This is a genomic window from Paenibacillus whitsoniae (assembly GCF_003955665.1).
GTDB lineage: Bacteria > Bacillota > Bacilli > Paenibacillales > NBRC-103111 > Paenibacillus_E > Paenibacillus_E whitsoniae.
In genome coordinates this window covers 1-109,575 of record NZ_RXHU01000078.1, presented here as the reverse complement: position 1 = coordinate 109,575, position 109,575 = coordinate 1, and the positions used below count along the sequence as shown (strand labels likewise).

At 52.2% G+C, this 109,575-nt stretch carries 114 protein-coding genes and 1 riboswitch; of the genes, 87 read left to right on the top strand and 27 right to left on the bottom strand.

Features of this window, described 5'->3' with window-relative positions; translation table 11 throughout:
• Positions 1 to 194 precede the first annotated feature (194 nt).
• From EJQ19_RS24230 to EJQ19_RS24215, 4 genes are all read left to right on the top strand, one after another.
• A complete protein-coding gene (locus tag EJQ19_RS24230) occupies positions 195 to 1,223 on the top strand; it encodes an amidase domain-containing protein (protein ID WP_126143821.1) in 1,029 nt (342 codons plus the stop codon).
• 41 nt (positions 1,224 to 1,264) lie between these two features.
• Positions 1,265 to 2,407 (top strand): D-alanine--D-alanine ligase, encoded by a 1,143-nt coding sequence (locus tag EJQ19_RS24225; RefSeq protein ID WP_126143820.1) that lies wholly within the window; start codon positions 1,265 to 1,267, stop codon positions 2,405 to 2,407.
• Positions 2,408 to 2,413: 6 nt separating this feature from the next.
• Positions 2,414 to 2,737: a hypothetical protein gene (locus tag EJQ19_RS24220; protein WP_126143819.1), complete on the top strand. Its 324-nt coding sequence runs from the start codon at positions 2,414 to 2,416 to the stop codon at positions 2,735 to 2,737.
• A gap of 145 nt (positions 2,738 to 2,882) precedes the next feature.
• Entirely contained in the window at positions 2,883 to 3,338 is a 456-nt protein-coding gene (locus tag EJQ19_RS24215; RefSeq protein ID WP_126143818.1) for a hypothetical protein, read from the top strand.
• A 75-nt stretch (positions 3,339 to 3,413) separates the two neighbouring features.
• Here EJQ19_RS24215 and yicI read toward each other — a convergent pair whose 3' ends face one another.
• Entirely contained in the window at positions 3,414 to 5,741 is a 2,328-nt protein-coding gene (yicI, locus tag EJQ19_RS24210) for an alpha-xylosidase (RefSeq protein ID WP_126143817.1), read from the bottom strand.
• A 131-nt stretch (positions 5,742 to 5,872) separates the two neighbouring features.
• Here yicI and EJQ19_RS24205 point away from each other — a divergent pair, with 131 nt between their 5' ends.
• The 20 genes from EJQ19_RS24205 to EJQ19_RS24110 all read left to right on the top strand — a co-directional run bounded on the left by EJQ19_RS24205 (position 5,873) and on the right by EJQ19_RS24110 (position 33,415).
• Positions 5,873 to 6,757 carry an AraC family transcriptional regulator gene (locus tag EJQ19_RS24205; protein WP_126143816.1) on the top strand — a complete coding sequence of 295 codons (885 nt, stop codon included), beginning with the start codon at positions 5,873 to 5,875 and terminating at the stop codon, positions 6,755 to 6,757.
• Positions 6,758 to 6,770: 13 nt separating this feature from the next.
• Positions 6,771 to 8,528 (top strand): sensor histidine kinase, encoded by a 1,758-nt coding sequence (locus tag EJQ19_RS24200; protein ID WP_126143815.1) that lies wholly within the window; start codon positions 6,771 to 6,773, stop codon positions 8,526 to 8,528.
• On the top strand, positions 8,525 to 9,640 hold the full coding sequence (locus EJQ19_RS24195; protein WP_126143814.1) for a response regulator: 1,116 nt from the start codon (positions 8,525 to 8,527) through the stop codon (positions 9,638 to 9,640). Before EJQ19_RS24200 ends, EJQ19_RS24195 begins: the two co-directional genes overlap by 4 nt.
• A gap of 147 nt (positions 9,641 to 9,787) precedes the next feature.
• A complete protein-coding gene (locus tag EJQ19_RS24190; protein WP_126143813.1) occupies positions 9,788 to 11,506 on the top strand; it encodes an extracellular solute-binding protein in 1,719 nt (572 codons plus the stop codon).
• A gap of 70 nt (positions 11,507 to 11,576) precedes the next feature.
• A complete protein-coding gene (locus EJQ19_RS24185; protein ID WP_126143812.1) occupies positions 11,577 to 12,467 on the top strand; it encodes an ABC transporter permease in 891 nt (296 codons plus the stop codon).
• Positions 12,468 to 12,484: 17 nt separating this feature from the next.
• Positions 12,485 to 13,369, top strand: coding sequence for a carbohydrate ABC transporter permease (locus EJQ19_RS24180; RefSeq protein ID WP_126143811.1), 885 nt, complete (start codon positions 12,485 to 12,487; stop codon positions 13,367 to 13,369).
• Between the two features lie 240 nt (positions 13,370 to 13,609).
• A complete protein-coding gene (locus EJQ19_RS24175) occupies positions 13,610 to 14,731 on the top strand; it encodes an alginate lyase family protein (RefSeq protein WP_241243067.1) in 1,122 nt (373 codons plus the stop codon).
• Between the two features lie 50 nt (positions 14,732 to 14,781).
• Entirely contained in the window at positions 14,782 to 17,100 is a 2,319-nt protein-coding gene (locus EJQ19_RS24170) for a helix-turn-helix domain-containing protein (RefSeq protein WP_126143810.1), read from the top strand.
• Between the two features lie 235 nt (positions 17,101 to 17,335).
• Positions 17,336 to 18,982, top strand: a complete 1,647-nt coding sequence (locus EJQ19_RS24165) for an extracellular solute-binding protein (RefSeq protein ID WP_126143809.1) — start codon at positions 17,336 to 17,338, stop codon at positions 18,980 to 18,982.
• A gap of 43 nt (positions 18,983 to 19,025) precedes the next feature.
• On the top strand, positions 19,026 to 19,973 hold the full coding sequence (locus EJQ19_RS24160) for an ABC transporter permease (RefSeq protein ID WP_241243069.1): 948 nt from the start codon (positions 19,026 to 19,028) through the stop codon (positions 19,971 to 19,973).
• Between the two features lie 15 nt (positions 19,974 to 19,988).
• The gene (locus tag EJQ19_RS24155; RefSeq protein ID WP_206438480.1) at positions 19,989 to 20,867 is read left to right on the top strand and encodes a carbohydrate ABC transporter permease; all 879 of its coding nucleotides are present in this window, start codon (positions 19,989 to 19,991) and stop codon (positions 20,865 to 20,867) included.
• Positions 20,868 to 21,137: 270 nt separating this feature from the next.
• Positions 21,138 to 23,435 carry a chondroitinase-B domain-containing protein gene (locus EJQ19_RS24150; RefSeq protein ID WP_126143807.1) on the top strand — a complete coding sequence of 766 codons (2,298 nt, stop codon included), beginning with the start codon at positions 21,138 to 21,140 and terminating at the stop codon, positions 23,433 to 23,435.
• A gap of 564 nt (positions 23,436 to 23,999) precedes the next feature.
• Positions 24,000 to 25,205 (top strand): acetyl-CoA C-acyltransferase, encoded by a 1,206-nt coding sequence (locus EJQ19_RS24145; protein ID WP_126143806.1) that lies wholly within the window; start codon positions 24,000 to 24,002, stop codon positions 25,203 to 25,205.
• Between the two features lie 29 nt (positions 25,206 to 25,234).
• Positions 25,235 to 27,019, top strand: a complete 1,785-nt coding sequence (locus EJQ19_RS24140) for an acyl-CoA dehydrogenase family protein (RefSeq protein WP_126143805.1) — start codon at positions 25,235 to 25,237, stop codon at positions 27,017 to 27,019.
• Positions 27,020 to 27,042: 23 nt separating this feature from the next.
• Complete coding sequence (locus tag EJQ19_RS24135; RefSeq protein ID WP_126143804.1) at positions 27,043 to 28,713, top strand: long-chain-fatty-acid--CoA ligase; 1,671 nt, start codon at positions 27,043 to 27,045, stop codon at positions 28,711 to 28,713.
• Positions 28,714 to 28,764: 51 nt separating this feature from the next.
• Positions 28,765 to 29,181 carry a PaaI family thioesterase gene (locus EJQ19_RS24130; protein ID WP_126143803.1) on the top strand — a complete coding sequence of 139 codons (417 nt, stop codon included), beginning with the start codon at positions 28,765 to 28,767 and terminating at the stop codon, positions 29,179 to 29,181.
• Between the two features lie 221 nt (positions 29,182 to 29,402).
• Entirely contained in the window at positions 29,403 to 30,998 is a 1,596-nt protein-coding gene (locus EJQ19_RS24125) for a PucR family transcriptional regulator (protein ID WP_126143802.1), read from the top strand.
• Between the two features lie 158 nt (positions 30,999 to 31,156).
• Complete coding sequence (locus EJQ19_RS24120) at positions 31,157 to 31,609, top strand: methyltransferase (RefSeq protein ID WP_126143801.1); 453 nt, start codon at positions 31,157 to 31,159, stop codon at positions 31,607 to 31,609.
• Between the two features lie 103 nt (positions 31,610 to 31,712).
• A complete protein-coding gene (ytxJ, locus tag EJQ19_RS24115) occupies positions 31,713 to 32,054 on the top strand; it encodes a bacillithiol system redox-active protein YtxJ (protein WP_126143800.1) in 342 nt (113 codons plus the stop codon).
• 479 nt (positions 32,055 to 32,533) lie between these two features.
• Complete coding sequence (locus EJQ19_RS24110; RefSeq protein ID WP_241243066.1) at positions 32,534 to 33,415, top strand: DMT family transporter; 882 nt, start codon at positions 32,534 to 32,536, stop codon at positions 33,413 to 33,415.
• Positions 33,416 to 33,488: 73 nt separating this feature from the next.
• Here EJQ19_RS24110 and EJQ19_RS24105 read toward each other — a convergent pair whose 3' ends face one another.
• Entirely contained in the window at positions 33,489 to 34,652 is a 1,164-nt protein-coding gene (locus EJQ19_RS24105) for a M20 family metallopeptidase (RefSeq protein WP_126143799.1), read from the bottom strand.
• A gap of 93 nt (positions 34,653 to 34,745) precedes the next feature.
• On the opposite strand from EJQ19_RS24105, the gene EJQ19_RS24100 reads away from it, so the two are divergent.
• Both EJQ19_RS24100 and EJQ19_RS24095 read left to right on the top strand, forming a co-directional pair.
• Complete coding sequence (locus tag EJQ19_RS24100) at positions 34,746 to 35,030, top strand: hypothetical protein (protein WP_126143798.1); 285 nt, start codon at positions 34,746 to 34,748, stop codon at positions 35,028 to 35,030.
• Between the two features lie 93 nt (positions 35,031 to 35,123).
• Complete coding sequence (locus EJQ19_RS24095; RefSeq protein ID WP_164716701.1) at positions 35,124 to 35,777, top strand: GDSL-type esterase/lipase family protein; 654 nt, start codon at positions 35,124 to 35,126, stop codon at positions 35,775 to 35,777.
• 7 nt (positions 35,778 to 35,784) lie between these two features.
• Here EJQ19_RS24095 and trhA read toward each other — a convergent pair whose 3' ends face one another.
• Complete coding sequence (gene trhA, locus EJQ19_RS24090; RefSeq protein ID WP_126143826.1) at positions 35,785 to 36,411, bottom strand: PAQR family membrane homeostasis protein TrhA; 627 nt, start codon at positions 36,409 to 36,411, stop codon at positions 35,785 to 35,787.
• Positions 36,412 to 36,482: 71 nt separating this feature from the next.
• On the opposite strand from trhA, the gene EJQ19_RS24085 reads away from it, so the two are divergent.
• The 3 genes from EJQ19_RS24085 to EJQ19_RS24075 all read left to right on the top strand — a co-directional run bounded on the left by EJQ19_RS24085 (position 36,483) and on the right by EJQ19_RS24075 (position 39,042).
• On the top strand, positions 36,483 to 37,253 hold the full coding sequence (locus EJQ19_RS24085; protein ID WP_126143796.1) for an SDR family NAD(P)-dependent oxidoreductase: 771 nt from the start codon (positions 36,483 to 36,485) through the stop codon (positions 37,251 to 37,253).
• 79 nt (positions 37,254 to 37,332) lie between these two features.
• Positions 37,333 to 38,181, top strand: a complete 849-nt coding sequence (locus EJQ19_RS24080) for a DegV family protein (RefSeq protein ID WP_126143795.1) — start codon at positions 37,333 to 37,335, stop codon at positions 38,179 to 38,181.
• A gap of 18 nt (positions 38,182 to 38,199) precedes the next feature.
• The gene (locus tag EJQ19_RS24075; RefSeq protein WP_126143794.1) at positions 38,200 to 39,042 is read left to right on the top strand and encodes a DegV family protein; all 843 of its coding nucleotides are present in this window, start codon (positions 38,200 to 38,202) and stop codon (positions 39,040 to 39,042) included.
• 82 nt (positions 39,043 to 39,124) lie between these two features.
• Here EJQ19_RS24075 and EJQ19_RS24070 read toward each other — a convergent pair whose 3' ends face one another.
• Positions 39,125 to 41,263, bottom strand: coding sequence for a HelD family protein (locus tag EJQ19_RS24070; protein ID WP_126143793.1), 2,139 nt, complete (start codon positions 41,261 to 41,263; stop codon positions 39,125 to 39,127).
• Positions 41,264 to 41,467: 204 nt separating this feature from the next.
• Between EJQ19_RS24070 and EJQ19_RS24065 the strand changes: the two genes are divergently transcribed.
• From EJQ19_RS24065 to EJQ19_RS24050, 5 genes are all read left to right on the top strand, one after another.
• The gene (locus EJQ19_RS24065; protein ID WP_126143792.1) at positions 41,468 to 41,947 is read left to right on the top strand and encodes a glutathione peroxidase; all 480 of its coding nucleotides are present in this window, start codon (positions 41,468 to 41,470) and stop codon (positions 41,945 to 41,947) included.
• 9 nt (positions 41,948 to 41,956) lie between these two features.
• A complete protein-coding gene (locus EJQ19_RS24060; protein WP_241243065.1) occupies positions 41,957 to 42,490 on the top strand; it encodes an MOSC domain-containing protein in 534 nt (177 codons plus the stop codon).
• Positions 42,491 to 42,627: 137 nt separating this feature from the next.
• Positions 42,628 to 42,792, top strand: coding sequence for a hypothetical protein (locus tag EJQ19_RS31980; protein WP_164716700.1), 165 nt, complete (start codon positions 42,628 to 42,630; stop codon positions 42,790 to 42,792).
• Between the two features lie 16 nt (positions 42,793 to 42,808).
• Positions 42,809 to 43,135 carry a DUF1904 family protein gene (locus tag EJQ19_RS24055; protein WP_126143790.1) on the top strand — a complete coding sequence of 109 codons (327 nt, stop codon included), beginning with the start codon at positions 42,809 to 42,811 and terminating at the stop codon, positions 43,133 to 43,135.
• A 188-nt stretch (positions 43,136 to 43,323) separates the two neighbouring features.
• On the top strand, positions 43,324 to 44,421 hold the full coding sequence (locus tag EJQ19_RS24050) for a glycosyltransferase family 2 protein (protein WP_206438479.1): 1,098 nt from the start codon (positions 43,324 to 43,326) through the stop codon (positions 44,419 to 44,421).
• A gap of 162 nt (positions 44,422 to 44,583) precedes the next feature.
• Here EJQ19_RS24050 and EJQ19_RS24045 read toward each other — a convergent pair whose 3' ends face one another.
• Positions 44,584 to 45,315: a hypothetical protein gene (locus EJQ19_RS24045; protein WP_126143789.1), complete on the bottom strand. Its 732-nt coding sequence runs from the start codon at positions 45,313 to 45,315 to the stop codon at positions 44,584 to 44,586.
• 87 nt (positions 45,316 to 45,402) lie between these two features.
• Here EJQ19_RS24045 and EJQ19_RS24040 point away from each other — a divergent pair, with 87 nt between their 5' ends.
• The 3 genes from EJQ19_RS24040 to EJQ19_RS24030 all read left to right on the top strand — a co-directional run bounded on the left by EJQ19_RS24040 (position 45,403) and on the right by EJQ19_RS24030 (position 49,242).
• Positions 45,403 to 46,197 (top strand): class I SAM-dependent methyltransferase, encoded by a 795-nt coding sequence (locus EJQ19_RS24040; protein WP_126143788.1) that lies wholly within the window; start codon positions 45,403 to 45,405, stop codon positions 46,195 to 46,197.
• A 90-nt stretch (positions 46,198 to 46,287) separates the two neighbouring features.
• Positions 46,288 to 48,549 carry a type IA DNA topoisomerase gene (locus EJQ19_RS24035; RefSeq protein ID WP_126143787.1) on the top strand — a complete coding sequence of 754 codons (2,262 nt, stop codon included), beginning with the start codon at positions 46,288 to 46,290 and terminating at the stop codon, positions 48,547 to 48,549.
• 21 nt (positions 48,550 to 48,570) lie between these two features.
• Positions 48,571 to 49,242: a uracil-DNA glycosylase gene (locus EJQ19_RS24030; RefSeq protein WP_126143786.1), complete on the top strand. Its 672-nt coding sequence runs from the start codon at positions 48,571 to 48,573 to the stop codon at positions 49,240 to 49,242.
• Between the two features lie 136 nt (positions 49,243 to 49,378).
• Here the strand turns inward: EJQ19_RS24030 and EJQ19_RS24025 are convergent, their stop codons facing one another.
• Positions 49,379 to 50,311 (bottom strand): zinc dependent phospholipase C family protein, encoded by a 933-nt coding sequence (locus EJQ19_RS24025; protein WP_126143785.1) that lies wholly within the window; start codon positions 50,309 to 50,311, stop codon positions 49,379 to 49,381.
• 105 nt (positions 50,312 to 50,416) lie between these two features.
• Here EJQ19_RS24025 and EJQ19_RS24020 point away from each other — a divergent pair, with 105 nt between their 5' ends.
• Entirely contained in the window at positions 50,417 to 51,871 is a 1,455-nt protein-coding gene (locus tag EJQ19_RS24020; RefSeq protein WP_164716699.1) for a PAS domain-containing sensor histidine kinase, read from the top strand.
• A 60-nt stretch (positions 51,872 to 51,931) separates the two neighbouring features.
• Here the strand turns inward: EJQ19_RS24020 and EJQ19_RS24015 are convergent, their stop codons facing one another.
• Complete coding sequence (locus EJQ19_RS24015) at positions 51,932 to 52,159, bottom strand: hypothetical protein (protein WP_126143783.1); 228 nt, start codon at positions 52,157 to 52,159, stop codon at positions 51,932 to 51,934.
• Positions 52,160 to 52,379: 220 nt separating this feature from the next.
• Between EJQ19_RS24015 and EJQ19_RS24010 the strand changes: the two genes are divergently transcribed.
• From EJQ19_RS24010 to EJQ19_RS24000, 3 genes are all read left to right on the top strand, one after another.
• Entirely contained in the window at positions 52,380 to 53,036 is a 657-nt protein-coding gene (locus EJQ19_RS24010; protein WP_126143782.1) for a deoxynucleoside kinase, read from the top strand.
• A gap of 422 nt (positions 53,037 to 53,458) precedes the next feature.
• Entirely contained in the window at positions 53,459 to 54,169 is a 711-nt protein-coding gene (locus EJQ19_RS24005) for a copper homeostasis protein CutC (protein ID WP_164716698.1), read from the top strand.
• A gap of 96 nt (positions 54,170 to 54,265) precedes the next feature.
• A complete protein-coding gene (locus EJQ19_RS24000; RefSeq protein ID WP_126143780.1) occupies positions 54,266 to 54,574 on the top strand; it encodes a magnetosome magnetite crystal formation protein family in 309 nt (102 codons plus the stop codon).
• Between the two features lie 122 nt (positions 54,575 to 54,696).
• Here EJQ19_RS24000 and EJQ19_RS23995 read toward each other — a convergent pair whose 3' ends face one another.
• Complete coding sequence (locus EJQ19_RS23995; RefSeq protein ID WP_126143779.1) at positions 54,697 to 55,452, bottom strand: MBL fold metallo-hydrolase; 756 nt, start codon at positions 55,450 to 55,452, stop codon at positions 54,697 to 54,699.
• A gap of 266 nt (positions 55,453 to 55,718) precedes the next feature.
• On the opposite strand from EJQ19_RS23995, the gene EJQ19_RS23990 reads away from it, so the two are divergent.
• From EJQ19_RS23990 to EJQ19_RS23965, 6 genes are all read left to right on the top strand, one after another.
• Positions 55,719 to 55,982: a hypothetical protein gene (locus EJQ19_RS23990; RefSeq protein WP_126143778.1), complete on the top strand. Its 264-nt coding sequence runs from the start codon at positions 55,719 to 55,721 to the stop codon at positions 55,980 to 55,982.
• Positions 55,983 to 56,212: 230 nt separating this feature from the next.
• Complete coding sequence (qoxA, locus tag EJQ19_RS23985; RefSeq protein ID WP_126143777.1) at positions 56,213 to 57,205, top strand: cytochrome aa3 quinol oxidase subunit II; 993 nt, start codon at positions 56,213 to 56,215, stop codon at positions 57,203 to 57,205.
• 34 nt (positions 57,206 to 57,239) lie between these two features.
• A complete protein-coding gene (locus EJQ19_RS23980; RefSeq protein WP_126143776.1) occupies positions 57,240 to 59,207 on the top strand; it encodes a cbb3-type cytochrome c oxidase subunit I in 1,968 nt (655 codons plus the stop codon).
• Positions 59,207 to 59,830, top strand: coding sequence for a cytochrome o ubiquinol oxidase subunit III (cyoC, locus tag EJQ19_RS23975; RefSeq protein ID WP_126143775.1), 624 nt, complete (start codon positions 59,207 to 59,209; stop codon positions 59,828 to 59,830). Before EJQ19_RS23980 ends, cyoC begins: the two co-directional genes overlap by 1 nt.
• Position 59,831: 1 nt before the next feature.
• Positions 59,832 to 60,161: a cytochrome o ubiquinol oxidase subunit IV gene (cyoD, locus tag EJQ19_RS23970; RefSeq protein WP_126143774.1), complete on the top strand. Its 330-nt coding sequence runs from the start codon at positions 59,832 to 59,834 to the stop codon at positions 60,159 to 60,161.
• A gap of 177 nt (positions 60,162 to 60,338) precedes the next feature.
• Positions 60,339 to 61,820: a L,D-transpeptidase family protein gene (locus EJQ19_RS23965; RefSeq protein ID WP_164716697.1), complete on the top strand. Its 1,482-nt coding sequence runs from the start codon at positions 60,339 to 60,341 to the stop codon at positions 61,818 to 61,820.
• 65 nt (positions 61,821 to 61,885) lie between these two features.
• Here the strand turns inward: EJQ19_RS23965 and EJQ19_RS23960 are convergent, their stop codons facing one another.
• The gene (locus EJQ19_RS23960) at positions 61,886 to 63,001 is read right to left on the bottom strand and encodes an aminopeptidase (protein ID WP_126143772.1); all 1,116 of its coding nucleotides are present in this window, start codon (positions 62,999 to 63,001) and stop codon (positions 61,886 to 61,888) included.
• A 185-nt stretch (positions 63,002 to 63,186) separates the two neighbouring features.
• Here EJQ19_RS23960 and EJQ19_RS23955 point away from each other — a divergent pair, with 185 nt between their 5' ends.
• Positions 63,187 to 63,729: a hypothetical protein gene (locus EJQ19_RS23955; RefSeq protein WP_126143771.1), complete on the top strand. Its 543-nt coding sequence runs from the start codon at positions 63,187 to 63,189 to the stop codon at positions 63,727 to 63,729.
• Positions 63,730 to 63,794: 65 nt separating this feature from the next.
• On the opposite strand, the gene udk is transcribed toward EJQ19_RS23955, so the two are convergent.
• Positions 63,795 to 64,430 carry a uridine kinase gene (udk, locus tag EJQ19_RS23950; protein ID WP_126143770.1) on the bottom strand — a complete coding sequence of 212 codons (636 nt, stop codon included), beginning with the start codon at positions 64,428 to 64,430 and terminating at the stop codon, positions 63,795 to 63,797.
• A 121-nt stretch (positions 64,431 to 64,551) separates the two neighbouring features.
• Positions 64,552 to 64,869, bottom strand: a complete 318-nt coding sequence (locus tag EJQ19_RS23945; RefSeq protein ID WP_126143769.1) for a hypothetical protein — start codon at positions 64,867 to 64,869, stop codon at positions 64,552 to 64,554.
• Between the two features lie 306 nt (positions 64,870 to 65,175).
• Between EJQ19_RS23945 and EJQ19_RS23940 the strand changes: the two genes are divergently transcribed.
• The 11 genes from EJQ19_RS23940 (at position 65,176) to EJQ19_RS23895 (ending at position 74,586) form a co-directional block, all read left to right on the top strand.
• Positions 65,176 to 65,556 carry a hypothetical protein gene (locus EJQ19_RS23940; RefSeq protein WP_126143768.1) on the top strand — a complete coding sequence of 127 codons (381 nt, stop codon included), beginning with the start codon at positions 65,176 to 65,178 and terminating at the stop codon, positions 65,554 to 65,556.
• A 14-nt stretch (positions 65,557 to 65,570) separates the two neighbouring features.
• Positions 65,571 to 67,106: a sensor histidine kinase gene (locus EJQ19_RS23935; RefSeq protein WP_126143767.1), complete on the top strand. Its 1,536-nt coding sequence runs from the start codon at positions 65,571 to 65,573 to the stop codon at positions 67,104 to 67,106.
• Entirely contained in the window at positions 67,103 to 68,659 is a 1,557-nt protein-coding gene (locus tag EJQ19_RS23930) for a DUF3369 domain-containing protein (RefSeq protein ID WP_126143766.1), read from the top strand. The genes EJQ19_RS23935 and EJQ19_RS23930 overlap by 4 nt, the downstream gene beginning before the upstream one ends.
• A 79-nt stretch (positions 68,660 to 68,738) precedes the next feature.
• Positions 68,739 to 68,870 (top strand): hypothetical protein, encoded by a 132-nt coding sequence (locus EJQ19_RS32920; protein ID WP_277600980.1) that lies wholly within the window; start codon positions 68,739 to 68,741, stop codon positions 68,868 to 68,870.
• Positions 68,871 to 69,143: 273 nt separating this feature from the next.
• A complete protein-coding gene (locus tag EJQ19_RS23925) occupies positions 69,144 to 69,995 on the top strand; it encodes a patatin-like phospholipase family protein (RefSeq protein ID WP_126143765.1) in 852 nt (283 codons plus the stop codon).
• Between the two features lie 49 nt (positions 69,996 to 70,044).
• A riboswitch (TPP riboswitch) is annotated at positions 70,045 to 70,154 on the top strand.
• 123 nt (positions 70,155 to 70,277) lie between these two features.
• Entirely contained in the window at positions 70,278 to 71,300 is a 1,023-nt protein-coding gene (locus tag EJQ19_RS23920) for an ABC transporter substrate-binding protein (protein ID WP_126143764.1), read from the top strand.
• 21 nt (positions 71,301 to 71,321) lie between these two features.
• A complete protein-coding gene (locus EJQ19_RS23915; protein WP_126143763.1) occupies positions 71,322 to 71,612 on the top strand; it encodes a thiamine-binding protein in 291 nt (96 codons plus the stop codon).
• Positions 71,612 to 72,379 carry an ABC transporter permease gene (locus EJQ19_RS23910; RefSeq protein ID WP_126143762.1) on the top strand — a complete coding sequence of 256 codons (768 nt, stop codon included), beginning with the start codon at positions 71,612 to 71,614 and terminating at the stop codon, positions 72,377 to 72,379. Before EJQ19_RS23915 ends, EJQ19_RS23910 begins: the two co-directional genes overlap by 1 nt.
• A 13-nt stretch (positions 72,380 to 72,392) precedes the next feature.
• Positions 72,393 to 73,160: an ABC transporter ATP-binding protein gene (locus tag EJQ19_RS23905; RefSeq protein WP_126143761.1), complete on the top strand. Its 768-nt coding sequence runs from the start codon at positions 72,393 to 72,395 to the stop codon at positions 73,158 to 73,160.
• Positions 73,153 to 73,959, top strand: a complete 807-nt coding sequence (locus EJQ19_RS23900; RefSeq protein WP_126143760.1) for a TatD family hydrolase — start codon at positions 73,153 to 73,155, stop codon at positions 73,957 to 73,959. Before EJQ19_RS23905 ends, EJQ19_RS23900 begins: the two co-directional genes overlap by 8 nt.
• 75 nt (positions 73,960 to 74,034) lie before the next feature.
• The gene (locus EJQ19_RS23895; protein ID WP_126143759.1) at positions 74,035 to 74,586 is read left to right on the top strand and encodes a DNA-3-methyladenine glycosylase I; all 552 of its coding nucleotides are present in this window, start codon (positions 74,035 to 74,037) and stop codon (positions 74,584 to 74,586) included.
• Positions 74,587 to 74,782: 196 nt separating this feature from the next.
• On the opposite strand, the gene EJQ19_RS23890 is transcribed toward EJQ19_RS23895, so the two are convergent.
• The 5 genes from EJQ19_RS23890 to EJQ19_RS31975 all read right to left on the bottom strand — a co-directional run bounded on the left by EJQ19_RS23890 (position 74,783) and on the right by EJQ19_RS31975 (position 77,544).
• Positions 74,783 to 75,133 (bottom strand): hypothetical protein, encoded by a 351-nt coding sequence (locus tag EJQ19_RS23890; protein WP_126143758.1) that lies wholly within the window; start codon positions 75,131 to 75,133, stop codon positions 74,783 to 74,785.
• Positions 75,134 to 75,226: 93 nt separating this feature from the next.
• Positions 75,227 to 75,772: a GNAT family N-acetyltransferase gene (locus tag EJQ19_RS23885; protein ID WP_126143757.1), complete on the bottom strand. Its 546-nt coding sequence runs from the start codon at positions 75,770 to 75,772 to the stop codon at positions 75,227 to 75,229.
• Between the two features lie 73 nt (positions 75,773 to 75,845).
• Positions 75,846 to 76,145 (bottom strand): hypothetical protein, encoded by a 300-nt coding sequence (locus tag EJQ19_RS23880; RefSeq protein WP_126143756.1) that lies wholly within the window; start codon positions 76,143 to 76,145, stop codon positions 75,846 to 75,848.
• A gap of 155 nt (positions 76,146 to 76,300) precedes the next feature.
• Entirely contained in the window at positions 76,301 to 77,284 is a 984-nt protein-coding gene (locus tag EJQ19_RS23875) for a YpdA family putative bacillithiol disulfide reductase (RefSeq protein WP_126143755.1), read from the bottom strand.
• A gap of 83 nt (positions 77,285 to 77,367) precedes the next feature.
• Positions 77,368 to 77,544 (bottom strand): hypothetical protein, encoded by a 177-nt coding sequence (locus tag EJQ19_RS31975; RefSeq protein WP_164716696.1) that lies wholly within the window; start codon positions 77,542 to 77,544, stop codon positions 77,368 to 77,370.
• A gap of 179 nt (positions 77,545 to 77,723) precedes the next feature.
• On the opposite strand from EJQ19_RS31975, the gene EJQ19_RS23870 reads away from it, so the two are divergent.
• Positions 77,724 to 77,978 (top strand): DUF2164 domain-containing protein, encoded by a 255-nt coding sequence (locus EJQ19_RS23870; RefSeq protein ID WP_126143754.1) that lies wholly within the window; start codon positions 77,724 to 77,726, stop codon positions 77,976 to 77,978.
• Positions 77,979 to 78,002: 24 nt separating this feature from the next.
• Positions 78,003 to 78,677 (top strand): NUDIX hydrolase, encoded by a 675-nt coding sequence (locus tag EJQ19_RS23865; protein WP_241243064.1) that lies wholly within the window; start codon positions 78,003 to 78,005, stop codon positions 78,675 to 78,677.
• 76 nt (positions 78,678 to 78,753) lie between these two features.
• Here the strand turns inward: EJQ19_RS23865 and EJQ19_RS31970 are convergent, their stop codons facing one another.
• Positions 78,754 to 78,918, bottom strand: a complete 165-nt coding sequence (locus EJQ19_RS31970; protein WP_164716695.1) for a hypothetical protein — start codon at positions 78,916 to 78,918, stop codon at positions 78,754 to 78,756.
• 15 nt (positions 78,919 to 78,933) lie between these two features.
• Complete coding sequence (locus EJQ19_RS23860) at positions 78,934 to 79,188, bottom strand: YpbS family protein (RefSeq protein WP_126143753.1); 255 nt, start codon at positions 79,186 to 79,188, stop codon at positions 78,934 to 78,936.
• A gap of 213 nt (positions 79,189 to 79,401) precedes the next feature.
• Between EJQ19_RS23860 and hrpB the strand changes: the two genes are divergently transcribed.
• The 3 genes from hrpB to EJQ19_RS23845 are packed head-to-tail and all read left to right on the top strand — an operon-like array spanning position 79,402 to position 82,894.
• The gene (gene hrpB / locus EJQ19_RS23855) at positions 79,402 to 81,888 is read left to right on the top strand and encodes an ATP-dependent helicase HrpB (RefSeq protein WP_126143752.1); all 2,487 of its coding nucleotides are present in this window, start codon (positions 79,402 to 79,404) and stop codon (positions 81,886 to 81,888) included.
• 27 nt (positions 81,889 to 81,915) lie between these two features.
• Entirely contained in the window at positions 81,916 to 82,662 is a 747-nt protein-coding gene (locus EJQ19_RS23850; protein ID WP_126143751.1) for a lipase family protein, read from the top strand.
• Positions 82,628 to 82,894 carry a hypothetical protein gene (locus EJQ19_RS23845; protein ID WP_126143750.1) on the top strand — a complete coding sequence of 89 codons (267 nt, stop codon included), beginning with the start codon at positions 82,628 to 82,630 and terminating at the stop codon, positions 82,892 to 82,894. Before EJQ19_RS23850 ends, EJQ19_RS23845 begins: the two co-directional genes overlap by 35 nt.
• Before the next feature lie 73 nt (positions 82,895 to 82,967).
• Here EJQ19_RS23845 and EJQ19_RS23840 read toward each other — a convergent pair whose 3' ends face one another.
• Positions 82,968 to 83,471, bottom strand: coding sequence for a hypothetical protein (locus tag EJQ19_RS23840; protein ID WP_126143749.1), 504 nt, complete (start codon positions 83,469 to 83,471; stop codon positions 82,968 to 82,970).
• Positions 83,472 to 83,629: 158 nt separating this feature from the next.
• Here EJQ19_RS23840 and EJQ19_RS23835 point away from each other — a divergent pair, with 158 nt between their 5' ends.
• The 6 genes from EJQ19_RS23835 to EJQ19_RS23815 all read left to right on the top strand — a co-directional run bounded on the left by EJQ19_RS23835 (position 83,630) and on the right by EJQ19_RS23815 (position 88,646).
• On the top strand, positions 83,630 to 84,730 hold the full coding sequence (locus tag EJQ19_RS23835; protein WP_126143748.1) for a GntR family transcriptional regulator: 1,101 nt from the start codon (positions 83,630 to 83,632) through the stop codon (positions 84,728 to 84,730).
• 92 nt (positions 84,731 to 84,822) lie between these two features.
• A complete protein-coding gene (araA, locus tag EJQ19_RS23830; protein WP_126143747.1) occupies positions 84,823 to 86,310 on the top strand; it encodes an L-arabinose isomerase in 1,488 nt (495 codons plus the stop codon).
• 132 nt (positions 86,311 to 86,442) lie between these two features.
• Positions 86,443 to 87,444: an aldose 1-epimerase gene (locus tag EJQ19_RS23825; protein ID WP_126143746.1), complete on the top strand. Its 1,002-nt coding sequence runs from the start codon at positions 86,443 to 86,445 to the stop codon at positions 87,442 to 87,444.
• A 97-nt stretch (positions 87,445 to 87,541) separates the two neighbouring features.
• Positions 87,542 to 87,715, top strand: a complete 174-nt coding sequence (locus EJQ19_RS31965; RefSeq protein ID WP_164716694.1) for a hypothetical protein — start codon at positions 87,542 to 87,544, stop codon at positions 87,713 to 87,715.
• 77 nt (positions 87,716 to 87,792) lie between these two features.
• A complete protein-coding gene (locus tag EJQ19_RS23820) occupies positions 87,793 to 88,131 on the top strand; it encodes an ASCH domain-containing protein (RefSeq protein ID WP_206438478.1) in 339 nt (112 codons plus the stop codon).
• A gap of 68 nt (positions 88,132 to 88,199) precedes the next feature.
• The gene (locus EJQ19_RS23815; RefSeq protein WP_126143744.1) at positions 88,200 to 88,646 is read left to right on the top strand and encodes a hypothetical protein; all 447 of its coding nucleotides are present in this window, start codon (positions 88,200 to 88,202) and stop codon (positions 88,644 to 88,646) included.
• Positions 88,647 to 88,918: 272 nt separating this feature from the next.
• On the opposite strand, the gene EJQ19_RS23810 is transcribed toward EJQ19_RS23815, so the two are convergent.
• From EJQ19_RS23810 to EJQ19_RS23790, 5 genes are all read right to left on the bottom strand, one after another.
• Positions 88,919 to 89,149 (bottom strand): cold-shock protein, encoded by a 231-nt coding sequence (locus EJQ19_RS23810; RefSeq protein ID WP_126143743.1) that lies wholly within the window; start codon positions 89,147 to 89,149, stop codon positions 88,919 to 88,921.
• Between the two features lie 62 nt (positions 89,150 to 89,211).
• Positions 89,212 to 89,412, bottom strand: coding sequence for a cold-shock protein (locus tag EJQ19_RS23805; RefSeq protein ID WP_126143742.1), 201 nt, complete (start codon positions 89,410 to 89,412; stop codon positions 89,212 to 89,214).
• 267 nt (positions 89,413 to 89,679) lie between these two features.
• A complete protein-coding gene (locus tag EJQ19_RS23800; protein WP_126143741.1) occupies positions 89,680 to 90,372 on the bottom strand; it encodes a class I SAM-dependent methyltransferase in 693 nt (230 codons plus the stop codon).
• A 154-nt stretch (positions 90,373 to 90,526) separates the two neighbouring features.
• A complete protein-coding gene (locus tag EJQ19_RS23795; RefSeq protein WP_126143823.1) occupies positions 90,527 to 90,955 on the bottom strand; it encodes a threonine/serine exporter family protein in 429 nt (142 codons plus the stop codon).
• Positions 90,955 to 91,731 (bottom strand): threonine/serine exporter family protein, encoded by a 777-nt coding sequence (locus tag EJQ19_RS23790; protein ID WP_126143740.1) that lies wholly within the window; start codon positions 91,729 to 91,731, stop codon positions 90,955 to 90,957. Before EJQ19_RS23790 ends, EJQ19_RS23795 begins: the two co-directional genes overlap by 1 nt.
• Before the next feature lie 146 nt (positions 91,732 to 91,877).
• Here EJQ19_RS23790 and EJQ19_RS23785 point away from each other — a divergent pair, with 146 nt between their 5' ends.
• The 12 genes from EJQ19_RS23785 (at position 91,878) to EJQ19_RS23735 (ending at position 104,506) form a co-directional block, all read left to right on the top strand.
• On the top strand, positions 91,878 to 92,354 hold the full coding sequence (locus tag EJQ19_RS23785) for a GNAT family N-acetyltransferase (RefSeq protein WP_126143739.1): 477 nt from the start codon (positions 91,878 to 91,880) through the stop codon (positions 92,352 to 92,354).
• A 35-nt stretch (positions 92,355 to 92,389) separates the two neighbouring features.
• The gene (locus EJQ19_RS23780; RefSeq protein ID WP_164716693.1) at positions 92,390 to 92,986 is read left to right on the top strand and encodes a DUF1697 domain-containing protein; all 597 of its coding nucleotides are present in this window, start codon (positions 92,390 to 92,392) and stop codon (positions 92,984 to 92,986) included.
• Between the two features lie 658 nt (positions 92,987 to 93,644).
• Positions 93,645 to 93,797 carry a hypothetical protein gene (locus EJQ19_RS31960; protein WP_164716692.1) on the top strand — a complete coding sequence of 51 codons (153 nt, stop codon included), beginning with the start codon at positions 93,645 to 93,647 and terminating at the stop codon, positions 93,795 to 93,797.
• A gap of 17 nt (positions 93,798 to 93,814) precedes the next feature.
• Positions 93,815 to 94,663, top strand: a complete 849-nt coding sequence (locus tag EJQ19_RS23775; protein ID WP_241243063.1) for a polysaccharide deacetylase family protein — start codon at positions 93,815 to 93,817, stop codon at positions 94,661 to 94,663.
• A gap of 99 nt (positions 94,664 to 94,762) precedes the next feature.
• Positions 94,763 to 95,695, top strand: a complete 933-nt coding sequence (locus EJQ19_RS23770) for a manganese-dependent inorganic pyrophosphatase (RefSeq protein WP_126143737.1) — start codon at positions 94,763 to 94,765, stop codon at positions 95,693 to 95,695.
• A 237-nt stretch (positions 95,696 to 95,932) separates the two neighbouring features.
• Positions 95,933 to 97,546, top strand: coding sequence for a type 2 periplasmic-binding domain-containing protein (locus EJQ19_RS23765; RefSeq protein WP_126143736.1), 1,614 nt, complete (start codon positions 95,933 to 95,935; stop codon positions 97,544 to 97,546).
• Positions 97,547 to 97,627: 81 nt separating this feature from the next.
• Positions 97,628 to 98,587: an ABC transporter permease gene (locus tag EJQ19_RS23760; protein ID WP_126143735.1), complete on the top strand. Its 960-nt coding sequence runs from the start codon at positions 97,628 to 97,630 to the stop codon at positions 98,585 to 98,587.
• 30 nt (positions 98,588 to 98,617) lie between these two features.
• The gene (locus EJQ19_RS23755) at positions 98,618 to 99,505 is read left to right on the top strand and encodes a carbohydrate ABC transporter permease (RefSeq protein WP_126143734.1); all 888 of its coding nucleotides are present in this window, start codon (positions 98,618 to 98,620) and stop codon (positions 99,503 to 99,505) included.
• Between the two features lie 124 nt (positions 99,506 to 99,629).
• The gene (locus EJQ19_RS23750) at positions 99,630 to 101,408 is read left to right on the top strand and encodes a sensor histidine kinase (RefSeq protein ID WP_126143733.1); all 1,779 of its coding nucleotides are present in this window, start codon (positions 99,630 to 99,632) and stop codon (positions 101,406 to 101,408) included.
• The gene (locus EJQ19_RS23745) at positions 101,383 to 102,993 is read left to right on the top strand and encodes a response regulator (protein WP_126143732.1); all 1,611 of its coding nucleotides are present in this window, start codon (positions 101,383 to 101,385) and stop codon (positions 102,991 to 102,993) included. The genes EJQ19_RS23750 and EJQ19_RS23745 overlap by 26 nt, the downstream gene beginning before the upstream one ends.
• Positions 102,994 to 103,190: 197 nt before the next feature.
• The gene (msrB, locus tag EJQ19_RS23740; protein WP_126143731.1) at positions 103,191 to 104,171 is read left to right on the top strand and encodes a peptide-methionine (R)-S-oxide reductase MsrB; all 981 of its coding nucleotides are present in this window, start codon (positions 103,191 to 103,193) and stop codon (positions 104,169 to 104,171) included.
• An 80-nt stretch (positions 104,172 to 104,251) separates the two neighbouring features.
• Positions 104,252 to 104,506 carry a DUF3892 domain-containing protein gene (locus tag EJQ19_RS23735; protein WP_126143730.1) on the top strand — a complete coding sequence of 85 codons (255 nt, stop codon included), beginning with the start codon at positions 104,252 to 104,254 and terminating at the stop codon, positions 104,504 to 104,506.
• Positions 104,507 to 104,559: 53 nt separating this feature from the next.
• Here the strand turns inward: EJQ19_RS23735 and EJQ19_RS23730 are convergent, their stop codons facing one another.
• Positions 104,560 to 105,453 carry a cation diffusion facilitator family transporter gene (locus EJQ19_RS23730; RefSeq protein ID WP_126143729.1) on the bottom strand — a complete coding sequence of 298 codons (894 nt, stop codon included), beginning with the start codon at positions 105,451 to 105,453 and terminating at the stop codon, positions 104,560 to 104,562.
• Between the two features lie 217 nt (positions 105,454 to 105,670).
• Here EJQ19_RS23730 and EJQ19_RS23725 point away from each other — a divergent pair, with 217 nt between their 5' ends.
• Positions 105,671 to 105,934 carry an HPr family phosphocarrier protein gene (locus tag EJQ19_RS23725; protein WP_126143728.1) on the top strand — a complete coding sequence of 88 codons (264 nt, stop codon included), beginning with the start codon at positions 105,671 to 105,673 and terminating at the stop codon, positions 105,932 to 105,934.
• Between the two features lie 104 nt (positions 105,935 to 106,038).
• Here EJQ19_RS23725 and EJQ19_RS23720 read toward each other — a convergent pair whose 3' ends face one another.
• Both EJQ19_RS23720 and EJQ19_RS23715 read right to left on the bottom strand, forming a co-directional pair.
• Positions 106,039 to 106,938: a YitT family protein gene (locus tag EJQ19_RS23720; protein ID WP_126143727.1), complete on the bottom strand. Its 900-nt coding sequence runs from the start codon at positions 106,936 to 106,938 to the stop codon at positions 106,039 to 106,041.
• A 22-nt stretch (positions 106,939 to 106,960) separates the two neighbouring features.
• Entirely contained in the window at positions 106,961 to 107,341 is a 381-nt protein-coding gene (locus EJQ19_RS23715; protein WP_126143726.1) for a hypothetical protein, read from the bottom strand.
• A gap of 159 nt (positions 107,342 to 107,500) precedes the next feature.
• Here EJQ19_RS23715 and EJQ19_RS23710 point away from each other — a divergent pair, with 159 nt between their 5' ends.
• From EJQ19_RS23710 to EJQ19_RS23695, 4 genes are all read left to right on the top strand, one after another.
• Positions 107,501 to 107,692, top strand: a complete 192-nt coding sequence (locus EJQ19_RS23710; RefSeq protein ID WP_126143725.1) for a hypothetical protein — start codon at positions 107,501 to 107,503, stop codon at positions 107,690 to 107,692.
• A gap of 136 nt (positions 107,693 to 107,828) precedes the next feature.
• Complete coding sequence (locus EJQ19_RS23705; protein ID WP_126143724.1) at positions 107,829 to 108,338, top strand: hypothetical protein; 510 nt, start codon at positions 107,829 to 107,831, stop codon at positions 108,336 to 108,338.
• A gap of 30 nt (positions 108,339 to 108,368) precedes the next feature.
• Positions 108,369 to 109,121, top strand: coding sequence for a phosphoribosylformimino-5-aminoimidazole carboxamide ribotide isomerase (gene hisA / locus EJQ19_RS23700; protein ID WP_126143723.1), 753 nt, complete (start codon positions 108,369 to 108,371; stop codon positions 109,119 to 109,121).
• 25 nt (positions 109,122 to 109,146) lie between these two features.
• On the top strand, positions 109,147 to 109,575 hold a 429-nt coding region (locus tag EJQ19_RS23695; protein WP_164716691.1), incomplete at its 3' end, for a hypothetical protein.

Below are 109,575 nucleotides of genomic sequence, written 5' to 3'. Positions count from 1 at the left end.
GTTCAAAAAGTCGGGTTTTCAGCACCGAGAAGGTTGCGAGAACCTGAAGAAGGAGGAGCGGAGTGTAGGCAAAACCTACATGAGCACCGCACTTCAAAGGTGAACGCAAGATTCGATGTCGAATTCGCTTCCTGCCTTACTTCGTGATCAAAAGCCGATTTTTTGAACTTCCTCTTAAAGGAGGGTGTCTGCGAATGTCCTGGAAAACGGCGCTCTACAATTACATCCACGCCAAAAATCAGGCGGAGCTCGAAGGCTCGGCTGCCCTGCTGGATGCGTATGTTTCCGATCATGATTTCGTACGAAAACAGGATCTCCGGATACGCAGGCTTCGCGACAGCTTCCTTGAACGGGATGCCCGGCTGCTGCGCGGCGAAACGAAGCTGCGTCTGCAAGGCGCGAAGGAATCCCCATGGGGGATTGTGGCGGACGTCCGGCTGCACCGCTTCCTCGATTACCGCATCGGCTCTGCCGAGGGGCGGGAGGAGCGGATCGAAACAGAGCGCGTTCGGATCGAACGGAGGGACGGCGGCTGGCTCGTCCACAATGCCGAAGCTTTGCAAGGCGAGAGAGGCAGGTCCGGGCGGGCAGACGGCATTCAGATCCCAGTATACGATCCCTTCGGCTCTCCGCAGCGGACCGCGCCTTCCGTCCCCTATATCCACCCTAGTATACGCAATAGCAGGGCTCAGGAATCCGCAACGCGGAAAACCATTTATAACCGCCCGAGAGCCGTCCAATATGCGGAAACGTGGTGGCAGACGCCCAATCCGAGATATGAATATTTTGAAGTGGACTGTACGAATTTTGTGTCGCAATGCCTCTTTGCAGGCGGGGCCCCAATGGACTATACTGGGAAAAGGGATTCCGGGTGGTGGTATGCCGGCAAGAACGGCGGCCAGGAGCAGTGGAGCTACAGCTGGGCGGTTGCGAACAGTTTGCATGCTTTTTTTGTTCATAGCGCCCATAAGACTCACGGCCTGCGCGGCACGGAAGTTGAAGATCCGAGAGAGCTTCAGCCTGGCGACACCATCAGCTACGACTGGGATGGGGACGGCCGTTTTCAGCACAACACGTTTGTCATAGGAAAAGACGCGAACGGCATGCCGCTCGTCAATGCGCATACGTTTAATAGCCGCAATCGTTACTGGGCGTATAAAGATTCACCGGCTTGGACGGAACGGACGAAATATGTTTTCATTCACGTTGCCGATGAGATGTGACGGAAAGTCAAGAAATTGTAAATACTAGACGGAGGTACGGAATGAGCCGCAAAATTCGAATTGGATTAATCTATGGAGGGAAATCGGGCGAGCACGATGTGTCCTTGCAGACTGCGCTAGCGGTGATGAAGGCAGTGGATTTCCAGAAGTATGAGATTACACCGTTTTACATATCGAAAAAAGGAGAATGGCAAAGCGGTCCTGCGCTTGGCGCACCGGCGGCTTCGGTCGAAGAGCTGACGTTCCAAGCGGGAAAAGCGCTGGAGGCGCCTTCGGGAAGCGCATTGGCGCCGCTTTTTAGCGCGGTGCAGCTGAAAGGCGACGTCTCGATCTCCGCGGCGGACGAGGCCGCAGAAGCGCCGGGCATCGACGTCGTCGTTCCGCTGCTGCACGGCACATTCGGCGAAGACGGCACGATTCAAGGCTTGCTCGAAATGGCGAACATTCCTTACGTCGGCGCGGGCGTTCTGGCTTCCGCCGTCGGCATGGATAAAGTCATGATGAAAAAGGTGTTCGCGCAGGAAGGTCTCCCGCAGTGCGTGTTCCGCCATTTTACGCGGCATGAGTGGGAGAAGAATCGCGCGTATCACTTGATGGAACTGGAGACGGCGGTCGGCTACCCTTGCTTCGTCAAGCCGGCGAACCTGGGATCCAGCGTCGGCATTTCCAAAGCGCGCAATCAGGAGGAGCTGATTGCGGCGGTGCAGTTTGCGTTCCAATACGACCGCAAAGTCATCGTCGAAGAGAACATCGACGCGCGTGAGATTGAAGTCGCGGTGCTCGGCAACGACGAGCCGCTCGCTTCGGTGGCGGGCGAGATCGTGTCTTCCAATGAATTTTACGATTATAAGGCAAAATATAAAGACGGCAAGTCCGTCATGGTCATTCCGGCGGAGATTCCTTCGGATGCGGCGGAGGAGATCCGGAATCTCGCGATTCGCGCGTTCCTGGCGCTGGACGGCAGCGGCTTATCCCGCGTCGATTTCTTCTACGGCAAGACCGACGGCAAAATCTACATCAACGAAATTAACACGATGCCTGGCTTTACGCCGTTTAGCATGTACCCGCTGTTGTGGCAGGAAACCGGCAAGCCTTACACAGAGCTGCTGGACGATCTAATCCGTTTAGCCATGGAACGCCATGCGGCTAAACAGCAAATCCAATATTCATTCGATGCGGAGTAGATAACGATGGGTTTTCAAACGGAGTTTAACTCAGTATGCAAGTTCAAATCGGAGCAAGAATTATATGAGCTGCTCGAATACGGCCGGGGCAAAATGGTCAAAAGCGGCTTCCGCGTCTTCCCGACGGGGCAGAAGGTGATTGCGTATACGCCCGGCAACGTGGCGATCGCGATTGTCCGTATCGTCGCTTCGATCGCGGAAATCAATTTCCAAGGCGAAGAAGTGACGCAGGTGGAGATGGAGCTTATCCGACGTTTGACGGAGGAAGAGTCCCGGATTCAGACGGCGCTGGCGGATGAGATGTTTTTTGGTGAGCAGGCGAATAAGTAGAGTATTGAAATGACCGTCCTTCCTTGTGGGGGGACGGTTTTTTTTGCGTAGAAATTGGCGATTGTAGCTATATCATTCGTCCCTTTCAAAGGTATTGCTAGCTTCATATAATGCAATATCCTACTAGAAAGGAAGTGGACACACAGTGAAAAAAACAGTTATTGCTACAGACGCCAGCTGGGTGAATGCATTGGAAATCGCACCAAATGGTGCATGGGTACAACCGGGACCAGGAGAGCACTACGTTTGGGGGGCAAATGATCCAACTGGACCTGCTGCCGTGGTTGCCAAACGGTTCGAGGTCAAATCGAAAAAAGTCGAAAAAGCGACATTGTTCTTATCCGTTGACAACTATGCGATCGTGCTCATTAACGGTTTGCCTGTAGTCATCGACGCGCCGCAAGACAATCGCGATTTCTACAACCCTGGCAGAATGTTCAACATCTCTCATTTCCTTCATCACGGAGAGAACGATATCGTGATTGCTGGCTTCAACTACCCACAAACTTCCGGCCGCAGCGATCGCAATCCTGCAGGTATTCTTGCACGCATCGAGATTAAACACGACGATCACAAACACGACGACCACAAACACTACTAATCGCATGTAAGGGAAAGCACTGCCTGATGAGGGCAGTGCTTATTTATTGCCGGAACCTTCGGACTGCTTAAAAATTTATAAGGATACAGCTATCCGCGTATGTCCAGTCGCGGGCGTAATCACAACGCCAAACGCAGTTCGCTCCCAAGTGGCGCCTTCGACTGTCTGTACGTCGTCGATGCCCCTGAGCACGATCGTGTAGGGCTTCGCGGCGCCCTGACTATCAAAGCGAATGCCGCTGCCGCTTCGTTCTGCGTGGACCTGCAGCTGCAGCTGGGCCTTTGCATCATACACAAGAGCGGACGCGCTTGCGCCGTCCTGCAGCTCGAACAAATGCAAGGCTGCGCCATCGGCATAGTCGTAGTCCGGTTTAAGCTCATTCGCGCCGATTGGCAGGAGCGAATTCGGTTTTACAAGCAGGGGCAGCGACATGTAGTCATACACAGCTTGCTGCCATGCGCGGCCTTCAATCACGCGGCCGGTGAAGAAGTCGGTCCAACGGCCTTCCGGCACATAATACTGGGCCTCGCCACGGTCATTAAAAATCGGCGCCACAAGCAGATTGTCACCGAGCATGTATTGCGTATCCAAGTAATGGCTGGTTGGATCCTGCGGGAAATCGAGCACCATGGCACGCATCATCGGAATCCCCATGTCGGAAGATTGTATGGCGCTGCCGAACAGATAAGGCATCAAAGCGCATTTGAGTTTGGTAAAATGCCGCAGGACATCAACCGCCTCTTCGTCGAACAGCCAAGGCACGCGATACGATTCGTTACCGTGCAAGCGGCTGTGCGAGGAGAGCAGGCCGAAGGCGACCCAGCGCTTGTAGATGTCCGGCGGTGCGGTACGTTCAAATCCGCTGATGTCATGGCTCCAGAAGCCGAAGCCGGATAAGCCGAGGGACAGGCCGCCCCGCAGCGACTCCGCCATGGAATCGTAGGTGGCCGAACAATCGCCGCCCCAGTGGACGGGGAACTGCTGTCCGCCCGTTGTAGCGGAACGAGCGAACAGCATGGCTTCATTTTTACCTAGCTTCTCTTCCAGCACCTCAAAGACAGCTTTGTTATACAGGAAGGTATAATAATTATGCATCTTGTACGGGTCCGAGCCGTCATAGTACCTGACATCCGTCGGGATACGCTCGCCGAAGTCTGTTTTGAAGCAATCCACACCCATATCGATCAGCCGGCTCAAATGGCCTTTATACCACGCGACCGCCGCCGGATTCGTAAAGTCGACGAGCCCCATGCCAGCCTGCCAAAGGTCCCACTGCCAGACATCGCCCTCCGGCGTTTTGACCAAATATCCCTTGTCCATCCCTTCCTGGAAGAGTGGGGATTTTTGTCCGATGTACGAATTGATCCACACACAGATTTTGAGTCCCTTGTCCTTCAAGCGCTTCAACATGCCGACAGGATCGGGGAAGAGATCGCTATCCCACTCGAAATTCGTCCACTGATACTCCTTCATCCAGAAGCAGTCAAAATGGAAAACATGCAGGGGAAGCTCCCGCTCAATCATGCCATCAATAAAGCTATTCACAGTCGCCTCATCGTAATCGGTCGTGAAGGAGGTCGTCAGCCAGAGGCCAAAAGACCAAGCCGGTGGCAGCGCTGGCTTACCCGTCAGTGTCGTGTAATTGTTCAGCACATCCTTCAATGTGCGACCGCCGATGATGAAATACTCCAAACTTTCACCAGGCACGCTAAACTGCACTTTGGACACGACTTCCGAGCCAACCTCAAAGGAAACATGCTCAGGATGGTTGACGAACACGCCGTAGCCGTTGCTGGACAAGTAAAAAGGCACGTTTTTATAAGCCTGCTCACTGCTCGTGCCGCCGTCTTCATTCCAAATGTCAACGGTTTGGCCGTTTTTCACAAAGGGCGTAAATCGCTCCCCAAGTCCGTAAATATGCTCGCCGACCCCAAGATCAAGTTGTTCTCTGACGTATACGTCTTTATTGGCCGTTGTGATGTGCCCTGGGCCTTTAAAGTTAGAGCCGGTGATCCGCTTCCCATCATAGAAGAATTGCGTTCCCCATGCACCGCTTTTCGGGAGGGAGACATGGAGACTGCCTGTGGTTAGCGTCAAGTCGCTGCTGTTCTCGACGATCTCAACATGATGTTGCCCTTGTTCGGGGGAGTAAAGCTCAAAATGCGGGCCCTTCGTCTGTTTGCCGGCATGATGCGTCCAGTGTACACGAATGACGTCTGCCATAGGCGAGCTAAGCTCGCAAGTGAGCAACGCACCGTTCAAGGTATCGCCTTTACGCGTAATCTTTCGAGCGGCAGCGAAAACCGTTACGCTGTCATCTTTTTGCTGTACCTCGCGAACATCGTACGGGTTGAGTACCGTATAGCCTTCTTTCGCCATCCAATAGCCATTGGAAAATTTCATTGCCAACATCCCTTCGATATATTTTAATATAAGTATATTGATTTCTTGATATCATTCCTTTCGTGATATTGCTTGAATGTATCAGAATTTTGACATCGAGGAGTAATGGGTATAAAAGGGGGAGAAAAGCGATGCAGCAAGCGAAGCTTAAGGAGGACCGCATCCATGGCGATCCGATGTATCCGATTCGCGTGTATGAAATTGATTGTCAACCCGGCGAAGAGCTGTTGGATCTTCATTGGCATGATGAGCTGGAGTTTTTGATGCTGACAAAAGGAAGCGCTGTCTTTCGTGTATCCATGGAGGAATATCTACTAGAGGCAGGGGAAGCCATCTTCGTAAATGCCGGGCAGCTGCACGCTGGCTCGATTGCCTCGGATGAACCGTGCAGCTTCAAGGCAGTGGTGTTTCATGCCAACCTATTAAGCGGAGAACGGTTTGATCTTGTCTGGGAGAAATACATCCATCCACTCCTTCAACAGAAATATGTGACACCCGTTCACATCCGCCCTGGCGGTGCGAAAGAGGAGAAGGAACTGCTGGAGCTGCTCGAGCTCGTTTTTCAAGATAATCTCAATGCATCACCGCTCTATGAATTAACGACGAAGGCCAATTTGCAAATGATGGTTGCCAAGCTCATCTCTTTGGGAGGACCGTCATTTCGCGAGGTGCCGCTGGCAAGTCAGCCCTCACAGATCGACCGGATTAAGCGAATCATTGAATATATTCAACAAAATTACAGTCTCCCTATACGGCTGGAGGACTTGGCGGCGCTTGTGTCGTTCAGTGAATCCTACTTTTGCAGGTATTTTAAAAGCATCACTGGCAAAAGTCCGCTCGTGTATTTGAATGGAGTCAGAGCCCAGCGGGCCGCTTATTTGCTCAAAGATACCGACAAGAAAATCATGGAAATATCGCTCGATGTCGGGTTCAACACGCTTAGCTATTTTATCGGCGTATTCAAAGCGCACTTTGGTTATACGCCTTCTGAATATCGTAAACGAGAACGGGTGTAGGGAGGGGATCGCGATGATTGGCAAGCTGAGGGAGTCTTTGAGGGTTTTTACCTATGATTATTTAACGTTAAAACGGCGAATTTTTATTATTTTTCTCGGCAGCACCCTCATTCCTTTTATTTGTATCGTACTCATTTCGTATTACACGATCTATTCCATCCTGACGAATAAAATCCAAAATGGGATCCTAAGCAATCTCAAGCAAGTAGAGCTTTCTATGGAGAATACGATATCCAACCTCAACCACGTGTCTCAGCAGTTGGCTTTTGCGGGGAGCGTCGGCAAGAAGCTGGATCAAATGCTGTCGCTTCCTTCAGAGCAATCGTTCGAGCGTTCCAAGATGCTCAGTGATTTGAAGGATGAGCTAAGTTTGGTTACCTTTACCAATCCCAATATTGGGCTCACCTTTTACTATTTTCAAAAGGATCGTACGTATGATCTCGAGAACATGGGGGTGAAAGACACGTTTGCACCGGAAAAACTGCCATTGCTCGCGGCGTACTCGGGCATTTCTTACTACGGTCCGCATATCAGCAACAATCGCTTCGATAATAATTTTGTGCTGTCAGCATTGCGGAAGGTGGATCTGCCGACACGCGACGATGTCTATGTATATATTGAAACGGGATTTCATCTGACCCAGAACATCTTAAATAATGGGCAGTTCGGCGGCGGGAATTATCATGTTTTTCTGGATAATAACGGTCGGGTCGCGTATAGCGAGCTTCCGCAGACTTTTGCCAAGGATACGATCTTCCCGAATTTTTCACAGAACCAGACGTACGGAACGCAAAATGAATTTTATTGGTTCAGGCAGGTGAGCAACCAGGGTTGGAGTATCGTATCCATTATTCCGAAAGCCGATTACAACAAGGAAATCAATCAATGGTTCGTTCAAATCGGTTTGTTTGCCCTACTATTCCTCGTGATTAGCATCGGAATGGCGTGGGTGCTGTGGAAAATGGTCTATGTGCCCTTGAACGGATTTAATCGTGAGATCAAGCTGATGGCTCAGAACCGGGTGCAAAATGTGACGGTCAAAACGAAAATACCGGAGTTCGATTTCTTGCTGCATCAATTCAGGCAAATGAAAGAGCAGATTTGGAGCTTGTTTGCTGAAGTGGAGCGCAAGGAGAAGAGCCGGGTCGATTTGGAAGTCGAGAAGCTTCTTTATCAGATTAACCCGCATTTTCTTATGAACACATTGGATACGGTCCATTGGCTGGCGCTTATGAACGGGCAGACGGAAATTGATAAGCTCGTTTCGTCGCTAAATAAGCTGCTGCATTACAATTTAGGTAAGCTAGGGGCAGCTTCAACTGTGGAGGAGGAAATTGAGGCTTTGAAGCAGTATTTAACCCTCCAGCAAATTCGGTACGATTTTCAGTTCGACGTTCAGATGCAAGTGGATGAAAAAGTATGGCGATTGCCGATTCCGCGATTTATTTTGCAGCCTTTAGTGGAAAATTCGCTTTATCACGGGCTCAGTGATGATGGTTATATCCAGGTTGAAGTGTGTCTGACGGACAAGCTGCAAATCGCTATTCGTGATAACGGTGCGGGCATGTCCGAGGAAACCATTCATCAATTGCTGCATCGGTCAGACAGCGAGAATAAGAAGGTTGGAATGGGAATTGGATTGAATTACGTCAAACGCATGTTGGAATCGCAATACGGCGATCAGGCGCAGATCCGTATTCAGAGCCGAATCGGCAGTGGCACGACAATTCAAGTTACTATTCCCGTAATGGAGGTTCAATCCCAGACATGATTAAAGTGATGATTGTTGATGACGATAAGTTGGTTCGTAAAGGCTTAATGTCGGCTATGCCATGGCGCGAATTTGATATGGAAGTCGTCGGTGAGGCGAGCAACGGGGAGAAAGCGTTAGAATTTTTGGCTGTCAACAGCGTAGATTTATTGCTGACAGATCTGGCGATGCCGGTGATGTCGGGGATTGAGCTCTTAAAAGTTGTGCGCAAGCAATATCCGAGCATGTATACCGTCGTGCTTACGTTTCATCAGGATTTCGAATACATTCAAGAGGCGCTGAGGCTGGGCGCAATCGATTATATTGCCAAAGTCCAGTTGGAAAAAGAGCGCTTTGATGAAGTGCTGGGCCGCATCCATAAGCGTATCCTGGAAGATGCCAAGCCTGTCCAGCCGGCCTCGGAGGATTTCTACGCGGCGGATCATCATCCGCGGGCGGATAGTGAGGATCAGCAGGCAACGGGGCGAGATGCCGATCACGTGAAGGATATGTGGGCTGGGCTTGAATGGATTCATCATGAGGAGCTGTTTGCCGCTCAGCTTCAGCAGCTGAAAGAGCTTCGGCTTCCGCCAACCAAGCTTTTCGGCCACCTCTATGCGCTTTCGGATAAATGGAATCAGTACTTCCTCACCCTTGGAGCGACAGCCGTTCAAATACCGGACGCTTTTGACAGCTGGCAGGAGGTGGAGGTGTGGCTTACCGAGATACGTGCTCTCATTCGGAAGGCGATGGAGAAGCCGGCCTACTCGCAGGAAGTAGTGGACAGCGTCATGAAGGCTGTCCGCATTATTAAGGAAGAGCTGCAGGAGCCAATTACGTCAGCGATGATCGCGAAGCGGGTGAATATGAGCAGAAGCTACTTCAGCCAATGTTTTAAAGATATTGTTGGCGCGAATTTCAGTGAGTATCTGCGGAATCATCGCATCGAGAAAGCGAAGGAATACTTGCTCTATTCGAATAAAACGATTCTCTGGATCGCCGAGCAGGTCGGTTATATGGATGAGAAATATTTTAGTCGTACGTTTCGCGAGTTAACGGGTTGTCTCCCCAGCGAATTTCGCTCTCAGAACGGAACAGGTAGAGAAATGTCCGATCTTAGGGGGGGCAATTGATGGAAGTGACTGGGAATCATGGGTGTATTGCCAACATTCTCGGTCAATCTCCCGACTAAACATGTAACCGTTTTCCATCCTAGCTGCGCGCATGCCTGTGTTACTTTTAGAGCGTAGATAAATTCTTGAAGGAAAGAAGGGGCTACGATGAGAAAATCACGAAAGCGGCTAATGCTACTCCTTGCGGGCATGATGGTGGTCATGTCAGCTTGCTCGGAAGGGAATAACGCGAAGGAGTCACCGAAAGCGTCCAATGCGCCGGCGCAGACGAGTACAGCACAAACCGCAGGGCAAACGGAAGCGGGGCCTTTTACAAAATCCGCGAATCCAATCACGATCCGAATCGGTAAGGATGTCGATGCAGCAGATAAGAGCTTGCCGGCTGGCGACTCCCCGGAGAGCAATCAGTACACGCGGTACATCAAAGAGAATCTCAACATTGATACCAAAATCGTCTGGCAGGCTGCGAGCGGAAAAGATTACGACCAGAAAGTTAATCTCTCCATCGCAAGTAACGATTTGCCGGATGCGCTTGTAGTGAAAGATACACAGTTCAGACAAATGGTGAAGAGCGGTCAGCTGGCGGATTTGACGGAAGTATATCAGAAATACGCTTCTCCGGCACTAAAGCATATTATCGACACGACGCAAGGATTGGCATTGAAATCCGTGACGGTTGACGGCAAAATGTATGCCCTGCCGAACGTTACAACAGAATCCGATATGGTGCATATGATGTGGATTCGGAAAGATTGGCTGGATAAATTGGGGCTGGAGCCGCCAAAAACGATGGACGATCTGGAGAAAGTAGCCAAAGCGTTCGTGGAGCAGGATCCGGACGGCAACGGCAAAGCGGATACGATCGGGATCACAGGACCGCAATTAGGCGGCTTGCTGAATGCGGACTTTATTAACCCGAACAATAATAACTATGGTTTTGATCCGATTTTTGCATCCTATCATTCGTATCCGGGCTTCTGGGTCAAAGGGGCTGACGGCAAAACAACGTACGGCTCCCTTCAACCGGAAACGAAGCAAGCGTTGTCCAAACTGCGCGATCTTTATGCCAAAGGGCTGATCGACAAGGAAATGACGATCCGCAAGGATGCGCAGGAGCTCATCAAAAACGGAACGTCCGGCATCTATTTCGGCTTATGGTGGGCAGGCGGCTACGGTCCGTTGGCCGATGCGATCAAGAACAATCCGAAGGCGAACTGGCAAGCCTACACAGCCCCGCTGGATGTGAACGGCGAATTTACGCCGCATATGGGGAATCCGACGAATCAATATCTCGTTGTCCGCAAAGGCTACGAGCATCCGGAAGCGGCGATTCAGATGGAAAATCTGCTGCTGCGTGATGAGTCCAAATTTGATGTAAAAGTCGCAATCGGCAACTATCCGCTGCGTATCGTTTTCGCACCAATGGATGAGATGGACGTTACGTACAAAATGATGAAAGAAGTGCTCGCCGGCACCAAAAAGCCGGAGGATCTCGACTTGCCAGGCTATAAACTTCTTAAGTCGGATGCAGAAAAAGTGAAAAAAGTGAAGCTGGAGCCGTACGATAAGTACGATATTCAATATTGGGATCCGAACGCGGACTTAGGCGCATGGAAACGGATGTACTCTACATTTGTCGGGATTTCGCCGTTGCAGAAGCCGTATAAGAAAACTTACAGCGTTACGTATTCGCAAACGAAAACGATGGAGAGCCGTTGGGCTTCCCTCGACAAATTAGAGAAGGAAACGTTCCTCAAAATTATTATGGGAGCAGCTCCGCTTGATACGTTCGATAAGTTTGTACAGGATTGGAAAAAGCAAGGCGGCGATCAGATTATCGCTGAAATTGAGGAAAGCTTGAAGTAAATGCAGGCATAGGCGTCGGAGCATTCTGGCGCCTCTCCTTCAACAACGAAGAATGGAAGTGATGGACGGGATGGTTACCAAAGGATTTGCCAAGCATTACTATCTCATGCTTCTTCCTGGCTTCATCTGGTTGACGCTGTTTAGTATCGTACCGATGTTCGGCATTGTCATTGCCTTTCAAAATTTTAATCCGGGTCAAGGGATTTTTCATTCGGAATGGATCGGTTTGGAAAATTTCAAGTACATGTTTTCATTGAACGACAGCAAAACGGTGTTCTTTAATACCCTCATTATCGCGGTTATGAAAATTATTGCGAATTTGATCGTGCCACTCATTTTCGCGTTACTGTTAAATGAATTGCGCCTGGCAATTCTGAAAAGATGGGTGCAAACACTCGTGTATTTGCCGCATTTCTTGTCATGGGTTATCCTGTCCGGGATCTTGCTCGACATCCTGTCCTATAAAGGACCGGTGAATAACTTCCTAGGCATCTTCGGCATAGAGCCGACGCTGTTTTTTGGGAAAGCGGAATTGTTTCCGTTCATTATTGTAGGAAGCGATGTGTGGAAGGAATTCGGTTTTAACACGATTATCTTCTTGGCAGCTTTAACGGGAATAAATCCTGCTTTATATGAAGCGGCTGCGATAGATGGCGCTACACGCTGGCAGCAATTGCTGCATGTTACGCTTCCTGGTTTAATGACAACCGTCATACTGCTTGCGGTGCTTTCGCTTGGAAACGTATTGAATGCCGGCTTCGATCAAATTTTCAACTTGTACAATCCACTGGTCTATTCGAGTGGGGATATTATCGATACCTGGGTATACAGAACAGGGTTGCTGAACTTGCAGTATGGGCTGGCAACCGCGATGGGCTTGTTGAAATCGGTGATCTCGTTTTTACTCATTACAACCTCGTATTTCCTGGCTGCCAAATTTGCAAACTATCGTATTTTTTAACATAAAGGAGTAGGGCTATGGTTAAAGAAACGACATTGAGCTCCAGAGCATTCGATCTTCTTCTGATCGTCGTGCTGGTCGGTATTGCGCTGCTGTGTGTAATGCCATTATGGTACACACTGGCCGTTTCGTTAAGCGACAATGCGGCGGCTTCCTCTGGCCGAGTCAGTTTCTGGCCGGTCGGATTTAACTTCAAATCGTACCAAGAAATTATGGGCGACGGTAAGTTTTTCAACTCATTCTGGATCTCGATCCAACGCGTCGTGCTGGGGTCAAGCCTTAACTTTGTTATCATTTTGCTGTTAGGCTACCCTTTATCGAAGAGCTCCAAAGATTTGCCGTACCGTAATGTGTTCATGTGGATTCTCGTGTTCACCATGCTGTTCAACGGGGGGTTAATCCCTTGGTATCAGACGGTAAAATCGCTGGGGCTCATCAACAACATCTGGGCGCTCGTTCTTGGGAACAGCGTTCCTGTGTTTAGCGTTATCCTGGTTATCAACTACTTCCGCAATTTGCCGAAAGAGCTGGAGGAAGCGGCACTGGTTGACGGAGCAGGCCCTTGGTACATGCTGGTGAAGCTGTTCATCCCGTTATCAGTACCGGTTCTGGCTACCGTTACATTGTTCAGTATCGTGTATCACTGGAACGAGTTTTTTAACGGACTTGTGCTCATGTCGAATGCAGATCATTATCCACTGCAAACGTATATTCAACAACTTGTCGTCATTGTGGATGCCAATACGATGACAGCCGAGCAGATCCAGAAGATGAGCGAGCTCTCGAATCAGACATTGAACGCGGCAAAAATCTTTATTGCAATGCTGCCGGTTCTCGTAATTTATCCGTTCCTGCAGCGGTTCTTTATCCATGGAATCACATTAGGATCTGTGAAGGAGTAGCGTGTTCTGCTAGGCGGCTGTTAATCGTTTACAAAGCGGCACATTCCAATCGGAATGTGCCGCTTTGTTGCGCAGAAAACCGCCCGAATACTCAATCTATCCGCTGATGACCAAGATGCGCCAACAGCTAAAAGTTGAGATTTCGACGATTACTTTAGATTTTGATGATGTTATGTTGCCGCTGATTTTCGTATGATGGAAGGACGGACAATCTACTATATGAAAAGGGTGGGGACTCATATGGACAATGCCCCTAGAGCCGCCTTTATGGCGTGGCAGCCATGGATTGATGTTGAGCGCATGATACGGGAGGCCGAGGCTTTCCTTACGATGCCAACCATTCAAATTACAGACGCAGCATCTCCCCACAGCCCCGGGGGTGCTCATGATTATTACTCCAATGGCGATTATTGGTGGCCCAACCCCGACACGAATGACGGGCTGCCCTACATCCGCCGCGACGGGCAAAGCAATCCAGCTAATTTCCATGCACACCGGCAGGCGCTGCGTGGCATGCGGACGCGGGTGGCTTGCCTCACAGCTGCTTATCGGGCGTCGGGGGAGTTTAGATTCGGCGAGAAAGCGGTAGAGCTGCTGGCGGCTTTTTTTGTTAACAAGGATACCCGCATGAATCCCCATCTATGCTATGCGCAAGCGATCCCGGGCGTCTGCGATGGCAGAGGAATCGGGATTATTGATACGCTGCATCTCATTGACGTGGCGGCTGCTGTCCGGATTTTACAGACTTGTCGAGAGCTCGATCCGTACATCCTTCATCAAGTCACCCAGTGGTTCGCCGACTACCTCGCCTGGATGAACGAGCATCCGCAAGGCATCGAGGAGCGCAATGAACCGAATAACCATGGGGTCTGCTGGTTCGTGCAAGCGGCGGCTTTTGCGCGATTGACCGCGAATACGTCCATGCTGGCATATTGCAGAGAGCAGTTTAAAGCTCGTCTCTTGCCGGAGCAAATGGACCTGAGCGGCGGCTTCCCTCGCGAGTTGGCGCGGACGAAACCTTACGCTTATTCGCTTTTTACCCTGGATAACTTCGTTACGCTCGCGCACCTGCTGTCCAGTCCGAGTGACAACCTGTGGCAATTTCAGCTGCCGGATGGACGGGGGCTGCGGCAAGGCATTGCTTTCCTGCTGCCGTATTTAGAGGACAAATCAACCTGGCCATTCGGCCCGGATATTGAATATGATGAGGCTTGGCCTGTAGGGATGTCGTTCCTGTTATTTGCAGGCATTGCCTATGAATCAGATCGGCTTCTTCGCCTGTGGCAGACGCTGGACCGGAACCCTATGCAAGATGAAGTTCGCCGAAATATGGCGATTCGTCAGCCGCTGCTCTGGTTATAAGCTATAATGAATCCTGTAAGCAGTTACATCCAGAGAGGTGAGCCACGGATATGAAGAAAAATCCTGTCCGATTAAATAAACGCAGCGTGTGGATGACATGGCTGATCTCGTATATTTCGGTGCTGTTAGTTCCCATCCTGATTAGCGGCATTTTGTACACGGCGTCCTGGCATGTCGTCGAATCGGAAGTAAACCGGGCGAACAACTACGCATTGGAGCAGATGGAACAGGCCATTGATAACAGTCTGGGCGGTATTGAACGGTTAAGCATGGAAATTTCGCTGAATACACGAGTGAATGCGTTTATCGCGACCAACCAGCCCCTTAAGGACAGCGATTACTATGACTTGGTCTCGATTGCCAGCGATTTGCGAGTCTATCAGACGGCGAACGATTTTATCGAGCAAATCTATATCTATTTCCGCAACAGCGACACCGTCATCTCCTCACGCAACCGTACGGATAGCCGTACGCTGTTTGGACAGATTGAGGGGGATGAGAGGAAGGGCGCCGAAAGTTGGCGGGAGTTTTTTGATAAACAGTACGTGCAGACCTATTTGCCGGTGACGATTCAAGACGATGCCGGGCCATATAAGGCGATTCTCTACGCCAAATCGGTGTCCTTGACGAATCGGGATCAGTCGGGAGCCGTCCTGCTCTTCGTGATCAAGGATACCAAGATGCTGGACAATATTCCGTCCTCGGAGGCGGCGGGCATTGCGGTGCTGGATGCGGACAATCGCGTGGTCGCTTCAAGCGGGCTCAAGGAGAGTCCGGCCTTTCTGCAATATGACAAGCTGTCAGGCAAAAGCGGTCTGTTCTATGGCGATGTCGCCGGGGAAGAGGCGGCGGTATCCTACACGACGTCAGCGCGAACCGGCTGGAAGTACATTTCCATGATCCCGGCCGAGCTGTTCGACGACAAGATGCGGGTCATGAAAACGTTGGTATACGCCAGCATCGGGCTGAGTCTTCTGCTTGGCGGAATCATGACCTTCGTGTTTCTCCGGAAAAACTATTATCCGATGCATCTCCTCATTCGGAGTTTCTCACTGAAGGCAGGCATTTCCTTTGCCGAGGGCACGAACGAGTATGGCTTCCTGCAGGATGCCCTGAACAACACGTTTGCGGAAAAAGAGCAGGTCGACCGCCGGCTGCACCAGCATCGCGACGCGATTCGCTCGCACTTCTTGCAGGGGCTGCTCAAAGGTCGGCTGGACAAGGATGTGCCTGTCCACGAATCTTTGTCCGCGCATGAGATACAGCTGATTTCACCGCATTTTGCCGTGTTGTTGTTCCATATCGACGACTTTGGCAAGCTGCAGCCGGATATCGCTGCGGATCCTCAGAAAATGAAGCTGCTGCAATTTATCGTCATGAACGTCGTAGAAGAGGTGATTGGCAGCGGAAATCAGGGCTTCACGACCGAGATCGACGACATGCAGGCGTGTATCCTGAATTTTGGCGAGGAGCGGGATCCCGAGGAGCTATTGCGTATTGCGGAACAAGTCCAATCGTTCCTGCTGGAGCATTTCCATGTTGATCTGACCGTCGCGATCAGCGGGATTCATGAGGATTTATTCGGGATTGCACATGCGTACCAGGAAGCACTGTCGGCGATGGCGTACCGGCTGGTGATGGGGAGCGGAAAAATCATTCCGTTTGCGGCGCTGCCGAGCACGGAATCCGCCCGTCAAGCAGGCAGCTACGACTATCCGCTGCATGTTGAGCAGCAGCTGATTAATTTTGTGAAAATTGGCGATTATGACAATGCGCAGCGCATTATTCATCTCATCATCGACAACAATGTCTCGGACTCTGCCCTGTCCGTGCCCCTCGGCAAGTGCCTGATGTTCGATCTGGCCGGCACGCTGCTTAAAACGATGGACGACATCGGCGCGCAAAGCGACAAAAAGACGTTGATCGTCCAGATGGACGCGGTCGAGCGGCTCACGAGCTGTGAAACGATACGGGAGATGAAACAGGAAATTCTCGCGATTCTGGAGCAGGTGTGCCGTGGCATTCAAATGGATCGCAAGCCGGAGCAGAATCCGCTCGGCGAGCAGGTCATGGCTTTCGTCAGACAAAATTACGACGATGAAAGCTTGAATATTTCCATGATTGGCGAGAAATTCGGGCTGACGCCATCCTATCTATCCAAGCAATTCAAAACGCAAACCGGCGACTCCCTGCTCGACTTCATCTCCAAAACGAGACTCCAAGAGGCGAAGCGGCTGCTTGCCGAGCAGACGATGCCCGTGGCTGAAGTGGCGAGAAGAGTTGGTTACACGGATATCAATACGTTCAACCGGGCTTTTAAAAAATTCGAAGGCATTACACCTGGCAAATATAAAGGCATCCAAGGCTAGACGCCTCCTGGCTGAAGCCGCTCAAGCTTGCTTGGGCGGCTTTTTGCATTTTTGAAGGTGTGACAGCGAAAAATGATGATGCCGTTTTTCATATTTTAATGATGCATTTTCGGCTTTTGAGGCTATCCGCTGGAGGCTGGAGCCTGCATAATTAGGCCATGGCGCCAAACCAAACCAAACTAAACAGAACAATACAGAATGAAAAGCGATCCGCATACCAGGAGGGGTTTACTAAATGAAGAAAAAACTACTTCAACGCAAGTCGATCGGCGTAGCACTAAGCGTAGCCGTAGCATCAAGCCTATTCGTTGCCTGCTCGAAAGACCAAACCTCAAGCCCGAGCGGCACTAACGCACCGAAAGCGACGAATCAACCAACCGCCGCAGCCGGCATCACCTATCCGCTTCAAACGCAAGACTCGCTGACCTCTTGGGAGCAGATCAACCCGAATCTTCCGGCCTTTTTCCCGAATTTGGCGGATTCGCCGTTTGGCAAGCAATTGGAAAAAGAAACCGGCGTGAAAGTGAAATATACGCATCCGGCTGACGGCCAGTCTAAAGATCAATTCAATCTGTTGATCGCTTCAAACAACTTGCCGGATGTCATCGAATATAGCTGGGGCGGCACAGGAACAGCGGCCGCTTATCCGGGAGGACCGGAGAAAGCGATTGCGGACAAAGTGATTTTGCCATTGAACGATTTGATTAACAAAAATGCACCGAACCTGAAGAAACTGCTCCAACAGGATAAAGAACTGGACAAAATGATTAAAACGGATAGCGGCACGTATTACGCGTTCCCGATGATCCGCCCTGACAACGGTCTCGTGTTCCGCGGCCCGATGCTCCGCAAAGATTGGCTGGATGAGTTGAACCTGCCTGTTCCGACAACGATTGACGAGTGGTACACCGTGTTGAAAGCGTTCAAGGAGAAGAAGGGCGCAACTGCACCTTTAACGGCGCAATACAGCGGCGAGCTGAACATCCAGGATGCCTTCATCGGCGCTTACAAAACAGCTAACCGTTTCTATGTGGACGATCAAGGCAAAGTCAAATACGGACCGATCGACCCGCAATTCAAAGATGCGCTGACTTTGCTGCGCAAATGGTATGCAGAGGGACTGATCGATAAAGATTTTGCTTTGAATACCGACTCGAAAACGCTGGATAACCGAATGGTAAGCGATACATCGGGCGCGACCGTCTATCTGCTCAGCGCTGTGGGCAAGTGGATGGACACAGGCAAGAAAAAGGACCCGAAATACCAACTGGTGGCTGCGCCTTATCCTACTGTCAATAAAGGGGAGCGCGCTTTCATCGGACAGCGGGATTTTAAATATAACCCTGCCGTCAGCAAAGCGGTATCCGCTTCGAGCAAGCATCCGGACCTGGCTGTTCAATGGATGGACTACGCCTATGGTCAAAAGGGAGCGATGCTCTTTAACTTCGGTATTGAAGGCGAGAGCTACACCTTGAATAACGGCGTGCCGACATTCACGGACAAAATGACGAAAGATCCGAAATACAACTTGCAGCAGCTGATCTCGCAATATACGAAACCGAACGGTCCGTTCCTGGGCGACAGCCGCAAAAGCTTCAATACGTACAAAGAGCAAGATGACGCTGTGAAAGTTTGGGAGCAAACCGATGCGGCGAAGCACGTCCTTCCAGGCTTCCTGACACCGACCGTTGACGAAAGCAAGGAATTGGCGAAATTGACAACCGCGATTTCCAGCTACAAAGAAGAAATGTTTGTGAAATTTGTGATGGGCAAAGAGCCGATCGAGAAGTTCGACGAGTATGTGAAACGCATTAAAGAAATGGGCATCGACAACGTTGTGAAAATCTATCAAGATTCCCTAGATCGCTATAACAAGCGTTAAAAGAGAAGTCTCAGGAAGGAGAGGGTGAGAACGGATGAACACCATGCTGCCCAAGTCAATCCAACCCTCAACACGCATAAAAAAAAGCAGAGCAGGTCTCCTGCGGGACATTCGGTCGAATAAGCTGCTCTACGTGATGCTCGTGCCGGTTCTGCTGTACTACGTCGTCTTTCACTATGTGCCGATGTACGGCGCGATCATCGCCTTTAAAGATTTCTCCCCCAGACTCGGTATCTGGGGGAGCGACTGGGTAGGGTTTGAACACTTCCAGGCGTTTTTCACAGGTCCTTATTTCTGGCGAACGATGAAAAATACGGTGCTGATTTCTTTCTATCAGCTCCTGTTCGGATTCCCCGCACCGATTGTGCTGGCACTATTGCTGAATGAAGTCAAGCACGCGCTGTTCAAACGCACCGTGCAGACCGTGACCTACATGCCGCATTTTATCTCGCTGATCGTCATTTGCGGCATTCTGAAAGATTTTACATCCAGCGAAGGGGTTATCAACGACATTGTCGCCTTCTTCGGCGGCACGCGGGAGACGTTCCTGCTGGATCCTAGCTTTTTCCGCACCATCTACGTGTCCTCGGGCATCTGGCAGAACATCGGCTGGGGCACGATTATCTTCTTGGCGGCCTTGACCGGCATTGACCAGGAGCAGTACGAGGCGGCAAGAATCGATGGAGCCGGCAGATGGAAGCAGATGCTGAACGTGACCCTGCCAGGACTCATGCCCATGATTATCATTTTGCTCATTCTGGATATTGGGCGCATGATGAATGTGGGTTTTGAAAAAATTATTTTGCTCTACAACCCCGGTACTTACGAGACAGCGGATGTCATCTCCTCTTATGTGTATCGTGTCGGCTTGCAGGATTTCAACTACAGCTTCAGTTCGGCGGTCGGCTTGTTCAATGCAGCGATTAACTTTGCCCTGCTCATTTCATCCAACTGGCTAAGCCGCAAATTCAATGAAACGAGCCTATGGTAAAGGAGGAAGAAGACGATGCTGAATCGGCCGAGCTTTGCAGAACGGTGCTTTGACCTTGTAAACATGTTGTTCCTGGTGCTGCTCATGCTAGTCACCGTATATCCGATTATTTACGTTGCGCTGGCGTCGATCTCCGATGCGAGTTCCTTGATGGCGCATAAGGGAATGCTATGGCATCCCCTTGGATTCACACTGGATGCGTACTCGTACGTCTTTCAGAACCCGATGCTGTTAAAAGGGTACGGCAATACGCTGTTCGTCGTCGTGGTCAGCCTGGTGCTGAATATCGTGCTGACCGCTTTCGGCGCGTACGCGCTGTCCCGCAAGAGCGTGCAGTACCGGAAACCGCTGATGTTGTTCATCGTATTCACCATGTTTTTCAGCGGAGGCTTGATTCCGCTCTACCTGACGGTCAAAGGCGTCGGCCTGCTGGATTCGCTGTGGGCGCTTATTATTCCGCAGGCGATCAACACGTTTAATCTCATTCTAATGAAAACAGGATTCGAGGCGATCCCGGATGCCCTGGAGGAGTCGGCGAAGATCGACGGCGCCAATGACTTTGTCATTTTGTTCCGGATTGTCCTGCCGCTGTCGATGCCGGTGATTGCCGTCATGCTGCTGTACTATGGCGTAGCCCATTGGAACTCCTGGTTTAATGCGATGATTTTCTTGCAGGAGCGCACGCTGTATCCGCTGCAGCTCGTGCTGCGGGAGATTTTGCTGCAAGGGGAAGCCAACGCGAACTCGGGCGCGTCTGACGGCGACGCTGCGGCCCTGGCCGCTTCGATGAAATACGCGACGATTATGGTGGCAACGGTACCAATCCTCTTTATTTATCCGTTCCTGCAGAAGTACTTTGTGAAAGGCGCGCTGATTGGCGCGATCAAAGGATAACGGCGGCGGAAGCCGCCCGTCCTTCTAGCCTATCAGTTTGTATATCCTTGAAACGGCTCTATGCCATCCCTAAACGCCACGTCCATGAAAGGGAGGCGGAGCCGTTTGTCTTTGCTTGAAAGGAGGTGAAGGATTTCAAAATAACGGCCGGCAAGGTTGTCCTCTGTGTTAGCGGACAAAAAGACCCTGAAGGCTGTGCGGATTCTGCTTATTTTTTCAAGAAAAATGTAAGCGCTTCAATTAATCGTGAGACCGAAAGGATGTGCTGTAATGAAAGGAATACGTAGACCAAGTGTATGGTTATTGATTGTGTTCATGCTATTCGTGATGATCCCCGGTGCAGGGCTTGCCGCTGACGCCAAGCTGACGATTCCGGCCGCCAATGTAACGGCAAGCGCGGACGATGGCAATGTACCGGCTAATGTGATTGACGGCAATTTGACTACCCGCTGGTCAGCGAGCGGCGATGGACAGTGGATTAAGTTCCAATTGAGCGCCGATGCCAAAGTGTCGTTCATCAAGATCGCTTTCCTCAATGGGGATACGCGCACATCGACCTTCGATATTCAGACCTCTGTCGATAACGTAACGTTTACGACGGTTCAGTCCGGTATTACGAGCGCACTATCCGCCGGCTTGCAGACGTTTGATTTTCCCGATGTCGACCCAGTGCGTTATGTGCGCATTGTCGGTCATGGCAACTCGGCGAACGCGTGGAACAGCTACACGGAAGTTGAAATGTATGGCGATGTGTCGGCGGCCGCGCCAGCCAGTACGAAGTTTGCGCTTTCCGGCTCCGCCGTTGCAGCGAGTGCGGATGATGGCAATGTCCCGGCTAATACGGTAGACGGCGATCAGGCTACGCGCTGGTCGGCGAGCGGCGACGGCCAGTGGATCCGCTATGACCTGGGGAGTCAGGCGACGGTGTCGCTGATCAAGATCGCCTTCCTGAACGGCGATACGCGCACGTCTACATTCGATATTCAAACGTCACCGGACAATGTGACTTACACTACGGTGCAATCGAATGTAACGAGCGTCCTGGCGGCGGGCTTGCAGACGTTTGATTTTGCGGATGTCTCCGCCGTCCGTTATGTCCGCATCGTGGGTCACGGCAACTCGACGAACACGTGGAACAGCTATACGGAAGTCGAGATTTATGGCTATTCGTCTTCTTCCCCTGGCAACGAGGTGGCTGTCTCCACATCCGCTCAGTTAGCCTCCGCGATTAGCAATGCGACAGCAGGTACGACGATCGTGCTTGCCAACGGCACCTACTCGCAATCGGGTCCATTTACCGTAACGGGCAAAAACGGCACATCGACCTCGCCAATCCGCATCAAAGCGGCCAATCAAGGGATGGCTGTCATTTCCGGTGGCGCATCTCTGCAAATCAGCAACTCCTCGTATATCGTGGTTGAAGGCTTGAAATTCACGAATACCGGGAATACCGCACTGCTGCTCGACGGGTCCAACCATATTCAGGTGACCCGTAATAAGTTTGCCTTGCCGGCAACGGGCGGGGGGCTTATCTGGCTGCAAGTCAGCGGGGTGAACAGCCATGACAACCGCATCGATCATAACGATTTCGGCAACAAAAGCGACACCGAACCGCTCATCGCTTACCAAGGCGATAACAACGGGCATATTTCGCAGTACGATGTCATCGAGTACAACTATTTTCACGATGTCGGCCCTTGGGTAGACAATGGTAAAGAGACGATTCGTCTGGGTTTGTCGGGCATCTCACTGTCCAACGGGTACAATACGATCCAGTACAACGTGTTTGAGAATTGCGACGGGGAGCCTGAGATCGTATCCGTCAAGAGCAGCAACAATACCGTGCGCTACAACACCTTCTTGACATCCAAGGGCGGGCTGACTTCCCGACACGGTCATCAAAACTCTTTTTACGGCAACTTCTTCCTGGGGGATGGCGTGGAGACAGAGGAAGCGGGTATCCGCATTTATGGCAACGATCATAAAATCTACAACAATTATATGGAGAAATTGACGAAAGAACCCATTTTCATCGACAGCGGCAACTATGACGGCGGCACAAGCGGCTACCCGGCGAACCCGTCTGCCACCGATTTGGCGGCACAGTGGAAAGTGTACCGGGCGCTAGTGGTGAATAACACGATTGTGAACAGTGCTTTGGGCATTACGGTCGGCACTGCAAGCAAGACGTATGCGCCTCAAGACAGTGTCATTGCCAACAATATCGTGCGCAACACCACCGGTACCTTGTATAAAGAATCGGTTACGAGCAATACCACGTTCCAAGGCAATATCGGCTATGGCAGTACACTTACCAACAACGCTTCCCGTACATCCGCGCAGATTAACGGGGTGGATCCGCAGTTCACAACCGTGAACGGCCTGCAAAAGCTTTCCGCCACCAGCCCTGCCATCAATGCGGCGGTCGGTTCTTATCCGTTCGTGACGACGGATATGGATGGCGAAACGCGATCGACAAACGATATCGGGGCCGATGAGCGCTCATCCAGCACGGTATTTGCGAATCGTCCGTTGACGTCTGCGGATGTCGGGTTGTTGGCTCCGTAAAGGGAGAAACATAGGGCAACGTCGCAGGAAATAAGAGCGGTAAAACCTATCTATTTCCACGAAAATAGGGATATCGGCCGAGATAAGAGTGGCTAACCCCTCTTAACAGAGCGAAAATGGCTTATTTCCGCAAGTTAGAAGGGGCTGGGCCCTTTTAGATCTAGTTCATTTAAGGAAAACGGCCCGGATCGCGGGCATTAAGAGTGGCTAGCCCCTCTTAGCTAGGCGAAAATAGCAAATTTTCACAAATTAGAAGGGGTTAGACCCTCTTAGTTCTAGTTAGTTTAAGGTTACCTGCCCCGTTGCGGCCGTTCGGAGTATTCTTAGGCAAACAGACAACATTGGGGGTTCTCTGGGCGTGGGCTAGGTGGGAAGTCAGTTGTTGTAGTTAACACAGAAATGTGCAGTTTGTGCGAATAGTCAAGCAAGCGGGGTTTGATGCGTGTAGGAGTCTATTGCTGCAGTTACCACAGAAAGAGCAGTTTGCTGAAATATACGCTAGTAACCGGGAAATTTACCTAGGGTCCAATTCGTTACATCACACTATCGACGAGGTGAAAAGCCATGAAGGAAGCGGTCATCGTATCGATCACGCGCACGGCGGTCGGGCGCGCGAAGAAAGGCAGCTTCGCCCAGACGCGGGCGGAGGATTTGGGGAAGGCCGTCCTGGAGGAGGCGGTACGGCGGGTTCCGGGCCTCGACAAAGGCGATGTCGAGGACATTATTATCGGCTGCGCCATGCCGGAAGGCGAGCAGGGGCTGAACTTCGCCCGCACGATGGCGCTGTATGCGGGCTTTCCCGTGACCGTACCGGCGATCACGGTCAATCGATTCTGCTCCTCCGGCTTACAGGCGATTGCCTATGCGGCGGAGCGCATTATGCTGGGCCACGCGGAGGTGATCGTCGCCGGAGGCGTCGAAAGCATGAGCCACGTCCCGATGACGGGCTTCAAGCTCTCGCCGCATCCGACGCTGGTGGAGACCATGCCCGAGCTTTACATGGGCATGGGCCACACGGCTGAAGCCGTCGCGCAGCGCTTCGGCATCTCGCGCGAAGCGCAGGATGGCTTCGCGATGCGCAGCCATCAGAAGGCGGCGGCGGCCATCGCAGCGGGCCGCTTCACGGATGAGATCGTGCCGGTGAGCACGAGCGTCAAGGGCATTGGCGAGAACGGCAAGCCGTTCGTTCGCGACTATGTGTTTGCCACCGACGAAGGTGTCCGCCCGGACACGTCGATGGAAGGGCTCGCCAAGCTGAAGCCGGCGTTCAGCTTGAATGGGTCGGTGACGGCGGGCAACGCGTCACAAACGTCTGACGGCGCCGCAGCCGCCGTGCTCATGAGCCGCGAGCGGGCGGAGGCGCTGGGGCTGAAGCCGATGGCGACGTTCCTGTCTTTTGCGCTCTCCGGTGTCGAACCGGAAATTATGGGCGTCGGGCCGGTCAAGGCGATCCCGAAAGCGCTCCAGATGGCCGGGATTACGCAGGAGCAGGTCGGCCTTTTTGAAATTAATGAAGCGTTCGCCTCCCAATGTGTACACATTATCCGGGAGCTGAACATGAACGAAGAGCTCGTGAATGTGAACGGCGGCGCCATTGCGCTCGGGCATCCGCTCGGCTGTACGGGGGCGAAGCTGACCACGAGCCTGATTTACGAGCTCCAGCGCCGAGGCGGCGGATATGGGGTTGTGTCGATGTGCATCGGCGGCGGGATGGGCGCAGCCGGCGTCTTTCAAGTTCATGCGCCGGAAACGGCGGCGGCAGGGGAGTAAGGCAGACCGAATCGAAGGAGAGATGAACGATGGCAGATAAAGTGATTGGCGGCAGTTTTGTCATTACGGATCAGGACGCATCGCAAATTTTGACGCCGGAGGATTTTACGGAAGAGCATCGCATGATTGCGGAAACGACGCGCGATTTTGTGTCGGGGGTCGTAGTGCCGCAGGATGAGCATTTGGAAAAACTGGACTACGATCTGACAGTGAAGCTGATGCGCAGTGCTGGCGATCTGGGGCTGCTCGGCGCGGATGTGCCGGAAATGTACGGCGGGCTCGGCCTCGATAAGGTCAGCTCAACGATCATCAGCGAAAATTTGGCGCGCGCTTCCTCGTTTGCCCTCTCCATCGGCGCACACGTCGGGATCGGTACGCTGCCGATCGTGTTCTTCGGCACGCCGGAGCAGAAGCGCAAATATTTGCCGGACCTGGCGACGGGCGCCAAAATCGCCGCCTACTGCTTAACGGAGCCGGCCTCAGGCTCAGATGCGCTCGGCGCCAAGACAACAGCGCGTTTATCCGATGACGGCAAGCACTATATCTTGAACGGCTCGAAATTATATATTACGAATGCCGGGTTTGCGGATATTTTTATCGTGTATGCCAAGGTGGGGGGCACGGATTTCTCGGCGTTCATCGTGGAAAAAGGCGACCCCGGCTTCACGCTCGGCCCGGAAGAGAAAAAAATGGGCATCAAAGGCTCCTCGACGCGCCCGTTATTCTTCGAAGATGTGCGCGTGCCGGTAGAAAATTTGCTGGGTGAGATTGGCAAGGGCCATCTGATTGCTTTTAATATTTTGAACATCGGACGGTATAAGCTTGCGACAGGCTGCGTGGGCGCCTGCAAAGAAACGATTGAACTGGCGGTCAAGTACGCGAACACCCGTAAGCAGTTCCAGACGCCGATCTCCCGCTTCCCGCTGATCGGGAAGAAGCTCGCCGATATGAACATCCAGACGTATATGTTGGAGAGCATGGTTTACCGGACGACGGGCCTGTTCGATACGATGCTGAAGGACATCGATCCTTCCGCTTCGGACTCCGGCCGAAGCGCGGCTAAAGCGATCGCTGAATACGCGCTGGAATGCTCGATTAACAAGGTTTTTGCCTCCGAGGTGTTGGATTTCGTGGCGGATGAAGGTCTGCAAATTCACGGCGGCTACGGCTTCATCCAGGAATACAAAGTCGAGCGCATTTATCGGGATTCGCGGATTAACCGGATATTTGAAGGGACGAATGAAATTAACCGGCTGCTCATCCCCGGCACGCTTGTGAAGAAGGCGATGAAGGGTGAGCTTCCGCTCCTACAAAAAGCCCAAGCGCTGCAAGCCGACCTGCTCTCCTACATCCCGGGGCAGACGTTCGAAGGCACACTGGAGGAAGAAACGCATCTCGTATCGATGGCGAAAAAGGTGTTCCTCATGGTCGGCGGTCTGGCGGTCCAAAAGTACGGATTGACACTCGAAAAGCAGCAGGAAGTGCTCAGCTTGCTCGCGGATATGATGATTCAGATTTTTGCGGCGGAAAGCGGGCTCTTGCGCACGAAAAAACTGATCGAACGGCAGGGCGAGACGAAAGCCGAGCATGCGATTCAAATGACGACCGTGTTCGTTCACGAAGCGTTTGATAAAATCGAGGCATACGCGAAGGAAGCGCTTAGTACGATGGAAGAAGGAGATGTGCTTCGGACGCAGTTATCCATTCTCAAAAAGTTGTCAAGACGCAGCAGCGTGAACACGATCGGTCTGAAGCGCGACATCGCCGCACGTGTCATTCAGGGTGAGAAATATGTGATTTCATCATCGATGTGACTACTTGAAGGGGATGGTATGCGATGAGTGGAGCAAAGCCGTGGCTTCGCCATTATCCGGCGGAGGTGGCGCCGACTTATGAATACCCGAAGCATAATCTTGCGCAGTTCATGATCGATTCGGCGCACCGGTATCCGCAGCGAAACGCCTTGCATTTCATGGGCGCGAATTTAACGTATCGCGAATTGCTGGACGCCTCATATCGATTTGCACATGCGCTGCAGGACTTGGGCGTGCTCCCTGGGGAGCGTGTATCCATTATGCTGCCGAACTGTCCGTCAGCCATTATTGCCTACTATGGCACGCTGTTGATGGGCGGGATCGTCGTGATGACGAATCCGCTTTATGTCGAACGGGAGCTGATTCATCAGCTCTCCGATTCGGAGGCGAGGGTGATCGTGACGCTTGACCTGCTCTTTAACCGCGTGCAAAAAGCGAAAGTGCATACCGCCATTCAACATGTCATCGTTACGTCGATTAAAGATTATTTGCCTTTTCCCAAGAATCTGCTATATCCGATTAAAATGCGCAAAGATGGCACCCCCCTCCGTGTGGTCTACGGAGAAGGCGTACACGCCTTCAAAAAGCTGCTTCGCGCGGCCTCGAACGAGCCGACCTGCGCCGTTGTGGACAGCGATGAGGACATTGCGCTCCTGCAATATACGGGCGGTACAACCGGGTTTGCCAAAGGGGTGATGCTGACCCACAGCAACCTGATTGCCAACACGATTCAGACCAGCCGATGGTGCTACCGCAGGGAAGAAGGAGGAGATCGATTTCTTGGGGCAATCCCTGTCTTTCATGTATTCGGTCTGACGGTGCTGCTCAATCAGTCCATGTATCAGGCGGGAATGCTCATCCTGATTCCGCGGTTTGATGTCGATATGATTTTGGATACGATTCATAAACTGAAGCCGACCATTTTCCCTGGTGCTCCGACGATGTATGTTGGCCTCATCAATCATAAGCGAGCGAAAGAGCTTGATCTTTCTTCTATTAATATATGTGTAAGCGGTTCAGCGCCTCTGCCGCTGGAGGTTCAAGAGCGATTTGAAGAACTGACCCACGGTCGATTGATCGAGGGCTATGGGTTGACGGAAGCATCGCCGGTTACGCACGCGAATCCGATCTGGGGTTTCCGCAAAATTGGCTCGATCGGCCTGCCGTTCCCGGATACCGATGTGAAGGTTGTTGATTCGGATACTGGCGAAGAACTTCCCGTCGGCGTGATCGGCGAAATTGCGATTAAAGGCCCGCAGGTGATGAAAGGCTACTGGAAACGAGAGAAGGAAACAGCCATGACGCTCAAGAACGGTTGGCTGTATACCGGCGATATGGGCAGGATGGATGAGGACGGCTTTTTCTCGATCGTCGATCGCAAAAAGGATTTAATTATTGCAGGCGGATATAATATTTATCCGAGGGAGATCGAAGAGGTGCTGTATGAGCACCCGGCTGTTCTGGAAGCGGCGGTTGCCGGCGTACCGGACGAATACCGCGGAGAAACGGTAAAGGCGTTCATCGTCGTCAAACCGGGGATGACGCTGACCGTGCAGGAACTCGATACCTGGTGCCGGGAGCGGCTGGCCGCTTATAAAGTGCCGCGGAAGGTCGAATTCCGCGAAACGCTGCCGAAGACGATGGTCGGCAAGGTGCTGCGGCGCAAGCTGCTGGAGGACGAGACGACCGCGTGATGGGTTTTAGCAAAAGGGGAAGCCCTTTACAAGCGAAGTGGAGGGAGTCCGATGGACGATTCAGAAAATGTGATTAATCATAACATGCAGCGATTAGCCGAGGCCGCAGCGTCCACCTTTTGGGGGTATTTGGGCTGTGAGTTCGTCCATATCCAGGATGGGGTGGTGACGATTGCGCTCGAAGCCAAGCCGCATCACCTCAATCCGATCGGGATGGTGCACGGCGGCGTTCTATCGTCGTTGCTGGACACGGCCATGGGCATTGTCACCATGACCGCCAGGCCGGAGGAGAAGGTCGTCACGACGAACCTCAATGTGCATTTCGTTTCTCCATTATATGCAGGACGATTGCTCGTGACGGCGGAGCTTGTACATCAGTCTCGTAAAATGCTGACTGCGCAAGGCCGCGTGACGGACAGCGAAGGGAAGCTGGGAACGATGGGGACGGGGACGTTTCGCGTGATTTGATGTGAGAGCCTGATATGAGAGGACGGGGTTCCGCCGTTGGCGGCAGCTGCGTCCTTTTTGGTATGCGTATATGTTATATAAACTAACATATATTTATTAATTTTTCGTGAAATTTTCGTTAAATTGCTTTTTATGTAACATTATATAACACAAGAGCATTGACTGAACGAGGGTGATCATCCTATAATCGGTACAAAGGCTAAGGCGAAGGGGGAAGCGAGATGCATCTGACTATTCGAGAAGCATTGACTATATATCCACTAACAGAAGCGAAATTGGTAGCAGGCAAGCAGGGCGAAACCCGCATCGTGAAATCCGTCAACGTGATGGATGCGCCGGACATTGCCGATTGGACGAAATCCGGCGAGATGTTGTTCACAACGGCGTTTGCGATGAAAGACAACCCGCAAGAGACGGTAAACTTGCTGCGCAAATTGAATGAACGCGGCGCAGCCGGTCTTGGCATCAAGCTGGGGCGATTTTGGACGGAGCTTCCGCAGGTGGTTGTGGATGAAGCGGACCGGCTTAATTTTCCGATTATCGAAATGCCTTTTCAATTTACGTTTTCCGATCAAATGAACGCATTGTTCAATGCGGAATACAAGCGCAACACCGAGCTGCTGCAAACTGTACTCGAAAAGCAAAAAAAGCTGATGCAATTCGGCCTCAAGCAAGACAACATGGGTGCGATGTTCCAATTGATCGGTGAGATCTTGGGTTATCCGATGGCGGTTGTCGGGGCGAGGGGACAGGTTTTATATAATACGAGCGCATGGAGTGAGGAGCAGCTTGCGCAAAATTGGCCGCGAAAGCGCAAATCCGGCTGGGTTTACGCCGGCAAAGACCGCGCCTACCGCGTCGGGCTGCAGCAGCAGGACGACGAGCCGCTCGGCCATTTGCTCATCATTCCGGATGTGATGCTGCTCGCGACGGTGGAGGAAGGCTTGTTTCAGCAAGCCGCGGACATTTTAACGTTCCATATGAGCTACACGTTTCGCTCCCATGTGGAGGCGACGGCCGAACGGGATTTGCAAAATCAACTCATCCGCTACCTCGAGAAGGGAACTTCCCTGGAAGACTTTATCGAGATGGCGGAAGCAAGGGGTTCCTTTATTTTCACCGGAGCCTATCAATGCGTCATCGGCAAAAGCAAGGTGGAAAGCCTATCGGCCGATACCGCTGCGCAAAAGCTGAGCGACGTGAAACAATACATGGAGTCGCATGCCAAAGCGAGCCAGCTCCGCGGGTTTCATTTTATGCTGAAAGATCGTTTGTTCTCGATTTACTCGACGACGCAAGCGGATGGCTTCCCGGAAGAGGAGCTGACACAGCTGCTTAGCAAATTCGATGGGGATGCCGGCTCCCGCGATGATGGGTTCGTATTCTATATGTCCGGCGTCAAAATAAAGCCGAACGCGCTGCGCGAAGCTTATCAAGAATGCGGAGAAACGCTGCGGATGGCGGAAAAGTTGAGCCTGCCCGACCGGGTGCTGCAATACGAAACGATCGAGTTCGCACATCTGTTCCAGCATCTCTCTTCCTCCAGCATGGAAGATTATTGCGCTAAAATTTTGCGTCCGCTGCTCGAGAAAGACCCGGAATACTCCCAAGAAATGATCCGCACGCTCGAGGTGTTCATCCGCAACGACGGCCAAGTGAGCGAAGCGGCAAAGCAATTATTCATTCATCGGAATACCGTCACGTATCGGTTAGAGAAGATCAGCGACTTGCTGCAGGTCGATTTTAAAAAGGTGAACGACCTGCTGAAGCTGAAAGCCGTGTTTCTTTTCCGGCAGTTTTTGCAAGCGAGAGCGTAGATGTGTGAAGGGATCCCCTGTGCCGGTTGGTGCGGGGGATTTTTTTGTGTTCGAGTATATCTGGGCCAATGTAACTATTTACGCAGTTCATTGTTATTTGTTAAGTTGATTGTGTGGAATTATTTTACAATTAAATTTTGAGAGAGAGGGGGGCGTGTATGAAAAGAGCGATACTTTATTGCCTCGTTTTCATTCTATTGATTTGCATGCTCGCCGCGTGTAATCGTCCAGCCAAGATGAACGGGGCTAATGAGTTTGCTTATACAAACACCAACTATCATTTTAGCTTGATGATTCCGAAAGCTTGGGAGGGCAAGTATGAGATTAGTGAGGAAAGCAATCGCGTTGTTTTTTCAAATCCCTCAAATAAATCTGCGGGTGGCCGACTATTCGTTATTGATGTCTGGACGAAAAGTAAATGGATGGAGGAAGGGGAGGCGTTGATCAAGCTTATTCATATTACGAAAGTTGGAGAAGCCGACGATGCCGTGTTTACGTTCAGTACGCCTACCGATGTGCAGTATTCACTTGAAGATGAGAAGAGGAAGAGTGAGTATCTGCAATTATCCAAGGACGTAGAAGCCATAAAATCTTCTTTTAAACTTAACTAAATTTCTCGTGCTCGCTGGTGGCTTATCCGTAGCTAACATTGATTCCCTGCCCCCTTTACTTTATAATGATTATTAAATAACAAAAATAAAGGAGTGGCGGCACATGGCGGCATGGAAGGAATTGACGTCTTTAAACGAATGGCAGCAGGTATGGGAGCAGTCCGCAGACAAACCAGCGGTTATTCTCAAGCACAGCACAACGTGTCCAGTTAGCGCGAGCGCGATGGATGAATTCGAGGAATACTTAGCGGGCGAGCATAATGGCGACGTGGACTACTATATGGTAAAAGTAATCGAGTCTCGCCCTGTGTCGAATCAAATTGCCGAGGACTTGGGCATCAAGCATGCATCTCCGCAAATTTTGTACTTTAAGAACAAAGAGTCGATCTGGAACACATCGCACTGGTCTGTAACGAAGAAGCACATGAGCGCGGTGTTGGACTAAGTTCGTTGGATGAAACCTATCGATCGCCCTGAGTGAAGGGGTGGCGGTAGGTTTTTTTGTGCCTGTGCCTTCGCGGAATCTATAACCACCCCTTGAGATCGCCCCGGAATTACCCTCCACTGCCTCCACCAACCGACGCACCTGCAAAAAGTACAATACATTTCGCAAAAATGCCCGATTTGAGAGGTGATCATGCAAAAAGTACAGCAAATGTTGTTCTTTTCCTAGACAATGAGCTGATTTGGGTGCGATTGGTGGTGCTAGTTAAAGAATTTGAGCCAGTTTTAACCTAATTAGGGCTGACGAGGAGGAGATGGTGTTTGGTGCGAGGAAGATAGCTAGCTTTTTTGGGAGAATAGCGCCAGGAGAGGAATTTTATTTATTTGAACAATGTTCAAATAATCATTGGCAAGCTAAGCAACCTCCGATATACTTATCTGATGACTGCATGAGATGACGACTTAAGGAGTTTACTTGTTATGAATGCCATGAACCGCACTAAAATTCCCATTCCGATCTTCATTGTAATTGCGATTATCGCGATTTCGTTTTCCTCGATTTTTGTTCGTTGGTCTGACGCTTCGGCGGCGGTGACGGCCATGTATCGGCTGTTTATCACCAATGTGCTGATGCTGCCGCTTCTATGGGGCCACTTGCCGGAAATTCGGCGCATCCGCCCGCGAGAGTGGGGGCGACTCGCAATGTCCGGCATCATGCTGGGCCTGCACTTTCTGTTCTGGATGCAGTCGCTCCATTATACAACAGTGGCGAGTTCGACGGCGATTTTGACGCTGGAGCCGATTTTCGTGCTGGCCGGCGCGTTTATGCTGCACGGTGTCCGGACAAGCCGCGAGGCGCTTTTAGCGATGATTCTTGCGATCATCGGTGCTATTTGCATCGGCTGGGGCGATTTTCAGTTCTCAGGAACGGCGCTTCGAGGGGATATTCTGTCCTTTATCGGGACGGTGGCGGTCGCTTTCCACATGCTGCTAGGCAAAAAGCTGCGTGATCACATCTCGGCGTTCGTGTACAGCTTCTTCGTTTTTTTATTTGCCGGACTAACGCTCGCGGCTACGAATGTATACACCGGGGAAGCGTTCGCCGGCTACCCGCTGCGCGATTGGATCGTGTTCGGCTTGCTCGCCGTCGTGTCGACGATTTTCGGCCACTATATTTTCAATTGGCTGCTCAAATATATGAAAGCCTCGTCAGTCTCCATGACAGTGCTCGGCGAGCCGTTGGGCGCATCGGTGCTGGCGTACTTTCTGCTTGGAGAAAAAATCACGCTTGTCCAGCTTGGCGCCGGGCTGATCCTGTTGATCGGGGTCGCGCTGTTTTTGCGCAGCAACGAAGGGGACTAACGACAATAACCTCGCCGTCTTCTGGAAGCGGCGAGGCTGATCCTTGCGGAGACAGTGCGGATGGCGCTAATGCTCAGAGAAGCCGAGCGAATTCATCTTTGATGGCCGCCAGCAGAGCCGGGGCGGCCAGCACGTCGTACGCCGTATAGGCAAGCGCCTTGGCGGTGAAAATCATCGCGTCGAGCGCAGGCTCCTGCAGCGCCAGATCGCGGAATTCCTTCGTGTGCAGCATGTGGCGCTCGCCCACGACTTTGACAAACGGGTGGATCGTCGGACATTGGATCGACACGTTGCCCAGGTCTAGCGAGCCGTGATCCTTGCCCACCTCGATCTCCTCCGGTTTTACTCCCATCGCCAGCAGCTGCTTCGTAAATACGTCGGACAACGTGTGATTCGTACGCAGCTCGTCGTACGAATACTCGTAGTTCGACGTTTTTAGTGTGCAGCCGGTTTGCAGGGCGGCGCCTTCCGCGCAGGCGAGCACTTTGCGGACAAGCTCATTCGTGTACGCTCGCGTACCCGAGCGCACATAAAACTGCGCGACCGCATAGTCGGGAATGATGTTCGGCGCTTGGCCGCCTTCCTTGATGATCCCGTGGATGCGGGCATCGGTTTTCAACTGCTGACGCAGCGCGTTCACGCTGTTGAACAACTGAATGACGGCATCGAGCGCGTTGATGCCTTCATACGGCTGAGCGGCCGCATGCGCGGCGCGGCCGAAAAACTCATACTGAATCGCGTCCATGGCCAGCGATTCGCCGGATTTCTCGAACGTGTAGTACGGATGCGCCATCAGCGCAATGTCCACGTCACGGAACAAACCGGCCGCCGCCATTGGCACTTTGGCGCCTTTGGTCTCCTCCGCGGGCGTGCCGTACACGCGGATACTGCCGCCCGTCTCCGCGAGGGCGGCTTTCAGGCCGACGGCGGCGGCAATGCTCATCATGCAGATGAGATGATGCCCGCACGCGTGTCCCAGATCCGGCAGCGCGTCGTACTCCGCCAGGTAGGCGACGACGGGGCCGGGTTTCCCGGAGTCGTACGTCGCGAGGAACGCCGTCGGGATGTCGAGGACGGCGTGCTGGATCGCGAAGCCGTGGCTTTCCAACTCGGCGGTCAACCGGGCGTACGCCTGAAACTCTTCATGGCCGAGCTCAGGATTCGCGCCGATAAATCGGGAAATATGTTTAAATTGCTCTGCAAATTGATCGATGGTAGCGGCGATGATTGTTTTCATAGGGGATCTCCTTTATTGATTGCGTCTACACTCCATTGTAGTATAAAGAAGATCGAACTACCAACATACGCAAGAGAAAGGCGGCAAACCCAGATGATGAAATACGGTGCTGAGCACGAGGAGCATCAGTTTGACTTGAAATTTCGCGAGGCGGAGGAGCGTGGGCAGTGGCGGGATCTGTATCTGGATCTGACGTTCAAAGCGGGTCAAGCGCAGCCGGAAGACTTGGAAGATCCGTCCGTCCTCGTGATCTGCAACCAGCATGGCGATATTGTCCAAATCGTGCTGCATGACGGCGGCTGCGACTGTGAATTTCAATTTACCCCAATGGAAAAGGCGCAGATCGAAGATTTCGTAGCGAAGCATGTAAGCGTGTAAAAAAATGGCGAATGTCCACGTAAATGTATCCCTTCCCAATTTGGGCGCTGGCGCATATAGTATAGTACGTCACGCTTAAAGGAGAGGATGGCAGTGGAAAAAGGAATACATTATTTGGCGTTTGGCGATTCACTGACCGTTGGTTATGGTGCTTCGGAAGGGCATGGCTTCGTACCCATTCTTCAGAATAGACTCAAAAGCAAGCTGAACGTACCGGTTACGCTAAAGCATGCGGGTACAAACGGGGCCACAACCGGGCAGCTGCTCGAAGCCATCATGTCCGATGCCGAATTGCAAATGGAAATCCAGAAAGCGACTCTCATGACGATTACAGCGGGCGGCAACGATTTGATCCAAGCGGCGATTCCGTTCTTTTACGAAGGTGACAATGCAGTGCTGAAAGCCGCGCTGCACACGTACGAAACCAATTACCGGCGAATGATTAATGCCATTAACAAGATTCGTGCAGGCATCACCAAGCCCTTGCTTATTGCGGTGATCGGTTTGTATAATCCGATTCCTCAAGTCCCCGATGCGGCATATTGGGTGCAGCGGTTCAACCTGTTCCTGCGCAAGTTGGAGCAGCCGCATCTTTGTGTTGTGCAGGTGTATGACGCCTTCGTCGGGCAGGCAATGCGCTACATTTCCGATGACGCCATTCACCCGAACGAAGATGGCTATGAGCAAGTGGCGAACCGACTGGAGGCCGCTCTTTTGGAGCAGCTGCAGCAGCTCTATTTTGCCTGAACGCATGTTACCGGACATAGCCGAAAACGGAAATAAAATGACAGGCGCTGCCAGCAAGTACAAACACGTGCCAGATGGCGTGGTGATAGGGGATGCGCCGCCATACATAGAAGATGGAACCGAACGTATAAAGGAGCCCGCCCGCGACGAGCCAGACGATACCGCCCAGCGCAAGGTTTTCATAGAGCGGCTTAAAGGCCGCGACGATCAACCAGCCCATGAGAATGTAGCATAGGGTTGAAACGAGCACGAACCTTTTGACGTAATACACTTTGAGCACAATGCCGAGGATGGCGAGTCCCCAGATGACGCCGAAGTACGTCCAACCCAGCGCACCGCGCAGTGTAACAAGTAGATACGGTGTATAGGAACCGGCAATCAGCACATAAATCGCAGCATGATCGAGCACCTCGAATACATCCTTCACCCGCGGGGTCTGAAAGGCGTGCAGCAGCGTGGAGCAGGTGTAGAGCAGAAGCAACGCGCTTCCGAAGATGCTGAACGAAACAATATGCCAACCGTTGCCTTCCTGGCAGGCGATTACGACTAGAAGGACAAGCGCAGCGAGACTTAGCACGATTCCGAAGCCATGGGATATGGCATTGGCTTTTTCTTCCTTGGCACTATAAGTCATAGACATTGGACAACCCTTCTTTCCAAATTACTTTAAGGCATTAATTACAACATAGATAGGACGATGCGGAGATGTTTTTACCTTCATTTGAGTTGAAAAATAAAGTCGCGCTTGTCACAGGCGCAGGCCGAGGGATCGGTCGGGCATTGGCGATCGGCCTCGCGGAAGCGGGGGCGGACGTGGCAATTTTGGCCCGAACGGCAGACGATCTTGCCGCTGTTGCGGAGGAGATTCGCATGATCGGCAGACAAGCCTACCCAGTGACGGTCGACGTCACGAAGCGGGAGGACGTCGAGCAGGCGGTAGCCGAAGTTATCCAACAGACCGGACGTATTGATATTCTGATCAATAACGCGGGCATGAACATCCGCAGCCAAGCGCTAGCTGTGACGGATGAAGAATGGGATAAGATCATGCAAACGAATCTCAAGTCGGCGTTCTTATGCTCCCAAATTGTGGGTGGACATATGCGTGAGCAAGCTTACGGCCGTATTATCAATATCGCGTCTGTCGCCGGGCATGTGGCGCTCCGGACGGGAGTCGTGTATGCCGCAACGAAGGCGGCGATGATTCAGATTACCAAAGTACTCGCGTTGGAGTGGGGCCCCTACGGCATTAACGTGAACGGGATCGGGCCGTGGTATTTCCGGACTCCGCTGACGGAGAAAATGTTGGATCAGCCTGACTATTTGGCCGAGATTATCGCAAGAACGCCGCTGCGCAGAGTCGGCGAGCTGCAAGAGCTCGTGGGACCGGCGGTATTTCTGGCATCGGATGCGGCCAATTACGTTACGGGTCAGACCCTGTTCGTCGACGGCGGGATGACCATCTACGGCTTTTAGAAGAAGGTCTTTACAGCCTGACCTGGGCGTGAAAATCTTCACTTGAATTTGAGACTTCGCAGATAAGGTGGTAAGTGGCATGTCACGTGTCCGTATTTTTACCGATAGCACGAGTGATTTGGGAGCGGAGCTGCTGCGGCAGCACGAGATTGGGGTTGTGCCGCTCTATGTGGTTTTCGAGGATGAGACGTATCAGGACGGCGTGACGATGCATGCAGAACGGTTATTCCAGCGGGTGGCTGAAACGGGTAAGCTGCCGAAGACAGCGGCGCCATCGCCGGCTGATTTTGAACATGCGTTTCGACCTGTCATCGAGGCGGGTGACGACATTGTGTATATCGGACTTTCGTCTGAAGTTTCATCCACCTATCAAAATGCGAAAATTGCCGCCGACGCGTTCCCGGAGGGACGCATTACGGTGATCGATTCCCGCAGCCTATCGACCGGCATCGGCATGCTGGTGCTGACGGCGGCAGAAGCGGCGGAACAGGGCAAGAGCGCTGCAGAAATTCAGTCGATCGTTGAAGGGATGATCCCCAAAATCGACGTCGAATTCATTATCGATACGCTGGAGTTTTTGCATAAAGGCGGGCGGTGTTCGAGCTTGCAGCACTTTATTGGCAGTCTTTTGAAAATTAGACCGGTCGTGAAAGTGATTGACGGCGCGATGACCTTAACGGATAAAGTACGCGGCAAACGCGAGAAAGTGCTTGCGCAGCTGCTTGACAATGCCTTGGCCAATAAAGACGACATGAATACGTCCTTTATGTTCGTTACGCACGCGAAGGCGGCGGAGGAAGCCCACTATGTGAAGCGACGACTTGAAGAGCTTACGGGCATGAGCAAGGTTTATGTGACGGAAACCGGCTGCGTGATTTCGAGCCACTGCGGGCCGCAAACCGTCGGAATTGTATACGCCAAAAAATAAGAAATGATGTGGACAGCGATGACAACGATCAAGATTATGACAGACAGCAGTTGCGACCTTCCGGGTGAAATTGTAGGGGACATCGGGGTTTCGGTGGTTCCGCTCTCCGTACAGTTCGGCGAGGAGTGCATGAAGCCGGATATGGCGCTCGCGGATTTTTATGCGCGAATGAAAGAGGAAAGCAGTTTGCCGACAACCGCAAGTCCGTCTCCCCAGCATTTTCTCCATGAGTTTCAGAAGGAAGGTGCTGATCGGGATCTGCTTGTCATTTGTCTGTCCGCTCAGCTTAGTTCGACTTATCATCACGCCGTTATGGCGCGGGAGATGCTGCTCGAAGAGGGATATGCCGGGCGCATTGAAGTGATCGACTCTATGACGACCTCGCTAGGCCTGGGGGTACTCGTCTACCAAGCGGCACAGCAGGCTGCGGCGGGATTGCCGTTCGAGCAAGTGGTGCGCGGCGTGCATGCGGCGATTGCGAAGAGCGACACGTTCTTTTTCTTGGATACGCTGGAAAATGTGATCAAAGGCGGCCGCTTGGATCGCGTTCGCGGTACGGTGGCGTCTGTCTTGAATATTAAACTATTAATGAAGAAAAGCGATGAGGGCACGATCGAAGTCGTGGAGAAAATTCGTGGTACCCAGCAGGCGCTGAAAAAGTTGATGACATATCTGGATGCCAAGGTGCACGATTACGACAAGGACGTCATCGCCATAGCCCACAGCAATTGCGAGGCGAGAGGCCGCGACTTTATGCAGGCGCTGCTGCAAAAGCATCCGTTCCGCAACGTCCTGTTCGCGAACATGGGCACGGTTATCGGCACCTATGCCGGCGAGGGCGGCGTGCTGGTGGCGTATTAGGGGTTGAAAAGAGAGCCCGCTGGTCGACAGGGGCATAGCAAAGAAGAAGCCGCAAGCCCCAGGGGGCAGCGGCTTCTTCTGTTTAAAACGGCGACACCGTTGTCACGATGTCGGGATTATCGGCGGCGACGAGCGGCGATAGCTCGCCCGGCGCCAGCAGCCACAGCTCGTGCAGCGCGCGCGTGCAGCCCACGTAGAGCAGCTTCGCGTCCATGAGCGAAGCCTCGTAGTGCTTGGCGGTGGCGTCCACGAGCAGCACCGCGTCAAATTCGAGTCCTTTGGTCAAATAGACCGGAAGGACGGAAATGCCTCCGCGATACACGCGCTGATGCGCCGTGATCAGGTTGGCCTCATGGCCGGCGGCGGTCAGCTGCTCATGCAGCTCCTGCGCCTGCCGCTCCGTGCGCGTCACGACCGCGATGGTCGACGCGCTGCCGCTCTCGAGCGCAGTGAGCGCCTGCGCGATCTGCGCGAAGCGCTGTGCCGGCGCAGCCTGCAGCACGCGCACTTTGTTGCCGCTGCGGAATACCGGCACGGCGAGCAGCGGATTGTCGACGCCGCGCTCCAGCACGGCGTTGGCGAACTGGATGATCTCCATTGTCGAACGGTAGCTGCGATCCAGTTCAAAGTAGGCGGTGCCGTTTGCTTCAAAGAGACTGGAAAATTCCTTCCAGTCGTGAATGCCTTGATACGCGTGAATCCCTTGCGAGAGATCGCCGAGAATTGTAAACGAATGATTGCGCGTATACATGTCAAGCACGGCCACCTGAAATGGCGAGAAATCCTGCGCTTCATCGATCACAACGTGATCGAACAGCTGCTCCGACGGAACGCCGTTCAGCCTGGCGTGAATATATAACAGCGGGGCGAGATCCTCTAGCTCCACTTCTTTTTTCTTGAAACGCTTGAGCGAGGCGGCCGCAATCGGTCCTGGCACGTTGGAGGCGCTATCTTTTCCGTCGAATAGCTGCTTATAGAACGTAAAGGCCGTATGCTCCGGCCAACCGGTCAGATAGGTGCGCAGACGCTGCGCGCCTTTTTTCTTGAGCTCTTTTTTCTTGGTCTGCTCCCAGACTTTGTCGAGCTGCATTTCCATCCAGCGCTTGATGCGTGCGACGACGCGCTCGCGCCGTTTGATCAGCGGATAATGTTTGTTTTCCACAAAAAACCATTCGCGAATCATGGCAAGTTTCAATCTGGCGCCTTCCCAAGGGATGAAATCGTCGCTAGGCACGTAAGTCTTTTCAAACTCAGACAAGCGTGCGTCAATCGCATGTTGGAAAGCGACGGCGCCTTTCCAGCGGCCTGGGGCGTTGTCGTCGACGACAGGCCTTGCACTGCCTAGGGAGAACCAGGTTTGGAGCGTCATCGCAGGATCGGCGAGCTTGACTTCGTGATCCAGGACGTCAAGCACCCAGTCGGTGAACGTGTTCTGCTGAATGTTGCCGACACCGAGCTCAGGAAGAACCCCGGATATGTAATCGAGAAACATCGAGTTGGGGGCAAAAATAATCATGCGCTCTGCGCGGACTTGTTCCCTGTATTGATAGAGCATGAAGGCGAGCCTGTGCAGGGCGACGGTCGTTTTACCGCTGCCCGCGACCCCTTGAATGATGAGTGCGGTGTTTTTGGCGGCACGGATAATGCGGTCTTGCTCCGCTTGAATCGTCGAGACGATGTCGCGCAGCTTGTTGTCTTTGTTCTCGCCAAGCCGGTAGAGCAGGAATTCATCACCAACCGCCAGTGAATCGGCTTCCCGGTCGTACGTGTCGACGACACGCTGTAATATCTGTTTACGCACGACAAGGTTGCGCTTGAGGTACACGAGCCCTTCGATCAAGCCGTCCGGCGAATCGTAAGAAGCGGCATCGAGTCCTCCCGTAAAAGAGTAAAATAAGCTGGCCACGGGGGCTCGCCAGTCGATAACGAGCAATTGACCGGTGCGTTCGTCTTCGACACCGGTTTTGCCGATGTAAAGCGGTGCGGGGGATGCGGTGCCGGACTCCTGAAAATCCAATCGGCCGAAATAGGCTTCATCAATCGCTTTTGCCAAGTTGTGACGGCCATGCTCGCGCTGCGCCTCCAGTGCTTGCTCCGTCAGGTCGGGCCCGTAGTAGACAGGTGTCTCCCGGAGCCGCTTCAGCTGCTTGTCGATCTCCACATTGGTGCGTTCGAGTCGCTGCAGTTCTTCTTGATAGGCACTTTGAGTCTCTGTGTCCAAGATCAGTTACCTCCTAAGAGTTGGAATATATTGCTGTGGAAAAGAAAGCAGGTAAACACTATACCACACCTGACTTCATATATAAAGTGGTGCGGCATGTCTTAGGGCGGCGTAAGCTTTCTTCACTGATCTATTTGGGCTCTCCCCGCAGGAATGGTATACTAAGAGAGGAAAGAACCCCCACATGCGAAGGAGAAGATGCAGATGTCGATCTATGATATTGAAGTTCAAACCATTACAGGTGAAACAAAATCCCTGTCCGCCTACCGCGGTCAAGTGCTGCTCATTGTCAACACCGCAAGCGCATGCGGGCTGACGCCGCACTATCAAGGGCTGCAGGCGCTGTACGAGCAGTATGGCGACCAAGGCTTTACGGTACTGGGCTTCCCTTGCAACCAGTTCGCAGGTCAAGAGCCGGGAACGGATGAGGAAATTAAACAATTTTGCGAGTTGAATTACAACGTCACGTTCCCTTTATTTCATAAAATCGACGTCAAAGGCGAGAACGCGCATCCGCTGTACACGTATTTGCTCGCGAACACGCCGGAGCCTTACCGCACGGGCGACATTGAATGGAATTTCGTGAAATTCCTCGTAGATGCCGAAGGTAACATCATCAAGCAATACAGCGCACGGACAGAACCGGCGGCGATTGTGCCGGACATCGAAGCGCTGCTGGCGTAGGAGATGGTCATGGAACTCGTTGGCCGCATTGAAGCGGTGTGTATCGCGGACGGAGAGACCTTCCTTACACGCGACTTGGATGAGATTGAACTGAAGTTCGGAGGCATGGAGGGAGATCGGCATTTTGGGCTTTTGGCCAAGGCAGGCGTGCGCCAGCCGATGTATAAGCGTGGGCAGGAAATTATGAACCGCCGGCAGCTTAGCCTGGTTTCGGTGGAGGAGCTACGTGAGATTGCGGAGCGCATCGGTGTGCCCGAAGTGAAAGGCGAGTGGCTCGGCGCGAATCTGGTTGTGAGCGGCATTCCAGAGCTGACGAAGCTGCCCATGGGCCTTCGTTTCATGCTGCCAAGCGGGGCAGGCATCGTGCTCGAAGGCGAGAATGAGCCGTGCTCCGGGCCGGGGCGGATCATCGCCGAGCATTACGGCGACAAGCTGCTTACGAAGCTGTTCATTCAGCAAGCCCAGCAGAAGCGGGGCCTTGTGGGCTATGTCGAGCGGCCGGGCTTGATCCGGCGCGGGGATCTTTTTCGCATTTTGAGATAAAAAATTGACGCTTGGTTAAAGGAGTTTTGTCGGTTTGTAGCGAAAGAGTTGGAAAAAGCTCGGAAAAGAGCCTCGGCGCGGACCTGGAGGGTGTGGAAATGTCACTTAGCAATTGTGAGAGATGTGGAGCTATGATCATGAATCGGCCGGATCAGCTATGTGTGGCTTGTACCCAGCTGATGCTGGAGGAGGCTCAGGTTGTGAAGGCGTATATGCGCATGAACCCTAATGCGACCGTGATGGAGGTTTATCATCAAACCGGCGTTTCGCTGCAAACCATCAAAACGTTCATGCAAGAGTAATAGAGGAGATCAAGTTATGCCTCATATGGTAGTTAGGGGAATAAGCGCCCCAAGGATGGCTTCGATCAGCCAAGCGCTGATCCGGGAATTGGCCCAGGTGTGCGGCTGCGGCGAGGATAATTTTATGCTGGAATGTCTGCCTACGGTATCTATCTATGGCGGGACTGTGTGCGAAACGTATCCGTTTGTTGAAGTCGGCTGGTTTGAACGTGGACAGGACGTGCGGGACGCATACGCCGGCGTGCTCACCAAGCATATTCTTTCACTGGGTATTCCGGAAGTCGAAATCGCCTTTAAAGTATATCGGGAAGATAGTTATTACTGGAACGGAAAATTGGTGTAGCTTACAAAGACTGTACGCTGGAGGCGTCTCCGGATGTGCGGTCTTTTTGCATTGAAACGGGCTTTTCTTTAGGATGCTGCCTCCTTGCCCTGTCTGTCTTGCGAACGCTTTGCGGCCCAGCCACATATAAATTGAATAGAAGGTATGGGGGCCGTGAGCAACAGGGGACATCATGAGGGGGCATCCATGTGATTTCGATAAGCTTGTGCATGATTGTGAAAAATGAAGAACAATCGCTTGCCCGCTGCCTGAATTCCGTGGCAAGCATTGCAGATGAAATCGTGATCGTCGACACAGGCTCGACGGATCGGACGAAAGAAATTGCAGCCTCGTTTGGCGCGGTCATATACGATTTTGCCTGGAGGGACGACTTCGGCGCTGCGCGCAATTTCGCGTTCTCGAAGGCGACGCAGGAATACATCCTGTGGCTGGATGCGGACGATGAATTGGAGGAAGTGGACCGCATCAAATTCAAAGAACTGAAACATACGCTGGACCCAAGCGTCGATAGCGTCTCGATGAACTACCATCTTGCGTTTGACGAAGCGGGCAATGTGACGTCCAGCTTGCGGCGCAATCGCTTGGTCAAGCGGTCGCGCGGTTTCAAGTGGGAGGGATTGGTGCACGAAGCGCTGCTGGTGCATGGTCAGACGTACGCCGCCGACATCGCCATTACACATAAAAAAGACAAAGTCTATACCGACCGCAACTTGCGCATTTACCGCAAGCGGGAAGCGGAGGATGATAGCTTTTCGCCAAGGGATCTGTTCTATTTTGCCAATGAGCTGAAGGATCATGCTTACTTTGACGAAGCGATTGCCTACTACAATCGGTTTCTGGCTACGGATCAAGGCTGGATCGAGGATGTGTATGCAAGCTGTCTGCGGTTGGGCGAATGTTATGCGGCGCTGGGCGATACCCACAGGATGCTGCAATCGTACCTCCGAGCGCTCATCTATGATAAGCCGCGGGCTGAAATGTGCTGCCGGGTCGGTGCCTATTTCCTGGAAAGGAATCGGCTGGAGCAAGCCGTTTTCTGGTATGAAACCGCAGCGCAGGCGACAATGCCGGAAGGGAACATGGGCCCCATTGATCATGCCGCATGGACATGGCTGCCGCACTTGCAGCTTTGCGTGTGCTACGACCGGTTAGGCCAGCACCACCTCGCGTTCGAACATAATGAAAAGGCGTACGCGCTGAATCCGTCGCATCCGAGCATGCAGTATAACCGGAATTATTTTGCTAAGAAGTTTAAGCTGGAGAAGTTGGAACTGAATGAAACTTGACCTGCTTGGTCGTCATCGTCATGCTCACCGGCAGGCGAGGATGGCGATGTAGGTGCATATAGTTGGCAAGATGGCTCCAGCCCAAAGGGCTGGGTCCTGTCTCGTCATCTCCATTCAACTTTCGCTGTTGACTGTGATTGTGCTGACGCAGCGACGGGACAATTAACGCTGCTCCACCTTTACCTCGCTTGGCCTCACCTTATCGGTCTTCATCAGCTTCATAATATGCTCCTCTGCGATATATTGAAAATGATACACATCCACCGTATCCTGTCCAGCGCCGTAGCCGCCTGTCCATGACAGTTCTTGCCCGTTCACTTGCAGGCGAGTATGCGGAAATAGGCCTAAATGATCGAGCGTCCGATCCGCATTCATTTCGAATACGATGGGGAAGGTGTCCCCTTCGCTGACCCCAAACAAATACGTTTCAAGCGCGTGACAGTCTGTATAACGAGGCTGAAACACGAACAACTCCGTCTTGCCCACAGTGAGCTTAGTCATCTGGATGGGGGCTGTCACAGGCTGTATGATCTCAAAATCGGAAGGAAATGTGAAGATCCGTTTTGTATCTCCGGCTGCTGCTGTCCAGACCGCTTCATAGTCACCCGACCATCGGATGTCGGTGTCCAAACCGTAGCAGCTAGGCGCACCTAGATCAGCTTGAAAGGCTTGACTGACCGGTTGCACGGTAAGCCGTCCCCCTTGGCTGGAGCCGACGGCTCGCACGCTTGTATCGATCTGACGCCCATCGTTAGGTGAAGCGCTGAGGGGGGGCGCTGTGGTTGCGAGAGGAGGGATGCTCGCTGCTGCCTTGCCTACTATACTCGTCTGTTCATCCTCACATGCGGTGAGTGAAACTACTGCCATGATAAGCAGCAACCATGTCCATTTCATCTTCCTAAACCCCTTTCGCTTATGTTAAAATAGACGACTGATCATCATTGAAAGTTGAATGGATTTTACCGCTGAGGGGGAAATAGCATGGGCGAGTGGAAGGAACTTACAGCTCCATCGCAGGAGCGATGGAATGAGATCGCGGGCTTCTGGGACGACTTTATGGGCGAACACAGCAACCGTTTTCACCGAGAAATTGTCAGGCCGAAGACAGAGGAGCTTCTGGCACCGCAGGAAGGGCAACAGATTCTCGATATTGCCTGCGGAAACGGCAACTTTTCGCGCAGGTTGGCGGGCTTGGGCGTTAAGGTTACAGCCATCGACTACAGTTCCAACATGATCGATAGAGCGGTTGGGCGGTCGTCTGCGTATGAGGGCAATATTTCCTACAAGGTCGTGGATGCGACGAAGTCCGAAGAATTGCTCGCATTGGGCGAGGGCAGCTTTGATGGGGCGGTGGCCAACATGGCGCTGATGGATATCGCCGATCTGAGCGGCTTGCTTGAAGCGCTGCCTCGCATGCTCAAGCCAAACGGCTCTGTCGTCTTTTCCATCCCGCATCCATGCTTTCAATCTCCGAATACGCGGAGGATTCACGAGTCGGAGGATGTTGGCGGGCGGGTCGTTACCAGAAACAGCGTGCAAGTATCCAGCTATCTGCAGCCTGAACCGATGGAGTCGATCGGCGTAAAGGGACAGCCTGTCGCTCATTATGTGTTCCATCGTCCGCTTCATTATTATATTCATCTGTTCGTACGAGCAGGCTTCGTGCTGGACGGCCTTGAAGAACCTGCTTTCGCTTACGATGCTGCTAGAGCGGAGCGGTTTGACTGGTACGAGCTGCCGCCGGCGGTCATTTTCCGTTTCCGAAAGTTAGCCTAACGACATATTGCAGGCATGAGGAAAGTGGGATAAACTGAGTCGACAGCATGTTGTGTGCTGAGCGAACTCAAGGTTAGGAGCGATTCACGTTTGAAAACGTTAATTATTGCGGAAAAACCGGATATGGGGCGAAATATTGCCGCCGCAATAGAGCCGAAAGCGAAAAATATGAGGACGCATCTCGAAGGTGAACAGTATTTGATTACTTGGGCTATCGGACACCTCATTGAATTAGCGGAACCCGATCGTTATGATGAAAAATACAAAAAATGGAATATCGCCGACTTGCCAATTATTCCGGATGAGTTCAAGCTTATCCCGAACCCGCGCACGTACGATCAGCTCAAGGTCATCGACGAGCTGGCCAAGCGCTGCGATCAGCTCGTCAATGCCTGTGATGCCGGGCGGGAGGGGCAGCATATTTTCTCGCTGATCCAGCGCCATTTAAGGTTAAAGCAGCCGGTCAAACGGCTGTGGATTTCCGATCTTACGCCGGAGACGATTCGGAGCGGCTTCGCCACACTGAAGGACGGCGCCGAATACGAGAATCTGACGCGGGCCGCGCGCTCCCGCAGCGAAGCGGATTGGCTGATCGGCATGAACGGCTCGCGCGCCTTTACGACAAAGCATAATGTGCTGCTCTCCGTCGGTCGCGTACAGACGCCGGTACTGGCGCTTATTTACGACCGGCAGAAGCAGATTGAGGCGTTTTCGTCATTAAAGTTTTTTGAGCTGGAAGGTCATTTCGAGCAGGGAGACACGCTGTACCGGGGGATGTGGCAAGGGGAGCGGTTTACCGAGAAAGAGAAAGCGGATGCGCTCTCCGCCAAGGTCAAAGGGAAGCCTGCGAGAATCGCGTCGTATGAAGTGAAAGACACCAAGGAATATCCGTTCAAACTGTACGATCTGACGCTGCTGCAGCGTGAAGCGAACGGCAAATACGCTTTTTCCGCCAAGAAAACGCTGGATACGGCCCAATCGCTCTATGAGAAGCACAAGGTCATCTCGTACCCAAGAACGAACTCCAACTACGTGACGGAGCAGAACATTCCCGAGATGCACAAGACGTTGTCTGCGCTCCAAGGAACGGCATATCACGAGCTGGTGCAGGGGGCGAACCGGAGCCTGGTGCACACCGGCAACAAATTCATTTGCAACCCGTCGAAGGTCGAAGATCACCACGCGATTTTGCCGACGAATAAGAAAGCCACGGGTCTGACACCCGATGAACAGAAATTATACGATCTCATTGTACGCCGGTTTTTATCGCAATTTTATCCGCCTGCCGCTTATAAAGTACATACGGTTATCACCGAAGTGGAAGATGAGAAATTCAAAACCACAGTGAAAGAGCTGCTCTCCTTAGGCTGGAAAGTGATTTATGCCGACCAGAAAAAGGAGAAGCCGAAATCTTCTAAGAGCAAGGACAAGGAAGAGGAAGAAGAGGAAGAGATCGAGGTTAGCGAACCGTTCTCCTTGGACGCAAGCGGCGATGTGCGCTGCACGGACGCCATTGTGAAAGAGAAGGAAACGCAGCCGCCGAAGCATTATAATGAAGGTTCGCTGCTCAAGGCGATGGAGAGTGCGGGCAAGCAAATCGAGGACGAGGAGCTGCGCGACGCGATGAAAGATTCCGGCCTTGGCACACCGGCGACGCGGGCGGCGACGATTGAGCGGTTGAAGAAGGTCGGCTACATCGATATGCAGGGCAAGAAGATTATGCTGACGCAAAAAGGCCGCACCGCCATCGAGCTGATACGCGGAGCAGGCGTCGAGCTGCTGACATCGCCGGAGATGACCGGCCAGTGGGAGCGACGGCTCAACGAAATTTCGCGCGGCATGGCCTCGGACGAGCAGTTCATGCATAACGTCAAGCGCTTCGCGACGCTGATCGTGGAGAAGGTGCGCAAGCAGGCGCGCGCGGCGAAGACGTCGTTTGAAGGCGACCCGCCTGCGACGGAAGCCAAAGGGAAGCGGAGCGCGGGCAAGGCGCGATCCGAAGGCACGGCAGCCGTGAAGCCGGCGCGCGCCAAGGCTGCGCCGAAGCCCGCCGCTGCGGTCGCCTCAAGCGACGGCCCGGCGATCGTGGCCGCATGCCCGCGACCGGGCTGTGGCGGCTCGCTGTTCATGGGCCGCAAGGGCTACGGCTGCTCGCATTACAAGACGGGCTGCACGTTCGTCATTTGGAAGGAAAGCTTCGGCCGCCAGCTGACGGAAACCCAGGTGCAGAGCCTGGTGAACAAAGGCCGCACGGCGAAGCTTCAACTGACTTTGAAGGACGGCACAGCGGCGGAAGGAAAGATCGTGCTGGTGAACCCCGAGACGGGGGAGCTCGGTACTGAACTTGTGTAAGGGAAGAGAGGCTTTTGGACCATGCATCACCTGACGAACGATTGGGCTTCCCTTTTGCAGGACCAATGGGAAGCTCCCTATTTTCAAGCTTTGATGGCGTTTCTGGAGGAGGAGTACCGCACGCAGACGATCTTTCCTCCACGGGATCGGTTATTGGAGGCGCTTCGCCTGACGTCCTATGCGGATACGAAGGTCGTGCTGCTTGGTCAAGATCCGTATCACGGGGACGGCGAGGCGCATGGCCTCAGCTTTTCCGTCGAGCGCGGCATTGCGATTCCACCTTCACTACGCAATATGTACAAAGAACTGGAAGCCGACATCGGCTGCCCCGCACCCGCTCACGGCAATCTAACGTCTTGGAGTCAGCAGGGCGTGCTACTGCTCAATACGGTGCTTACAGTGCGGAAGGACATGGCGAATTCACACAAAGGCAAGGGTTGGGAAATGTTTACCGACGCGATTATACGGGGGCTGAACCGACGCGAGCAGCCGGTTGTTTTTATCTTGTGGGGGAAAGGCGCGCAAGCCAAAACACGCCTCATCGACAAGACGAGGCATGCGGTCATTGAATCCGTGCATCCGAGTCCGTTATCTGCGTACCGAGGTTTTTTCGGAAGCAAGCCGTTCTCCAAAGTGAATGCGCATCTTGAGGCGATGGGAAGCCCCAAGATCGAATGGCAGATCAGCGATTAATTCGGGCTTGCCGAAAACACGCCCGACCATCGCTCAGCAAGCCCTAATCATTTTTTATGAGATTACGCCTGCGATGGACGCAAATAGCAGGCAGCCGCCGAATGCTGTAATTAACCCTTGTCACCTTCGAGAAGGATTACAAGATCGGTTGTACATATTTAATTTCGGCACGACTGTCGCAGTCTTTGCCTGTTTCATAGGAGCGGTTCCCCAGCACGGTCGCCAGCGCAGCGTAGTCGGTTTCCAACCCGCGCTCGATGGCCCCGATGGCGGCCGCAACGACGGTTTCGCCATCTTGCATGGCGATATCCCATAAGTCCCACACGCTGAGCGCGTATGTGTCGCTGGGGTCTGTCGGACAATGCCATGGGGATCTGGCTTCGTTCAAATAATCGAGCGGAGCTGGTTTCTTTTTAAAAACAAAAGGCGATATTTGACCAAAGGTTATCGCGCGTTTGAGGCCTTTCGGATCGTGAAAAAGCTTCTGGGCCTGAATCATATCCATGTAGGCCGCCTGCCAATCTTGCTCGGTCAACGTTTCGGCGATATCGGGATAATGACGGCGGGCCGCTTGCATAAGCGTATTGACGATGCCGGGAGGCAGCGCCGGACCGACGTAAATTTCTTTCCAAACCGGCGTTTTCCATGTTTCGATGCCGAGCTCTCGTTTGGCAATTAACGTATCCATAATAATTTCAAAACGTTGATGATCCCATTTTTTAAACCCTGATTTGTAGAAGACATAAGGGTGCATATTGCGGTCCAGGATATGATGGGTGATAAAGCCGATGACATATAGCGTTGCAGCATTATAAAGCCCTCGTCCCTGTACGCCGCGCACAAGGTCCAGCAGAAAAGGGCCGCACGCTTCCTTATGCATCAGGCTGCCGAGTTCGTTTAAGTGTTTTTCTTTTTTCCATGGCAAATAGTTGTGATAGAACAAAAAGTCCGGTCCTTGACACCCGAGTGAGAACACCTGGCGAAGCTGCTTATCGTTCATTGGCGCTGCATGCCCGAGCCTGCTCATGAGCTGTTGTCCGAAGATGAAATGCGTCCAAATGTTAGGCAAAGCTGAATTCCTCCTATGTATCACAAATAGGTATGGCAACCTCCCTATCTTATCATAGAGTTGGACAACTCGCGTATGCGGAAATTTTTATGGAGGAGATTTTCCATGGATATGCACATGGCACGCAAATTGGCGGAGAGCGAGCAACGGTACCGCTCGCTGATTGAGCACAATCTGGCGGGAATCGTGACCTGCGACATGCAAGGGCAAATTCTTAGCATGAATCAAGCGATGGAACGTATTCTCGGCTACACAGAACAAGAACTGACCGGACGGAATATCCATGAGCTTGCTGTCATCGACAGCAGTGCCGAATCGTCGGACAGCTCGGACAGCCTCCTCAAGCAATCGGACAATTTCATGCTCCGGGCGAAGCATAAGCACGGCGAGTGGATCGAGCTTGGCGTCAAGAATGTGCCGATTATTGTAGATAGCTGTCAGGAAGGCATCTATCTCATTGCGAGAGACATTACGCAGTTAAATCGCGAGAGGGAAGAACGCTTGCGTATGGAGAAGGAGCTTCGCGAGACGAAGGAGCTGCTGGAGTCCGTGATTACGCATACGACAGATGCGATCTGTATGATGGATACGCAAGGAAACGTCATGTCGGTAAACAAAGCTCATGAGCAGATTTTCGGTTGGACTATCGAAGAGTTGCTGGACAAGCCTCTACCGATATATCCGGCATTTCTGGAGGAGCAGCGCGCGGAAATGTACGATATGCTGCGTGCCGGCAAGCAGATCACTGGACTGGAATCCGTGCGCCTACGCAAGGACGGTCAGCTTATCCATGTCAGCGTCACGAAGACGCCGATCCGCAATGCGCAAGGCGACATTATCGGATTCTCCGCGATTTCGCGAGATATTACGGAGCGGAAGCAGACGGAGGAGCTGTTGCGCAAATCCGACAAACTGGCCGTCGCCGGACAGCTTGCCGCTGGGTTGGCGCATGAGATCCGAAATCCGCTGACTTCGCTACGCGGGTTTCTGCAGCTCCTTCAACATGCTATGAAGGATAAACAGCACTATTTTGACATCATGCTCTCGGAACTGGATCGGATTAATTTCATTGTGAGCGAGTTTCTCGTCATCGCGAAGCCAGAAGCCATTCAATATAAGCAAGGGAATCTGACGGCCATTCTGCAAAGCGTTACCGCTTTGTTGGAAACACAGGCTGCGCTTGGAGGCGCCGTCTTAACCTTAGACTTCGAGGAGGATATTCCCGACATCGTCTGTTCGGAAATGCATTTGAAGCAGTTGTTCATCAATCTGGTGAAAAATGCGCTGGAGGCGATATTCAAGGATGGGCGGGTCCACATTACGGTTTCCATGGCGGGGCCGAACTTAATTCGGGTGCGAACCGAGGATAACGGATGCGGGATTCCGGAGGAGCGGGTGAAGCAGTTAGGGGAGCCGTTCTATACGACAAAGGAAAAAGGTACGGGCCTGGGGCTTATGATGTGTTTCAAAATTGTCGAAGCGCATCGGGGCCATTTGCATATTGAAAGCACGGTGGGCCAGGGCACGACGATCGATGTGCTGCTGCCGGTTATGGAGTGAATAAGGGAGACTTTCATAAACCGCCGATGGGAGAGTTCCGGCACGGCGGTTTTATTGCGGCTAGAAACGGATGCTGAATTCCGACGTTTCTCTGGAATACCAAGTGGTGAGCCCGTTGTTCTCATGCAAAATCTGTACTTCATCCGGCGTATACTTCAAAATCGTTCCAACGTTGACTTGATAATATACGCCCAATGGATCCATCGACCATACGAGAACGGGAGTCTTGCTTAATGCTGCGGCAAACAATTCGGAATCATGATCGAGCAGTTTGGTTCCGTAAATCATGCATTACACCTCTGTCGTTGTTAGAATGGTTCATCTTCATTATTATAGACAGCGTATCGAAGGCAGTCGTCACGAAAAACAAATATTTTTTTTGTGGATTTTCATTTTCTGGCCCGTAAAAATAAAGGTTCCCACGGATACGAAATCCTAGTATAATAGGTAAGCTTTGCTGATTTGACATTTGGTTAATTAAAGATGGGCAGAAGGAGAAAGGGGTTCAATGGCAGTGATTGTGGTTGGGGGAATGATTGGCCTGGGGAAAACGTCGGTTTCCACGTTGCTTGGACAGGCACTGCATTCGGAAGTATTTTATGAGAGCGTGGACGATAATCCGATTTTACCTTTGTTTTATACAGCTTCACCGGAGGAAATTGAGACGAAGCGATACCCTTTCTTGCTGCAGCTGCACTTTTTGAATACGCGATTTAAGGCGATCAAGCAAGCGCTGGTTCATAATCGCAATGTGCTCGATCGAAGCATCTATGAAGACTGGTATTTTGCTAAAGTGAACCGCGAGCTGGGCCGAATTTCACAGTTGGAGTTTGACGTATACGAAGGCCTGGCCGATAATATGATGGAAGAACTCGCCGAACTGCCGAAGAAGGCACCGGATTTGATGGTCTATTTGAAAGCTTCGTTCGAGACGGTGATACACCGGATCGGGCTGCGCGGGCGGAGCTTCGAGCAGGATGCCTCGCTTGTCGAATATTATCGATTGCTGTGGTCCGGCTACGATGAATGGGTGATGAATCATTACCATGCGTCCGAGGTGCTGATTGTGGACATGGATGTGATCGATGTCGTAAATCGCGAAGCGGATGCGGCTTTCCTGGTGGAGCAAGTGAAGGCGAAATTAGCGGATTTAGCGATTGCATAAAAAATGTCGAAATTTGAAAAGGGGCCCCCTCAAACGAGTGGGCCTTTTCGAATTGGTGTAATATCACATATGCAGAAGGGATAAGTCTTAGGACATAACGCCCGGCAACGACCCGTATATGTTGTATCTATTTTAGAAGAGAAGGTGATCGAATTGTTGTTTGTCATTTGCTACAAAGGAAAGGCGATCTGTCCGCCGCTTCCTCAACTTGCCGCCACGGAGAAAATGTCGAAACTTAGCCGCTCGTTCTCTAATTTGGAACTTGTGGAAGTCCCGCAACAATCGCAGAAAGCTTCCAATATCTAAAAGCGTACAACGTAGGCTGCGATGGTTGCTGTCGGTCGGAAACTCCTTCTATTTGGAAGGAGTTTTTCTTTTGCCCGGCGAACTGTGGTAACCTGTATAACATGAGGGAGAGGCAGGTGACTTTGCTTATGCTGCTGGAAGTGATCGCGACGAGTGTACGGGACGCGGTAGAGGCGGAAAAGGGAGGGGCGGATCGGCTGGAATTGATCTCGGCCTTTGCGCAAGGTGGACTGACGCCGGACATTGCGCTTGTGGCGCAGATCGTGCGGACGGTCACGCTTCCCGTTCATGTGATGATTCGACCGCACAGCCGAACGTTCGAGGTGTCCCGGGAGGATCTCGCGCACATGACGGAATCGATGAAAGCTTTGGAAGCAGCGGGGGCTTCAGCTTTCGTACTGGGGGCCATTACCGCGGATAAAAAGATTGATGAAGCCGCGCTGGATCAGCTGCTTGCGGTCTCTAGGCTGCCCGTGACGTTTCACCGGGCATTCGATGCGTTGGCGAATCAGGAGACGGCGCTGGCTGATCTTCAGCGGTATCCGCAGATCCGCTCGGTCTTGACATCAGGCGGCGCCGAGCGCGCGCCGGATGCCGTAGCGCAGTTCCAGCGGCTGCTTCCGCTCACCCGCGGCGGCACGCTGCGCCTGCTTGCCGGCGGCGGTTTGACGCCGGAGAACGTGCAGGCTTTCGCCCAGGTCACCGGCGTATCGTGTGTGCATTTCGGCACAGGCGTCCGGGCGGGCAGACGCATCGATGGCGGCGTGGATCGGGCGCTGGTGAGGCAGGTGCGAGAGCGGCTCGATGCGATCGGACGCGGGGGTTGAAATTTTTTCGTTAATTCTTGAAAAAATCTCTCGTATACACGTCCGATTACGAATATAATTGGAAGTGAAAACTTTGAGAAAGAGTGGTGCTTTCCAATGTATGATACGACGGATATTGAGAGTAATAAGGGGATGGCCATATTGGCGTACATTTTATTTTTCATCCCGCTCATCGCAGCGAAAGACTCTAAGTTTGCGATGTATCACGCCAACCAGGGGCTGACTTTATTCTTGTGCGTAGTTATCGTCAACGTTGTACTAGGCATCATTCCTTTAATCGGTTGGATTTTGCTGCCGCTCGTGAATCTTGCTTTGTTGGTATTGGCGATTCTAGGGATCGTCGCCGCGGCGCAAGGCCAAGTGAAGCCGCTCCCGATTATTGGCGCGTATACGCTACTCAAGTAGTCCCACCACACCATAGAATTTGTATACATAATAAAAGCAGGCTGACCTCGAGATGCGAGGATGGCCTGCTTTTTTCATGAATAGTCATTCAGCACATCGTTGCGATATTTTGGCTGTAACCGTCAAGCGTGATTACCGGCTTCAGCCGCCAACTCTGCGATCCGCTGGTTGACGTTATCGGCGAACTCGCCGCCGTGATAGCAAATGACCTTGTTCACATCCAACCCTGTGAACTTGTTCAAGGATTGACGCGCCAAGGGGTAGTCGTAGCAATAGGCGGGAATCGGGCCTTGCAGCTGATTCTCGGCGACAACCATGGCGTCTGCGGCAAGCAGCGTTTTGCTCGCAGCGTGGTAAAGCGACATATGCCCGGGTGTATGGCCCGGCGTCAGAATGACAGTCAGTGCGCCAATCACTTGACCGTCTTCCAGCAATGCGGTAACCGGCGCCTTCGGCGGATTCTCCAGCCGGTTGCGGAACGCTTGTCGCTGCTCCTCCGTGACGGAGGCAGGGAGATTCGCCATCGCACGTTCGACGGACTCGGGCGTCACTTTGATCAGCCTTTTCTCCCCTTGGATATAAGGCTTTTCGCCTTCTGTGGCAAGCACCGCGACCGGGTGCGGGATCGCCTCAAGCAGAGCGGGCAGGCTGCCGATATGATCGATGTCCTGATGCGTCAGGATAATCGCGGTCACATCGTTCAAAGTAAGCCCTTGCTGTTCCAGCGCTTGCTGGATGAGCGGGACGTTGCCGGGGTATCCGGTGTCAACGAGCGTCGCTTGTCCCTGATGGACAACAACAGCGGGATGAATGACATTGATTTGTCCTAGTGCGGGAACGGATAGGGGAAGGCAGTAAAGCCCATCGGAAACTTGCATGACAAAACCTCCAATGTGAGATGATAGAAAGAGCACAACACCGATTCTACCCACTTTGGTCGATTTAGTCAAATAAATTATAAATTATATCATTTTTTTATCAAAATGTCAATACTTATTTTGTTGATAACAATTTCAGCCAAATCCAGACGAAAATTTGTCCAAATATCGAGCATCATGTGAAAATTATATGAACAAACCGAAAGTTTTGTGTTATAATAAAAACAAGGAAAGCACTTTCAATGAAGTCAGGAGCGGTGATGGTAATGTCAAATAGAACTATGTCTGTGGAACCGATGGAGCGTGCAGAGCAGCGCGATGTTTCTCCACTTGTGAAGTGGATGACGATTGCAGCGTGGTCGCTGCTGGCGATTGGTTTAGTTCTCAGTTTGATTAGCATAGAGCAATTCAGTGATAAGAACTATACCTTGATGATCGGCGTTGGCTTTATGGTGGGCAGCGTGCATGTCTACGTGATCCGCACAGCCATTCACTTGGTGCACTCGAGAAATATGGCAAAAAGTGAATGATCGAAAGCTTCAGGATGAATACTAATGTAGCCTTTCAAGCCATTAACTTGAAAGGCTTTTTGCTTTTCATATTTTTCCTACATAGTCAACAAACGTTCTGTGACATTTGTTTTACAGTAAAACGTCGAACCTTTGACGTATTTGTTAAGTCAGAGGGTAACGTGTGTACTTTTGTATGGAAGATGGTTATGTTGGTAGTAGGTTGGATTTGTTGATTGGGAGGTAGTGAAATGAAGAAGAGGAAGCTTGTTCGAGCGCTGATGCTCTTCATGATGGTTGCCATCATCGTCGTGCTGTCAGGATGTTCCAATGCCATGGTGCTTGACCCGAAGGGGCCTGTGGCTGAGCATCAAAGAGATTTGATTTACATCTCCAGTATCTTATGTTTAGTTATTCTGGTGCCGGTGCTGGCTTTGACGGCATGGATTGTATGGCGCTATCGCGATCGGAAAGGCAATAAAGCCAGCTATAAACCGGAGTGGTCGCATAATACGACGATGGAGATCGTCTGGTGGGCGATTCCGATCGTGATTATCGTGACGTTGGCTGTTATCACGGTTAAGTATACGTACAAGCTGGAGCCGTCCAAAGCGCTAGAGACTTCAACGAAAAAGCCGATTACGGTTCAAGTCACGTCGCTCGACTGGAAATGGCTGTTCGTATATCCGGAACAAGGAATCGCGACGGTGAACTACTTGCAGATACCGGAAGATACGCCGATCAAATTTGAGTTGACGTCCGATGCGCCGATGAACTCCTTCTGGATTCCTCAACTGGGCGGTCAAATTTACACGATGTCGGGCATGGCAATGACCTTGTATCTGCAAGCGGATGAAATCGGCCACTATTTTGGAACCGGGGCGAATTTTAGCGGCGAGCATTTTGCAGATATGACGTTCGATGTCAATGCGACGTCGCAGCAGGATTTTGACGCTTTCGTTGAGAAAACGAAAAAAGTGCCTGGGAAGTTGACGCAAGAGACGTATGCGGAGTTGGCGGCACCGGGGAAATCGGGCGTACGCTACTATTCTTCCGTACCGGACGGGCTGTTTGAGCAAACGGTCACGAAGTATATGAAAGGCGACATGGGGCACGGCGGTCACAGCGGTCATGGAACATCGGATGCGGGAAGCGTGAAGTCTGCCGCGACTGAACCAAAGGCGACTGCCGATCATAGCCAAATGAGCCAAATGGATCACAGCCATATGAATATGGCCAAATGATTTGATCAACGTTTCATGAAAGGAAGTTCTGCTCATGTTCGATAATATCAAACAATTCGCATCCGAGTTTTTCGTCACGGGCGACCCGCTCATTCTGGGTGCACAGGTTAGTATCGGACTATCGATGGTTGCCATCGTTTTCGTTCTAACGTTCTTTAAAAAATGGGGCTGGCTCTGGCGCGAATGGCTAACCAGCGTCGACCACAAGCGGATCGGCATTATGTATATCATCTGTTCGATTCTGATGCTGTTCCGCGGCGGCGTTGACGCGCTGCTCATGCGGATGCAGCTGGCAATGCCGGATAACAATTTTTTGCAGCCGGATCACTATAATCAGATTTTCACAACGCATGGCGTTATTATGATTTTGTTCATGGCGATGCCGCTTATGTTCGGGTTGTTCAACATCGTTGTACCGCTGCAAATCGGCGCGCGCGACGTTGCTTATCCGTTCCTGAACTCGCTTAGCTTCTGGATGTTCTTCTGGGGCGCGATGCTGTTCAACGTATCATTCATCATCGGCGGTTCGCCGGATGCGGGCTGGCTCAGCTATCCGCCGCTCTCGGAACTGTCGCACAGCCCTGGTCTGGGACAAAACTTCTACATCTGGGGCATTCAAATTTCAGGGATCGGCAGCTTGGCGACGGGTATTAACTTTATCGTTACGATTCTGAAAATGCGCGCACCGGGCATGAAGCTGATGCAAATGCCGATGTTTACCTGGTCCGTGCTTTCCAGCTGTATCACGATTATTTTCGCATTTCCGATTTTGACGGTAACACTTGCGCTGCTCTTCCTGGATCGGTTCGTCGGCGCACACTTCTTCACCTTGGACGGCGGCGGCAATCCAATGATGTATATTAACTTGATTTGGATGTGGGGGCACCCCGAAGTATATATCGTCGTCCTGCCGGCATTCGGGATTTTCTCCGAAGTCGTGGCGACCTTCTCGCGTAAAAAACTGTTCGGCTACAAATCAATGGTATTCGCGATGCTGATTATTTCGATTCTGTCCTTCTTTACATGGGCGCATCACTTCTTCACCATGGGTTCGGGCGCAGACGTCAACGCATTCTTTGCGATCACGACGATGGCCATTGCGATTCCGACCGGTGTCAAAATATTTAACTGGCTCTTCACCATGTATCGGGGGAAAATTCGCTTTACGACGCCGATGTTGTGGACGATTGCCTTTATTCCTTGTTTCGTCGTCGGCGGGATGACGGGGGTTCTGCTCTCGGTTGCACCGGCGGACTTCCAGTTCCATAACAGTTACTTCCTGATCGCCCACTTCCATCAAGTGCTAATTGGCGGTGTTGCGTTCGGTTACTTCGCAGGCCTGTATTACTGGTGGCCAAAAATGTTCGGCTTCAAGCTGAACGAAAGAATCGGCAAATGGGCGTTCTGGCTCTGGAATATCGGCTTCTACGTCTGTTTTATGCCGCAATACTTCCTTGGACTCGACGGTATGACACGCCGTACGTACGTGTATAGCTGGGATATGGGCTGGGGCCCACTCAACATGGTGTCGACCATCGGCGGTTTCCTGATGGGGATTGGCTTCCTGTTCCAAGTATGGCAAATTGCGCACTCGATTAAGTTCAGAGAGACAGATACCACGGGCGATCCATGGGATGGTCGTACACTTGAATGGTCAATTCCTTCGCCTGCACCGATCTACAACTTCGCCGTACTGCCGAAAGCGGACGCGATTGACGTATGGTGGGAGCAAAAACAGGGGAAAGTGGCGAAAACGCCTGTACCGAAACAATATGAACCGATTCATATGCCGAAAAATTCCGCCATTCCGTTTATTAAATCGGCGCTCTGGTTCTTCGCGGGCTTTGGTTTCGTCTGGGATTGGATGTGGCTGACGATTCCAGCTATGATCGGCATCGCTATCTGTATGCTGGCTCGTTCCTTCAGCTATGATACGGACTACTATATTCCAGCTGACGAAGTGAAGCAGACAGAAGCTGCTTGGAGAGGAGTGAAAGTCTAATGGCGCACGCAGCGGCAAATCACGCACATCACGGGCATGATCACGCACATGATCATGAACACGAGCACGAATCGCTCAAAACGTTCGGCTTTTGGATTTTCCTGATTACAGACTGCATCCTGTTCGGATCTTTATTTGCAACTTATATGGTGCTGCATGGCAATACGAACGGCGGGCCTACTCCTGAAGAATTGTTTAAAATGCCCGGTGTCATCGCTGAGACCTTCATCCTCTTGACGAGCTCCTTCACAAGCGGTGTCGCCGTGCTGGGGCTGCACAAAGGCAATATGAAGCAGTTGATCGGCGGTTTGATCGTAACGGTTATCCTCGGTGCGGCGTTTATCGGCCTTGAGGTGTCCGAATTCATTACGATGGTTAATCTTGAGGGTGCAACGATCTCGACCAGCGCGTTCCTGTCCTCGTTCTTTGTCTTAGTCGGTACGCACGGACTTCACGTTTCCGTCGGCTTGATCTGGATGATCGGGTTAATCTTCCAATTGCGCCGCCGCGGCATTACTGCGGTTACCAAGCGGAAAGTGGAAGTCATTTCCTTGTACTGGCACTTCCTCGACGTCGTGTGGATTTTTGTCTTCACAGTCGTCTATCTGATGGGGGTGATGTAAGATGAGTCAATCGCATTCGAACGTTCATAATAAGCATGAATCGCACGGCTCTCTGAAGTCGTACACGATCGGCTTCGTGCTCTCGATTATTCTGACGATCATTCCGCTCGTTGTCGTCATGAACCACATGATGGGCAAAACCGGCACGCTTGTTCTGATCTTGATCATGGCGATCCTGCAGTTCGTCGTTCAATTGTTCTTCTTCATGCATATCCGGGAAGGCGAGAACTCACGATGGAATGTCATGGCGCTCTTGCTGGGTCTGGTTATTCTGATTACAGTTGTCGGCGGCTCTATCTGGATTATGACTTATAATCAGGTTGCACATTAATCGTATAGTATGGCGCCCTTGTCGCGAAGACAGGGGCGTTTTTGTTTGCAGTGAGGCGAATCGTGAAGAAAGGGTTGTCATTCTATCATTTGCATGATACATTATGTATCAGAGATACTAATTGTATCAAACACCAAGGCAGGACAAGCTAATCTATCTCGAACGGAGAGGAGCCGTATGATCCGCCGACAGGAGCGATTTCGCAACCCGCTTGACGACCATCTGATTCATTTGCACAAAAATCTGTACATCTCGCAGTCCGATCCGCTCTATTATGAGAAGGTGATTCGGTATCTGGACGCGAACTCGCCGGAAGCGCACTATAACCTCGGCCAAAAGTATCAGCTCAAGGGCAATTGGAAGCGGGCCTTTTTTCATTACAAGGAAGTACTCAAAACGTACCCGTCTCCGTTCTATTCAGCCGCCAACCGGGCGCTTCATCAATTGAATGAGCAGCAAGCGGCTCATGTGGCCAAGTTAAGCGAAGTGGGTGCGGTAAGAAAGCCGCTGCTGCCGCCTTTGATGAAGAAGCTGCTGATCGTGCTGGCTGTCATCAACTTGCTCTTGCTCCTGGTTTTTGCATTAGGCGGGGGGGCGGTGCATTCATCGGTGTCCAAAATGAAGGCCTGGGACGTCGGCCGCGAGGTGACGTATGAGACGGTCGAAGCGCCGTTCGTGCTGTACATCTCCGAGCAGACGCCGCAAGCTGAACTGGAGAAGGCCCTGCATAAGCAGGCCGTTCAGCTTGCGAAGGATATGCCGAAAACGAGTATCCTGCTCTACGGTGTCGTAACACAGGATAGCACGAGCTGGGGAAAAACGATGAGGCTGACCCATGAGGATCTGATTAAGCAGGCGATCGTCGTCGCCACGTACCAGCCGGAGATCGACGATGCCGTTCGGATTCGTTTTCTCAACGCCGCATGGAAAGAGCACCAACCGCTAACCGCGATTGGTGCTAATTTAGTTCGTACGGCGCTTATGGCGTATAGCCGCGATAAAGGGAAGGTACCAGAGCGCCTTGATGCGCTTTTGCAAGATTATCCGGGCAATTATCTCAGCTACATACCGAAAGAGGCGGGCAGCGGCTCTAACGCCGTTGCTGAGGCTTATACGGGAGGAGGGGGATGGGTCTATAACCCGCAGGCGCAGACCCCTGAGGAGATGTTTTACGCGAATATGGCAGGAGCAGAGGCAGTGCCCTATGCGCCTATTCATATTGAAATTAATAAGGCTGAGCATCAACTGAAGCTGCTGGCCGGCAATCAGCTCCTTTGGGATAAGCCGATTGGACTAGGGCAGCAGGACAGCACACCGGTCGGCGACTTCATCGTGACGGACCGGGTCCTTCAGCCGCGCGGCAAAACTGCGAGTTCCTATGGCGAAGCAGGGCTGGGACTGGGCGCGATCGCTTTGCACGGCACCTACGATGACAGCTCGATCGGAAGCAACGCTTCGCTTGGCTGTGTGCGGCTTTCGAACGCGGACATCGAGCAGTTATTCCCATTTGTACCAAAGGGAACCGCGGTGCATATCCAGGCAGCCGGATGGCCCAGCTTGCCAGCGAGGCCGGCGAGCCCGCCGGACGTGCTGCAGCCAGCTGAGCTGCCCCATCATGACGAATCGCCGGAGCATGTGATTTTTCATTGGCTCGGCTGAAAAAAAAGCAACGGCCGCCTCTCAAGAAGTTGAGCAGGGAGCCGTTGCTTATTTAATGTCATGAACTATTTTAAGTTTTCAGGATTCAGCTGCTCCAGTTCAGGAATGACGAAACGACCGTCTTTGCGGATCAGCACATTGTCGAAATAAATCTCACCGCCGCCGTATTCCGGCCGTTGAATGAGCACCATGTCCCAGTGCACGGAGGAACGGTTCGTGTTATCGGCTTCTTCGTAAGCTTGCCCTGGGGTGAAGTGAATGCTGCCGTCGATTTTCTCATCAAATAAAATATCTTTCATCGGGTGCTGAATATACGGATTCACGCCGATCGCGAACTCGCCGATGTAGCGCGCGCCTTCATCCGTATCAAGAATCTCGTTCAGCTTCTTCGTATCGTTGCTGGTTGCTTCAATGATGCGTCCATTTTCGAATGTGAGCACGATATTCTCGAAGGAGGTGCCCGCATAAATGGTCGGCGTATTATAGCTGATCACACCGTTCACGGAATCCTTGACAGGAGCCGTGTACACCTCGCCGTCCGGCAAGTTGCGAAGGCCGGAGCAAGGTACAGCGCCGATGCCTTTGATCGAGAACGACAGGTCGGTGCCTTTTGCGACGAGTCGGACACGGTCCGTGCGGTTCATAAGATCGACAAGCGCTTCCATCGCTTTTGCCATTTTGCTGTAGTCGAGGTTGCAGACGTTAAAGTAGAAGTCCTCGAACGCTTCCGTGCTTTTGCCGGCGAGCTGGGCCATGGACGGGTTCGGGTAGCGCATGACGACCCACTTCGTGTTGTTGATTCGCTCGTCGAAGATCGGACGCTGATAGTGCTTCAAGAACATCTTCATCTGCTCGTCCGGGACGTCGGAAGACTCGGTGATGTTATCGCCGCTGCGGACTGCCACATAGGCGTCCATTTGCTTCATCCGTTCCAGCTCGAAATTGGACCAGGTCGTCAATTGCTTTTCGTTGCCGCCCATTTGCAGGCTTCTTGTAATCATCGGGTCGCGCAGCTCAATAAAAGGATTCCCGCCTACCGCGTACACTTCCTCGATCAAGCATTTCGCCAGTTCTGGATCTTTGACGCCGATCATTTCAATCAATATGTTTTCACCGGGTTGAAGGCTCACGGAGTAGCGGATGATGTTGCGTGCAAAAGTCTGTAATCGTGGATCTCTCATGGGTATTGGTCTCCTTCAGGGAAATAACTTCCGTTTTATTATAGCGCAGTTGGCAGGGCAAGCCAAATAGGAGACACATTATTGACACAAGGTCAATTGTGGGCTTTGCTCGTGACAAAGCACAGTCGCGGGGTATACTAAAGGGAGAAAAGCGAAGCCAACACAAAATGACGAGGAGGAGAGGTATGGCCAGAGAACAGATCCAGGTTCCATTTGGCTACGAGCCGCCGGAAGAGAAGCGGAAGGGGACGGTCCTTGTTTTCGAAACGTTTGAGGATTGGACAGAGGCGGATGTGCGTTCACTGGTTGACTGGGCGGAAAATAAATCGTTTAAGCGGTTAATCTTCTATCCGCAGCACGAGGAGACGCTGCGGCGCATGGACATTCGTGCAGAGATGCCGTACCACGCGCGGGTGAAGCAGCTTCAAGCTTATCTTGAAGAAGTGGACACTGCGCTTCGCGTCGAGGTCGATCAGTGGGAGGGCAAGCGTAAGAAGTACACCCCGTTGGATACGTCGCTGACGTTTTTGACGGACAAATCGCCAGAACCTCACTTCATGTGCATGAGCGACCGCTACGCCAATCTGTTCGTGACGTATCCATCGTTCAAGGAATGGATCAGGAAGGCGCGGCTTGTCATCTTGCGCCAATTCCATGTCCCCTTGAATCCGCAATTGCAGGCCTATGAAGGCCGGTGGGAAGTGATCGAGCTTGGGAACATGCAGTGAAACTAAAAAAAGACACCTCAGCCAGCTTATCGGGCTGGAAAGGTGTCTTTTTGCTTGACTGCCGCTTATCCGATCTCGCCGCGAGCCGCCTGATCCGTCAAATAGCGTTCCGTCAGCACAGTCAGCATCGAGATGCCGATCTGATTCTCGCCGCCTTCGGGAATAATGATGTCCGCATACTTCTTCGACGGCTCGATGAATGCGTCGTGCATCGGTTTCACGGTCGTCAAATATTGATCGAACACCGATTGCAGCGTACGGCCGCGCTCGTTGATGTCGCGGGATAGGCGGCGAAGAATGCGCACGTCAGGGTCCGTATCGACGAACACCTTAATGTCGAGCGCACTGCGCAGCTCCTCGTCCGTCAAGACGTGAATGCCTTCGATCAGAACGATCGGTTTCACATCGACGCGAATTGTTTCTTGCGCCCGCGCATGCTGTGAAAAATCGTACACCGGGATTTGGACCGCGCGTCCATCGCTGAGCTCCTTGAGGTGTGCCAGCAGCAGGCTGTTCTCGAAGGCGTTCGGGTGGTCATAATTAATGCGTTCCCGTTCTTCAAAAGAAAGACCGCTATGATGAAGATAATAATTATCCTGAGATATGAGCGTGACGTTCGCCGGACCGAGTTTGGACATAATCGATTTGGCGACGGTTGTTTTTCCGGAGCCTGTGCCTCCGGCAATTCCAATGACAAGCATGCGAGCAAGTTCCTCCCCCAAAAACTAAAAGACTATTCCCGTAGTGTATCACACTGTCCGCTCAAAAGAAAAAAGCGATTCGAAATTCGATCGCTTTTTTCCGGGAAATATTGAAACGGCGTTACCGAATTTGCTTCGGCATATGGGATTTCGCTTCGCTTGCCGTCAGATCCTGTGCGGCTTGGGTGAGCTGCTGCGCAGTCTGTGCCGTTTGTGTGCCGAATTCGTCTGCAGGGAACGATTTCAACTGCTCCTGCGCCTCCTGAACGTTGTGTTGTGCTTGTGCAAGCGCGGCCTGAGCCGATTGAATGCGCTGCGGATCAGCTTGTTTGAGCGCGCGTTGGAGCTGATGCTCGGCGTCCTGCGCTTGCAGAATCGCGTTATCGGCTGCGTCGATGGCGTGCTGTAAAGGCTGCTGGTGTTGGCGGGTGTCTGTCATGGGGCGATACCTCCTGATAAATAGAAATTGCGACTATCCTACCTTGCGCGAAAAGCAGGGAAATCATGCTTCGATGGGGAAATGAAATTATTTCCTGGGGAAGCGCAGGATGTGAGCGGTATCATGATTTTTCGACATCAATTATCTGAAAATTAGGAATAAAACGTCAACTCCTGTCCAGAGCGCCGAATATGACACTTGTTGCCAAAATAACAGTAGACAAACCGCCCGTTACTTCTTAAGCTAAAGAGGATGGCGCTATCTGACAACGATAGACAACAGATTTTCTTTTTTGGAGGATGACACATGAAGAAGATGAAAGGGATATGTTTGACCCTTGCTGTAGCAGCGCTTTTGGCGGGTTGTGGATCAGCCAAAACAGAATCGCAGTCTGCCAGCACATTTACGCCGACCCTGGACGTTACAGCGGCCGTAAGCGGCGACACGGCGACACTTCATATAAAGACTGACCTCAAGCTGTCCAAAGAGCATTACGATCATGCGCGAGTGACAGGAGAAGGGCATATTCATTTATCCTTAGATGGAAGTGAGAAAATTATCGTAACTGAGCCTGAGAAGGTGCTCGAGCATCTAAGTCCCGGCAAGCATGAGGCGAGGGTCTCGCTGCATAATAACGATCACACGCCGTATAATGTCGGCCAAACCGTCACATTTGAAGTGAAGTAGGTGTCGGAGGAATAATGCCTATACGCCGTAAAAGATTAAGCCTTCAGAAACGTATCGTCGTCTTGATGACCACCGTTTCCGTCGCCATGATTTCGACAATGATGATCTTCGATACATACAGCTTGAACCAATCGATTAAAGAAGCCTATGTGAGTCAGATCAGCGGCATGACCATTGCGATAAACGGACGTTACGAGGAATCGCGTTCGGTTACCGATGTGCAGCAGATTTTTGACTATATCCAATACAAGAACCAGCATGTCCTGGACATGAAGCTTTATAACAAAGAAGGACTCATACTCGCCGCGTCCGATCGGACCGAAATCGGAAAGCAGCTCAGAGCTGCTGAGGTGGTGATCCCGAATCAGGATCGTACGATTGTCGATCGGGTGCCGATGGCGGCCCATGACCGTCCTGTCGTGCGTCTGACGGCTCCGCTTCAGGAGGACGGGAGCGTAGTTGGCGCGGTTGAAGTTTTCTTCGACGCTTCCGAAGAACAAGTGCTGCTCAAGAAAAGAACGAAGTTGATTCTGGTTGTCGGGATCAGCATTGCGATCATACTATCGATGTTAATATGGTTAATCTTGCGAAGCATTGTCATTCGTCCGCTCGGTAAGCTGCGGGAAGCGGCCAACGTCGTGAAGCAAGGCGGGGAACTGCCCAAGCTGCAGATGGCTTCTTCACCGGAGATTGAGGAGGTGGCGGACGCTTTTAACGGCATGGTCGCGAACCTGGACGAGCGCTACCAACAGCTCCAGCAAGCGCTGACGACGCTGGAAGTGGCGAAGGACCAGCTGGTCCAGTCCGAGAAAATGAGTGCGCTGGGCGGCCTTGTCGCCGGCGTGTCACACGAAATCAATACGCCGATCGGCATTGGCGTTACCGCGATCACGTATTTGGATGACCGAACGAAGCATTTTACGGAAATATTCCAACAAGGTAAAATGAAAAAGTCAGATCTCGAGCAATTCCTTGCCGTGACCCATGAGACAAATACGATGGTGCTGTCGAATCTCGAGCGAGCGTCTGCGCTTATTCGCAGCTTCAAGCAGATTTCTGTGGATCAGAGCGTCGAGATCAAGCGGACCATTGAACTGAAAGAATACTTGGACGGCATCGTCGCGAGTCTCAGACCGGCGCTCAAAAAGACACTTTTGCGCATGGACATCATTTGCGACGAAACGATTCAGCTCTATACATATCCGGGCGCCATCTCACAGATTATGACGAACCTGGTCATGAATTCTTTAAATCACGCGTATGAGCCGAACGAAGAGGGGACGCTGACCATCCGCGTTCGTGATTTGGGCGCCAACATTGAGATTGCCTATTCCGACGACGGCAAAGGGATGACGCAAGAGGTGCTCGATCATATTTTTGATCCGTTCTTTACGACAAGCCGCGGCAGCGGGGGGACGGGACTTGGTATGAACATCGTGTACAATGTCGTAACGCAATCGCTGAACGGCGTGATTCACTGTTACAGCACACGGGGGCAAGGCAGCCTATTTACGATCACAATCCCCAAAGAGGAGGAAGCTTTTTTATGACGAATGAAGCCGGACAAGCTGACGTGGATGAGCTTCTGTTTGCAGATGAGGAAATCGGCGCTGAGCTGGATGTAACCGGCATCGAACAGGAGCCCTGGCTGCTTTTGATTGTCGATGACGAAAAGCAAATTCATCAGGTGACGCGGATGGTTTTGCATGATTTTGAATTTGCTGGCCGCAAGCTCGACTTTCTAAGCGCCTATTCCGCGCACGAGGCCAGGCAGCTGCTCAAGGAGCAGCCGAACATTGCCGTAGTGCTGCTGGATGTCGTGATGGAGGTTGAGGACGCCGGGCTGCAGATCGTGAGATATATTCGCGACGAGTTAAAGAATCAGGCGATTCGAATTATCCTCCGCACCGGCCAGCCGGGCCAAGCTCCTGAGCGCACGGTCATCATGGAGTACGATATTAACGATTATAAAGAAAAAACGGAGCTGACCTCGCAAAAGCTGTTCACGACGATCGTCACCGCTCTTAGATCGTACCGCGATATTAAAACGATTGAAAAAAGCCGTGTCGGCTTAGAGGAAATCATTAAATCATCCGCCTCTTTATTTGAATTGCAATCCTTGAAAAAATTCGCCTCCGGCGTTTTGACGCAGATGACGTCGATCGTCAACGTGCACAAAAACGCGCTTCACTGCTCGTTCGCCGTGACCAAGGGCGTTGAAGATATTTATATCCTCGCGGCGAGCGGTGATTATGCAGCTTCCCAGGACGCGCGAGCGCGCGACGTTGTGCCGATTGACGTGCTCAGCGAGATCGAAATGGCCTTCCACAACCGGAGAAGCAGCTTTTCCGCGGACCGGTTCGTGGTCTATTTTCAAAGCAAAATGGGCATGGAAAATGTCATCTATATGAACGGCTTTCAGGAACTCAGCGAGTGGGAGCGCTATCTGATCGATATTTACTCCGCGAATGTTTCGGTCGCTTTCGAAAATCTGTATTTGAATGAAGAACTCGAGAGCACGCAGCAGGAAATTATCTACACCATGGGGGAAATAACCGAGACGAGATCGAAAGAAACCGGGCATCACGTGAAGCGCGTTGCGGAATATTCCCGCCTGCTGGCGCTCAAGTACGGTCTCTCGGAAAGCGAAGCGGAGGTCATCCGCCTCGCGACGCCGATGCACGATGTCGGGAAAGTCGGTATCCCGGACGCCATTCTGAACAAACCGGCGGCACTAACGCCCGAGGAATTCGAGATCATGAAGTCGCATGCGAATCTCGGCTATGAAATGTTGAAGCATTCGAATAAAAAAGTGTTGTATGCCGCGGCAATTATCGCTTGGCAGCATCATGAGCGTTATGATGGCACTGGGTATCCGCAAGGACTGAAGGGTGAGGAGATCCATTTATATGGCCGAATAACAGCGTTAGCGGACGTATTTGACGCATTATGCAGCGATCGGGTCTATAAGAAGGCATGGGAGCTTGACCGCGTGTTGGAGCTGCTGCGCGCCGAGAGAGGGAAACATTTTGACCCACAGATTGTGGATTTGTTCCTGAACCATCTGGATGAATTTTTGCAAATCAAAGAGATGTATAGATGATTAATGGCATGAAGGATCCGCAGGCATAAGAACGCTTCCGACATCTCATACTACGGTGGAGATGACGGAGGTGATTTACTTGAGCAAAGCGGATAAAAAGAACAATCAACAGAACGAGGCGCACTTCACCGAAGAGGCGCAGACGCTGTCCAAGGAAAAGGCGGACAAGCTGCCTCCAAGCCTGAACAACATTAGTAAAACAAGCACATAATGTGTGTGCGGAGGCATTATCTCAGAGGAGGCATGGAAGTTTCTTGCTTCCTCTTTTTCATTTTCGCCAAAACTGTAAATTAGTTTAGGACAGTTTCTTGAATTTCCGCAAAAACGCGCCTAAACTGCCTTTTTCCCACAATCTGAACGCGAAAAATAGAGAAAATCTGCGTGTTTGTCTCATTTTCGAAGGGAAAGACACGTTTATTTTGATTTACATTTCCTGTATGCTAGACAGTGGTGCAGTTAGACAGTTAGAAAGAGGGTGCCTCCCATGGAAGGAATAGGACTCGTACTGGAAGGCGGAGGTATGCGCGGGGTATACACTGCGGGAGTCTTAGAATACTTGATGGAACAAGATTTATATTTTCCTTACGTTGTTGGCGTATCGGCGGGGGCTTGCAATGCCATTTCTTACATTTCGAGGCAGCTCGGCAGAAACAAGAAAGTCACGCTCGATTACATTGCCGACCATCGCTATTTAAGCTATCGGAACCTGATTCGACATAAAAGCATTTTTGGCATGGACTTTATTTTTAACGTCATTCCGAATCAGTTGGTCCCGTTTGACTATGAGACCTTTTACAACTCAGATCAGCAATTTGCGATCGGTACAACAGACGCGCATACAGGGGAACCGATTTATTTTACCAAACACGAGCTTATGGAGCAGACGATTCCGATTATACAAGCGTCCAGCTCACTGCCGTTCGTGGCGACGCCGATGCAGTATAAAGGAAGAACGCTGTTTGACGGCGGGCTGGTCGATCCGATTCCAGTGCAAAAGTCGGTGGCGGACGGCAATAAGAAGCATTTAATTGTATTGACCAAGGAGTTTGGGTATCGGAAACGGCCGTTCAAACAGGGGTGGTTGGCTCGATCTTTTTACCCGCGATATAAGGGATTAGTGAATGTGTTGGTCAACCGGAGTGAAATTTACAACAATACGCTGCAGATGATCGACACGATGGAAGCGGACGGCAGCGCCTTGATTATTCGCCCTTCACAGAAAGTGACCGTCGGCCGGATGGAGAAGGATCCGAAGAAGCTGCAAGCGTTGTTTGAGCTGGGCTATGAGGATGCCAGACGGCTTGGCATGAAGCTAAAGGAATGGGTCAAAAAATAAGGAACAATTGCCTTTTGTCGAAAATTGCGGTATGGTAGGGATTGACCAATAAGAACGACACGGGAGCTTGTGAAGTCAGGCTGAGATTGTGACCGGGATGTCACTTACCGTTTATCTGATCTGGGTAATGCCAGCGTAGAGAAATATAACTACATGCAGGTTCTTCGGCCGCTGCCGCGGTTGGATCAGCTTGTCAACTTACATTTTCTACAGATGGCGCTCCCGGATTCCGGGGGCTTTTTTCTTTTGGTACAACAGGGTGTGGAGAGGAGAAATATAAAGATGAAATGGACGAAACTGGCACCAGCGATGCTGGTTGGCTTGACGGTGTTGATGGCGGGCTGCGGGAAAGCGCCTGGGAATGATGTAACGAAGCCTGCGGGAAGCGCGAAGCCGTTGACAGATGTGAAGGTTGTCCTGGACTGGACGCCGAATACGAATCATACGGGCCTCTATGTCGCGAAGGATCAAGGCTTCTTTGAGCAAGAGGGCCTCAATGTGCAAATTATTTCCCCGGGCGAAAGCGGGGCGGATGCGATGGTTGCCTCCGGCGCGGCGGAATTCGGCGTATCATATCAGGAGAGCATTACGCAAGGGCGTATTCAAGGCGTGCCGCTAGTGTCCATTGCTGCGGTCATTCAGCATAATACATCGGGCTTTGCGTCGCCGGTTGCGAAGAACATTAAGACGCCGAAGGATTTCGAAGGGAAAACTTATGGCGGTTGGGGAGCACCGGCTGAAAGTGCGATGATTGAATCCTTGATGCAATCCGAGAAAGCGGACGCGAGCAAGGTGAAGATGGTGAATATCGGTGAGGCGGATTATTTTACGGCAGTGAAGCGGGATATTGATTTTGCTTGGATCTATTACGCGTGGACAGGCATTGACGCCGAACTGCGCGGCGAGCCGATGAACATGATTTATTTGAACAAATATTCGGATAAACTGGACTATTATACGCCGGTGCTGGCTACGAACGAGAATATGATCAAAACCAAGCCGGACGTCGTGAAGGCATTCGTTGCCGCTGCGTCGAAAGGGTACCAATTCGCGATTGCGAAGCCGGAGGATGCGGCGAAAATGCTCACGAAAGCCGTGCCTGATCTGGATCCGAAGCTGGTAACAGCGTCCCAAAAATGGCTCGCAACCCGCTATCAGGACGACGCGCCGCGTTGGGGCGAGCAAAAGCGCAGCGTTTGGGAGAACTACGCGAACTGGATGTTGGATCATAAGCTGCTGGAGAAGAAGCTGGACGTCGACGCCGCTTTTACGAACGACTTTCTGCCGGCGGCAGGCACGAAATAAATGGAGGAAGGCGGTTGGAGCATGGCAAACGCGCTTGTAAGTATTCAAATTTTGCCTAAAACGGTAAACAACGAGGACGTCATCCCTTATGTGGATCGCGCAATTGAAGTGATTGCTGCGTCTGGCGTCAAATATTTCGTATCCCCACTGGAAACGACGATGGAAGGCGACCTTCCGCAGTTGCTGCAAATCATCCAAGATATGAATGCGGCGATGATCGACATGGGGAGTCCGAATGTCATTTCTCAAGTGAAAATTTACTTCAATCCGTCCGGCGCGTCGATGGACAAGCTGACGGAGAAATATCGGTAATGCGCAAATCGCGCTGGTTTCAAGCAGGATGGCCGCCCCTTGTGGTCGTTATCCTGCTTCTGCTCGTTTGGCAGTTGGCCGTCACTTGGGGCGGCACAGCGTCGTGGCTGCTTCCCAGCCCATTGAAAATACTTCGAGACGGCACGACGGACATGCCGCGCGTGTGGATGCACACGTGGGCGACGCTCAAACTGATGCTGCTGGGCTTTGGTGTTGGCAGCGCGATCGGCCTTATGGTCGCATGCGTGCTGCACAGGATGCCGTTCGTAAAGGCGGGTTTTTATCCGCTGCTTATTCTTTCGCAGAACATCCCGGTCATTGCGATCGGGCCTTTGTTGGTCATTCTACTCGGCTTTGGCATCCTGCCGAAGCTCGTCCTTATTTCGCTTGTTTGTTTTTTTCCTGTGACGATGTCGACGCTCGATGGCTTGACGCAGACGGATCGAAGCATGCTCAGCTACATGCACATGATCGGCGCGAGCTCGCGTCAAATTTTTTATAAACTTGAGCTGCCGCATGCTTTGCCCTTTTTGTTTACGGGGTTAAAGATCTCCGCCACGTACAGCGTCATGGGTGCGGTGATTGCGGAGTGGCTCGGCGGAAATGTCGGGCTGGGGTATTACATGATTTTGCAAAAATCTGCGTTTCGGGCGGATCGAGAGTTCGTGGCCATCGGTATTATCGTGATCTTGAGTCTGCTCTTTTTCTGGTGCATTGCGGGGCTTGAGAAACTGGTCATCCGCTGGCAGACGAAGCGGTCATCTTAAGGAGGCTGGCACGATGGCGAAATTGGAATTGAAAGAAATCCGGCACAGCTTTCCGGTCAAAAAGCAGCTCCAGCCCGTGCTCGGCGATATTTCCCTTACGGTCGGTGAAGGGGAATTCGTGTCGTTGATCGGCCCTTCGGGGAGCGGGAAGAGCACGCTCTTTCATATTATAGGCGGATTGATCAAGCCGACAGCTGGGGAAGTCTGGCTGGACGGCAAGCAAGTCACTGGCGAGAAAGGCTTGATCGCGTACATGCCGCAAATGCCAGCGCTGTTTCCGTGGCGCTCGATTGAAGCCAATGTCGCGCTAGGCCTGGAAGTGGCGGGGGAGAGCCGGAGCAGCGCGCTGGAGAAAGCGCGTGAATGGCTGCCGAAGGTCGGACTTGGCGGCTATGAGCGGGAGTATCCGCATGTCTTGTCAGGCGGTATGCAGCAGCGTGTGGCTTTTTTGAGAGCGTTGCTAAGCCCTCAGGAGCTTATGTGCCTGGATGAGCCGTTTGGAGCGCTAGATGCGCTGACTAGGCTGGAGATGCAGGCGTGGCTGCTTTCAATATGGGAGCAGAATAAGCGCTCGATTTTATTTATTACGCACAGCATCGAGGAAGCGCTCTTCTTATCGGATCGCATTTATGTGCTTTCTAATAAGCCATCGACCGTGCTGGAAGAGCTCCATGTACCGTTTGCGAGGCCGAGGACGGAAGCGGTGATGCTGGAACCGGCGTTTATTGACATGCGGCAGCACATCCAGCGCTTGCTGAGAAAGGAGAGGGCCAATGTATAAGGCGATCGATGCACATATACATCTGGATATGTACCCGGAGGTGCGGGCTCGGGAGATATGCGAGGAGCTGGTTGGCAACAATGTGCTGGGGCTCGTGGCGGTATCGCGCCATTTGGCGTCCTGCCAAGCGACTCAGCGGCTAAGGGAATCGTTCCCGGATCACGTGTGGGCAGCGTATGGCTTTCATCCCGAGCAGGCGCTGCCTTCGGATGCGGAGCTTGCTGAGCTGCTGGCATGGATTCGGGAGCGGAAAGACGAGATGGTTGCGATAGGGGAAATCGGTTTGCCTTACTATACGCGCACGGAAGTAGAAGCGGAAGGGCGTCATTTTGAAGAGGAGCCGTATGTGAAGCTGTTAGAGCAGTTTATCGCGCTGGCTGCAGAACTGAACAAGCCTGTTGTGCTCCATGCCGTGTACGAGGATGCCGATGTGGTGATCGACTTGCTACATAGGCATGGCGTGTCCAAGGCGCACTTCCATTGGTTCAAAGGCCCGGTTAGTACGATACGGCGTATGATCGAGGCGGGATATTTCATTTCAATCACACCGGATGTGTGCTATGAAGATGAGATCAGAACGCTTGTTCGAGAATATCCGTTGACGCACATCATGGTGGAAACTGACGGGCCTTGGCTGTTCGAGGGGCCATTTGAAGGGCAGGCAACGCATCCGCGTATGGTTCATGTTGTCATCGAGCAGATCGCTTTGTTGAAGGGGCTTGCTGTTGCCGAGACGGCGGCGATTGTGCGCGGGAATACGGAGCGGTTTTATGGATTGAACGCACGGGACAAAGACTAACTGGACAATCGGTTAGTCTTTGCTTTATAATCATGATAGAACATTTGTTCTACTATTGGTGAGGTGAAGACGAACATGCATCGTTGCAGTTGGGTAAATGAAGATCCGTTATATATACACTACCACGATCATGAATGGGGCGTTCCCGTACATGATGACCGCAAACTGTTTGAGATGCTCAATCTGGAAGGCGCGCAAGCGGGCTTGAGCTGGTATACGATTCTCAAGAAGCGCGAGAGCTACCGCGAAGCGTTTGATGGCTGGGACCCGGAAGTAGTCGCACAATACGACGATGCGAAAATGCAAGATCTGATGCAAAATCCGGGCATCGTTCGCAATCGACTCAAAATTGCTGCGGCCGTACAGAACGCGAAGGCGTTCTTGAAAGTGAAGGAAGAATTTGGCACGTTTGACGCTTATATTTGGCGATTCGTTGGCGGCAAGCCGACTGTGAATCACTACGAGCACGGTCAACGCCTGCCGGCCAGCACCGACGTGTCGGATGCGATGAGCAAGGACTTGAAGAAGCGCGGCTTCAAATTCGTCGGATCGACGATTTGCTATGCATACATGCAGGGCGTAGGAATGGTGAATGATCATATGCAGGGTTGTTTTAAAGCGAATTGAACAGGGGTCAATCATTAGTATCCTATTCGCACGTTGGCTGGCGGCATGTGGGTTCAAAACGACGAGCAGGCCTGGAGCGGGCAGGTTGACCGGGTTGGAGAAAAAATACAAATAGCGGCAAGCATCGAGGGGGAAAATGTCCTGAGGCGTGCCGTTATTTGTTCATGAGACAAAAAAAGAGACGACTTTTCCCTTGTCAATGGGATGTACCGCCTCTTAATTCTAATTTGTCTACACGGTCATTTATTTGATCAAAATCAGTTTCAACAAAACGTAGTCGGCGCTCAACCTTATTAAGAGAATTTACCGTTTCGCGTCTGAATTCGTTCATATCTTTTTTGAACTCATACATATCTGTTTTGAACTCATACATATCTTTTTTGAATTCATACATATCTTTTTTAAACTCATACATATCTGTTTTGAATTCATTCATATCTTTGCGGAAATGCAGCAGTTCGTCGGCTAGCGAGTCTGTCTTCGCATTTGACGTTTCAACTGCTTTTAAAATCGCGCTGAGAAGTTCGCGCTCGTTCATTTCGCCCATCACAATCGACCTCCACGTTTAGTTTATCATGGTATGGTACGCTTGCCCACACAAAAATTCAACCTGCGGCAGATTTAGTCTTGTTGGACTGCACTAAATGCCCAACCGCCAATTGTTGCACTGCATGAAGTGACCTGGCGGATATTCGAACTCGCACGGCTGAATAAGTGTGAAGCCTAGCTTACGGCAAACGGCGTTGGAAGCCGGGTTGTCGATACTCGGAAAGGCATGAATAAACTTGATTTGCTTGTCGGGATCTGAACCGGCACTGCCGTCAGCAGCCGCTTTGGCGAGCGCAACGGCTTTCTGAACAGCTGCAGTCGCAAAGCCTCTTCCTTGGAACGCAGGCAGGATGCCCCAGCCCATCTCGTAGATGTCCTCACCCTGCCACTTGGTGTTCCAGTAGCCTACACTGCCGACGGCCTGGCCGTCTGGCACCGATACAACGCTGAACATGCAGCCGGCCTTGCGTTCAGTAAGGGTCAGGTACCGCTCGTGCCGTGCGGCAAGCTGATCTTCCGTTTCCGGGCCGCCGAGATGCTCCATCATGTCGGGCGCATTAAGAAGATGGAGCAAATTCAGATCGGCAGGTGCCCAAGGTTCAATGTTTACTTGAGAATATTGTTGCTGTTCAGACATAGGACGGTGACTCCTGACTATTTAAAATAAAAACAATTGAGCATAAAGCTTCATCAAATGGACGGCAACATCATCAGGCATATTGCAACTGCTTCTCAATCAAATTCTGCTTAATCAAATAAATCCGTTTGCGCACATAGAAGTCGTAGACAGCTCCGGTGAGTTCGCGGGGCTTGATCAGATTGTTCGTATCATTATCAATAATGGTGACGGAACCGTCGTCGTAAAACTTGAATGTATAGTCAGCATAATGCGTTGAAGCTTCATCCAGCATGTCATCGATTTGTCCAGGAAGCAGGTGGTCAGTTTCACACAATGCCTTATGATACCAATAATCCCGCTCAATAAAACGAAAATTGTGAGTAGTGTTCATCGTGATAACAACCTCCTCTGCGATATGGAACATTTGTTCTTGTTTCTAGTATAACAAACAAATGTTCGTAATGGAAGAGGGGGACGCATATATTTGGAAAATATTTTCATAGAGTCGATAACAGAAAAGCGAGCCCGCAGGCCCGCCCGTTACCGTTATTTGTGCTGCATGCCATCTACAATGTGCTTTGTAATGCCAAGCCCGTGCAAACGCCCGGACTCGATAAATATTTCGTTCGCATCATACTTCGAAGCTGCTACTACGCCTGCTACGTATAGGCCCGGGATGTTTGTCTCCATCGTCTCAGGATTCACGATTGGCGCGTTCGTCTCCGTGTGGAAATTGACGCCGATGTCTGTGAGCAGCTGTCGGTCCGGTCGGAAACCGGTCAGCGCAAGCACAAAGTCGTTCACCAGGGTCACTCGCTGATCCTCTTTACGAACAACGATGTCGTGTTCGCGGATCGCCTCAACCTGAGAGTTAAACCACATCTGGATACGGCCTTTATTGACCATACTTTCAAATAAAGGTCTGACCCACGGCTTGATGCTCGCGGAAAAACCGCTCCCGCGATAGACAACCGTCACTTCGGCACCTACCCGAAGAAGATCCATCGCCGCATCCACCGCGGAATTGTTGCCGCCGATGATGGCGACTTTTGCCCCTGCATAAGGGTGGGCTTCTTTGTAGTAGTGTGTCGTTTTCGGCAGATCTTCGCCAGGAATCCCAAGCAGGTTCGGATGATCAAAGTACCCGGTCGCCACGACGACTTTGCGCGCGTCATAGTCGGCTTTTCGGCCAAACTGGTCGACGGTATGGATTTTAAAACAGTCCCCGATGCGTTCGATCCGCACCGCTTCCTCATAGCTGTGAATGCGGAGCTGCTCCCGGCGAGCGACCTCGCGATAATAGACGAGCGCCTCCTGCCGATATGGCTTCTCGTGGGGTGTTGTGAATGAATAACCGCCAATTTCAAGCAGCTCCGCTGTACTGAAAAACTGCAAATACGTCGGATACAAGTAAATGGAATGGACGATGCAATTTTTTTCTATGAGTAATGGCGAAAGCCCTTCCCGCTGCAACGCAACGGCGGCAGATAAGCCGCAAGGACCTGCCCCAATGACGATGACGTGTTCCATCTCGATTTCTCCTCCCGTGTTCCAATTCCAACCTTAATAGTAGCGCAACCGGGAGGAGATGCCAAGTGCAGCCAAGATGCTGCCTACTTTTGATTCAGCTGATTTTCTTCATTAGCTTCACTGATGTCGTCTTTGGCGACATTGACAGACGTCGTGTTCGGCGCATTTTCCAACGTGTCGTTTACGAATTCCATGTCTTGGTTCTCAGCGTTCGTATTCGTTGTTCCGGTATAATTCCCTGCGTGTTTATTGTTTTCCATTGCGGCACGTCCTTTTCTCACATGGGATGTTGTTGCTAGTGAAACATTTTTAACGTGCACAGGTGGGGTCATTTTTATTCCCTTTTAAAGGAAATCGCTGCTTGCCGAGCAGGGGGCCGCCGGAAGATAGTTCCACGTGTCAAAATCCGCTATAATAACATAGAGGACTGGAGGGACATATGAAACCGATTAAACTGCCAAAAGAAGAGAAACAAATGCTGATCGACGACTTGCAGGCGCATTTGGAGCTGGAGCATGGCGTCACGCTGGGGCAATTGGCCACCGAACAACTCGTGGAATACATGATAAATCAATTGAAGGAACCCATCTATAATCAAGCGATTGACGATGCGTGCCGAACGGTGAGTGACCGCATGGCGGTGCTGGAAGAGGATTTGTACGCGCTGAAAGTGTCCAAACGGGCAAGAAGATAGCGAGCGAAGCTGAGGAGAATCAGAATGATGCAGGCAAAATCAGAGGAACAATTCGATATTTACGACGGAGATCGTAACTGGCTAGGCGTTGCTCCGCGCTCAGAGGTGCATGCCAAAGGCTTATGGCACCAGACATTCCAATGCTGGATCGTCAACAGGTCGACGGGGACGCCGCAGCTTTATTTGCAACTGCGTGCACCGAATAAAGATCTGTTTCCCAGCTTGCTGGATATCTCTTGTGCCGGCCACTTGGAGGCTGGAGAGTCCGTGGAAGCGGGAGTACGGGAGTTGGAGGAGGAACTGGGCCTGACAGCTCGTTTTGAAGATTTAATTCCTTGCGGCATGTTCGCTGAAGAGGATGTCATCTCGCCAACGCTGATCGATCGCGAGTTCTGCCATGTATTTCTCTATGAGGTGAGCAAGGACACCGAGGAGTTCGTTTTGCAAGCAGAAGAGGTTAGCGGGTTGTTTGCAGTGGATTTGCAGGCGTTCGCCAGGCTGGTTCAGGGCGAATTGACGGAAATTCCGGGGACGGGGATACGAAGCGCTGACGATGGCGAATATCGGGAAGCCGGTATGACGGTGACACGGGAAAAATTAGTTCCGCATCCGCAGGCGTATTATGAGTTGCTTTTTGGGGAGATGACGAGGCAAGGTTGGCTCGTAGGCGGTTATTCAGCAGGGAGTGGAGTCGGATAGAGCCGATATAACTTTCTAAACAGGCGAAAAAAGAACCGGTTCAGCCGGACTGAACGGTTCTTCCTGCGAGTCACTACTAGACAAAGTAGGCATTTGCGATGTAGACATAAGCTACGTAGCAAACGATGGAAAGCGCGATGCATAGAATGCCAAACGTAATTTTACGCTTGAACAACAGCAGGAAGCCGGCGCTGAAAGCCGAACCCATCACCAGCATCGAAATAAAGGTTAATACGCCCATAAATTATGTATCTCCTTACCCTTTTTTCACGAAATCACGTACCATGTCCTCGGTTACATAGGAACGAAGAGGAGAAATGCCTTCTTTGGCATGCGCAATAATCTGAGCCGTTACCTGATTGATGGCGTCGACGGAAAAGGGAAGTCCGCGTCTGCATAGATCGACTGCAGCTTCAATGGCCTGCTCACGCTTGGCATCCAGCTCGGCAAAACGGACCAGGTGCTGGTGCTGCTTTTTTGAATGTTGGGATATAGCTTCATGTACATTCATGTGAAAGTTCTCCTTTAAATTGCCAGATTCACATTATAGTGCGAGTTCAAAAACATCCTGATCAAAGACGGCATTTTGAACAATTACTTCATAGTATACACGATTGAAATGAGAAGGAACAGGCTTGTCAAGGGAAAAGGAATGAAGAAACTGTGATTTTTGATTATCTCCATAAATTATTAATGGGATTAACTAAATGGCGGGGTGACCAAGATGCCGGTTTTACCGATTGACGCGATCCTGACGCCCATTTTGGATACGCTTGACCAAAGCCCTTGCGCGCTAGTCGTCGCCCAGCCGGGCGCGGGTAAAACGACCCGCGTGCCCCTGGCGCTGCTGCGGGCGGAATGGCTGCAAGGCCGCAAAATAATAATGCTGGAGCCGCGAAGGCTGGCGGCCCGGGCGGCAGCGCGTTTTATGGCGCAGCAGCTCGGGGAGCAAGTCGGCGAAACTGTAGGTTATCGGGTCAAAGGTGATACGCGCGTCGGCTCCGCTACGCGGATTGAAGTGATCACCGAGGGCGTCCTCACCAGGATGCTGCAGAACGATCCGGTGCTCGAGGGCGTCGGGATCGTGATTTTTGACGAATTTCATGAGCGGAGCTTGCATGCCGATCTTGGACTGGCGCTATGCCGCCAAATTCAGACTGTGCTGCGCGACGATCTGAGGCTGCTTGTCATGTCAGCAACGATGGAAGCTGAGGCGGTGTCCTCGCTGCTGGACGACGCGCCGATTCTGGAAAGCGAAGGCCGTACGTATCCGGTCGAGACGCATTATGTGCCGAAGCCGCTCACAGGGCCGATTGAGAAAGCCGTTGTGGCGGCGGTCGCTCAGGCGCTCAGAGCCCACGAAGGCAGCGTGCTGGTGTTCCTTCCCGGCACGGCGGAGATCCATCGTACGGCAAGCGGCCTCGTTGCGCTGCAGCTCGGCCGGGAGGTGGAGATTGCGCCGCTCTACGGGAATCTGCCGCAGGAGGCGCAGGACCGTGCCTTGGCGCCTGTTCGCACGCAAGGTCACCGGAAGGTCGTACTGGCGACCTCCATCGCCGAGACAAGCCTTACCGTGGAGGGCATCACGGTGGTGATCGACAGCGGGCTCATGCGCGTATCGCGCTTCTCGCCCCGTACCGGCATGACCCGTCTGGAGACGGTGCCAGTGTCGGTTGCCTCTGCGGATCAGCGCAGAGGCCGGGCGGGCCGGCTCGGCCCAGGCGTATGCTACCGCCTGTGGACCGAGCAAGAGCACCGGCAGCTCCAGCCAAGCTCGGTGCCCGAGATCCGCGAGGCGGATCTCGCTCCGCTGGCGCTGGAGCTCGCCGCCTGGGGCGAACCCGACCCTGCTGCGCTGGTCTGGCTGGACCCGCCGCCGGAGGCTGCGTACCTCCAGGCGCGGGATCTGCTCGTTCAGCTCGGCGCGCTAAACGAGAGCGGCGGCTTGACGCCGCACGGGGGGCGCCTCGCTGCGCTGCCCCTGCACCCCCGGCTTGCGCACATGGTGCTGCAAGCCATTCCGCTCGAGCTCGGCGCGCTGGCGTGCGAGCTCGCGGTCATGCTGAGCGAGCGCGATGCCCTGCGCGCTGCGACGAAGGATGCGGATGTGCGCAGCCGCATCGAACTGCTTCGGCGCGCTGCCGCAGGCGAGCAGCGCGAGGGCGTTGACGCCCGCGTATGCCGCCGCATGGCGGCGGAAGCGGGCGAGTTGATGCGGTCGCTCGGCGTGAAGCCGAGCGGCGCGGATACGGCGGCGAGCGGCTTGCTGCTCGCCTTCGCGTATCCCGATCGCGTCGCGCAGCGGCGATCGACGGGGCGCTTTTTGCTCAGCGGCGGGCGCGGCGCTGATCTGCCGGAGCTGCAGCCGCTCTCGAATGAGCGGTATCTGGTCGCGGCCGAGCTCGAAGACAGCGGCGTAGACAGCCGCATTTATTTGGCGGCGCCGCTGGAAGAGGAGGCGTTGTATGAGGCTTTTGAGGGGAGCATCCGCAAGGAGCAGCTCGTGCAGTGGGACGCGGCAGGTGGAGTGGTCAAAGCAAGGGAGCGCTGGCGGTTCGGCGCATTGACGCTGAAAGAGACGGTGCTGGCGAATCCGGACCCTGAACGGGTGCTGGAGGCGCTGCTGAACGGCATCCGGGCAGAGTCGCTGGACATCCTGCCGTGGACGCGGCAGGCCAGACAGTATCAGCAGCGATGCCTTTTTTTACACCGCTTTGTGGAGGATTGGCCGGATATGCGCGAGGAGACGCTGCTGGATACGCTCGAGATGTGGGCAGGACCGCATCTGTACGGCGTAAAATCCAAGGGCGGCTTGGAACGTATCAACTTGACAAGCCTATTAGAAGAAATGCTAACATGGGAGCAGCGGCGCTCTCTTGACGAATGGGCGCCTACGCATATCACTGTGCCGAGCGGTTCCCGCATCCCCGTCGACTACAGTGACCTAGAGTCGCCAAAGTTGTCCGTGCGGCTGCAGGAAATGTTCGGATTGACAGATACCCCGCGGATCGCGAAAGGGCGGGTGCCGATCACAATCCACCTGCTGTCGCCAGCGCAGCGGCCCGTTCAGGTGACGAGGGATTTGGCGAGCTTTTGGCGGGATGCCTATTTCGAAGTGAAAAAAGATCTCAAAGGCCGTTACCCTAAACATTACTGGCCGGACGACCCGATGGCGGCTGTGCCGACGAACCGGGCGAAGCCGCGCACGTAGCCGGCAAGGAAGGAAGCTGAGCGAGCGATGACCCATCAGACAGAGAAGCCCGCGATGGCGGTTTATGTGACGGCTGGCTTTGCGACAGCGCCCAATTTTCTGGACGAGTTCGCAGATAAGCTGGTTGCACGTTTGGTGCAGGAGGGCATCTCCGTGCGTGCCGTCATCCATTTTCCGTATGGCGATTGGCATCGTTCGAAAACGAAGCAGCTTATCGAAATCGCGAGCGACTTGTGGCGGCATACCCACAGAAGACGGACGAAGTTCGGCGGCATAGGCGTGGCGCGACTGATTCGGCAGGACGCAGCGGCAAACGAACGCCTCTTGCTGATTGGGCACAGCGCCGGTGCCGTGGCGGCTTTGATAGCGGCGCAACTGCTGCGGGGGGAAGGGCGCACGATTGCCGGCGTCATCCAGATCGGGTCACCTCGATGTGCGGTTCCGGCGGCATTGCAGGATGTGGTGCTGAATATAGAGGGCGTGCATCCGGAGACTAAGCAGCGCGACGTTATTCCGCATTTTGGCACCTGGGGCGGGTTAAGCTTGCGCAAATGGTTTACGCTGGGCTGGCATCGCACGAAACATGCGCCAGTTCATCGCATCACCTTGCCGCTGATCGGCGGGCATCCGGATTATTTTCGGAGCGGCGCTCCTTATAGATGGAAGGAAAGAACAAATTTACAAGCGGTCGTCGACGTCATTTGGCGGTGGCTGCAAACTCGCGAGGAGGAAACAAACCATGCTGGACATTATCAAAGCCACGATGGAACATAGCAAAGAGGACGGTTACCTTGGGCATGTGGCGTTTTCGGTGAAAGGGCACGAGCATCCGTACGAAATCACGCTCCAAGACCCAAAGGGGAAAAACGACTGGAGCTACGCCCTGAATTTTTTGAACGAATCTGGCAAGGAAGAGGACATCGAAGCTGTTGAGGAGCTGCTGGAGGACGATGAGTTTTTCGATCAGCTGATCGAAGCGGCGAGAGGAGCTTTGGCAGGGAAGTAAGCTGCGGCAGTGGGAAGCGGGTCGCCTTGCGGGGTGACTCGTTTTTTTTTATACAGCCTCTCAACCGACCGCCTCACGAGCGGCCCCTCTTCCCACCCGGCTTGAAAACCGACAATAGGTACATCGCGACCAATGCGACAATCTGTATCCCGATGCCTGTGAAGAACATCAGACTGTTCGATACATAAGCGCCTTGCGTCGCGCCGCCAATCCCTGTATCTTGAAGTAGCGTAATTCCGCGCAGCGTCCATATGTGCATGCCGAATGGGCCGATCAGGATGACGAGCAGGGTGAGCACTTCTTTGCTTATAATCCAGCGGTATTTGAAAAGTCCCCAGTGCGTCCAGACGGAAAGCAGAATGCCAGTGACGGTGGTGCCGATTGTCGAGGCTCTGATGGAGGTATCCGAAAGGACGTGCATGCTGCGATAGCTGGCAAGCACCAGTCCGGCGTCATTGGAAGCGGCGGCTGTGATGCTCAGAATAAGAAAGACGACACTGGTTCCGAGTAAAATAGCAGAAAATAGAATGTGCAGGCTGAGCAGCCATTTTTTCGACTTCATCGAGAGGGTTGGCATTGGATACGCTCCTTCGTTCAATTCGAGTAGCCCTAGCGTAACAGTCAGAGTTTAACAGAAGCTAATCCAAATCTTAAATTTTTATAAACTCTGTTATATGTACATACAAGTTGGCGAAATGGTATAATACGTTCACCATCAAGGCTTGGAGGAACCGCATGTCAGAAAAGCAATTACCAAAATACATGCAGCTGAAGCAGGAAATTTTGACGTGGCTGCAAAACGGCAAACTGAAGCCCGGCGACCAGATGCCGTCGGAGAACGAGATTGCCGAGCAGTATATGATGAGCCGGCAAACGGTCCGGCAGACATTCGGCGAGTTGGAAAAAGACGGCTGGCTGTACCGGATGCAGGGCAAGGGGACGTTCGTATCCATGCCGCAGCAGTCGGAGAAGGGCCGGGATGTACAGACAATCGGCATTATTACCACGTACATTTCGGATTATATTTTCCCGATTATTGTGCGGGGGGCCGAAGCGGCACTGCGGGAGAGAGGCTACAGGCTGCTGTTGTCCTCGACGGATAACGACAAAGCCAGGGAGCGGGACAGTCTCGAGATGATGCTCAGCGAGCCGCTGAGCGGGCTGATTATCGAGCCGACGAAAAGCGCGGAGGGCAACCCGAACCTGAGCTATTATTTGTCGCTTGATTATCAGGAGATTCCGTATTTGATGATCAACGAGCGGTACTCCGGCCTGCAATGCCCGGTCATGATGATCGATGACGAGGAAGGCGGCTTTCTGGCGGCGCAGCACTTGATCGAGCTGGGGCATCGGCAGATTGCGGGCTTTTTCAAGATCGACGACCTGCAGGGAATGAATCGGTTAAAAGGCTTCGTACGCGCACACCAGCAGTACGAAATTCCGCTGCTGCCGGAAAATGTTGTGCACTACACGACCGAGGAGAAGTGGCAAAAGCCTTTCGCTGCCGCAACGGATATGCTGCGGCGCGAGCAGGCTCGTCCGACAGCGTTTGTCTGCTATAACGACGAGCTTGCCGTGAATCTGTTGGAAGCTGTCCGCTCGATGGGCTTGCTGGTGCCGGCCGATGTATCGATGGTCGGCTTCGACGACTCATCGCTGGCGACGGCGACGGAAGTGAAGCTGACGACGCTCTCCCACCCGAAAGCGGAGCTTGGCCGGGAGGCGGCGGAGTTGCTGATCTCTATGATTGAGCAGCCTAAAGGAGATCAGCCAAAGCAAGGCAAGCTTTACAAACCTGAGCTAGTAGTAAGGGAGTCTACGCGGCGATTCGCGTAGCTCTCTTTTTTTCGTTTGCCTACTTTTCAACTTGTACGTACAAGTGTTATACTGGGTGTATGAGTTCGAACTTTTATAAGGAGGCAATTCCTATGCATTCATTTGAAAATAAACAGTTTTGGTTCGTTACCGGCTCTCAGCACTTGTACGGACCAGAGACACTGCTCCAGGTTGAAGATCACACCAAGCAAATCACTGCCGGTATTTCGAAATCCGAGGCGATCCCGTATCCAATCGTATTTAAAGACGTCCTGACGACGCCAGACAGCATCCGCAGACTGCTGCTCGATGCCAATTCGGATGACAGCTGCGCAGGGGTCATTACGTGGATGCATACGTTCTCCCCGGCCAAAATGTGGATCGCAGGCCTCGCCGAGTACCGCAAACCGCTGCTTCACCTGCACACGCAATTCAATCGCGATATTCCGTGGGATACGATCGACATGGACTTTATGAATTTGAATCAGGCGGCGCACGGTGATCGTGAATACGGTTTCATCGGCACGCGGATGGGCGTAGCCCGCAAAGTCGTCGTCGGCTACTGGGAAGACCCGGCTGTGCTTGATCGTATCGGCGCCTGGATGCGCATGGCGGCGGGCTTTGCGGAAAGCCGCAATTTGAAAGTGGCGCGCTTTGGAGACAATATGCGCCATGTAGCGGTGACCGAAGGCGATAAGGTCGAGGCGCAGATCAAATTCGGCTGGTCGGTAAACGGCTTCGGCGTTGGCGATCTCGTGCAGCGTGTGAACGACATCTCGGAAGCGGAAGTTGACCGCTTGATGGAAGAATACAGCGAGCTGTACTCGATTGCAGAAGCAGGCCTTGCAGAAGGCCCGGTTCGCAACGCGATTCGCGAACAGGCGAGAATCGAGCTGGGGCTGAAAGGCTTTTTGCAGGAAGGCGGTTTCGGCGCATTCACGACGACGTTCGAAGACCTGCATGGACTGAAGCAGCTCCCGGGGCTTGCCGTGCAGCGTTTGATGGCGCAGGGCTACGGCTTTGGCGGCGAAGGCGACTGGAAGACGGCAGCGCTGACGCGCGTTATGAAAGTGATGGCGGGCAACAAAGGCACGTCGTTCATGGAAGATTATACGTACCATATGGCGCCGGGTGAAGAGCTCGTGCTGGGCGCGCATATGTTGGAGATTTGCCCGACGATTGCGGCGACGCGCCCGACGGTGGAAGTGCACCCGCTTGGCATCGGCGGCAAAGCCGATCCTGCGCGACTCGTTTTCGACGGCGCTTCCGGCGCTGCGCTCAATGCTTCGCTGATTGACATGGGCCACCGTTTCCGCTTGCTGATCAACGAAGTGGATGCCGTTCAGCCGGTGCAGGCGATGCCGAAGCTGCCGGTCGCCCGCGTACTGTGGAAGCCGCAGCCGTCGCTGCGCGATTCGGCAGAAGCATGGATTTACGGCGGGGGCGCGCACCACACTGTATTTTCATACCAGGTCAGCACCGAACAATTGATTGATTTCGCCGAGTTAGCGGGGATTGAAGTGGCTGTCATTAACAAGAACACGTCGGTTCAGCAATTCCGCAACGAGCTGCGCTGGAACGAAGCCATTTATACGAAATAAAATGTCACATTTATCAATATCACCATAATTTCTGTCCATTGACTTCGGGAAAGTCGATGGGCTAAAGTAAAATGAGAGCAAAGTCCGTCGAGGCTTGCTCTCATTTGGAATTTCAGGAGGAGAACCCAGAGGATGACGACGAAAGCTTTTCAAGGTACATTTCACGGTGAGCCCGCGATTTGGCTGCAAGCCGGACGTTACGAAGCGGCGGTGCTGCCTGAGGTAGGCGCGAATCTCATCGCATTTCGAGATACAGAGAATCAGTACAACTTTCTAAGAGAGCCGGGAGCGGAAGAAATGGAAGCGTTTAAAGCGCGTCCGGTCGTGCACGGAATTCCCGTGCTGTTCCCGCCGAACCGCTATGAAGACGGCAAGTTCCCATGGAATGGGAAGGTGTACCAACTGCCGGTGAATGAAGCGAAGACCGGCAATCATTTGCACGGCTTTGTGCATTACATTCCTTGGCAGGTCGAGAAGTTCAGCAGCGACGAGACCGAAAGCCGGGTTACGCTTGCCTTGCAGGTGAGAGAGGGCCATTCCGTGCACGCGTATCTGCCGTTTGAATTTACGATCCGGTTAACCTACACGCTGTCGGCGCTCGGTTTGCAACAGCACGTTTCCGTACATAATGAAGGCAAGGAAGCGATGCCTTGCTTGCTCGCGTTCCACACGACGCTGAATACGCCATTTGCGGCAAATAGCGCAGCATCCGATTATACGTTCCAAATGACGATCGGCGAACGCTGGCAACTCAACGAGCGCATGCTGCCGTCGGGCGATTTCCAAGCGCTTTCGGCCGATGAGGAGAAGATGAAGGTTGGCGGATTGTCGCCGTTTTTCGAGTCCATGGACAACCACTACACGACGCTGCCGCAAAATAACCGCAGTTTCATGGCGCTGACGGACAGCCGGAACGGCGTTAAGCTGATCTATGACATCGGTACGTCTTACAAGCAGTGGATGATTTACAACAACGGCGCACAGGAAGGCTGGTTCTGTCCAGAGCCACAAATCAACCTGGTCAATGCGCCAAATGTGAATCTGCCGGCCAACCAAATTGGCCTTGCTTCCCTTGCTCCGGGCGAGATTTGGGAAGAAACGTCCAGATTGTACGCGGTTCCTGCAGGTCAATAGACGATAAGGCAGGTTTAACCCCCTTTTATGCTTACGGTAATGCTTCTACGACGCCGGTGCATCCAAGGGGGTATTCGCTTGTAAAGGGGGAAGTCGAATGCAGAACTGGAATGAGCTTGATAAGGCGGAATTGGTGGCCAAAGTGTTGGAACTGACCGGGGAGAATGACCGCTTGAAGCAGGAAATCGCTAAACTTCGAGGAGCCAAGCGGACGCCAAGCCATGCCATGGACACGATGGCGACAAAGCTCAAGGAGGCGCTGCGTGAGTAGCCGGTGATCCGAGCGTTGCTTGCGTTGCCGGTGCAGTATTCGCTATAATGGGAGCTGGTAAAAGGAGGGAAATACGTATGGATGTGAATGAGACATTACCGCCGAAGACCTGTTCTATCGACCGGCTCGTTACGAAAGAAGCGGAAGTAAGCAAGGTACTTGCGGGTCAGAAAACAGCTTGCCGTCGCAACGGACGTTACGCCGACATCGGCGAGATCATGGAGCTCGAAGGCAAATCGTTCGTCGTCACGAACGTTTACCAACAGAGCCTGGGAGAATTGACGGTCGAACACGCCAAGATGGAAGGTCATGAGACGGTTGAGGAATATCGGGACAGCATTCTGTCCATGCATCCCGGCATGCCTTGGCTGCCGCAGATGAAAGTATGGGTGCACGAATTCAAGCAAGCGGAGTAAAACGAACGACACGAAGCAGTGCGCAGCCGGGAAGGCGCGCACTGCTTTCAATAAGTGTACAGAAACGGATGAGTAGAGTGTCTTGGTATGTTGTACTGTTGTATTTGCATATTTTTAGCGTTGTATTAAGCATTGGGCCTTATTTCATACTGTTTCCATTATTAAGCAAAATCAGATTTGCTCCGTTCGAGCTGCTGCCGGACTATCTGGAGCCGTTTCGGATCACCGTTCGGCTGACGAAGCATGCGGGCCACGTGCTCGTGGCGACCGGCATTATTCTGACTTGGCTGACCTCATGGACATGGTCGACGTCCTGGATTGTGGCGACAGTGCTCATCATGGTCGCGTCGCTGTATTTTATCGCACGGGCGTTCTCGCCGCTGCTGCGGCAATTGAAAGCGCCTCATGATGATCGCCAGGCGATCGTGGACAAGCTGCGCCGCGCGCTGATCTTATATGTCATCATCACACTGTCGATGATGTGGTTCATGGTGGCGAAACCGACGCTGTGGTGAGCCCCCATGTTTTTTACGATTGTTTTACGCACGTTTTGGGACTTTTTTGTCAAATAAATCGAGCTTTTTTTGTGCTTTATCGATTTGCAGCAAATAATTTCCTGAAATTTCCATTGGAAAAGACCATGTAAAGGAGGCAACCAAACAGAAGGCAGCCTCCCCATACAGTGAAAAAAAATGAAGAAAACGCGCAGGAAATCATGATCAACCACGAGCTCTTCTTAATAATATCTCATTCCTTTCATTGCTTTGTGTCGTTCGATAGTAAGAAACTAAGAGATCAGTCTGCCTTTATGAAGAGACTTCATATTTTTATTGGAGTTAGGAACTATAGGGAGCATTTTCAAGCTGCTTATCATGGGAGAAAGGCAGAGATGACAAGTTGGGACGTGTTCAAACGAAAAATTGTCCCGAATCCACCCATTACAACCTTCTCTACTGCACGCCCATATTTTCGTGTTTTCTTGAACGAGATCCTCTATCGATTTTTTTCGGAAGTACATCGTTTCTCCTCCTCTAATAAAAAAACTGCCCTCAACATGTGTTTAGGACAGTTCCCTGTGAACTACAGTTTTACAACATTTTCGGCTTGAGGACCGCGGCTGCCTTGAGCTACATTAAATTCAACGCGCTGCCCTTCGTCCAACGATTTGAATCCATCCCCTTGAATCGCGGAGAAATGAACGAATACGTCATTTCCGCCCTCCATTTCAATAAATCCAAAGCCTTTCTCTGCGTTAAACCATTTCACTGTTCCTGTTTCCATTCTGAAATTACCCCCAAATTTTGATTAACATGCTTTTTAAACAAAAAAACTCGCACATTGAAAAGGGTACCATTACACAAATGATCACTTTTCAATATGTGAGTTTATGTTCAAGCTGCTTATAACTTTATAATAACACACAATAATGTGATAAGCAAAGCGGTTTATTTAAGTTTATTTAAGCCCATGTTCCCTAGGACAGCATATTCTCGAAACAGCTCCATACTGCCTGTGAAGGCTGCCGTCCCCGGGGGGACGGCCAAACCGTTACAGTTTGCGTCCGAACATCACAACAAAATTGTAGGACTTGAACACGCAGTCCACATCTGCAAACCCATACTCACGCAGCCATCCCAACTGATCGTCCAGCGGCGCCATGCGGTCGAGCTTCGTCCGTTCGTAAGCGGCATTCAGCTCGTCGCGCGTGAGGTCGGTCGCCTCGATTTTCGCCTTCCAGTCTGATCGATACATTTCGTCGATATAAGGCGTCCCGCCCTGCACTTGATCTGCGTTGACAAACACGCCGCCCGGCTTCAGCAAGCTGTGAATATGGCGATAGAGCCCCTGCTTCTCTGCGTCCTCCAGATGGTGAATGGAGAGAGAAGAAATCACCGCGTCGAAAGGCGCGTCCCCAGTATACTTCGTATAATCCTCTGCGATGTAGGTGATGTCGACGGGAATGCCGTCAAACCGTTCTTTGGCTTTTTCCAACATGCCCGCGGACAGATCGATAAGCGTGAAAGCCGCTTGCGGATACTTCGTGTAGACGTAGGAAGAGAAAAGCCCGGTTCCAGCGCCGAGATCGAGGATGCGAGGCTGGTCAGAAACCGTTTGGACGAGCGCCGCAGCCGTTTGATAAAAGCCGTCAAAGCAAGGAATCAGCTTCCTGCGTTGGCTGTCATATTTTTCGGCGACTTCGTTAAATTTGCTCAAAATTCTCGCGTGATCGTGTTCATTCATTGAAAATCAGCTCCATTCCGTTCTTGTTGGTGGTCATGTGTTCATTGTAGAAGGAACGGCGCAGGAAATCCAAGATATAGTTCCGATAAAGCTTATAGGTAAAAATTATAAATGGTCATTTTCCTATAGTGAAATGTTATAGTCCCTAGGAAATTTATACTTCACGTTTGCGCAGCAGTTGATTTAACACCTCCGAGAAAACAAGGCCGATCGCGATGGCGCCGGACAGCAAAAAGGCTTGAACCGCCAGCTGCACGGCCACATCGTAATGGTGAAGCACCACGTTGCGCATCGCATCGTAGGCAAGTCCGCCGGGTACGAGCGGAATAATGCCGGACACGCTGAACACGATGACCGGCGTTTTGAACGATTTGGCGCATAAATGGCTGACTAAGGTCACGCTGAACGATGCGAGCAGCGTTGCCAAAATCGTATCGACAGCGTACTGCGTCATCAGCATATAGAGCACCCAGCCCAGCATGCCGACAAAACCGCATTGCAGCAGGGTGCCTCGAGGCACGTTGAACAAAATGGCAAACGCTGCCGTTGCGATAAAGCTCGTCACGAGCTGTTCCATAAGCATCATGCGGCATAACCTCCTGCATAGAGGGATAGCACGAGGGCAATTCCGGCCCCGATCGCAAATGCCGTCAGGAACGCCTCTGCGCCTTTGGATACGCCGGAGACGAAATGGCCTGCCATCAAGTCGCGGACGGCATTCGTAATGAGCAGTCCGGGCACGAGCGGCATAACGGAGCCGATAATGATCGTATTCAGCTCGTGACCGAGGCCCGTGCGGACGAAGAGATAGGCGACGGCGCCAATCAGCAGCGAAGCGAGAAACTCGGCGAAAAACTTGATCGGCAGCAGCCGGTGAAAATAAGTCAGTGCCAAAAGCCCGGCTCCGCCGGTCACGAAAGCCGGCGCAAAGTCGGCCCAAAGGCCTTTGAACATGATCAGGAAGCAGCCGCTGGCCAAGGCTGCCGCCAGTATCTGAAACCAGACGGGATACCTCGTCTGGTTTTGATCGACGGCCGTCAGCTCGCGTATCGCCTCGTCCGGCCGGAGCTCGCCTTGCGAGATCCGCCTCGAGATCGCATTGACGAGCGTCACTTTGCGTAGGTCGGTTGAGCGAGTAGAAATACGGATTAGTCGAGTAATCGGCGAGCTGCCGTCAATGGCAAAAATAATACCCGTCGGCGTCACGTAGCTATGTGAATGGTCGGCGCCGAATGCGCTTGCGACGTGGTTCATCGTGCTTTCCACGCGGTACGTTTCGCCGCCGCTTTCGAGCATGATTTTACCTGCCAGCAGGCAGACTTGGGCGATGTTCTCGTTGGATGGAGCGGGTTGAGACATGGGGGACGTCCTTTCTTTGTGCCATACTATGCTCAAGTATATCGGATCGGGGGATCGAATGAAAATTGATAATTGAACATAGTTCAGTTACGATAGAGAGAAATTTATTTTACTAGATAAGAGAGTTCATGGGAGGCCCAGTGGTGATGGAGCTAAAACTATTTTTCGTGCCCGATACCGATCCGGATTTGCACGCGTTAATTGCGAAATTGGACGATGATTTGATGCAGCGCTATCCGAAAGAAGATATATTTACCGTAGATTTTCATGCGCCTTATGTGAAAACGATGAAATTTGCCGTCGGCTACATTGACGATCGAGCTGTGGCTTGCGGCGCGCTTCGGCCATTGGATGAGGAGAGCACGGAACTTAAGCGCTTCTTTGTCGATCCGGCTTACAGGAAGCAGGGGATTGCGTCGAGGCTGCTTGCTTTTCTGGAAGGGGAGGCGCTGCGGCAGGGCAAACGCTGGATTCGCCTTGAAGCGGGGGCTCCGCAGCCGGAGGCGCTTGCCCTATATATGAAGCATGGCTATTCGTCTATCCCAAGATTCGGGGAATATGTGGCATGCGCAAGTTCCCTCTGCTTCGAGAAAGCCATCGGCGGAGCGGAAAGTGTGGTATAATTTGCCGTAATCTAGGGATGATGGAGGCGAACAACATGAGTGTCTTTATCGCATTGCTTCGCGGGATCAACGTCAGCGGTCAGAAATCGGTGAAAATGGACAGGCTGCGCCAGCTTTTTGAAGGGTTGGGCTATACGGATGTCGCCACCTATATTCAAAGCGGCAATGTGGTGTTTCGAGCGGGAGCTCAGCTGGCTGAGGGGCTTGATTTTGCGACGAAAAATGATTCGGCTGCGTCTGCACAGCTCGAGGCAGCCATTCACGAAGCATTGCTCGCCCAGCTTGGCTACGATATCCCGGTGCTCGTGCGGACACCCGCAGAGCTGCGGGATATCGTTGCTGGCCAGCCTTGGCCGCTTCCGCAGAAGGGAGCTGCGTCAGAACCGCAAGTATATGTGACACTGCTGGCGCAACTGCCGTCGGAAGCAGGACTTGCGAAGCTGCAAGGCGTCCGGAGCGGGGACGATGAGTACGTCGTCGTAGACAGGACGGTCTATGTGCTGGTTCGCCAGCGATACGGCGATACGAAGCTCAGTAACCAGACGATCGAGAAGAAGCTCGGCGTCTCTGCCACGACGCGAAACTGGGAGACGATTAATCGGCTCATTCAATTAGCGGAGGCGGCGGAGTAGGGCGAGGTAAGTTTGTGCTCGATGGGGTGGCAGTGGTGAGCGGCAGGGGCAGATAAACCAGCTGAGCTAACTTGATAAGCCTGCGAAAAAGCAGGCTTTTTTTGCAATTGGGGCTCCTTTGGATGAATGCCTGCGAAATGGCAGGTTTTTATGTGAGTTTCCTCCAAATGAGCGGAAATGGATATAAAAGCCTGTTTTTGCGCAGGCATTTTCGAAAACGGAGGCGATTTGCGCAGAATAGATGCTTATTTGCAGGTTTGGGAGGCAGCTTAGGGAGGGAGAGCTGCCATGCGCTCTCTCCGACTCTCTTGTCATTCATACAGCCGATGGATTTCAGCGCGCTACTAACACACCCCATACCCTGAACTGGAATTTCTCCAGTTCATTGTTCCGAATCGGAGAGAAAGAGCTCCATGAACTGGAAAAGCTCCAGTTTAATTTCAGAGTTTGTACGGAGGTAGGGGAATTACGGTCAAATGTGATGGAGAAATGCCAGTTCAGATGCCCATTTTTGCGAAAAGACAGTTCATATGCGGGAGCTTTTCCAGTTCATCAACGAAGTAGCGGTGAGCAGCGGGGTCCTGCCAATCGTTCGGATTGGTACGATTGTACCAAGATTTGCATAGTCCCGCGGCGGGCGGGAAAGCCTGAAAGGAGAATGGGCGTCGTAACCCAACCGACGGCTGCGGTTGCTGCGAGCTGCCGGGCATGCGTACAAGAGCGCATTGCCTCGGATGAAGCGCAGAGCAATCCGCGGTCGCGCAGCGCGGCAAGCACTGCGGTGCGACCGGGCGGTGCGACGCTACTCTGACGAAGCGGGTGACAGCTATGCGAAGAAGAACTAAATCGGCTGCGACATACATCGCAGCCGTCACGATACTGGCGCTGCTCTGCGCAGCAGCAGCGCTTTTACCAACGCCCGCCGGAGCGAAGCCGGCGGCGGGCCGGGCGGAGCACGGGGTGGCCATCCCCGTGCTGAATTACCACAGCATCGGGGTGGCGCACGGGAATCCGTACGTGCTCCCCCCCGATGCGTTCGCGCGGCAAATGAACTACTTGGCCGCGCAGCACTACACCCCGCTCACACTGGACGCCTTCGTCCGTGTGCTCGCGGGCCAGATGCCGTCACCGAACAAGCCCGTGCTGCTCACGTTCGATGACGGCTATGCCAACAACGCGGAGACGGCGATGCCGATTCTCCGCGAACACCACTTCCCGGCGACATTGTTTCTGTCGACGGGGCTGGTCGATCTGCCAGGCTATTTGAGCTGGCAGCAGGTTCGCGAGCTTGCGGAGGCGAATTGGGACGTCATGCCGCACACGGTGACGCACCCGCATCTGCCCAAGCTGGATCAAGCACATCAGCGCGCGGAGATCATGGACGCGCGCCGGAAGATCGAAGCGGTGCTGGGCAAGCCCGCGCCGGTGTTTGCTTATCCGTACGGGGAGTATAACCGGACAACGCTCCGCATTTTGCGGAAAAACGGGTTCCGGTACGCGTTTTCAACGGACGATGGGTGGGCAACGAACCGGCAAAATCCTTATAAGCTCAAGCGGATCGTCGTTCGGAGCGAGGACTCGTTGGAGACGTGGGCGAGGAAGCTGACGGATCGAGATTTTGCGGAGGGGAAAGAAGCTTGGGTTCCAAACTTGTCATTTCAGATGAGCGCTTTCTGATTAGCAGTGGATTTACTTGGATTTTTGAGTATAATCGTTATAGAGGTTGTACTTATAGAAATCTTTAGCACTTCAATAATACGTGTAAGGAGTCGTCCCATGTCAAAAACACTAATTTTCGGGCATAAAAATCCGGATACTGATTCAATCTGCTCGGCCATTGCTTATGCAGCGCTGAAAACCAAACTCGGCCAGGAAGTGGAAGCTGTCCGCTTGGGCGCGGTGAACGGCGAAACGCAATTCGCGCTGGACACGTTCAAAGCCGCAGCGCCTCGTCTTGTCGAAACGGTTGCCAATGAAGCGCAGAACGTGATTCTGGTTGACCACGTTGAACGTCAGCAAAGCGCGACGGATATTGACCAGGTCCGCGTTGTGGAAGTGATCGATCACCACCGGATTGCCAATTTTGAAACAAGCCATCCCCTGTACTATCGCGCTGAGCCGGTTGGCTGTACAGCGACTATTTTGAATAAATTGTACAAAGAAAACGGCGTTGCCATCGACCAAGACATCGCCGGTCTGATGCTTTCCGCTATCATTTCCGATTCTTTGCTGTTCAAATCCCCGACTTGCACGGAGCAAGACGTTGCAGCAGCTCGCGAGCTTGCGGCGATCGCTGGCGTTAACGCGGAAGAGTATGGTCTGAGCATGCTCAAAGCAGGCGCCGATCTGAGCGATAAAACGGTTGCCCAATTGATCTCCCTGGATGCGAAAGAGTTCACGATGGGCAGCTACAAAACGGAAATCGCACAAGTGAACGCGGTTGACGTAAACGATGTGCTGTCCCAGCAAGCAGAAATAGAAGCTGCGCTGCAAGCGATCATCGCCGAGAAAAACCTGGATCTGTTCCTGTTTGTCGTGACAGACATATTGAACAACGATTCCGTCGGGCTGGCGCTTGGCCGCAAAGCAGATGCCGTTGAGAAAGCGTACAACGTGACGTTGGCCAACAACAAGGCGCTGCTGAAAGGCGTCGTTTCCCGTAAGTCGCAAATCGTGCCTGTGCTGACAGACGTGTTTAATAATCTGTAAGCGCCAGCTCATCTCCATAAAGGTTCCGTCAGCGTGTATATGACGGGGCTTTTTTTGTCATTCAAATAGTTGTAAACGTTCTCATTTATCTCTATGTTTCTTGATTAGACACACCATTTCTTGAACTAGTCTGCTAGTTAAGTCAATCAGCCCGACCTATAATAAATTCAAGTCAACGTTAACAAGTTACGACATGAGGTTTACAAACGTACAGCAAACAGAAGGGTGTTGAAAGAGATGAAGAAAAAATGGCTAGTCATTGCCATGACAACAATGGTTGCGCTTACAGCATGTTCAAAGGACGACCCGTCCGCAACAGGGACGCCGGGTTCTGCCGGCAATTCGGCTAAGACAACGGAAGCTGCAAAGCAGCCCAAGCTATCCCTGAATTGGTCCGTTACCAGCGCGTTCCTAGCGAACGTCACGCTGCCGTCAGCCGACAAGGATTTTGTGAAAAAAACGATTGAAGAGAAGTTCAATGTAGATTTGAAAATCGACTATATGGTCATTGGCAAAGAGTATCATGACAAGCTGAACGCTACGCTTGCCGGCGGAAGCGCACCGGACTTGTTTATCGCCGGCGCAGCGGAGTCGCAAAAGTACATTAACGATGGCATCACGGCCAATCTGAGTTCGTTCGTAACACCGGCAACGATGCCGAATTACTTCAAGTGGGTCAGTAAAGAGGAAGTGGATGCTTTTCAGCTGAAACAAGGGGAGTTCTCACGCGCCATGCTGCCTTTCCAGCGCAATACCTACGCTTCATGGTACATTCGGCAGGACTGGCTGGATAAATTAGGGCTGAAGGCGCCGCATACTTATGCAGAATTGACCGAAGTGATGACCCAGTTCACCAAAGGGGATCCAGACGGAAACGGCAAGCAGGATACTTATGGATTCTCAGCGGCAGGAAGCGGTCAAAATTTACCGTTGGATTTTCCACAATGGCTCAATAATGGCTTTGTCGCCGACTTTATGATCGTGGATAACAGCTATGTGGACAACCGGACGGATCTGAAGGTGCAAAACGTGATCGATCAGGTGGTCGAATGGAATAAAGCCGGCATTGTCGATCCCGACTGGTTCCTGAACAAGGCGCCTGCGCATATCGACAAGGCCGCACAGGGCAAGGTAGGGATGATTTTCACGCCGGGCGACAAGACCATCGCCCTGGACAGTGTGGCGACTTCGCTGCAGAACCGCAGCAAAGCGCTTGATCCGAAAGCGAACTGGCAGCCGATTTATCCGCTCGACAAGCCGGTCATGTGGAAGTACAACGTGCCGGAGAATACGATTCTGATCAGCAAGGCGACAGCCGACAAAAATCCGGAGAAAGTGAAACGCTCCTTGGAGATCGTCAACTGGCTGGGCAGTGAAGAAGGCTTCTTGCTGACCCACTATGGGCAAGAAGGCAAGCACTATACAAAAGACGGCAAGAAGATCACCCTCAATGTGGCTGCCTTTGAAAGCGATATCGCCAAAGCGGGCAACTGGCTGAACGTATACGCTGTTTTCACACCGGACGAACCGAATGTACTCGGTCTGGAATTAATCGACTCCCGTGTATCCGAGCATGATCGTGCCATTCTCAAGACCGTGGAGGGGTTCCCGAAACACAATGCACTGCCGCCTGTCAGCTTGGTTCCACCGAATGGCATTAACATTGGAGATTTCCGCAAAGAAATGAGCAAATTCCATGCCAAGGCCGTTCTTGATGATAAAAGCGGCAAAAACTGGCCGCAATACCGTGAAGAGCTGATGACCAAGTTTAGAGGGAAAGAGATTTTTACCGAGTATACCAAACAGATTAACGCAGCGCTGAAGGACAAGAAGCTGAACGATTTTAAATAAAAATACCAGATCGGAAGGGAGCTCTGAGAGGTTCGGAGTTTCCTTCTGCATTCGGATAGGATCACCGAGGAGGGAACGGCGATGGCCGAAATCGTAAGCGCAAAGATCGAAAATACCGCCGCGCCACGCTTGGTCAAGCGGGACAGGATGCGCAGCATCTACCGCTTAAAATGGTTTTACTTGATGATGGTGCCAGGCTTGATCTATTATATTTTGTTCCATTATGCACCGATGGCGGGAACGTTAATCGCTTTCCAGAACTACAATTTGATGAAGGGCATCTGGGGGAGTCCGTGGGTCGGGTTTGATAATTTCCGTGTGATTTTTGATAGTCCCGATTTTTTGCCTATTCTACGGAATACGCTGTTAATCTCTGTCTATAAAATCATAGGCAGCATGGTGCCGGATGTGATCTTAGCTCTGATGCTCAATGAGATTCGCGCCCTCTGGTTCAAACGAATTGTGCAGACGATTACGTACGGGCCGTATTTTTTATCCTGGGTTATTGTTTACGGCTTGGTTTTCTCTTTTCTGGCTCCGGGCTCAGGACTCATCTCAACATGGGTTCGCGATATGGGGTGGGGACAAATGGATTTAATGACGAATCAGGATTTCTTCAGACCGATGCTCGTATTTACAGAAATTTGGAAAAACACCGGTTTTGGTGCGATTATCTATTTGGCTGCCGTGGCTTCCATTAATCAAGAGCTGTACGAAGCCGCTGTCGTAGACGGGGCAAGCCGTTGGCGCCAGCTCTGGCATGTGACGCTGCCGGGCATCCGCGATGTCTTTGTGCTGCTGCTGATTATTCGGATTGGCGGCATTCTGGACGCGGGGTTTGATCAGGTGTTTATTTTCCTGAACGCGCGCGTCTATGAGGTGGGGGATATCGTGGATACATGGGTCTATCGGTATGGCTTTGAACGGCTCGAGTTTGGCGTAGCCGCAGCGATGGGGGTATTTAAATCGGTCGTAGGTTTCGTCCTGGTGCTCGGTGCAAACCGGTTAGCCAAAAAAGTGGGAGGTTCCGGCATATGGTAAGGAATCAACATGAGAAGGAGGCGGCAATGCATGTCTCTTGTCGTACATAAAACGAAAGCGGATAAGGCGGCAGATGCCGTCATCTACGCTTTGCTGACGCTGTTCGCGCTGCTTGCGCTATTTCCGTTGTACTACGTCTTTATTGTTTCGGTTACGCCTTATATTGAAGTGATGCGAAATGGTGGGTTTGTCATTTGGCCCGAACAGTTTACCCTTGACGCTTACAAGGAGATTTTCGGGAGTCCCCGAATTCCACAGGCACTTAAAATTACGGTGTTTATTACGGTGGTAGGCACGCTGTTGAATATGGTCGTAACGACGTTGCTCGCCTACCCGCTGTCGAAAAAATTCGTGCCGGGGAGAAATTTCATTCTGATGGCCTTAGTCTTTACGATGATGTTTAGCGGAGGCATTATTCCCTTGTATATCATGGTACGAAGTCTTGGCTTGTATGATACCGTGTGGGCGATGGTCATTCCAGGCATGGTCTCGACATTCAACTTATTAATCGTCAAAACGTACTTTGAAAATTTGCCGGCGGAAGTGGAAGAAGCGGCTAAAGTAGACGGGTGTGGCGATTTGTCCACCTTGTTCCGTATCGTGCTTCCTTTGTCCGCGCCGATCATGGCAACGATTGGATTGTTTTATGGCGTTACGCACTGGAACGAATATTTTAAAGGGATTTTCTATCTCTCTGATAAATCGCTGATGCCGATGCAGGTTGTCCTCCGGAGCATGATTCAATCGCCCAATGTCAGCACGGAGCTATCACTAAACTCCTTGGCGCTGGATACGCTGCCTCCGGAAACGATCAAGATGGCCGTCGTCGTGGTAGCAACGCTGCCCTTGATGATTATTTATCCGTTCCTGCAAAAATACTTTGTCAAAGGCGCCTTGCTTGGCTCGGTAAAAGGGTAGAACAAGGAGCGGATTGGAATGAGGCTGCGGATAGCTGCGTACAGAGCGGCAAGGGTCATGCTATAATATGGTGAATATTGGCATGTGCTGTTGAAACAGCTCACATGTAAGGGAGTGCTCGTGCATGATTCGTCGTCGACTCACAGGAACAAGCTTTCTCTCCAGCGTCAGTACCAAGCTGTTCATTCTAACCTTTTTGTCCGTCGTCGTCGTCTTCGTCGTGATCGCTTTTTTCGGATACCAGCGATTATTTGCACCGATTCGTCAAAATAATGAAAAACAACTGCAAAGCTCGGTCGTGCAAATTGAAAATTATATAAAAACCGTGATGAACTCGCTCCAAAGTCAACTGATCTTTCTTGCGAATCCGGTTCTCTACGACAACATGGACGAAAACGGATTCAGCCAACTGATTGATAATATTATGACGTTTCATCAGGATCAGCTTCAGAGCATCTATTTAATCGAGAACGGCAAGGTACGGATCAGCTCGCCCTACGGCTATCAATTCTACATTGCGCCTGAGATGATCACCGAAATTATGGCACAGACAAGTAAAACAGGCTTCTGGTGGAGTCAACCCCACGCGGTCAGTCAACGATCTGTCATTACCGTCTCTAAACAGGTCGATAGCAAACGCTTAATTGTGCTGGATATAAATTTGGATGCCCTCACCGGTCCGCAGATCATTCAAGGTGAGAAGCAGCGCATCTATTTGTTCACAAGCCAAGGTGACTATTTGTCAACGAACACCTATCTCGCTTATCCGAACTCGTATAAGGATCATTTGGAGATGAAAGACGCTCTGCAAGCGTTAACGCGCAAAAGCGGAACCTCCTACAACAACGTGCATACGTCTTTTGGGGATTATGCCGTGCTCAGCAGCAATCAAAATCGCTGGGACTGGGTTGTCTTTTCCGTAATTGAGGAATCGCAAGCGTTTCCTTTGCTGGCACCGTTGAAGCGGCAATCGATTTTTGTCCTGCTGACAGCCATCATCCTGGCGATCATTGTATCTGTATGGATTGCGAACTACATCCATAAGCCGGTAACGGTCATTACTCGTCAGTTTAAAGCGGCGGCACGCGGTGAATTGGAAGCCCGCATTAAACTGAGACGAAATGATGAGTTTACCTTTATTGCCGACGGCTTTAATCGGATGATGGGGAATATTCAGTCGCTGTTCGACGATCTGAGGGCTTCCGAAGAAAAGAAGCGGCATCATGAGTTGAAGGTGCTGCAATCGCAGATTCATCCGCATTTTTTAAATAATACGCTCAACGCGATTTACTGTTTAGGCGAAGCGGGCTATTCCGGGCAAATGGGGGAAATGCTGCGATCGCTGATGGGGCTGCTGCAATATTCGACCGATAAAGTCGGTGATATTGTGACCGTTGAGGATGAACTCCTCCAATTGGAAAACTACGTTCAGCTCATGAACCTGAGATATGGGGATGTGTTCGAAATGGATATCGCCATTCCTGAAAGCTTTTACAGCACGCCCATTCCTAAGTTAACGGTCATTACGTTAGTGGAAAATAGTATTTTTTACGGATTGAGCAAAAAAGGGGTTAATCATATCATCGTATCCGGGAAATGGAGCGAGACCGATTATGTTGCTCTAGAAGTTTCCGACACAGGTCCTGGCATCGACCCGGCGAAATTGGCCGTCATGATGGCTGAAACGGAAACGCTCAATCCGCATAAAGGTTTGAACAACTTAGGTCTGCGCAATGTTCATGAACGATTGCGAATGACGTTCGGCTTGGCGTACGGCCTGCAGTTCCACAACGAACCGGAGGAAGGACTGAGCGTCACGATTCATCTTCCTTCCGAGGAAGTCTGGAAAAACCAAATCTGCCAAGGAGGGATGTCTCATGTTAAAGCTGTTGATGGTCGATGACGAGCAATGGATTCGAGAGCGATTTTCTGAGCGGATCCCTTGGTCGGAAGCGGGTTTTACATTTCTGGGAGCAGCTTCCGGGGCGGAAGAAGCAATTGGTATGATCGAACGGAACATGCCGCATGTGCTGCTAACGGATATTACGATGCCGAATATGAACGGTTTGGAGTTAGCCGCTTATGTGCGCAGGCGATGGCCGCGAATCCGAATTGTTATTTTGACGGCCTATGGCGAATTTGAATATGCCCGGCAAGCGATTGAGCTTGGCGTCGATAATTATTTAATCAAGCTGGCCCAAACCCCTGCGCAAATCCTTGATGCCTGCCGCAAGGTCGCCGAGTCGATCGAGCAGGAGATGGATGTTGACCAGAAGCTGGCTATGCGGCTGGAGCTGGAGCGGGAGAAGGAATGGCAGCGAAAGCGGCAATGGACGGAATATGTGTTGGAAAATGAAGGGAAGGGCGATCAGCGATTACTGCCCGAGGACTGGTTCGGCAGCTTACATACCGCCAGCTATCTGGTTGATTTTACCCTCGGATGGCGGTTGCATCCGGAATTTGAGCAGGCAGCACATCAGACTGAGGCAATCATGCTGTTTCAAAGACAACTTGCCGAAGAACTTGAACGGAAGATGGATTCGGAGCTCGGCGATGGCTGCAAGCTTACCCTACTGCCATTGCGGCAAATGAGGTTGGGGCTGTTGGTGAGTTCGATGCAGCCGATGAACGCATTTTATTTAAAAAAGATTGCGATGATTGCACTGGATACTTTGAAAGCGCATGCACTTGCACATACCTATCTGCATATCGGCGATTTGCGGGATCTTGATAAGCGGCCACTCGATGAGAAGCAGCTTGGCCAAATGCTTAGGGAGGGGCTCGATCGTCTCGCGGCCTATTTCTATAAGTCAGATACGTCGATGATCGGCAAGCAAGCCGTTCCGCTGCGAAGACTCGATTCGGATATTAGCCGGGAATGGATCGCTAACATGGTCAAAGCACTGCAGCGAGGGAATGTTGAGGCATTCCGGGAGAGCGCATCCCTCATGATCGGATGGACGGAGGCTCCGATTCATCCAGCAGATCTTCTGCGTATAACGAAGCAAATCTTTCAACCGGAGCTTGTTCAACTGCCGGATGCCGTCATCGTACGCTTATCCGAAATCGATCAGTTGGAAACGTGGGAGGAGTTCTGCGGGTGGTGGACGGACACGATGAACGCCATCAACGACTGGTTGAAGGAGCGGTTCCTACCGCCGACTGCCTTTCGCAAGGAAATCCAGATCATGTGCCGTTACATTCGCGAGCACTATATGGAGGATATGCAAGTTGCGGAGCTTGCGAAGCTCGTACACATGCATCCCTCTTACGTCGGTCAGATGTTCAGGCAAGAGGTTGGCGAAAACCTCTCTGATTATGTCAATCGGGTGCGTATGGAAAAGGCGAGTGAGCTGCTGGAGAATACAACGATGAAAATTTATGAAGTATCCAGCGCAGTCGGTATTTCGGATTACCGCTATTTTTGCAAAGTGTTCAAAACCTATACCGGATTTACGCCAACGCAATTCAAAAGCAAACACAGCTAGCTGTCCAATCTAAAATGGTTGTCGGGCATGATGGCAACAAATCTGTACAAGTACGATAAATAGTTTTTTTCCATCGCCCTCCCCTGGGCTGCTGTCAGTGGGAGGGTTATGGGCTTCAGCCTGTACTGCGCAGCTTTGGTATTCCCGGAGGATTTTGCTATGATAGAGAAGAAACTTGATAAAGAGGTGAGTGAAGTATGACGGAATTATCGCAATCCAAATTTGAAAAGGCGACATTTGCCGGCGGATGTTTCTGGTGCATGGTCACACCATTCGATCAGCTGCCCGGTATTCGATCGGTCGTGTCCGGTTATATTGGCGGGCACACGGTAAACCCGACATACCAGGAGGTATGTTCGGAAACGACAGGACATGCCGAAGCGGTGCAAATTACATTTGATCCTACGCTTTACTCCTATGATAAATTGCTGGAAACGTATTGGCGCCAAATCGATCCGACGGATGCCGGCGGGCAGTTCCATGACCGGGGGTCGTCGTACCGGACGGCGATTTTTGCCCATACGGATGAGCAGTACGCGAAGGCGGAAGCGTCCAAGGCGGCGCTTGCGCAGAGCGGCCGGTTTGATCGACCGATTGCGACGGAAATCGTTCGCATCGACAGCAGCGCTTTTTACCCGGGCGAAGAGTACCATCAGGATTATCATGTGAAAAATCCAATGCGCTACAAGGCGTATCGCAAAGGCTCGGGACGCGACGCGTTTATCGAACGGCATTGGAACACGGCGCAGGATAAAGAGGCGCGGAAGCAAGCGTTGACTCCGCTACAATACGAAGTGACGCAAAATAACGCGACGGAGCGGCCGTTCCAGAACGAGTTCTGGGATCATCATGAAGATGGGCTGTACGTAGATATTGTGTCCGGCGAGCCGCTTTTTACGTCTTACGATAAATTCGATTCGGGCTGCGGCTGGCCGAGCTTTACGAAGCCGTTGTTCGAAGGTCTTGTTAAGGAAAAGGTAGACACCAGCCATTTCATGGTTCGTACTGAGGTGCGCAGCCACGAGGCGGATTCGCATTTGGGGCATGTGTTTAATGACGGGCCTGGGCCGAACGGGCTGCGCTACTGCATCAACTCGGCGGCACTGCGCTTCATTCCGCTGCCCGAGATGGAGAAGGAAGGCTACGGCGCGTATTTGCGCTATTTTGACAAGAAGTAAGCGACGCTTACCACGATGTTATGCGCTAGATGCATGATTTCCCGCCCCAGGTGGCATACTAAAGGCGGGAGGCGATCAACATGGAACAAACATTCAACCAGAACAACGGACAGCCAGAAGAGGTCGTAGCAGTCCGCAAAAACGGTGATGGCGATATCGTTGAGCTGAAGCTGACGTCCGGTCGGGTAGTCGATTACAAGACGGCGCAGACGATGGTCAAGAACAACGAAATTCAGCACCTGAACGTGTTTAAAGGCCGCGACAATGAAGAGCATCTGCGCTCCGATGCGGACGGGCGCAAGGACAACAATCTCGATAATTTGCCAACGTTTTAAAGGCGAACTGCAAGCGCCCCTTCTCCAAGTATGGAGGAGGGGCTTTTTCTGCGTTATTCATCCGCATACCACGGATTCAAATGAATCAACACCTCGTCGACATCGGGATGTGCCACCATGATCGACTTCTTGATGATGCGCGAGATGTCGTGGCCCTGTTGGATCGTCAGCTCGCCCGAGACGGAAATCCGCGCATCTACGAGGATGTAATGGCCGTGCTCACGGGCGCGCACGCGGTCGATGCGCCGCACGTCGGGGCAGGCCAGGATCAGCTCCGTGATCTGTTCGAGCTTGTCATGATCGACGGTTTTCTCCATGAGAATATCGAACGATTCTTTGGCCATTTCGATGCCTAGCCTCAGAACAAGCAGGGAGACGACGACACCGCCGGCCGCATCGCCGTAAGCCAGCCAGCGAATGTCGTAGTGCGATCCGACGAAGGCGAGGCCGATCCCGACGACGGCGGCGAAGGAGGCGTACACATCAGCCAGATGATCCTGCGCGGTCGCAATGAGGCCCTTTCTGTTCGTCATCTTGCCGATGCGAATAGTGTAGACGTAGAGCCCGTATTTCCACGCCATGGAGATGGCGGCGGCGATAAAGGCGATCAAGCTCGGGGCGTCCGGCTCGTGAAAGAAGGCGGTGGCGGCGTGGTAACCGATATAGAGCGCCGCGAGTACGAGAATGAATGCGACGAAACCCGAGCCGAGCACTTCCGCCTTGCCATGGCCGTACGGATGGTCTTCATCCGCGGGCAGCTTGGAGATGCGCATGGCGCTCAGCGCCGCCACGGAGGCGATAATGTCCCCGGCGTTGTGGACGCCGTCGGCAAGCAAGACTTCACTATGAAAAATAAGTCCGATACCAATTTTGCCGATCGTCAGCAGAATATTGCTGATCAGGGAGAGCCAGATTGCCCATAGGGACGAGGTGTTGCTGCTGCTCATCAATGATGACCTCCTGCGAAAGTGTTTCCTGAAGGAAAAAAAATCCCTCGACCGGGGGTCAAGGGATGGTTCAGCGTTATCAGGGTATAAGGCTTGTTAGAAAAAGATAAAAAAGGCATCTGTCAACACTTCACTTTACACAAAGATCTTTGTATAATACCACACATAACCGCAAATCACAATGCGGTCATGCGACTATGGGAAGGAAGCCGAGACGATGCGAGTACATGAATTTACGATTCACCGTGAGCTAGAACGCAGCGATCTAGCAGGCCTGTCGGCCAAATCATCTCATTTTATGTCGGACATTACGCTTGATTTCGATTACGACGACAAGCACCACACGGTGGATGTGAAAAGCCTCCTGGGCATGCTGCTCATTCCGATTCGGGCAGGCACACTGCTGCGGTTATTGACGCGGGGCAAGGATGAGGAAGAGGCGATGCATTTTATTTTTGATCAATTCAAGCCTTTTCTCTAGCCAGGCAGTCGGCGTGGAGTAAAATGTGACCGTTTTCATTGGGGAATGGGAACGATGGATAAAGAAATGGCCTCCGTCCGCATAGGACAGGGGCCATTTGCCTTTTAGTGAATATCTTTCTTCTTAAAGCGTCCGCCTTTGACATCGTGAATGTTGCCGATCGCGAGAAAGGCGCGGGGGTCGAGTTCTTCGACGATATTTTTGAGCTTCGCTTCTTCCAGCCGCGTGATGACGCTGAAAATGACTTTTTTCTCGTCGCCCGTATACGCGCCTTCGCCTTTCAGGTACGTCACGCCGCGTCCAAGACGCGAGGTGATGGAATCGCCGATCGCCGCATACTCGTCGCTGATAATCCAGACGGATTTCGATTGATCCAGACCTTCGATCGTAATATCAATCATTTTGTAGGCGATGAAGTAGGCGATCAGCGAGTACATCGCGCGGTCCCAACTGAACACGAAGCCGGCGCTCGCCAGAATGAATAAGTTGAAAAACATAACAATTTCGCCGACGGAGAACGGCGATTTTTTCGTAAACACGATCGCCACGATCTCGGTTCCGTCCAGCGAGCCGCCGGAGCGGATGACAAGTCCGACACCAATGCCGAGCACGATGCCGCCGAAGACGGCCGCGAGCAGCGGATCGGCTGTAAAGGCCTGCACGGAATGCAGCATACTCGTGCCGATGGACATCAGGATAACGGAGAATGTCGTCGAGATGGCGAACGTTTTGCCAATCTGCTTGTAGCCAAGTATGACGAACGGTAAATTGAGCAGAACTAGAAAGATGCCGATCGGAATGCCGGAGAGATGGGAGACGATAATCGAAATCCCGACAATGCCGCCGTCGATAATGTGATTAGGAACCAGAAAAATTTCAAGGGCAACCGCAACGAGAATTGTCCCGATGATCATGAACAGAATACGCTGGGCGAATTTCTGCCGCGTTAATTTTCCATGTTTGGCTTGAAAGTTCGGATCTGTTTGTGCAAGTGAATTGGCCATGTCTCTTCCTCATTTCTTCAAATCATTTCGTAGGATGTACAGAATGAGAGGAAAATATTAGGCCCATGTACGTCGAAGTGAATTTGAGGAATGCGAGGAGCAGCACTTTGAGCCGCTTCCAGATCGGATATATAAGATATACAATGAAGATCACGAACACGGTGGTGTCGTAGCGCTGCTGGGCATCTTCATAAACCGGTTGGCTTGGCAATTGCAGCTGGATGATTTCTTTCGTAGGCAGCCCCGGCTGAACGGTCAGCACTTGCGATGTGCTCGCCAGCACTAGCGCGTCAGTATTCACTTCCGGCTGATGCGAGATTGGCGGGGTTAGCGGGAAAACAAACAAGCCAAGTATGATCCAGACCAGTAGTGTCCATTGCCATTTCCGTGTAAAAGGATGCATCCCAAGTCGTTCCCTCCCTTCACCGAAGTATAGAAAATGTGTAAAAATTGTAGCACTTCCTTGTGGGATGAGTCAAACCCGCCCCCCTACGCATACAGTGTTAATAATGCTCTTCCATGAAGTTCCTGAGAGGAAGACGCGCAAAGGTGGAGGTAAGACGTGAAAAGCCGTGTGCTCGTGATCAAAATGAATCTTTTGCCCTGGTACAATGAACTGGACGATACGCTCGAGGTGGAGCGGCTCACCTTTCCGACAGCCGTACGTGAACGCATCCTCGCGTTTGGCGAGTACCGCATTGTTACCATTGGACGCAATCAGACCCGGCTGCGCAAAATTCGCAAAGAAGAATAACGTTCCAGCCCGGTTGCTTACACCGAAGCGAAATGTGTTATAATGAAAGGCAGGATTTAGGGAAGAGGCAGGCGGAGTCCTGCTTCTTTTTGCGTCATGGTAAGCATCACAGGACGGGGGTTCGTAAACGAAAACTATGCTAACATTAGAGCAAAAATTACGCATAATCGAGTCATTTCCAGAGCTGCAGCGCAAGGATGTGTCGCTGGGCCGCATTAATTATCACTATGAAGAAAGTGTGTACGATAAGAAAAATGTGGTGTACCACTTACACCCGAACGGGAACGGTTTCGTCTATGCGGAGCTAATCCAGGGCTATCGCACGGATGACAGAGGTCTCGTCAACATTCGGGATTTTACGGAGGACGAGCTTCGCGACGTAGTGGCGAAATCGATTCTTTCACTTACGGGCACGTCCGTATCCAAGGGCGATGCATTGGCGGTGGCCGGAGCGGACGAGCCGGCTGATAACGAAGAGGAGCAGCATCGGGAAGTATGGCGGGACGGGGAGGGGCATACGCTGACGGTCTTTTTCCTGGAGGATCTGTGGTACGTCTATGCGGGTGTGAATCTGGACTGCGCGTTTGAGACGTACGAGGAGACGGTGGAGTATTTGGAAGAGGAAGGCTTTGAGAAGCACGACTAACATACGCGGTGAGGGGAAGTTGAACGTCAAATGAAATTCAGACCATGCATCGATTTACATAGCGGCAAAGTGAAGCAAATTGTAGGAGAAACGTTAGGCGGGGAAGGGGAAGCGGTCGTTGAGAATTTCGTGTCCTCCCATGACTCCGCTTACTACGCGGAAATGTTCAAGCGTGATCATTTGAAGGGTGGTCATGTCATTATGCTCGGCGGCGGGAACGAAGAGGAAGCTGTCAAAGCGCTTCAGGCGTATCCCGGCGGCTTGCAGATCGGTGGCGGCCTTACGGCAGACAATGCGGCTTCGTATCTGGCACAGGGCGCTTCGCATATTATTGTAACGTCCTATATTTTCAAGGATGGTCAACTGAACATGGACCATTTGCAGAAGATCGTCGCGGCGGTTGGAAAAGAGCGCTTGGTGATCGATCTGAGCTGCAAGGAAAAAGACGGCCGATGGTTTGTGGCGACGAACCAGTGGAAGGTGCTTAGCGACTTTGAGCTTACGCCGGATAGCATCAAGTTCCTGGAGCAATACTGCGATGAGTTCCTGATTCATGCGGTCGATGTGGAGGGTAAACAAAGCGGCATTCAGCAAAGCCTTGTCAGCTTCCTGGCACAATGGGTGTCGATTCCGACGACGTATGCGGGCGGTGCGCGTTCGTTTGATGACTTGGCGCTCTTCCGCGAGCTGTCCGGCGGCAAACTCGATATTACGGTTGGCAGCGCACTCGATATTTTCGGCGGCAAATTGTCCTATGAAGAAGTCGTGAAACAGCTCGCCTGATTTTTGAGCCAAATGGGGGATGGGCATGGCGCTCGCGCGCAAGCTTTATTACAGCGGCATGTTGCTGCTGCTGGTGCTGATGGTTGTGGGGGAACTGATCTGGCTGCCTGACCCTCTGCGCTTCGGAGGCGGTATCTACTGGATCGATGCCATCGATTATGCGATTTATGTGCTGGCGTTGGTGCCGATGTTCTGGCTCGCTGGCGGCTTAAGTCGATTGTGGGCTGACAAGCGAGGAGGCGCACGCGTGCTGCTTAGCCTGCTCGTTCTGGTGAATCTGTGCAGCGCGATCCTGCTCGTCACGATTCCGAAAACGATCACGTACTCGGGCGGAGCGCTTGCCCTGAGTTGGCTGCTCGTGCTCGTCGATCTCGGCGTGCAGGAAAGACAGCGGTGCAAAGTGCCTCGGCGGACGTTGTGGACGTTCGGTCTGTCCCTCGCTCTATTCTGTCTC

Coding starts and splice junctions, on each gene's coding strand:
- EJQ19_RS23880 (WP_126143756.1), bottom strand. CDS start 76,145: ATGAACACTACTCACAATTTTCGTTTTATTGAGCGGGATTATTGGTAT.
- EJQ19_RS23745 (WP_126143732.1), top strand. CDS start 101,383: ATGTTAAAGCTGTTGATGGTCGATGACGAGCAATGGATTCGAGAGCGA.
- EJQ19_RS23765 (WP_126143736.1), top strand. CDS start 95,933: ATGAAGAAAAAATGGCTAGTCATTGCCATGACAACAATGGTTGCGCTT.
- EJQ19_RS24040 (WP_126143788.1), top strand. CDS start 45,403: ATGGGCGAGTGGAAGGAACTTACAGCTCCATCGCAGGAGCGATGGAAT.
- EJQ19_RS23865 (WP_241243064.1), top strand. CDS start 78,003: ATGATGCAGGCAAAATCAGAGGAACAATTCGATATTTACGACGGAGAT.
- EJQ19_RS23905 (WP_126143761.1), top strand. CDS start 72,393: ATGGCGAAATTGGAATTGAAAGAAATCCGGCACAGCTTTCCGGTCAAA.
- EJQ19_RS23980 (WP_126143776.1), top strand. CDS start 57,240: ATGTTCGATAATATCAAACAATTCGCATCCGAGTTTTTCGTCACGGGC.
- EJQ19_RS23940 (WP_126143768.1), top strand. CDS start 65,176: ATGAAGAAGATGAAAGGGATATGTTTGACCCTTGCTGTAGCAGCGCTT.
- EJQ19_RS31965 (WP_164716694.1), top strand. CDS start 87,542: ATGCAGAACTGGAATGAGCTTGATAAGGCGGAATTGGTGGCCAAAGTG.
- EJQ19_RS23810 (WP_126143743.1), bottom strand. CDS start 89,149: ATGTACTTCCGAAAAAAATCGATAGAGGATCTCGTTCAAGAAAACACG.
- EJQ19_RS23875 (WP_126143755.1), bottom strand. CDS start 77,284: ATGGAACACGTCATCGTCATTGGGGCAGGTCCTTGCGGCTTATCTGCC.
- EJQ19_RS23850 (WP_126143751.1), top strand. CDS start 81,916: ATGACCCATCAGACAGAGAAGCCCGCGATGGCGGTTTATGTGACGGCT.
- EJQ19_RS24230 (WP_126143821.1), top strand. CDS start 195: ATGTCCTGGAAAACGGCGCTCTACAATTACATCCACGCCAAAAATCAG.
- EJQ19_RS24020 (WP_164716699.1), top strand. CDS start 50,417: ATGGATATGCACATGGCACGCAAATTGGCGGAGAGCGAGCAACGGTAC.
- EJQ19_RS23795 (WP_126143823.1), bottom strand. CDS start 90,955: ATGCTTATGGAACAGCTCGTGACGAGCTTTATCGCAACGGCAGCGTTT.
- EJQ19_RS24180 (WP_126143811.1), top strand. CDS start 12,485: ATGGTTAAAGAAACGACATTGAGCTCCAGAGCATTCGATCTTCTTCTG.
- EJQ19_RS24220 (WP_126143819.1), top strand. CDS start 2,414: ATGGGTTTTCAAACGGAGTTTAACTCAGTATGCAAGTTCAAATCGGAG.
- EJQ19_RS23935 (WP_126143767.1), top strand. CDS start 65,571: ATGCCTATACGCCGTAAAAGATTAAGCCTTCAGAAACGTATCGTCGTC.
- EJQ19_RS31960 (WP_164716692.1), top strand. CDS start 93,645: ATGGGCGTCGTAACCCAACCGACGGCTGCGGTTGCTGCGAGCTGCCGG.
- EJQ19_RS24065 (WP_126143792.1), top strand. CDS start 41,468: ATGTCGATCTATGATATTGAAGTTCAAACCATTACAGGTGAAACAAAA.
- EJQ19_RS23835 (WP_126143748.1), top strand. CDS start 83,630: ATGTCAGAAAAGCAATTACCAAAATACATGCAGCTGAAGCAGGAAATT.
- EJQ19_RS24015 (WP_126143783.1), bottom strand. CDS start 52,159: ATGATTTACGGAACCAAACTGCTCGATCATGATTCCGAATTGTTTGCC.
- EJQ19_RS23800 (WP_126143741.1), bottom strand. CDS start 90,372: ATGAATGAACACGATCACGCGAGAATTTTGAGCAAATTTAACGAAGTC.
- trhA (WP_126143826.1), bottom strand. CDS start 36,411: ATGACTTATAGTGCCAAGGAAGAAAAAGCCAATGCCATATCCCATGGC.
- EJQ19_RS23820 (WP_206438478.1), top strand. CDS start 87,793: ATGGATGTGAATGAGACATTACCGCCGAAGACCTGTTCTATCGACCGG.
- EJQ19_RS23720 (WP_126143727.1), bottom strand. CDS start 106,938: ATGGCCAATTCACTTGCACAAACAGATCCGAACTTTCAAGCCAAACAT.
- EJQ19_RS23885 (WP_126143757.1), bottom strand. CDS start 75,772: ATGTCTGAACAGCAACAATATTCTCAAGTAAACATTGAACCTTGGGCA.
- EJQ19_RS23840 (WP_126143749.1), bottom strand. CDS start 83,471: ATGCCAACCCTCTCGATGAAGTCGAAAAAATGGCTGCTCAGCCTGCAC.
- EJQ19_RS24080 (WP_126143795.1), top strand. CDS start 37,333: ATGTCACGTGTCCGTATTTTTACCGATAGCACGAGTGATTTGGGAGCG.
- EJQ19_RS23995 (WP_126143779.1), bottom strand. CDS start 55,452: ATGCAAGTTTCCGATGGGCTTTACTGCCTTCCCCTATCCGTTCCCGCA.
- EJQ19_RS24075 (WP_126143794.1), top strand. CDS start 38,200: ATGACAACGATCAAGATTATGACAGACAGCAGTTGCGACCTTCCGGGT.
- EJQ19_RS24150 (WP_126143807.1), top strand. CDS start 21,138: ATGAAAGGAATACGTAGACCAAGTGTATGGTTATTGATTGTGTTCATG.
- EJQ19_RS24135 (WP_126143804.1), top strand. CDS start 27,043: ATGAGTGGAGCAAAGCCGTGGCTTCGCCATTATCCGGCGGAGGTGGCG.
- EJQ19_RS23915 (WP_126143763.1), top strand. CDS start 71,322: ATGGCAAACGCGCTTGTAAGTATTCAAATTTTGCCTAAAACGGTAAAC.
- EJQ19_RS23785 (WP_126143739.1), top strand. CDS start 91,878: ATGGAGCTAAAACTATTTTTCGTGCCCGATACCGATCCGGATTTGCAC.
- EJQ19_RS24195 (WP_126143814.1), top strand. CDS start 8,525: ATGATTAAAGTGATGATTGTTGATGACGATAAGTTGGTTCGTAAAGGC.
- EJQ19_RS23825 (WP_126143746.1), top strand. CDS start 86,443: ATGACGACGAAAGCTTTTCAAGGTACATTTCACGGTGAGCCCGCGATT.
- EJQ19_RS23965 (WP_164716697.1), top strand. CDS start 60,339: ATGATCCGCCGACAGGAGCGATTTCGCAACCCGCTTGACGACCATCTG.
- EJQ19_RS24225 (WP_126143820.1), top strand. CDS start 1,265: ATGAGCCGCAAAATTCGAATTGGATTAATCTATGGAGGGAAATCGGGC.
- EJQ19_RS24120 (WP_126143801.1), top strand. CDS start 31,157: ATGAAAAGAGCGATACTTTATTGCCTCGTTTTCATTCTATTGATTTGC.
- EJQ19_RS23755 (WP_126143734.1), top strand. CDS start 98,618: ATGTCTCTTGTCGTACATAAAACGAAAGCGGATAAGGCGGCAGATGCC.
- EJQ19_RS24185 (WP_126143812.1), top strand. CDS start 11,577: ATGGTTACCAAAGGATTTGCCAAGCATTACTATCTCATGCTTCTTCCT.
- EJQ19_RS24060 (WP_241243065.1), top strand. CDS start 41,957: ATGGAACTCGTTGGCCGCATTGAAGCGGTGTGTATCGCGGACGGAGAG.
- EJQ19_RS23735 (WP_126143730.1), top strand. CDS start 104,252: ATGGAACAAACATTCAACCAGAACAACGGACAGCCAGAAGAGGTCGTA.
- hrpB (WP_126143752.1), top strand. CDS start 79,402: ATGCCGGTTTTACCGATTGACGCGATCCTGACGCCCATTTTGGATACG.
- EJQ19_RS23860 (WP_126143753.1), bottom strand. CDS start 79,188: ATGAATGTACATGAAGCTATATCCCAACATTCAAAAAAGCAGCACCAG.
- EJQ19_RS24125 (WP_126143802.1), top strand. CDS start 29,403: ATGCATCTGACTATTCGAGAAGCATTGACTATATATCCACTAACAGAA.
- cyoD (WP_126143774.1), top strand. CDS start 59,832: ATGAGTCAATCGCATTCGAACGTTCATAATAAGCATGAATCGCACGGC.
- EJQ19_RS24155 (WP_206438480.1), top strand. CDS start 19,989: ATGCTGAATCGGCCGAGCTTTGCAGAACGGTGCTTTGACCTTGTAAAC.
- EJQ19_RS23805 (WP_126143742.1), bottom strand. CDS start 89,412: ATGGAAACAGGAACAGTGAAATGGTTTAACGCAGAGAAAGGCTTTGGA.
- EJQ19_RS23725 (WP_126143728.1), top strand. CDS start 105,671: ATGCGAGTACATGAATTTACGATTCACCGTGAGCTAGAACGCAGCGAT.
- EJQ19_RS23920 (WP_126143764.1), top strand. CDS start 70,278: ATGAAATGGACGAAACTGGCACCAGCGATGCTGGTTGGCTTGACGGTG.
- EJQ19_RS24100 (WP_126143798.1), top strand. CDS start 34,746: ATGATGAAATACGGTGCTGAGCACGAGGAGCATCAGTTTGACTTGAAA.
- EJQ19_RS24200 (WP_126143815.1), top strand. CDS start 6,771: ATGATTGGCAAGCTGAGGGAGTCTTTGAGGGTTTTTACCTATGATTAT.
- EJQ19_RS24190 (WP_126143813.1), top strand. CDS start 9,788: ATGAGAAAATCACGAAAGCGGCTAATGCTACTCCTTGCGGGCATGATG.
- EJQ19_RS23990 (WP_126143778.1), top strand. CDS start 55,719: ATGTCAAATAGAACTATGTCTGTGGAACCGATGGAGCGTGCAGAGCAG.
- yicI (WP_126143817.1), bottom strand. CDS start 5,741: ATGAAATTTTCCAATGGCTATTGGATGGCGAAAGAAGGCTATACGGTA.
- EJQ19_RS24010 (WP_126143782.1), top strand. CDS start 52,380: ATGGCAGTGATTGTGGTTGGGGGAATGATTGGCCTGGGGAAAACGTCG.
- EJQ19_RS23910 (WP_126143762.1), top strand. CDS start 71,612: ATGCGCAAATCGCGCTGGTTTCAAGCAGGATGGCCGCCCCTTGTGGTC.
- EJQ19_RS23890 (WP_126143758.1), bottom strand. CDS start 75,133: ATGGGCGAAATGAACGAGCGCGAACTTCTCAGCGCGATTTTAAAAGCA.
- EJQ19_RS23815 (WP_126143744.1), top strand. CDS start 88,200: ATGAGTAGAGTGTCTTGGTATGTTGTACTGTTGTATTTGCATATTTTT.
- EJQ19_RS23750 (WP_126143733.1), top strand. CDS start 99,630: ATGATTCGTCGTCGACTCACAGGAACAAGCTTTCTCTCCAGCGTCAGT.
- EJQ19_RS24145 (WP_126143806.1), top strand. CDS start 24,000: ATGAAGGAAGCGGTCATCGTATCGATCACGCGCACGGCGGTCGGGCGC.
- cyoC (WP_126143775.1), top strand. CDS start 59,207: ATGGCGCACGCAGCGGCAAATCACGCACATCACGGGCATGATCACGCA.
- EJQ19_RS23955 (WP_126143771.1), top strand. CDS start 63,187: ATGGCCAGAGAACAGATCCAGGTTCCATTTGGCTACGAGCCGCCGGAA.
- EJQ19_RS23895 (WP_126143759.1), top strand. CDS start 74,035: ATGCATCGTTGCAGTTGGGTAAATGAAGATCCGTTATATATACACTAC.
- ytxJ (WP_126143800.1), top strand. CDS start 31,713: ATGGCGGCATGGAAGGAATTGACGTCTTTAAACGAATGGCAGCAGGTA.
- EJQ19_RS24110 (WP_241243066.1), top strand. CDS start 32,534: ATGAATGCCATGAACCGCACTAAAATTCCCATTCCGATCTTCATTGTA.
- EJQ19_RS24175 (WP_241243067.1), top strand. CDS start 13,610: ATGGACAATGCCCCTAGAGCCGCCTTTATGGCGTGGCAGCCATGGATT.
- EJQ19_RS23925 (WP_126143765.1), top strand. CDS start 69,144: ATGGAAGGAATAGGACTCGTACTGGAAGGCGGAGGTATGCGCGGGGTA.
- EJQ19_RS24105 (WP_126143799.1), bottom strand. CDS start 34,652: ATGAAAACAATCATCGCCGCTACCATCGATCAATTTGCAGAGCAATTT.
- EJQ19_RS24130 (WP_126143803.1), top strand. CDS start 28,765: ATGGACGATTCAGAAAATGTGATTAATCATAACATGCAGCGATTAGCC.
- EJQ19_RS23760 (WP_126143735.1), top strand. CDS start 97,628: ATGGCCGAAATCGTAAGCGCAAAGATCGAAAATACCGCCGCGCCACGC.
- EJQ19_RS24030 (WP_126143786.1), top strand. CDS start 48,571: ATGCATCACCTGACGAACGATTGGGCTTCCCTTTTGCAGGACCAATGG.
- EJQ19_RS24205 (WP_126143816.1), top strand. CDS start 5,873: ATGCAGCAAGCGAAGCTTAAGGAGGACCGCATCCATGGCGATCCGATG.
- EJQ19_RS24160 (WP_241243069.1), top strand. CDS start 19,026: ATGCTGCCCAAGTCAATCCAACCCTCAACACGCATAAAAAAAAGCAGA.
- EJQ19_RS23730 (WP_126143729.1), bottom strand. CDS start 105,453: ATGAGCAGCAGCAACACCTCGTCCCTATGGGCAATCTGGCTCTCCCTG.
- EJQ19_RS24055 (WP_126143790.1), top strand. CDS start 42,809: ATGCCTCATATGGTAGTTAGGGGAATAAGCGCCCCAAGGATGGCTTCG.
- EJQ19_RS23780 (WP_164716693.1), top strand. CDS start 92,390: ATGAGTGTCTTTATCGCATTGCTTCGCGGGATCAACGTCAGCGGTCAG.
- EJQ19_RS23945 (WP_126143769.1), bottom strand. CDS start 64,869: ATGACAGACACCCGCCAACACCAGCAGCCTTTACAGCACGCCATCGAC.
- EJQ19_RS23870 (WP_126143754.1), top strand. CDS start 77,724: ATGAAACCGATTAAACTGCCAAAAGAAGAGAAACAAATGCTGATCGAC.
- udk (WP_126143770.1), bottom strand. CDS start 64,430: ATGCTTGTCATTGGAATTGCCGGAGGCACAGGCTCCGGAAAAACAACC.
- EJQ19_RS23845 (WP_126143750.1), top strand. CDS start 82,628: ATGCTGGACATTATCAAAGCCACGATGGAACATAGCAAAGAGGACGGT.
- EJQ19_RS24085 (WP_126143796.1), top strand. CDS start 36,483: ATGTTTTTACCTTCATTTGAGTTGAAAAATAAAGTCGCGCTTGTCACA.
- hisA (WP_126143723.1), top strand. CDS start 108,369: ATGAAATTCAGACCATGCATCGATTTACATAGCGGCAAAGTGAAGCAA.
- EJQ19_RS24000 (WP_126143780.1), top strand. CDS start 54,266: ATGTATGATACGACGGATATTGAGAGTAATAAGGGGATGGCCATATTG.
- EJQ19_RS23705 (WP_126143724.1), top strand. CDS start 107,829: ATGCTAACATTAGAGCAAAAATTACGCATAATCGAGTCATTTCCAGAG.
- EJQ19_RS24165 (WP_126143809.1), top strand. CDS start 17,336: ATGAAGAAAAAACTACTTCAACGCAAGTCGATCGGCGTAGCACTAAGC.
- EJQ19_RS23715 (WP_126143726.1), bottom strand. CDS start 107,341: ATGCATCCTTTTACACGGAAATGGCAATGGACACTACTGGTCTGGATC.
- EJQ19_RS31975 (WP_164716696.1), bottom strand. CDS start 77,544: ATGGAAAACAATAAACACGCAGGGAATTATACCGGAACAACGAATACG.
- EJQ19_RS24140 (WP_126143805.1), top strand. CDS start 25,235: ATGGCAGATAAAGTGATTGGCGGCAGTTTTGTCATTACGGATCAGGAC.
- EJQ19_RS23775 (WP_241243063.1), top strand. CDS start 93,815: ATGCGAAGAAGAACTAAATCGGCTGCGACATACATCGCAGCCGTCACG.
- EJQ19_RS31980 (WP_164716700.1), top strand. CDS start 42,628: ATGAATCGGCCGGATCAGCTATGTGTGGCTTGTACCCAGCTGATGCTG.
- EJQ19_RS23770 (WP_126143737.1), top strand. CDS start 94,763: ATGTCAAAAACACTAATTTTCGGGCATAAAAATCCGGATACTGATTCA.
- EJQ19_RS24170 (WP_126143810.1), top strand. CDS start 14,782: ATGAAGAAAAATCCTGTCCGATTAAATAAACGCAGCGTGTGGATGACA.
- msrB (WP_126143731.1), top strand. CDS start 103,191: ATGACGGAATTATCGCAATCCAAATTTGAAAAGGCGACATTTGCCGGC.
- araA (WP_126143747.1), top strand. CDS start 84,823: ATGCATTCATTTGAAAATAAACAGTTTTGGTTCGTTACCGGCTCTCAG.
- EJQ19_RS24045 (WP_126143789.1), bottom strand. CDS start 45,315: ATGAAATGGACATGGTTGCTGCTTATCATGGCAGTAGTTTCACTCACC.
- EJQ19_RS23930 (WP_126143766.1), top strand. CDS start 67,103: ATGACGAATGAAGCCGGACAAGCTGACGTGGATGAGCTTCTGTTTGCA.
- EJQ19_RS23790 (WP_126143740.1), bottom strand. CDS start 91,731: ATGTCTCAACCCGCTCCATCCAACGAGAACATCGCCCAAGTCTGCCTG.
- EJQ19_RS23960 (WP_126143772.1), bottom strand. CDS start 63,001: ATGAGAGATCCACGATTACAGACTTTTGCACGCAACATCATCCGCTAC.
- EJQ19_RS31970 (WP_164716695.1), bottom strand. CDS start 78,918: ATGGGCGTATTAACCTTTATTTCGATGCTGGTGATGGGTTCGGCTTTC.
- qoxA (WP_126143777.1), top strand. CDS start 56,213: ATGAAGAAGAGGAAGCTTGTTCGAGCGCTGATGCTCTTCATGATGGTT.
- EJQ19_RS23900 (WP_126143760.1), top strand. CDS start 73,153: ATGTATAAGGCGATCGATGCACATATACATCTGGATATGTACCCGGAG.